Origin of the sequence: Streptomyces wuyuanensis, from assembly GCF_900103455.1 — a bacterium.
Taxonomy (GTDB): domain Bacteria; phylum Actinomycetota; class Actinomycetes; order Streptomycetales; family Streptomycetaceae; genus Streptomyces; species Streptomyces wuyuanensis.
The window spans coordinates 226,104-341,022 of the sequence record NZ_FNHI01000002.1 but is presented as its reverse complement, the minus strand read 5'-3'; the positions used below and the strand labels follow the sequence as shown (position 1 = coordinate 341,022).

The following is a 114,919-nucleotide window of genomic DNA, read 5'->3' as shown; positions in this document are numbered from 1 at the left end:
CCGGCGCCGCGGCGGGGCGATCGTACGGGTCCGGCGGGCCGCGCTCACCGTGGAGGCGGCCGGGGCGGCGCCGGTCCACGCGTCCCGGAACGGGGTGGCGGTGTTCGCCCACCGACCCCGGGCCCGCGCCCGTCCGGCCGATCGCATCCCCGCCCCGGACCCGTGGGCGGCACGGCCGGCCCGGCGGCCGCGAACCCGGTCCCGATCAGCCAACTCGACCATGAGATGCGTCACTTCACGCCTCGCGCACGGCGGCTGACATCACGTCAGGGGCACGGACTTCCGCAGCGGATCGCGGAGGTCCGTGCCGTGGTTCAGCCACCGCTCGTGGAGCTTCCCCGCGCCGTGCACCCGCTTCCACGCCGCCTCGTTCGGCGTCATCGGCAGCAGGGGAAGGAAGCGGACCGGGTCCATGGGGTCGTCGAGCCCGAGGTCCTCGACCAAGCCGCCGGACTCGGCGACCAGCACCGAGGAGAACGGGGCGCCGGGCCACAGGGGCTCCCCCACGTCCATGGAGTTCCCGGGGGCCACGATCACCCCTTCCACCTGCGGGGACGAGGCCAGGACTGCGAGCGGCCGCAGCACCTTGTCCGTGTCCGCCAGGCCGGCGCGCACCGACAGGACGAGCTCCGCGCGCGGCCCCTTCACCGGGTCGGCGAGGACGTCCTTGGGGTCGGTCATCGGCTGTGCGGACATCCCCAGCGTGGCGTAGCGGACGACGTCCCCGTCGATGAACCGCAGCACCTCGATCCGGTCCGTACCGAGAAAGGTCACCGCGGCGCGCGCGTCCGGTTCACCCAGCGCGCTGCGCAGCCGCGCCTCGACCAGAGCAAGAACTTCTCCCATGCCGCGAGCATAGATCGCATCAGGAACGGGCAAAGGAAGGGATTGACCCTCAGTCGGCTGATAGGCTTGGCCGCCTGTTCGGGACAACATGCAGAAGCATGGTTCTCGGATCCCGACGAGACGTCTTCCCCCACGGGGGACCGGCCGGAGGAGGTGGGGCTGCGATGGATCGAAGTCGACCGTGCAGTACCAACCGCTCTTCCGCGCGAATCCTCCCCTCGTACCGCTGAGGGCTTCCCGCACCGTCAGTTCCATGGCACCGCGCATGACGGAAGAGCACGACTCCCCTGCCTGACTGTCTGTAGCGAACGCCGTCACCGCGTCCCGCGGTGCCGCCCGCTTTGCGGACGTATCGAGACACGTCCTCATTCCGGGCTGTGCCACGCCTCGCACCGGCGGCCTCTCCGTGAAGGAGCCTGCCATGTCGATGATCCGTGACCTGCGTCAAGCGGTCCGCCCCGCCCTGCGCAAGACCAGCGGCCCGTACAGCGCGTACGACGCCACGCGTGACCCCTCCGCCTCCACCGCCGTCGTGGACTGCGCCGTCTACCGCGACGGCAAGCGCCTCGAGAACACCGGCTGCCTCACCCCGCGCGAGGCGATGCTCCGGGTGCGCGAGGGCGGCGGCTTCGCCTGGATCGGTCTGCACGAGCCGACGGAGGAGGAGTTCTCCGGCATCGCCGCCGAGTTCGGTCTCCACCCGCTGGCCGTCGAGGACGCCGTGCACGCCCACCAGCGGCCCAAGCTCGAGCGGTACGACGACACCCTGTTCACGGTCTTCAAGACCGTCCACTACGTCGACCACACCGAGCTGACGCCGACCAGCGAGGTCGTCGAGACCGGCGAGGTGATGTGCTTCACCGGGCCCGACTTCGTGATCACCGTCCGGCACGGCGGCCAGGGCTCCCTGCGCAACCTCCGCGTCCGGCTGCAGGACGACCCGGAGCTGCTCGACAAGGGCCCCTCCGCGGTGCTCCACGCCATCGCCGACCACGTCGTGGACGGCTACATCGCGGTCGCGGACGCCGTACAGGTCGACATCGACGAGATCGAGATCGACGTCTTCTCCGCGCCGTCGAAGGGCAGCACGCGGGGCACCGACACCGGGCGGATCTACCAGCTGAAGCGTGAGGTGCTGGAGTTCAAGCGAGCCGTGACGCCGTTGCTGCGGCCCATGCAGCTGCTGAGCGAGCGCCCGATGCGGCTCGTCGACCCGGACATCCAGAAGTACTTCCGCGACGTCGCCGACCACCTGGCCCGGGTGCAGGAGCAGGTCATCGGCTTCGACGAACTGCTGAACTCGATCCTGCAGGCCAATCTGGCGCAGGCCACCGTCGCCCAGAACGAGGACATGCGCAAGATCACGTCCTGGGCCGCGATCATCGCCGTGCCGACGGCGGTCTGCGGGATCTACGGCATGAACTTCGATCACATGCCCGAGCTCCACTGGCGGTACGGCTATCCGATGGTGCTCGTCGGCATCGGCGGGATCTGTCTCGCCATCCACCGCACGCTGAAGCGCAACGGCTGGCTCTGACGGTCAGGCACCGGACCTCGTAACTCCCGCCCGCCCCGGTGGCCGGGCCCGGTTCCCCACCGCGGCACACTAGGCTGCCGGCATGAACGACGCTTCCGCCCACCCCGCCGAGGACCCCCTGTTCGGGCAGGCCCTCGTGGAGGAGGCCACCAAGAAGTCCGGCCTCATCTGGGTCCGCGGCACGGGCCCGGACCGGGCGCTGTGGCATGCGTGGCACGACGGCGCGGCGCATGTCGTCGGCGATGGACCGGGCGAGCAGCCACTGCCCGGACTGGCCGACGGCTCCACCGCCGAGGTCACCGTGCGCAGCAAGGACAAGGGCGGCCGGCTGGTCGCCTGGACCGCCGCGGTGACCGAGCTGGCACCGGGTTCCGAGGCCTGGGAATCCGCCGTCGGCGAGCTGAAGGGCAAGCGGCTCAACGCCCCGGACGGCGAGCGGATGACCGAGCGCTGGGGCCGCGAGTGCCGGGTGCTGCGGCTGGAGCCCCGCGAGTCGACCACCCAGCACCCCGAGGGCTCCCTGGCCGCCGCACCACTGCCCACACCGGCCACGACCCGGCGGCCCGCTCCCGCGGCCCTGCCCCGGCTCCTCCGCCGCGGCCGCAGGCGCGGCTGAGGGTCCGCGGGCCGCTGCCGCGGCACCGCGACCGGACGTCGGCCCCGTGGCGGCCTGCGGCGCCGGACGCGGCGCTCACCGGTCAAAACCCTCGGACGCACGCCCGCTGAGGCGCGCTGCCGGCGACGGCGCCTCGCGGCTCGGCAGCGGTGTACCGCCACGGAACGGGCGCGGGCCGGTGTCGCAGGAACCGGACGCGGACCGGGGCGGCACGAAGCGCGGCCCCGGGATCAGTCGCTGGCGCGCGGCAACTGCCGGCCGTAGTCGACCGTCTCGCCCTTGGCGGGGGCCTCGAGTGCGAAGTCCTGGCCCCAGTCCCCCAGGGTGAGGACGCCCGCGTCGCCCGCCCGGTTCAGCTGGACCGGATACGGCTCGCCCACCAGTGAGACCGCGAGCGTCCCGCCGTTGCCCTCGCCACCCATGATCTTGATGGTGCGGACCCCCCCGATCGTGACGCGCTCGCCCTTGCTGAGCTTGCCGTGGAGTCCCAGCAGGCCGTCGAGCAGCACGTTCATGTCGGTGAAGCCGCGCAGCTGCTTGTAGGCCGGGTCGTCCTCGGGCACCTTCACGTACTTGTCGTCCAGCTTCTCGGCGGCGGCCTCGTCATCCTTGCCGGGCTCCTCGCCGTCGCCCTTGCCGTCGGAGTCGGCGTGCACCCAGAAGCCCGCGTCGGCCTTCAGATAGAGCGCGTCCCCGACCCGCAGGAGTTCGAAGGTGGAGTTCTTCGACGTCACCGAGCCGACCCCGCCGGACTTCTTCAGCCGCATGTTCAGCTTGTACGTGCCGCCCTTGGACACCAGCGTGCCCGCCACCCGCACCGCGTCCGCCGCGTCGGCCGCCGCCTTGGCCTTCTTCTCGATGGCGGGCGCCTCCAGTTTCCCGACGCCGTTCGTCCCCGCGTCCGGGTCCTCGCCGCACCCGGTGAGGGCAGCGGCCAGCACGGCGCACAGCGCGACGGGGAGCGCGGCCCGGCGCACAGGGGCTGCCGGACCCGGGGGGAGAGCGGTCACGAGCGCACTGCCTCTCATACGCGTGGGGGGTGGCAGACCGCAGCGTACCCGGGGTCGGAGTGCTGTCCGGAGGGCAGTCGTCCGGACCGGCGACGACAGCACCATGGATCGGTACGGGCTAGCCTGAAGCCGTTGAACGATGCCATTTCGGAGCAATCCGTTCCGCTCCTCGTACGATCCCGGCGGTTCACGCCCGATGCCCTCCGCGGGCAGTGGAGGAGGCGCTGAGCATGACGGAAGACGGCCCCCGGATCTTCGTCTCGCATCTCGCCGGTGTCCCGGTGTTCGGTCCCGACGGCGGCACGGTCGGACGCGTGCGTGACCTCGTGGCCACATTCCGGGCCGACCGCCCGCCACGGCTGGTGGGTCTGGTCGTCGAGGTGCTCGGGCACGGCCCCGTCTTCGTGCCCGTCTCCCGCGTGGCCGGCCTCGAGTCCGGCCAGGTCACCCTCTCCGGAACCGTGAGCATGCGCAGATTCGGCCTGAGGCCGGACGAGCGGCTCGTCCTCGGCCAGTTGCTGGACCGGCGGGTGCGGCTCGCGGACTCGGGCGAGGAGGTCAGCGTCCTGGACATCGAGGTGCACCGGCACCCGGCCCGCGGGCAGTGGGAGGCCGACCGGATCTGCGCCCACCGCGACCGGGGCGGGACCGCGCGGCACCGAGGCGAGGCGCTGGCCGTCGACTGGTCGGCGGTGGGCGGCCTGCCCCCGCAGGAGCCCGTGGAGGGTCTCGCGCGCGCTCGGGAGGAGGAGTCGGAGCCGGAACGCACGGCGCGCGCCCTGATGAGGACCGAACCGGTCGTGGTGCCGCCGGAGGCCACCGTCGCGAACGCGCTGGCCCGGATCGGCGAGCGGGACCTGATCCAGGCTCTGGCGGCGCAGGTGTACGTCTGCCGCCCGCCCGTCGAGCCGCCCACGGGCCCGTATCTGGGCACGGTGCACGTCCACCGGCTGCTGCGGAGCGCTCCGGACGCGCCGGTCGCGCCGCTCGTCGACACCGAGCTGCCTCCGCTGGACCCGGACACCCCGCTGCCGGCCGTCAGCTGCTGTCTGACCGCCTACGACCTGGTCGCGGCGCCTGTGGTGGACGGCGACGGGGCGCTGCTGGGTGCGGTCACCGTCGACGCCGTACTGGACCATCTGCTGCCCGACCACTGGCGGGAGGCCGAATACGGAATGTCGGACTCCGACGAGACGGAACCGGGGCCGCCCTGGGCCGGCGCGGAGGAGGAACCGCCGCAACGGCCCGCGGCGACCGCGCTATTCCCGTCCGGGCGCCACGGCGGACGTGACGAAGGCGACCGCTGACGGGGGCCCCCGGGGCGCGATTCCGCGCCGTACCATCGTGCGTATGGTTACGGAAGACGCGGTGCGCGACGCGCTGGCGACGGTGAACGATCCCGAGATCAACAAGCCGATCACGGATCTCGGCATGGTCAAGTCGGTGGAGATCGGGCCCGACGGCGCGGTCGCCGTCACGGTCTACCTCACCGTCTCCGGCTGCCCGATGCGCGAGACGATCACCCAGCGCGTCACGGACGCCGTCTCGGGTGTCGAGGGCGTCACCGGCGTCGAGGTGTCCCTGGACGTGATGAGCGACGAGCAGCGCCGCGAGCTCGCGGCCTCGCTGCGGGGCACGACCGCCGAGCGCGAGGTGCCGTTCGCCAAGCCGGGGTCGCTGACCCGCGTCTACGCGGTCGCCTCCGGCAAGGGCGGCGTGGGCAAGTCCTCCGTGACCGTGAACCTGGCGGCGGCCATGGCGGCCGACGGGCTGAAGGTCGGTGTCGTCGACGCCGACATCTACGGCCACAGCGTGCCGCGCATGCTCGGCGCGGACGGCCGCCCCACCCAGGTCGAGAACATGATCATGCCGCCGTCCGCGAACGGTGTGAAGGTCATCTCGATCGGCATGTTCACCCCGGGCAACGCGCCGGTCGTCTGGCGTGGTCCGATGCTGCACCGCGCGCTGCAGCAGTTCCTCGCGGACGTCTACTGGGGCGACCTCGACGTGCTGCTGCTCGACCTGCCGCCGGGCACGGGCGACATCGCGATCTCCGTGGCCCAGCTGGTGCCGAACGCCGAGATCCTGGTCGTCACCACTCCGCAGCAGGCCGCGGCGGAGGTCGCGGAGCGGGCCGGCTCCATCGCCGTCCAGACCCACCAGAAGATCGTCGGCGTCGTCGAGAACATGTCGGGCCTGCCGTGCCCGCACTGCGACGAGATGGTCGACGTCTTCGGCACGGGCGGCGGCCAGCTGGTGGCCGACGGACTGACGAAGACCACGGGCGCCCAGGTGCCGGTGCTCGGCCAGATCCCCATCGACGTGCGGCTCCGGGAGGGCGGCGACGAGGGCAAGCCCGTCGTCCTCACCGACCCCGACTCCCCCGCCGGCTCCGCCCTGCGGTCCATCGCCGGCAAGCTCGGCGGCCGTCAGCGCGGTCTCTCGGGCATGTCGCTCGGCATCACTCCGCGCAACAAGTTCTGACGCCGCCCGCACGACGACGCAAGCACTGCCCACAACCCCCGGGGGTTGTGGGCAGTCGTCGTCCTCGGCGGCGGGCCGGCCGGGCCCGGCGTCTCCCGCGCGGTCTACGCGTACGCGTCGAGGTCCTGCACCACGGAGAAACCGAGCCCGTACGCGCTCATCCCCCGCCCGTACGCGCCGATGTGCACCCCGTTCCCGGTGGAGCCGGCGAGCACCCAGCCGAACTCGGACTCGCGGTAGTGGAACGGCATCGGCACCCCGTCCACCGGCAGGGACAGCTCCGACCAGGCGGGGCCGGCGAGGTCGTCGGCGAGCTCGAAGGCGGTCTCCGTCTGCTGGTCCAGCCAGTCGTCGCGCAGGGAGTGGTCGAGCTGCGCCGGCCAGGTGTACGCCAGCAGGCCCGAGCCGGCCAGCCAGGCGGCCGAGGAGACGGTCGTGGCGTCCAGGACGCCCGTACCGTCCCCGGTGCGCCGCACCGGGCTCGAGGCGACCGTGACGACCACGGCGAAGCGTTCCTTCTCCGCGCCGGTGGCGTCGGACTTTATCGACGGCTCGTCGCCGTGCCCCATGGAGCCGTGCTGCACCGAACCGTCCGCGGCGGTGCCGACCTGCATCAGCCAGCGCTGTCCGGTGAAGGCCTCGTCCAGGCCGTACCAGGGGAAGGGGGCGCGCAGATAGCCGTCGACGGTACGCCGGGCTGCGGGCACCCCCTCAGCGGTGGAACTGCTGGGCGAATCCTGCGCCCCTACCCGACTCGTCGTCTCCATCTACCCGGCCGCCTCCTTGGTCAGCGAGGTCCGGAACGGCCCGCCCCCCGCGGGCGTCCTCGATCCCGGACAGATGGAGGATAGCCACCCGTCACCGACTCGTTGGGATTGACGGCGGTAGGGGGCCTCAGGTGGCGTCTGCGTCGAAGGGCGGCCGCTCGCCCTGATCGGGCCTTTCGCGCTTCTTGAGGAGATCCGGGGTGGTGCCGCCACCCGGCGTGCCGCCGACGCCGGCCCGCACCGAGCCCTCGGGCTCCTTGCCGTTCACGGCGTCCGCGACCTCGTTCATCTCCTTCTTGAGATCGAAGCTGCCGCGGATCTCCTTGAGGTCCTCGTTCTCGGAGAGCTGCTTCCGGATGAACGCCTTGGGATTCAGGTCCTCGAACTCGAAATCCTTGAATTCCGGGCCCAGTTCGCTGCGGATGTCGTGCTTCGCACTGTCGGAGAACTCGCGGATCTTGCGGATGAAGCGCGAGACGTCCTGGACGACCTTGGGCAGCTTGTCCGGGCCGAAGACCAGCACGGCGAGGACCACGAGCGTCACGAGCTCGAGTGCGCCTATGTCGTTGAACACCTTGCTGCTCCTCGTGTTCTCGTTCTCCGTGCCCGCAGCGCTGGGACGAGCGGGGCCGGCTCCACGGTACCCGGCGAATCTGTCCCGACGGTACCTTCGGGATGTCCGTCACGTGCCGGTCGACGAACCGAGCGTCACCGCCCTGGTCTGCTCCTTGCCGCCGCGGAGCACCGTGAGCTCCAGCCGGTCGCCGGGCCGGTGCGCGCGGATCTTGACGATGAGCTCCTCGCCGTTGTGCACCCGCTGGCCGTCGACCTTGGTGATGACGTCGCCGGGCCGGATGCCTGCCTTGGCCGCGGGGCCGCCCGCGGTGACCGAGGGGGCGCCGTCCTTGCCCTTCTCGCCGACGCGCGCGCCGTCTCCCGAGTACTGCATGTCGAGGCTGACGCCGATCACCGGGTGGGTGGCCTTTCCGGTGTTGATCAGTTCCTCGGCGACCCGCTTGCCCTGGTTGATGGGGATGGCGAAGCCGAGGCCGATGGAGCCGGCCTGCCCCGAGCCCGCGTCGGGACCGGAACCGCCGTCCGCGGCGCGAATGGCGCTGTTGATACCGATGACCCGGGCTTTGGAGTCGACGAGCGGTCCGCCGGAATTCCCGGGGTTTATCGGTGCGTCGGTCTGCAGGGCGTCGACATAGCTGACGTCGCTGCCGTCGCCCTTCTCCCCGCCGGCCGTGATCGGGCGCTCCTTGGCGCTGATGATCCCGGCGGTCACGGTGTTCTGGAGGTCGAAGGGCGCGCCGATGGCCACGACCGGGTCCCCGACCCGGACGTTGTCGGAGTTGCCCAGGGGCAGCGGCTTGAGGCCGGAGACACCACGGACCTTGACCACGGCGAGGTCGTAACCGCTGTCCTTGCCGACGAGGGTGGCGCGGGCCGTCTCTCCGCCGCTGAAGGTGACGGAGATGTCGCCGGAGCTGCCGGCCGGGGAGACGACGTGGTTGTTCGTGAGGATGTGCCCCTGCGCGTCCAGGACGAAGCCGGTGCCGGTGCCCTGTTCACCTCCCCCGCTGACGTGCAGCGTCACCACACCGGGGAGAGCGCTGGCGGCGATCCCGGCGATGCTCTCGGGCGCGCGGCCGGTACCCTCCGGCCCCGACTGCGGCAGCTCGACGGTGGTGATCCCCCCGTTGCGCTCCAGGTACGCGCCGACACCGCCGCCGAGGACTCCGGCGAGCAGGGCGAAGATCAGCGCGCCGGCGAAGGCCATGCCCCGGCGGGACTTCTTCTTCGGCGGCTCGCCGGTCCGGACCAGGGTCGCGCCGGGCGCACCCCAGGGGTCGTACTGCCGCCACTGCTCCGGTACGGCGCCCTGCGGCGCGGGTGCCCCGGCGGGCACGGGTGCCGGTGCGGAGCCCTGGTGGCCGCTGGCCGCCGGGTACTGCGGCGGTGTGCCACCGGTCGCGTTGGGATGCTGCACCGGCGGTGCGGGCGCCCAGGGCCCCGGGCCGCCGTATGGCGGTGTGCCGTACTCGTCCGGCTCGTGCAGGGGCCGCACGGCCTCGCCCGGCTGCCCGGCCGCGGCAGCAGCCGGATACGTCGGTTCGCCGGCCGGGGCCGGTGTCCCGTCCTGGACCGGCTGCGGGTGGAGGTCGCGCGCTGTGCCGTCCTGCCCGGTGCTGCCGTACGCGTTGTGCGCGGCATGCGCGGCGTGCGCGGCGGCGGCCGGCTCGCTCGCGCAGGCGGCCTCCGGGGCGGGGTCCTGGAGCCGCACGCCGTCGGCGGGGGTCCCGCCGGGCGGCTGCGGGGCGGCCGGAGCCGGGTCGCCGGCGGGCTCGGCCGGCGCGCGGCCGGGCAGGCCCGGAGCCGGAGCCTCCGGTGTCGTCCGTGCCGCAGGCGCGGGAAGCGGGTACTCCGACCGGTCGTCGACGGGAGCCCCCGGTGCGACGGCCGCCCTGTCGTCGCTCGCCGGGGCGGCAGGCGCGACCGCGCCCGCCGTGGGCTCCGCCGCCGTGGGGGCCGCGCCGGCGGGCGACGACGGCTCGGGGTGGGCCGGACGGCTCCACCACTTCGGCTTGGGACCCGTCGGCTTCCCGTTCTCCATGCTCTCCCCGCAACTGCCGCTCCGTGTGCCCCGCCGGGCACCGTTCCCTGGATTCAATCAGGTTTGCGGATCGCGTCCTACAGTGCGGCAGGCCTCCCGGAGGCGGCCGGGCGGCGTCAGCGCGGGGGCGGGGCGGCGAGCCGGCTGGGCAGCGGGGACACGGACGGGGCGGGCCCCGGAGCCGTGGCGAGCTGGAAAGCCGAGGCGGTCGGCCGGGCCGGCGTCGGTGCGGCACCACCCGTGAGCAGCGAAGACGCCGTGAACGGGTGGGTCAGCGGCCGCGTCTGGACCAGGGTCTGCGGGGCCACCGCCACCACGGGCGTGCTGTTGGTGCCGGCCACACCGCCCCGTCTGCGGTTGGCTTCCGTGCCCGCGCCGGTGGTGGCCGTGCGCAGCGGCGTCACCTTGTTGCCCCGGTTGTCACCGCGGGCGGAGACGTCGCCGGTGGCGGCGAGCGGCAGGGTGCCGCCCAGGGCGATCGCGGCGAACGACACCGCGCTGGCCGCGGCGAAGGCGAACCTCCGCCCGCGCCACGGGGAGCGCTCCGCCTCCTGCCGTGCCACGTCGTGGATGCGGAATCCGGACCCCGGGCCGCCGTCGGGCAGGCCGTCGCCGCCCGGGGCGTAGCCGAAGCCGTTCGGGGTCACGCCGAAGACGCCATCTCCGGGAAGTCCCCGGCCGAAAGGACCTCCCCGCCCGTCGTCATCACCTCCGGGCGGCCCCGCGGGCAGCCCCTGGAGCCGTGCCAGAAGGCCCTCGGACGGCGGCGGCGGGGCGGCCGTGGCGAAGACGCTCTTCAGCCTGCGCTGGGCATCGGCCTCGGCCTTGCACTTGGGACAGGTCGCGAGATGGGCCAGGACGCGCTCGCGGGCGTCGTGTTTGAGCTCGCCGTCGACCAGGGCAGCGAGCCGGTCCCCCAGATGCTGCTCCGCGGGGGTCGGACTTGTGCTGCTCACGCCGTCCCGCCCTCCCCGGCCACGCCCGCGAGGGAGCGCTGCTCGGCACGCGCCTCCGGAGAGCGGTGCTGCAGGGCCTTGCGCAGGTGGGAGCGGCCGCGATGGATCCGGCTGCGGACGGTGCCGAGCTTGACGCCGAGTGTGGCGGCGATCTCCTCGTACGACAGGCCCTCGATGTCGCAGAGCACCACGGCGGCGCGGAACTCGGGGGCGAGGGTGTCCAGCGCCTGCTGCACGTCGGCGTCGAAGTGGGTGTCGTTGAAGACCTGCTGCGGGGACGGCTCCCGGCTGGGCAGCCGCTCGGCCGCGTCGTCGCCCAGCGCGTCGAAGCGGATGCGCTGCTTGCGGCGGACCATGTCCAGGAACAGGTTCGTCGTGATGCGGTGCAGCCAGCCCTCGAAGGTGCCCGGCGTGTAGGTCGACAGGGAGCGGAAGACACGGACGAAGACCTCCTGGGTGAGGTCCTCGGCGTCGTGCTGGTTTCCGGTCAGACGGTAGGCGAGGCGGTAGACCCGGCCGCTGTGCGTGCTGACGATGTCCTCCCACGAAGGAGGCGTCCACGCCTGCGATTCCGCATCCGATGCGAACGTCGCGGTGGGTACGGAGTCGGCCTGGGCGGAACGGGCGTCAGCGGTGTCGGTCACGGATTTCGGCTCACCCGCCGACCCGAGAAGGCGCCTCAGCACCCCTCTCCGATCCACAGGCGCAGCCGCACCTCCCCTGTCGGCTCTGGTGGTGTCCAGTAGAGCCCCTACCATAGCCACCTCGCCCGTTAGCTCCGGATAAGAATCTTTACGCGAATTTGGGAACGGGTGCCGCTCGTCAAACACCTTTCCCACGCTCTTCCATAACGCCCGGTCCCATCTGCGGGTTCCCGAGCGCAGCGGATACAGTCACGGTTGCGCCAACTACGGGGACAGGAGAGGGTCATTACCGCCAACCGGCAGACGAGCTGGGCGTTCGCCGACGCCTTTGTCGCCGAGGACGAAGCACTGCGCTGGGCCCGCGACCGGGCCCGGGAAGCGGGGCTGCCCTCGGTGTCGCCCGGCACGGGCTCCGCCCTGCGTCTGCTTGCCGCTACGGCGGACGCCAAGGCGGTGGCGGAGATCGGCACGGGCACCGGCGTCTCCGGTATCTACCTGCTCCAGGGCATGCGGCCGGACGGCGTGCTGACCACGGTCGACCCCGAACCGGAGCGCCAGCAGTTCGCCCGCGAGGCGTTCCGCGCCGCCGGCTTCGCCGGGAACCGGGCCCGTTTCATCCCCGGCCGCGCCCTCGACGTACTGCCCCGGCTCGCGGACGGCGGGTACGACCTCGTCTTCTGCGACGGGGACCGGCTGGAGTCGCTGGACTATCTAGCTGAATCGTTGCGCCTGCTGCGGCCTGGGGGCCTTGTGTGCTTCGAGGGCGTCTTCGCGGACGGCCGCACGGTCGATTCGGCGGCCCAGCCGGGCGAGGTGCTGCGGGTGCGGGAACTGCTGCGCACGGTACGGGAGAGCCAGGAACTGCTGCCGTCGCTGCTCCCGGTGGGCGACGGGCTGCTCTGCGCGGTGCGCCGCGGCTGACGGCCGCCCTGCCGCGCCCGGCGGGCGGTACCCGGAAACGGCACTGCCCCGGCGCGGCGAGGTGCCGTGCCGGGGCAGTACAGAAAGGTGTGGGCGCTCCCGCGTCAGCCGACGACCTTCTTGAGGGCATCGCCAAGGGCGTCGGCCTCGTCCGGAGTCAGCTCGACGACAAGCCGACCGCCGCCTTCGAGCGGAACGCGCATGACGATGCCCCGCCCCTCCTTGGTCACCTCGAGCGGGCCGTCGCCCGTCCGCGGCTTCATGGCCGCCATGCTCGTTCCCCTTCCTGAAACCAGCTCATCGTCAGCCGACGGCCCCCTGGGTGGGCACACGTCACCGGCATCGAACACATTGCTTCCCAGCCATTATCCCGCATCGCAGGACCCGATGACCAACATCAGTAGGCATCGCTTGCGCAACGCGCTTTCGCAAAACCACCCAATTCGGGGATCCGCCTGCGATACTTCGCCCCCGCTCGACCTCCACGCGCCGTACCGGCGCCCGGGAATTCTTTGACGCAGGTCACATACCGGGGCGTATGTCGGCTCCGGCGATCTCCGCCATGCTGGGCACGACATCACTGCCCGAGGTGCGAAGGGGACCCGACATGGCCGACACCGTGCTGTACGAGGTGAGCGACGGACTCGCGACGATCACGATCAACCGGCCCGAGGCCATGAACGCGATGAACGCCGAGGCCAAGGTCGCCCTCCGGGACGCCCTGCAGGCGGCCGGAGCGGACACCGGCGTACGGGCGGTGCTGCTGACGGCGACGGGCCGCGCCTTCTGCGTGGGCCAGGACCTCAAGGAGCACATCTCCCTGCTGGTCTCCGACCGGGAGTCCGGCACCCGACACACGATGAGCACCGTGCGCGACCACTACAACCCCATCGTGCGCGCGATCACCGAGATGCCGAAGCCGGTGGTGGCGGGCGTGAACGGCGTCGCCGCGGGTGCCGGCATGGGCTTCGCGCTGGCCGCGGACTACCGCGTCGTCGCCGACACCGCCAAGTTCACGACGTCCTTCGCCGGGGTCGCCCTGACGGCGGACTCCGGGGTCTCCTGGACGCTCCCGCGGCTGATCGGCCCCAGCAGGGCCGCCGACCTGCTGCTCTTCCCGCGGTCGATCACGGCGCAGGAGGCGTTCGACCTGGGCATCGTGAACAGGCTCGTACCGGCGGACGACCTGGCCGCGGAGGCGGCGGCGGTCGCCCGTGCCCTGGCCGACGGCCCGACGCTCGCCTACGCCGCGATCAAGGAGTCCCTCGCCTACGGCGCAGGCCACACGCTGGGCGAGACCCTGGAGAAGGAGGACGAACTCCAGACCAGGGCCGGCGCCTCGGACGACCACGCCATCGCGGTCCAGGCCTTCATCGCCAAGGAGAAGCCGAAGTACGTGGGCCGCTGAGCGATCACGCCCCCGGCCGGGGCCGCCCCGGCACCGGCCGGCGGCCGCCCGCGGCCGGGGCGGGCCGAGTCAGCCCGTGCCCCGGCTCCCGCGGGCCACGCAGTCCGCGAGATGGTCGTCGACCAGACCGCAGGCCTGCATCAGTGCGTAGGCCGTGGTGGGGCCGATGAAGCGAAGACCGCGCTTCTTGAGGTCCTTGGACAGGGCGGTGGACTCGTCGGTGACCGCCGGGACGTCCGCCACCGTGCGCGGCGCCTGGCGGACGGCCGGATCCGGTGCGTACGACCAGATCAGGGCGTCGAGCTCACCCTCCGCCCAGCCGGCCAGCACCTGGGCGTTGGCGATGGTCGCCTCGATCTTGGAACGGTTGCGGATGATCCCCGCGTCGGCCAGCAGGCGCTCCCTGTCGGCGTCGCCGAAGGCCGCGACCGAGGCGATCCGGAAGCCGGCGAACGCCTCCCGGAAGCCCTCGCGGCGGCGCAGGATGGTGATCCAGGAGAGCCCCGACTGGAAGGCCTCCAGCGCGAGCCGCTCGAACAGCGCGTCGTCCCCGCGGACGGGACGGCCCCACTCCTCGTCGTGGTACCTGACGTAGTCCTCGGCGGACAGGCCCCAGGGGCAGCGCAGACGCCCGTCCGGGCCGGCCACGGCACCGCCGCTCATCGCGGCTGCTCCCCGTCTTCCCGCCCGGTCTCCTCGCCGAGAGCGCCGTGGCGCCCGGGCGGGACGTCCGGGGTGTCCGGCGCTCCCGCGCCGTTCTCCGAGGCCGGGCGCTCCTCGCCGGCCTTCTCGAAGAACGCCGACCGCTCCCGCGGCACGTCCTCGGGGCGCTTGTCGAAGAGTCCGGCCGGACTGACCGCCGTCGCCTGCCGGCCCGCCAGCGCGGACTCCAGCTCGGCGATCCGCGCGTCGCGCTCGGCCAGTTCCGCGCCCAGCCGCCCGAGGACCTCGTCGACGTCGAGCATCCGGTAGCCCCGCGCCGTGACGGGCAGGCGCAGCGCGTCGACGTCCGCGCGGCTCACGGGGCGCGTCAGCGGCAGCGGGTCCACCAGGCGCTCCGGCGCCACCTCCGGGAGCACCGCCTTGTCACCGCCGCCGATCACCGCCAGGGTGACCGCGGCGACGACCACGACCATCGCGATGAGCAAGAACCAGAACACGAGCGCGCCTCTCCCCGGAGCAGGAAACCGTCCGCTGCCGATCGTGCCATGCGCCACCGACGGTTAAGGTCGCAGGCGACCGATCGCGAGGAGGAAACAGCGGATGCAGGGGATGCACGACGGGACTCTGCGGCTGGGGCGGCGCGAGTTCGGCGCGCACGAGCCAGTGATCATGGCGATCGTGAACCGGACGCCGGACTCCTTCTACGACCAGGGCGCCACGTTCCGCGACGAGCCGGCTCTCGCCCGTGTCGAGCAGGCGGTGTCCGAGGGCGCCGCCATCATCGACATCGGCGGGGTGAAGGCCGGTCCCGGGGAGGAGGTGTCCGCCAAGGAGGAGGCGCGCCGCACGGTCGGCTTCGTCGCCGAGGTGCGCAGGCGCTTCCCGGACGTGGTGATCAGCGTGGACACCTGGCGGCACGACGTGGGCGCCGCCGTCTGCGAGGCGGGCGCCGACCTGCTCAACGACGCCTGGGGCGGGGTCGATCCCGGACTGGCCGAAGTGGCCGCCCGGTACGGGGCGGGCCTGGTCTGCACGCACGCGGGCGGGGCCGAGCCGCGGACGCGGCCGCACCGGATCGCGTACGACGACGTGATGGCGGACATCCTGCGGGTGACGACCGGGCTGGCGGAGCGTGCGCTGGAACTCGGTGTGCGCCGGGACGGGATCCTCATCGACCCGGGCCACGACTTCGGGAAGAACACCCGTCACTCGCTGGAGGCGACCCGCAGGCTCGGCGAGATGACGAAGACGGGCTGGCCGGTGCTGGTCTCCCTGTCGAACAAGGACTTCGTCGGGGAGACCCTCGACCGCCCGGTCAAGGAGCGGGTGATCGGCACGCTGGCCACGACCGCGGTGTCCGCCTGGCTCGGCGCCCGGGTGTACCGGGTGCACGAGGTGGCGGAGACCCGGCAGGTGCTGGACATGGTGGCCTCCATCGCCGGGCACCGGCCCCCGGCGGTCGCCCGCCGGGGACTCGCCTGAGACTCCCGCCCGCGGCCGGGGCCGGCCCTCGACGGCGGCTGTCCGGGTACCCGGCGGCCGGCGGCGTCCCCGGGCGGCCGGTGCTCGTGCCCCGGGCGCCGTGGCGGGCCGGGCCCCGCCCGCTCAGGCCTCGTAGCCCTCGTACGGAATCGGCGGCGGCGGTCCGGTCTCCTTGGTGACCAGGGCGACGGCCTCGTCCACGTCGTCCGTGACGTGGAAGAGCAGCAGGTCGCGCGCGGACGCCTTGCCCTCGGCGACGACCGTCCCGCGCAGCCAGTCGACCAGGCCGGACCAGTACGCAGACCCGAAGAGCACCACGGGGAAGCGGGTCACCTTCCCGGTCTGGACGAGGGTGAGCGCCTCGAACAGTTCGTCGAGCGTGCCGAAGCCGCCGGGCATGACCACGAAGCCCTGCGCGTACTTGACGAACATCGTCTTGCGGACGAAGAAGTAGCGGAAGTTCACGCCGATGTCGACGTGCGGGTTGAGGCCCTGCTCGAAGGGCAGTTCGATGCCCAGCCCGACCGAGATGCCGCCCGCCTCCCGCGCACCGCGGTTGGCGGCCTCCATCGCCCCCGGTCCGCCTCCGGTGATCACGGCGAAGCCGGCGTCGACCAGGGCCCTGCCGATCCGCACGGCGGCGTCGTACTCGGGGGTGCCGGGGGCGGTCCGGGCCGACCCGAAGACGCTGATGGCGCTGGGCAGTTCGGCCAGGGCGCCGAAGCCCTCCACGAACTCCGACTGGATGCGCATGACCCGCCACGGATCGGTGTGCACCCACTGCGAATCGCCCTCGGTGTCCAGCAGACGCTGGTCCGTGGTGCCGGGCTGGATCTGATCCCTGCGCCGCACCACCGGACCCAGCCGCTGCTCCTCCGGCCGTGCTTCCTCGGGACTGCCCATGACCTGCTCCCTCCGCTGTGGTGCACGTTCCAGGTCAGGGTAGGTCGCCGGAGATGGACAAGAGCGAAATTCCGGAGGTCGGATACGAGGAAGTCAGTGCCGAGGCGGTCCGCCCGGTGATCGCCACGGACGACCGTCACGCGCTGCGCACGGTCCCGTCACGGGGCGCCCCGCCCTCGGTCCGCCCGGTGACGTCACGCGCCGGGGGTCACACGGTGAGCCACTGCCGCAGCCGCTCCTCACAGTGTGTGATCTTGTCGACGGCCACGTGCTCGTCCCGCCGGTGGGCGAAGAGCGCGTCGCCCGGACCGTAGTTGACCGCGGGGACGCCCAGTGCGCTGAAGCGCGACACGTCGGTCCAGCCGAACTTGGGCTGTGCCGTGCCGCCGACGGCCTCCATGAACGCGGCCGCGGCCGGGTGCGAGAGGCCGGGCAGGGCCCCACCGGTGTGGTCGTCGACGATGAACTCGGCGATGTCGCAGTCCGCGAACACCTCGCGGACGTGGGCCTCGGCCTCCGCCATGGTCCGGTCCGGGGCGTAGCGGTAGTTGATCACGACGGTGCACGAGTCGGGGATGACGTTCGTCGCCACACCGCCCTCGATCCCGACGGCGTTCAGCCCCTCGTGGTACCTCAGGCCGTCGATCACGGGGCGGCGCGGCTCGTAGGCGGCGAGCCGGGCCAGGATCGGGCCGGCGGCGTGGACCGCGTTGAACCCCATCCAGCTGCGGGCGGAGTGTGCGCGTTCCCCGGTCGTACGGAGATGGACACGGAGAGTCCCCTGGCAGCCGCCCTCCACCTGGCCGTCGGAGGGCTCGAGCAGGACGGCGAAATCGCCCTCCAGCCAGTCGGGGTGGGTGTCCGCGACATGTCCGAGACCGTTGAGGTGTGCGGCGACCTCCTCGTTGTCGTAGAAGACGAACGTCAGGTCGCGGTTGGGCTCGGGCACGGTCGCGGCGATCCGCAACTGGACGGCGACCCCCGACTTCATGTCCGAGGTGCCACAGCCCCACAGGACACCGTTCTCGTCGAGCCGGGAGGGGACGTTGTCCGCGATCGGCACGGTGTCGATGTGCCCGGCCAGGACCACGCGTTCGGAGCGGCCCAGGTTCGTCCGGGCGACCACGTTGTTGCCGTAACGGTCGACGGTGAGGTGGGGCAGGGCACGCAGCGCGTGCTCGATCGCGTCGGCGAGGGGCTTCTCGTCGCCGCTGACCGACGGGAAGTCGACGAGCCGTGCGGTGAGCGCCGGGCCGTCCAGAGTGAGATCAAGCGCGCTTTCGGACATGGTTACGACCCTAGCGCCGCATCGGGCAACGTTCGCCCCGCGTCGCACCGCTGCCGGTCCGCGGGTACGCCGCCGGAGCCCCCGGCGGGCGGTCCGGCCGGCTCGGGCGGTCCGGCCGGCTCGGGCGGTCCGGCCGGCTCGGGCGGTCCGGGCCCGGCTCCGGCGCCGGGCGCCCGGGTACCGCGCGAGGTGGCCGCCGGGCCGTTCACGGGCCTCCAGTACGGTGGGCGCCGTGACCAAGACCGCCTCCCCCGCCCGGCGCGGCCGCTCCCTTCGCCTCGCGGCCGCGTTCGCCGTACTTCTGGCCCTGGTCGCGTACGTGGTCGTGCAGTACGTGAGCGGCGACGGCGCACCCCGCTGTGTGGTCCGCTCCGGCGACGGAGAGGGCACGGACCGCCCCGGCCCGGACGACGGCGAGGGCGGCGGCTCGTCGTACGAACTCAGCCCCGAGATGGCGGCCAACGCCGCCACGATCTCCGCCGTCGGCACGACCAGGGGGATGCCGGAGCGAGCGGTCACCATCGCGCTGGCGACGGCCCTCCAGGAGTCCGCGCTGCGGAACATCCGGCACGGCGACCGCGACTCCCTGGGGCTCTTCCAGCAGCGCCCGTCGCAGGGCTGGGGCACTCCGCAGCAGATCCTCGACCCGGTGTACTCCGCCGGGGCCTTCTACGAACACCTCGCCGAGGTGCCCGGCTACTCGCGGCTGCCGCTGACGGTCGCGGCCCAGCGGGTCCAGCGCAGCGGCTTCCCGCAGGCGTACGCCAAGCACGAGCCGGACGCCTCGCTTCTCTCCGCGGCGCTCACCGGCCGCGCCTCGGCGTCGCTGACCTGCACGGCCACGCCCTCCACCAAACCCGGCGATCCGGCGAAGGTCCGTGCCGAGCTGGCGCGTTCCTTCGGTTCGGGGGTTCTTCCCGCGGCCGGCGGAAAGGGGCGGACGGGCTCTCCGCAGGCGTCCGAACTGACGGTTCCGGTCGCCTCGACCGCCCGGACCGCCGGCGATGCCGACCGCCGCGGCTGGGAACTGGCCCACTGGGCCGTCGCGAAGGCCGCGGAACTGCGGATCTCCGAGATCTCGTTCGCCGGGAAGGTCTGGAGTGCGGAGGAGGCCGACGAGGGCTGGCGCACGGCCGAGTCGGACGGCGCGGGGGTCCGCATCCGGATCGCCCGCTGACCCTCTGGTCCGGCCGCCCTTCGGGGCGGCGCCGCACGGCGCCGGGCAACGGGGCGGGACGGATCCGGAGGGGCGCGCACGCCGTCGTGGGCCACGGCCGGGCGGGGACTGCGCCTCCCACCGCGGGACCGGCTCTCCGGAGACCGTGACTCCCGCCGCGGAGACGCCGCGAGCGGAAAGGCCGCGAAAGCTCCTCGCCATGAGGCCCGACCCGGTGGTGTCCTCTCCGTCGCGCGGTGACGCGTGCGGCATTTCCGGTCGGGCATCCGTCCGACCCGACACTCTCCCGAGTTATGCGGCGCCCCCCGTCGCGGAGTTTCCACGGCGTGTTCGAACCGTTCCGGGACGGACCCACAATTCCCTTGGGAAATAAGGGAAGTGACGGTTCGGCAGACTGTCCGCGCGCATATTGTTCGCCCGTTTTTGTCCACAGCCGATTATGCGATGCATTGCAAAGTCTTTACCTTGCGCCACCGCAACCTTCCCCGCCCTCCGAGGGGTTGTCAGTGCGTCCGATCACCGGACATCGACCGCAGTCACCACCCAACGTCTTCTCGTCGAAGGAGCATCATGTCCCTCCCCCTGACCCGTCGGATCGCCCGTGCCGCGCTGCTCGTCGCAGCCGGGGCAGCTCCCGTGGTCGGTGCGGCCGGCTCCGCGAACGCCGTGGACCTCCCCACCCGTGACCTGGGCAACGGCGGCCTGACCCAGCTCGACGGCGCCGAGGCCGGCGCCGAGGCCGGTTCCGCCGTCGACGGCGCCGCGCGCGAGGCCGCCGGCACGGCGAACGAGGCGGGCGGCAGGGTGGTCGGCACGACGCTCCCGGCCGCCGCGGGCACCCTGGGCGGCGCGGCCGAGACCGGCCTCCCGGCGGCGCAGGAGACCGCCGGACAGGCCGCGGGCAGCACCGCGGGCGTCCTCGGCGAGACCGCCGGTTCCGCGTCGGCGCAGGGTCTGCCCGCCGCCCAGGACCTGGCCGGCGGGGGCCTCCCGGACGCGGGCGCCGCGCTGCCGGCCGGCGAGCTGCCGGTGCAGGGCCTTCCGCTCTGATCCACCCCGGAGCGTGCCGAACACACGGAAGGGCCCTCGGGAGTTCCGAGGGCCCTTCCGTACGCCGTCGGCCAGGACACGGCGACCGCCCTTCGACGGTCGGCCGGTCACCCGAGGCGCTTGACCGCAGCCTCGACCCGCTCGTCGGTCGCCGTGAAGGCGACCCGTACGAACCGCTCCCCCGCCTCGCCGTAGAAGTCGCCGGGCGCGACCAGGACGCCCAGCTCCGCCAGGTGCGCCACCGTGTCCCAGCACGGTTCGTCCCGTGTCGCCCACAGGTAGAGGCTCGCCTCGCTGTGCTCGATCCGGAAGCCGTGCTTCAGCAGGGCCTCGCGCAGGGCGAGGCGCCGGGCCGCGTACCGGGCCCGCTGCTCGGCGACGTGCGTGTCGTCGCCGAGGGCCGCGACCGTGGCCGCCTGCACCGGCGCGGGCGTCATCATCCCGCCGTGCTTGCGGATCTGCAGCAGCTCGCCGAGCACGGCCGGGTCGCCCGCGACGAAGGCCGCGCGGTAGCCGGCGAGGTTGGAGCGCTTCGACAGCGAGTGGACCGAGACGATCCCCTCGTACGTGCCGCCGCAGACGTCCGGGTGCAGCACGGAGACGGGCTCCGCCTCCCAGCCCAGCTCCAGGTAGCACTCGTCGCTGAAGACCAGCACGCCGTGCGCGCGCGCCCAGGCGACGATCCGGGTCAGCTCGTCCTTGGCGAGGACCCGGCCGGTCGGGTTGGACGGCGAGTTCAGCCACAGGAGCTTCAGCCCGGCGGGGTCGAGATCGGCGACCGGGTCGTCGTAGACCACCGGCGTCGCCCCGCAGAGCCGCGCCCCGACCTCGTAGGTCGGGTAGGCCAGGCGCGGGTACGCCACCTCGTCGCCGGCACCCAGGCCGAGCTGGGTCGGCAGCCAGGCCACCAGCTCCTTGGACCCCACGACCGGCAGCACATGGGTGTGGGAGAAGGACACCGCACCGAGCCGCCGCCCGCACCACGACACCAGCGCGTCCCGCAGCGCGGGCGTGCCCCAGACCGTCGGATAGCCGGGCGAGTCCGCGGCGGCGACGAGGGCCTGCCGGACCAGGTCCGGGACCGGGTCGACGGGCGTGCCGACGGAGAGGTCGACGATGCCGTCCGGGTGGGCCGCGGCGGTCGCTTTGTACGGCTCCAGCTTGTCCCAGGGGAAGACGGGGAGTCGGGACGATACGGCGGACACGGTGCTCACTTTCTCGTTCGTACGGCGAGGCGCCGACCTGTCGACGGCCGGACCGGCCGGGGCCGCCGGCTCGCGGCCGGCGCTGTCCCGCGCCGGACCTCGGGACCGGCGCAAACGCCGCGGTCCCGCACGGCGGACGCACCGTACGGGACCGGGGACGCGGATCAGCCGTTCTGCGGCGGCAGTGCGGCGATGAAGGGGTGGTCGCGCTCGATCAGGCCCAGCTTGGAGGCGCCACCGGGCGAACCGAGCTCGTCGAAGAACTCGACGTTCGCCTTGTAGTAGTCCTTCCACTCCTCGGGGGTGTCGTCCTCGTAGAAGATCGCCTCGACCGGGCAGACCGGCTCACAGGCACCACAGTCGACGCATTCGTCCGGGTGGATGTACAAGGACCGCTGGCCCTCGTAGATGCAGTCGACGGGGCACTCCTCGATGCACGCCTTGTCCTTGACGTCGACACAAGGCTGCGCGATGACGTAGGTCACGCTGTCGTTCCTCCTCGGTAGGGCGCGGCGTCCGGTCTGCGGCTCGCCGCGGGGCTGCGCGGGAGCGCGGCGTCGTCGATGCCCGCACCTAGTATCTCCGTTCCGGGGGATGATCCGAACAGGAGGGGAGGACTGAGCTGTGGAATTCACCGCAGGCGGACGACTGGAGGTCCGCATCACCCCTTCTGACGTGGGAAAACGCGTGTCGGTCCGGCGGCGCGCCGAGTCGGCGGACGGGGCGGCGAAGTTCACCGACACGGTCGGGGTTCTCACATCATGGACCGGGGGTGTGCTGCTGATCACACGCAGGACCGGCGAGACCGTCCGCATTCCGGAATCCTCGCTGGTCGCGGGCAAGGTCGTCCCTGCGGCGCCGGCACGTCGGCGGGGCATGCCGGCAGCGTCCTTCGAGGAACTGGCGCGCGTCTCGGCCCGCGCCTGGCAACCGGTGGAGAGCGAACAGCTGGGCGAGTGGGTGCTGCGCGCCGCCTCGGGCTTCACCCGGCGGGCGAACTCGGTGCTGCCGCTCGGCGACCCGGGCATACCCGTGGACGACGCCCTGGCGCGCGCACGGGCCTGGTACGCCGAACGCGGCCTTCCGGCCTACGTCCAGACCGCGACCGGCGCGGAGGGGACCCAGGAGCGGCTCTGCGCCGCGCTGGCCGAGCGGGGCTGGGAACGGGAGGTCACCGCGGAGCTGCGCACGGGCGGGCTCGCACCGATCGGCGACCTGGACGCCGACGTGCGGCGAGTGCGACTGGGCCGATCCGTGGACGAGCCCTGGCTACGGCGCTACCAGCGGTTCGGTGTGCCGGGGCCACATGTGCTGAAGGTACTGGGCGGCGGGCCATCGGTGTGGTTCGCCACCATCTCCGGAGAATCCGACGTCCCGGCCGCGATCGGCCGGTGTGTGGTCGACGGCCGCTGGGCGGGCTTCATGGCGGTCGAGGTCGACCCCGCGTACCGCAGGCAGGGGCTGGCGACGGCCGTGATGGCGGCACTGGCCCGGCGGGCCCTGGACGAGGGCGCCTCGGCTGCCTGGCTGCAGGTCGAGTCGGACAACGACGGGGCGCTGGCCCTGTACGAGGGGATGGGACTCGCCGTACACCACCTCTATCACCACTTCCGATACTCCCGATCTTCCTGAGCGGGTACGAGACGCATATGCAACCGCCACCTCCCGAGGCCACGGGCCGGCGCCGCCGGTTCGCCGAGGAGGCCCGCTCCGAGCGGCCCGACCTCGCGAAACTGTGCCTGCTCGTGGGCGCGGAGGCCGATCCGCAGCTGGACGATGTGGGACTCGACGCCGCCGAGATCGAGCTGGACCGGCTCGCGGGCCTGCTGCCGTACGGGATCACCGGACCGCACAACTGGGTGGCCGCGCTGTCGTCGCTGCTCGGCGAGAGCTGCGGCTTCCACGGCACCCCCGACTGCTACCAGCGGCTGGAGTCGTCCCTCCTGCACGAGGTGCTGCGCCGCCGCCGCGGGCTGCCGATCCTGCTCTCGGTCGTCTGGATGGAGGTGGCCCGCCGGGCCGGGGCGCCCGTCTACGGGCTGGCGCTTCCGGGCCACTTCGTGGTCGGCTTCGGCGACCCGGAGCAGCCGGTGATGGCGGACCCGTTCGCCGGCGGGCGCCTGCTGACGGGTCCGGACGCGGAACTGCTCGTCGTGGGCACGACGGGCGCCCCGCTCGACCCCTCGATGATGACCCCGGCGGGCCCGCTGGAGATCGTCCTCCGCATCCTCAACAACATCCGTGCCTGGGCAGCCGCCCGCCCCGAGCACACGGACGTCGCACTCTGGGCCGTCGAGCTCTCCCTGCTCCTCCCGTCCCACCCCGCCCGCCTCCGCTTCGACCGCGCTCAACTACTCGTCCAGCGCGGCGACTTCCTCATGGGGGCGGCGGAGATGGAGGCATACGCGGAGGTCGTCTCGGCGGTCGAACCGGCGACCGCGGCGGCGATACGACGCAAGGCGCACGCGGCGCGGTCGATGCTGAACTGAGGCACAGCGCCGCGCCGGCCGCGCCGGTGCCGAACCGGGGCTCACTCGGTCACGGCGGTACCGAACCGAGGCACACAGCCACACCGGTCGATCGTGACCCGAGGCGCTCGGCTGCGGGGCGTCGTGGGACCGGCGGGGACCGCGGGGAGCGCGGGGAGCGCGGGGGCGGTTCTCCCGGCCACCGCCTCGCCCCGTGCGCGGCACGGCCGGGGCCACCGGCCCCGTGAACGCCGGTGTGCGGCCGTACGGCGGCCCCGGGCCGTCACTCCGTGCCCTCGTCGCCACACCGGGCGTCGCAGCATCCGCCGACGGCGACGGCGTTCCGGCCTCGGTACCCCCGGCCCGGCGGGCAGGCGCACGGCGGCGGGCGGGGAACCACGGGCGTCGGCCGGGACCGGGGCCTGGCGCTCCTCCTGGGCCGGATCTCGTGGAAGGACTCGTGGGAGGTCGCCCGGAACGCCTCCTCGTACGGGGCCAGGGCGGTGCGCACGGCGCCGCCCGCGAGGCCGCGGCGGCGGACCCTGCCGCGAGCCAGGCGAAGAAGCCCATGACCGCGCCGAGGGGGCCCGCGCCGACGAGCCCACGAGGGCCGCCGCCGGCCGGTACGCGTACACGACCGAGCCCCCGGCTCCCGGAGGCCGGGACGGGGGCTCGGACGGCGCGGCGGCTGGGCTCAGCCCTGGCCGTCGAGCTCGATCGTCTGGGTGCGTTCCTCGGGCGTCTTGCCGAGCAGCGCCTTCTGCATCGCGGAGGCGACGTCGTCCGCGGACAGCGGGTACTGCTTTCCGTCGCCCTTGGTGACCATGATCCCGTCGAAGACCCCGTCCAGCAGCTCCGTGATGGCCTGCTTGTTGTAGACCTCGACGAGCCGACCGTCGACCGCCTTCATCGAAAGGATCTTCGGCAGGGACCTCGCCGGTCCGAACTGGATCTCCTTGCCGCCGGCCTTGATCGTGACCAGGTCGGACATGGCCGGCTCGGCGAACTCCTTCATCGCCCGGTTCAGCTCGGTCTGGGTGATGGTCGGCTCGCGGGTGGCGACGGGAAGTTCGACGTTGTTCACGCGTCCCGTCTCGACCTGGGCGCGGTACGCGTCCCGCACCGAGATCATCGACTGCCGCACGTCCAGCGTCTTGCCGGCCTTGCCCGGTACCGGAACGACCTTGCCGGGTTCGAACCTGATCGTGCCCTCGGAGGCCGAGCCGGACGTGCCCGCCAGGTCGGTCAGGGCGACGCCGAGCTTCTCCTCGTCGACCGGGATGACCGGCTGCGCGACCCGCTCGCCGCCGAAGAGCGAACCGATGACCGAGACGGGGTTGTAGTCGCTGCCCGCGGCCTCGCGGACGGTGGCCTGGCTGTCCAGGCTGAGACCGGCCTTGTCCGGCGCCAGCTGGACCTTCTGGCCGCCGACGCTGAGCTGCAGCGGGGAGGTGGCGCGCTTGCCGAGCGCCGCCTCCAGCCTGGCCTGGGCGTCCTCCTTCGTCCCGCCGCCGATGTCGACGCCGAGGACCGTGGTGCCCTTGGGCACCTCGGAGTGGTTCAGCAGCAGCCCGGCACCGTAGGCGACGACGAGCAGGCCGAACACGCCCGCGCCGGCGAGCACCGCCTTGGACCGGCCCTTCTTCGCCGGGCCGGACGGCGCCGGGGCGGTCGACGAGGACGGCCGCGCGGGCGGGGCGCCCGGCGTGCCCGCTGCGGCCGCGGGGCCGGGGAAGTCGGGCGCCGAGATGTCGGGACCCGCGCCGCCCGGCCCGGAGGGCCACGGGGACGCGGCGCCGTCGGGGCCACCGGGCTGGAACGGCGAGCGGTGCTCCGGCGGCACCACGGGGATGCCGCTGGTGAGCGTGTCGCCCGAGACGTTCCCGCCCGGGCTGCCGGGTCCGCCCGCGCCGTGTTCGGGCGCGGGCTTCTGCGGGGTGAGTACGGCGGTGTCGTCGCTCATCCGCGGTGGTCCGGCCGGACCACCCCCGGGCGCACCGGCGCCCGGGACGCGGGCCGCGGGGGCTCCGGGAGCGAAGGGCGACGTGCCGGCGGCGGGGCCGGTCGTGGGGCCTGCGGGGCCGGCGCCCGCGGGCCGCTGCCCCGGAGCCGTGCGGCCGGGCGCGTCCAGGTCGGCCGACAGGGCGTCGAGACCGCTGCGGGGCCGGTTCCCGGCACCCTGGGCGCCGGGCGCCTGCCCGTTCCGGGGAGCGGGCGCACCGGGCATCCGGTGGGCTCCCGTGTCTTCGGGACGCGGTCCCGGCACCGCGTTCGGTCCCTGGCCGGGGCCGGTCGCCTGGGCCGGAACCGAGGCCGGCGGGGGCGTGGGGCTCGGTGCCTTGCGCGGGGCGAACCAGTCGCTGGTCTTCTCCTCGGCCGGCTTCTCGGGTGCCTCGGGCGCGCCCGCGTTCCGTGCGGCGTCGGCGGCCGCCGGGGCGGACTGGGCGGGCGCGGGCGGGCGCGGTGTGCTGCCCGTGCGCTCGGCGGCCCCCTGGCGGGGTGCCGGGGCGCCCTTCTTGTCCAGATCGCTCATGGGCGTGCGCATGACCACCGGCGGGATCGGACGCGACCCGGGGATGTTGATCCGGATGCGGGTCGTCAGGGTCGTCTCGGTCCTGGGCTCGTCCGATTGCCGCGCGGACGCGGGTTCGGCTCTCTCCTCCGGAGCGTCCTGCGTCGGGTGCAGCGACGGGTACTGGCGGGATCCGTACGGCGGCGTCCCCGAGGGGTACGCGGCTCCGCCACGCCCCTGGGGGCCGGAGGACGAACTGTCAGTTTCACGGCTCAAAGCAGGTTCTCCCGGTTGGCTCCGCCGCCCGTTCTTACTAGTTCTTCTTGCTGCGGGCGGCTCGGCGGCGCGCACCACCATACTGGCCGCCACCGGTCCGCATCCGGCGACTGCGGGAAGCGGCGTTCCCCGGCCGTCCCAGCGATCGTGGGCAATTCGGCCTCAGATGGGACACGTCACTTGCCAAGTCGGCCGGAAGACCCGCCCGGTTGCGGCAACCGCGTCATGGTGGCACACATCACAGCCAGCACGGTCCCCCCGAGCAGGAAGACGATCTCACCGAGACCGCCCGCGAAGACTCCGTCGCCTTCCGGCCTTCCCGCGCTCAGCAACAGCACCGCGGCGACCCAGCCCGCGGCGGGCGCGACGACGCCGAGCTGCGTGCCGGTGGCGCGCAGTCCGCCGTAGAAGAGGGCGGCCGCGCCGAGCAGCGCCAGGAGCAACCCGAGCGGGAACCAGGCGGCTTGGACCAGCGAACCGGCGGCGCCGACGGCCACGCCGAGGAGGGCGAGGCCGATGTACGCGGCGACACGCGCCGCCATGGGAGGCCTGGCCGGCCGCACTCCGGACCCGCTCATCGCTCTGTCTCCTGTGTCGTCGTGGCGTCCGTGCCGTCCGTCGCGGCGCCGGCGCCCGTGGTTCCCGGGCCGCCCGTCGCGACCCCGGTGACCGTACCCGCGAAGAGGTCGCGCTCACGTTCGCCCGCGGGTGCGCCGGAGGTCCCCCGCGCCAACTGGTAGTACTCCGTGGTGAACAGCGGCTGACCGAGGTCGTTGGAGAGGGCGAAGAAGGGCCCGTCCACGGCGATCTGCGTGGCGTGGGCGCGCATCGCGGCCGCCTTCTGTGCGGCGTATCCCGAACCGTCGATCTCCGCGGTCACCTCCGCGTCGCCGACCACGCCCGGGATGTCGTCGATGTCGGCGACGCCCGGGAACTCCACGTTCGCGGCGCGCAGCCGGGCGAAGCCCTCCTCGGCCACCGAGCGCGGCACCCGGTTCCAGTAGATCTTGGCGATGCCGTACGGCTCGCCGAGGTCGCTCCGGAAGGCCGGGTCGGCGGCGAGCTCCGCCGCGCGCATGGCGACGCGGTGGGCCTGGATGTGGTCGGGGTGCCCGTAACCGCCCTGCGGGTCGTAGGTGATGAGCACCTGCGGCCGTACGCTGCGGATCACCTCGACGAGATACGGCGCGGCCTCGTCCACCGGAGTGTTCCAGAACGCCCCGGGGCGGCGGTTCTGTGGAACTCCCATCATCCCGGAGTCGCGGAAGCGTCCGGCGCCGCCGAGGAAGCGGTGGTCGCTGACTCCCAGCTCCTTCATCGCGGCCGCCAGTTCACCGGTCCGGTGCGCGCCGAGAGTGTCGTCCTCGTCCGCGGCGAGATGCGCGAGCCCGGGCGGGATCACCTCGCCCTCCTCGCCGAGGGTGCAGGTGACCAGGGTGACCAGGGCGCCTTCGGCGGCGTACCGGGCCATCGTGGCGCCATTGTTGATCGACTCGTCGTCGGGGTGCGCGTGCACCAGGAGCAGACGACGGGCTGGGAGATCCGTCATGGCTCCCAGCCTACGAGGCACCGCACTAGAACTTGAGCCCGCCGATCATGCCCGCCACGTTCGTCGTCAGTTCGGTGATGGTGGGCGCGATCGAGGAGCTGGCGAGGTAGAACCCGAGGAGCATGCAAACCGCCGCATGTCCGGCCTTAAGTCCGGATTTCCGGACCAGCAGGAAGACGACGATCGCCAGCAGCACCACCGCCGAAATCGAGAGTGCCACGGCGGTTCACCTCCACAGATATTCGGTCGGGAACGGTCAGCATGCATGTGCCGGAAGGTTCCTACCCACCTAGCGCTACGGATCATAACTATCCGTTCGGCCGCATCGATCGGTGCACGGCAGCACACGGGGGCGCACGGTCCGGGCCGCCGTGTGCACGTCCACGGAAAACGGCGGACCGCTCGGCTAGGTTCGGTCGCATGACCTCGAAGCAGCAGCTCTCCTTCCCTCGCCAGTACGCCAGGACGCAGCGCTTCACCCTCGGCGCACCCCGCGCGTTCACCGTGGCGCCGGACGGGTCCAGGGTGGTCTTCCTCAGGTCCCCTTCGGGGACGGACCGCTCCCACCGGCTCTGGGTGCTGGACCTCGAGGGCGAGGTGCGCGAGCGGGTGGCCGCCGACCCCGGGGTGCTGCTGGGCGGCGAGGACGAGGAGTTGTCGCCGGAGGAGCGCTCTCGGCGGGAGCGCAGTCGCGAGGGGTCCGGGGGCATCGTCGCCTACGCGGTGGACCGGGAGGCGGAGTTGGCCTCCTTCGCCCTGTCCGGGCGGCTGTTCACGGCGGAGCTGCGGGCCGGCACGGCGCGTGAACTGCCCGTCGCCGGGCCGGTGATCGACCCGCGGCCGTCGCCGGACGGGCGTCTCGTGGCCTACGCGGCGGGCGGCGCGCTGCGCGTCGTCGGCGCGGAGGGCGAGGGGGACCGGGCGCTCGCCGAGCCGGACGACGAGCACACGTCGTACGGAGTGGCGGAGTTCGTCGCGGCCGAGGAGATGGGCCGTTCACGCGGCTTCTGGTGGTCGCCCGGGTCGGACCGGCTGCTGGTGGCGCGGGTGGACGACTCCCCCGTGCGGCGCTGGTGGACCGCGGACCCGGCGCATCCGGACCGGGAGCCGGCGCAGGCGGCGTACCCCTCGGCCGGGACGCCGAACGCCGAGGTGGGGCTGCTGCTCGTCGGGCTCGACGGTGCGCGCACCGAGGTGGTCTGGGACCGGGCGCGGTATCCGTACCTGGCGCGGGTGCACTGGTCGTCGGCCGGCGCGCCGCTGCTGCTCGTGCAGACCCGGGACCAGCGCACGGCGCTGCATCTCGCCGTGGACACGGAGAGCGGCGCCACGCGCACGGTGCACGTCGACGAGGACCCGGCGTGGGTCGAGTTGTCCGCCGGGGTGCCTGCATGGGCGCCGGACGGGCGGCTGGTGCGGATCGCGGACGAGGGCGGGGCCCGGGTGCTGGCGATGGGCGACCGGCTGCTGACGGGGCCGCAGTTGCACGTCAGGGCGGTACTGGACATCGGCGAATCGGACGTACTGGTCTCGGCGTCGGCCGGCGAGACGGCGGCGGATCCGGAAGTCGGCGAGATCCATGTGTACCGGGTCGACGAGCGGGGGGCCGTGCGGGTCTCGGAGGGCGCGGGGGTGCACGGGGCGGTGCGTTCGGGGGCGGTGACGGTGCTGGCATCGGCGCGGCCCGGGATGGCGGCCGGCTCGGTGGTCCAGGTGCTGAGGGAGGGCAAACCGGTCACCACGATCACTTCATACGCGGAGGAGCCGGTCATTTCCTCCCGCGCACAGCTCCTCGAAGGGGGCGCACGGCGAATTCCGTGCGCCGTGCTGCTTCCGCACAACTATCAGGAATCGGACGGTCCACTTCCGGTTCTGCTGGATCCCTATGCCGGGCCGCACGGCCAGCGGGTGGTCGCCGCTCACCATCCGCACCTCACCTCCCAGTGGTTCGCCGACCAGGGCTTCGGCGTGGTCGTCGCGGACGGACGCGGCTCCCCCGGCCGCTCCCCCGGCTGGGAGAAGGCGATCAAGGGCGATCTGCTGGTCACTCTGGAGGACCAGATCGAGGCGCTGCACGCGATGGCCGACCGGTTCCCGCTCGACCTCGGCCGTGTGGCCGTCCGGGGCTGGTCCTACGGCGGCTATCTCGCGGCGCTCGCGGTACTGCGCCGGCCGGACGTCTTCCACGCGGCGGTCGCCGGCGCCCCGGTCACCGACTGGCGGCTGTACGACACCCACTACACGGAGCGCTACCTCGGCCTCCCGGAGGAGCGGCCCGAGTCGTACGCGGCCAACTCCCTCGTCACGGACGACGGACTCACCGATCCTGCCGAGCCCGCCCGGCCGTTGATGATCATCCATGGGATGGTGGACGACAATGTGGTGGTGGCACACAGCCTGCGACTGTCCTCGGCATTGCTCGCCGCAGGACGCCCCCATGAACTGCTCCCGCTGACCGGCGTCACACACATGACGCCCCAGGAGCAGGTGGCGGAGAACCTCCTGCTGCTCCAGGTGGAGTTCCTGAAGCGCGCTCTCGGCATGGCCTGAGCCGCCGGTCCGGTGCCGCCGGCCGCCGCGGTCGGCAGAGGGACGGCCGAACGGCGGGTCCGGTGGGGCGGTGTTCGGGCGCCCCGGGGTTCACCGGCCCGGCGGCGATGAGGGCGGCGGCCCGAGGCCGGCGCCCCCTGCACCGAGGTCGTGAGGCCCCCCATCCCGGTGCCCAGTTACCTCGGCCCCGGGCCGGCCAGTCCCCCGCTCCCGGTCCCAGAACCCGGGGCGGAGCCGCTCCGCGACCGACGGCCCCGCCGCTGCGTCCCCGCGCGCCAGGACACCGAGCGTGATTACGCCCGCGGCGAGTTCGAAGACCCAGCTGCCGACGGTGAGCCGGTCCACGGCCGGCAGCGCGCCGAAGTGGTCGAGCAGGTCCAGGCGCACGGACAGCGCGATGCCCGAGATGCCGCTCGCCGTCAGCAGTCCGGCGGCGGCCAGCCCCAGCGGCCGGGCGACGGACGCCCGGAAGAGCACGCCCCCCGCGGCGGTGAGCGAGAGCGCCACGACGGCCGTGTTGAGCCAGCCCGGCGGTGCGCCCAGCAGCGGCAGCAGCAGATCGGCCCGGCCGGTGAAGCGCCCCGCGTAGGAACTTCCGGGGAGTTGGGCCGTCCAGTACAGCTCCCACGCCGCCCGGACCGCCGCGGCGGCGGTGAGCAGCACGAAGGCGGTGAGCAGGGCCCCTCGGCGCGGGCGCGCAGCCCCCGCCGCGGGCGGCCCGCCGCCGTGCGGGGCCGTGCCGTACGAGGACCTCTGGTGCGGGGCCGTACCGTACGGCGCCGTGCCGTGCTCAGCCGCGCGGTACGGGGCATCGGCGGGCCGCCGCCCGGCCGCCACCGTGATGATCAGCCCCACGGCGACGGCGAGTGCGGTGAAGACGGACACGAGCGCCCGGCCGCGCAGTTCACCGGTCGCCCTGAGGTCCATCCAGTGCGCGCTGAGCAGCCACAGCCCCGGCAGCCGCACGGCGAGCGTGACGACGGCGGCGGCGACCAGCGCCCCCGCTGCGACCCGCGAACGCCCCGCGGCGAAGCCCGCCACGGCGTAGCCGACGAGCAGCAGCGGATCGTGGAGTGTGGTGGTGAGCTGCCGTGCGGAGAGCAGCGTGCGGCCGTCGCCTGCCCAGAACCACCAGAGGGCGGCGGGACCGTCGGCCGCGCGGAGATCACGGACGATCCAGGAGGCGGTGATCGCCGCCAGTGCGGCGCACAGCGCAAAGCCCGTGGCCCTGGATCCCCGCGTCAGTGTCACGGGAGCGATGTTCCACGGCTCCCGCCGGGCGGACAAGGGCCCTCCCACGGCCCGCACGGCGCGCCCGCCGAACCGTGGCCCCGCGGGACGACCGGTCCGGTGGCCCCCAGTACGGCCGACCCGCGGCCCGGGAGGTCGACCGGCCGGGGCAGGGCGCACGACCGGCCGGGGCAGGATGCGCCCCGGCCGGTCTACGGCACCCGCACGGCCGTACGCAGTTCAGCGTGACGCGTCCGTATATCGGTGCGGCTTCGGTCAAGTTGCCTGGATGTTAAAGAAATTGATGGTCACTTATCGTGTTTTGGGGCTCTCCGGCCGCCAGTACCCGAGCGCGCTGACCCGGTCCTTGGGCAGGCCGAGCTCCTTGCGGAGGTACGCGGTGAGGGTCCGGGTCGTCGCCGTGTCGCAGGCGATCCAGACGAAGGCGTCCGACCGGTCGTCGCCGAGCAGTCCGGGCAGCGCGGCCTTGACCTCCGCCACGAGGGCGGCCCCGCCGTCCTGTCGCGGCACCCGCCGCAGCTCGTGGTGGTCGGCGCCGGCCCGGAGGGGCAGCTCGGCGTCGGACTCGTGCTGGGTCTCGAACCATATGGTGGCGGGCACCTCGGGCATGGCGTCGAGCAGGGAGTTGACGGCGGGCAGCGAGGCCGGGTCTCCGATCACGAACAGCCGCGGGGGCAGCGGGTCGGGCACGGTGAACCCGGTGCCCTGCAGAGTGGCGTCGATCCTGTCGCCGGGCTTGGCGTTGCGCGCCCACTCGCTGGCGCGGCCGTCGTGCAGCGCGAACTCCATGCTGAACGTGCCCGCGGCCGGATCGGGGTCGACGAGGGTGTAGGCCCGCTGGTGCGGCTTGCCCGCGTCGTCGAACCAGAGGCGCACCCACATCGTGGGGTGCACTCCGGTGGCCGCCAGCATGCCGCCGTCGGTCAGGTGCACCCGGCGGTAGTGGTCGGTGACCTGCTCCGCCCCCGTCACCGTGAACTCGAAGTCCTTGCCCCGGAACAGCTTGAGGACCACGCCCTCCCAGCCATGCCCCACCGCTGTCTCCTCCCCATGCGCCCAGTAAGGTTAGGTCAGCCTAACCTAAAGGCTTGTCCAGCAGGAGAGTGGGGACAGTGTGACGACCGAGGTCTACCGGGATGCCTGGGGCATCCCGCATCTGCGCGCCTCCAGCGCCCTGGAACTGGCCCGCGCCCAGGGGCGGAACGCCGCCACCGACCGGGCCTGGCAGATCGAGGTCGAACGGCACCGGGTGCGGGGCACGACGGCCGCCTTCCTGGGCGCGGACGCCGTCGCCTGGGACCGGTTCGCCCGGCAGTCCCGGCTCGAGGACACGGCCCGGCGCTGCCACGCGGCACTGGACGCCGACACGGCGGCCTGGGTGGGTGCCTATGCGGAGGGGGTCAACGACGGCCTCGCCGAAGGCGCCGGGAACGCGCCCGAGTTCGCCGCCACCGGCCTCGAACCCGGCCGCTGGGAGCCCTGGGTGCCCCTCGGCATCTGGATCGCCACCCACATCCTGTTCGCCGGCTTCCCGACCAAGCTGTGGCGGGAGGAGGTGGCGCGACGGCTCGGCGACGACCTGATCACGCTGTTCGCCACGGACGGTCCCGGCACCTCGGGCAGCAACGGCTGGCTCGTCGCCGGCGGGCGGACGGAGACCGGAGCGCCGCTGATCGCCGGCGACCCGCACCGCTTCATCGAGGACCCGGGTGTCTACCAGCAGATCCATCTGGTGTGCCCGGGCGTCGACGTCGTCGGACTCGCCGTGCCCGGCGTCCCCGGACTCGCCCACTTCGGCCACACCGGCTCCGTGGCCTGGGCCATCACCAACGCCATGTCCGACTACCAGGACCTGTACCGCGAGCGCCTCCGGCGCACCGGCGACCGGATCGAGGCGGAGGGCCCCGACGGCTGGGGCCCCGCCACCCACCACCGGGAGACGATCGAGGTGGCGGGCGGCGACCCGGTCACCGTCGACGTGATCGAGACCGGCCGCGGCCCGGTGATCGCCGGGGACGCCCCGGCGGCGGACGGAATCGGCACGGGGTCGGAGGCCATCAGCCTCCGCTACCCGCCCCGGGTCACCGCGGCCCTCGGCTTCGAGGCGATCCCCGCGCTCCTGCGTGCCCGTACCGTCGGCGACGTGGACCGGGCCTTCGACCAGTGGGCGGAACCGGTCAACGTCGTGCACGCCGCGGACACCGAGGGCGGGCTGCTGCACCGGGTCGCCGGAAGCGTACCGGTGCGGCACGAGGACAACCGGCTGCGGGTCGTGCCCGCCTGGGAGCACGGGCACGACTGGCAGGGGTGGCACGAGACGCCCCGAGCCGAGGTCGGGGACATCGCCGTGATGGCCAACGCCCGTGGCATCGCGACCCCCCTGGGAGTGGAGTTCGCACCTCCGCACCGGGCCGACCGGATCGCCGCGCTGCTGCGGGAGTCGAAGAGCTGGACGGCGCCCGGGATGGCGGCCGTCCACACCGACACCTGGCTGGCGTCCGCCGCCCCCCTGCTGGAGCTGGTGGCCGCCCTGGACGAGGACCGGCTCTCCCCCGGCGCCTCGGAGCTCCGGTCCCGGCTGCTTGCGTGGGACCGCCGGATGGAGGCCGGCAGCTCCGACGCCGCGCTGTTCGCCGCCGTCCGCTCGGCTGTCGTGCGCCGGCTCGCGGCCCACCCCGAACTGGAGCCGCTGAGCCGCCCGTTCGGCTACCCCGAGGTTTTCCTGCCCTGGCTCTACCTGCCGGCGAAGATCGGATACGCCCTGGAGACCCTGCTCACGACCGACCGGCTGCCCGGGATCGACCGCGCGGCGCTCGTCCGTGCCGCCGTCGACGAGGTCGCCGAGGCCGGCGGGCCGGAGACCACCTGGGGCGAGCGCCACCGGCTCGCGCCCTGGCAGGCCCTGCCCGCTCCCGACGGCGAGGAGTGGCCCGGACTGCCCGGCGACCACGACTGCGTGCTGGCCACCTCCAGCGTCCCGGGCGTCACGGACCTGAGTGCGCGCGGGCCCTCCGCCCGCTATGTCTGGGACCTCGCCCGGCGCGAGGACAGCCTCTGGGTGGTCCCGCTGGGCGCCCGGGGCATCCCGGGCGCCGCCCACCACCGCGACCAGCTGCCGCTGTGGCTGCGCGGCGAATTCGTCCCCGTCGTCACCGACTTCGACCTGCTCACCCCCGAGCACCGCACCGAGGAGAGACATGACCACTGAGGCCTCCGCCAGATCGGACGGCGCCGAGGCGCTGTACCGGGAGACCGTCGACGGAGTGGGTACCGTGCACGTGCGGCGCCTCGACCCGGCACGGGACGCGGACGTCGTCCACTCCTGGGTCAGCGAGGAGAGGGCCCGCTTCTGGGGCATGCGCGAGACGAGCCGCGAAGAGGTGCGGGAGATCTACGAGCACCTGGATTCGCTCACCACGCACCACGCCTTCCTGATCGTCCTCGGCGACGAGCCCGTGATGCTCTTCCAGACCTACGAGCCGGAAGCCGACCGGGTCAGCGAGTGCTACGAGGTCGAACCCGGCGACATCGGCGTCCACCTGATGATCGGCCCGGCGAAGGGAAAGCAGCGGCCCGGATTCACCGCCGCCATGCTCAGGGTGCTCGTCGGTCATGTGCTTGCCGACCCGCAGGTGCGGCGGATCGTCGCCGAGCCGGACGTCCGCAACGGCAGGGCCATCGACCGGCTGCGGCGCACCGGTTTCGAACTCGGCCCGGAGATCGTGCTTCCGGAGGTCGACCTGCCCGAGGTGTTCCTCCCGGAGAAGAAGGCCCGGCTGGCCATCATGCGCCGGGAGACGGCCGAGGCCCTGAGGTAGGTCCGCCGGCGCCCGCCCCGCGCCTTCCGGGGCGGGGCCGTCAGTCCTCCGCCGGCCGCCGGGGCGTGTCGTGAAGGTCCCTCCCGGCCCGCGACGCCTGGCACGCTCGCCGCGTTGTCGGAGTCATCCAAGTACGTCCAGTACGAGGATGATCCTCCGTCTTGCCATCGCACGCACCAGACGCCGCAGACCCCGCCCTGCGGGCGGACGGAGCCGTTTTCACAACGGGCTTCAGTCGGACGGCACCACGCACCTCTCCTCGGCGAAGTGACACGCCGAGTCGTGCCGGGCGGGACCCACCGCCTCCCGGAACCGCTCCGGCACCGCCAGCTCCGGCTCCTCCCGCGCGCACCGCTCCTGCGCCTTCCAGCAGCGCGTACGGAACCGGCAGCCGGACGGGACGTTCGTCGGCGAGGGCACATCGCCGGAGAGGATGATGCGCCCGCCGTTCCCGCCGGCGGCCGCGCGCCGCTCGCGGACCGAGGGGTCGGGCACCGGCACGGCCGACAGCAGGGCCTGGGTGTACGGGTGCGTGGGGTGGTCGTAGATCTCGGCGTCCCTGCCGGTCTCCACGATGCGCCCGAGGTACATCACCGCGACCCGGTCCGAGATGTGCCGGACGATCGACAAGTCGTGGGCGATGAACACGTAGCTGAGGCCGAACTCGCCCTGCAGCCGCTCCAGCAGATTGACGACCTGCGCCTGGACGGACACGTCGAGGGCGGACACGGGTTCGTCCGCGACGATGACCTCCGGCCGCAGTGCCAGGCCCCGCGCGATGCCGATGCGCTGGCGCTGGCCCCCGGAGAACTGGTGCGGGTAGCGGTTGACGTACTCGGGGTCGAGACCGACGACGTCCAGCAGTTCCCTGACCCGGCGCCGCCGGTCGCCCTTCGGCGCCGCCTCGGGATGGATCTCGTACGGCTCCCCGACGATGTCGCCGACGGTCATCCGGGGGTTCAGCGAGGTGTACGGGTCCTGGAACACCATCTGGATGTTGCGCCGCACGGCCTTGAGCGCCCGCGCCGACAGCCGGGTGATGTCCTCGCCCTTGTAGCGGATGGACCCGCGGGTCGGCCTCTCCAGGTTGACCAGCAGCTTCGCGAGGGTGGACTTCCCGCAGCCGGACTCGCCCACGACGCCGAGCGTCTCGCCGGCGAACAGGTCGAGGTCGACTCCGTCGACCGCCCTGACCGCCCCCACCTGCTTCCTGATCACGACGCCCCGGGTGAGCGGATAGTGCTTGTACAGGCCGCGCACCTCGATGATCGGCTCGGTCGGCCGGGTCGGCTCAGCCACGGAGGCACTCCCTCCAGAAGAAGCAGGCGCTCCCGCGGTCGCGGCTCACCTCGGACAGGTCCGGCTCGTCGGTCCGGCACACGTCCCGGGCCATCGGACAGCGCGGATGGAAGGCGCAGCCGGACGGGACGGCCGTCAGGTTCGGCGGCAGGCCCTTGATGGCGTACAGCTCCTGCCCCTTGCGGTCCAGGCGGGGGATCGAGTCGAGCAGTCCGCGGGTGTACGGATGGGCCGGGGCCTTGTAGAGGTCGTGGACCGGGGCGGTCTCGACGATCCGGCCCGCGTACATCACGGCGATCCGGTCCGCGACGTCCGCGACGACACCGAGGTCGTGGGTGATGAGCACGAGCCCCATGCCGAGTTCGCGGCGGAGTTCGGCGAGGAGGTCCATCACCTGCGCCTGCACGGTCACGTCCAGGGCGGTCGTGGGCTCGTCGGCGATGATCAGGTCCGGTTCCAGGGCCAACGCCATCGCGATCATGATGCGCTGGCGCATTCCGCCGCTGAACTGGTGCGGGTACTGGCCGACCCGCTCCGCGGCGGCCGGGATCCGGACCCGGTCCATCAGCTCGACGGCCTTCGCCCGGGCGTCCTTCCGCGACATGCCCCGGTGCACGGTGAACATCTCGCCGAGCTGGTCGCCGACGGTCAGCACCGGGTTCAGCGAGGACAGCGCGTCCTGGAAGACCATGGCCATGCCGGCACCGCGGATCCTGCGGCGTTCGCCCTCCTTCAGTTTCAGCAGGTCCCGACCCCGGAAGAGGATCTCCCCGCCGGTGATCCGGCCGGGCGGGGTGTCGAGGATGCCCATGACGGCCTGGGCGGTGACGGACTTACCGGACCCGGACTCGCCGAGCACGGCGAGGGTCTCGCCCGCGGCGACGGACCAGGAGACGCCGTCGACGGCCTTCGCGACCCCGTCCCGGGTACGGAACTCCACGCGCAGGTCCCGCACTTCGAGCAGCGTGCCGGGGCCGGCCGGCGGGATGCCGGGCGCCCGCTCCCGCGTACCGGGGCCGTCGGGCGGAGTGTCGGGGCTCATGGCGGTGCTCCTCAGCGCAGCTTGGGGTCGAGGGCGTCACGCACCGCGTCGCCGAGCATGATGAACGCGAGCACGGTGACGGCGAGCGCGCCGGCCGGCCAGAGCAGCATGTGCGGGGCGTTGCGGATGTAGGGCGACGCGGCGGAGATGTCGATGCCCCAGGAGACCGTGGGCGGTCGCAGCCCGACGCCGAGGTACGACAGGGTCGCCTCCAGCGAGATGTACGTCCCGAGCGCGATGGTGGCCACGACGATCACCGGCGCGACGGCGTTCGGCATGACGTGCCTCAGCAGCAGCCGCGCCGACGAGGCGCCGAGGGCCCGGGCGGCCTGCACGTAGTCGTTCTGCTTGACGGAGATGACCGAACCGCGCGCGATGCGGGAGATCTGCGGCCAGCCCAGCAGCACCATGAAGCCGATCACCGGCCAGACGGTGTTGCTGGTGACGACGGACAGCAGCACCAGTCCGCCGAGGACGACCGGGATGGCGAAGAAGACATCGGTGAGCCGGGACAGCAGCGCGTCCGGCGCCCGGCCGAAGAACCCGGCGAGGCCGCCGAGGACGGACCCGAGGAGGGCCACGCCGAGGGTGGCGCAGACGCCGACGGTCACCGATGTGCGCGCCCCGTAGACGGTCCGGGTGTAGACGTCGCAGCCCTGGCCGTCGAAGCCGAAGGGATGGCCGGGCTGGGAGCCCTGCTGGGCCTTGGCGAGATCGCAGTCGAGCGGGTTGCCGGAGGCGATCAGCTGCGGCCAGATCGAGATGGCCACCAGGAAGAGGATGACGAGCGACGCGATCACGAAGACGGGGTTGCGGCGCAGGTCGTGCCAGGCGTCGGACCAGAGGCTGCGCGGTCTGCCCGCGGGGCCCGGTCCGGGCGGAGCCGCGGGTGCCTTCTCCAGCGTCTCGCCCTCGGCCGTGGCGAGGTCCATGGCGCCGCCGCCACCGGTCGGTGCGATGGCCCGCCCGTCGTCGTACTGGGCCTCAGGCATAGCGGATCCTCGGGTCGAGTACGGCGTACAGCAGATCGACGAGCAGGTTCACCAGCAGGAACACCAGCACCAGCACCGTCACGAAGCCGACGACGGTCTGGGTGTTCTGGCGGAGGATGCCCTGGTAGAGCTGGTAGCCGACGCCGTGGATGTTGAAGATCCGCTCGGTGACGATGGCCCCTCCCATCAGGGCGCCGATGTCGGCACCGATGAACGTGACCACGGGGATGAGCGAGTTGCGCAGCAGATGGTGGGTCATGACCCGGCGGCGCGGCAGCCCCTTGGCGATGGCCGTGCGGACGTAGTCGGCGCGCCGGTTCTCGGCGATGGAGGTCCTGGTGAGCCGGGTGACGTAGGCGAGGGAGACGGCGGCGAGGACGAGTCCCGGCACGATCAGCTCGCCGAGCGGGGCCTCGGAGGACACGGACGGCCGGATCCAGCCCCACTCCACCCCGAGCAGCAGTTGCAGCAGCAGTCCGGTGACGAAGGTCGGGACGGCGATCACGACCAGGGTGACCAGCAGGACGCCGGTGTCGACGGGACGCCCGCGGCGCAGCCCGGTGACCACGCCGAGGCCGATGCCGATGACGACCTCGAAGAGGATCGCCACGAGGGTGAGCCGGATGGTCACCGGGAAGGCGTCCGCCATCAGCTCGGTGACCGGCTGCCCGTTGAAGGCGGTGCCGAAGTCCCCGGTGAAGACGTTGCCCATGTAGGTCAGGTATTGCTGCCAGACGGGCTTGTCGAGGCCGAACTCCTTGCGCAGCTGGGCCGCGGTGGCCGGGTCGCACTCCCGCTCGCCGCAGAGCCCGGCGATGGGGTCGCCCATCACGTTGACCATCAGGAAGATCAGCAGCGTGGCTCCGGCGAACACCGGGATCATCTGGAGCAGACGCCGGATCACATAACGTCCCATGGAGCGCTCCTCGGGTCCGGGGCGGGTGCGTCAGCCGACGTTGATCTCTTCGTAGACGGGGACGCTGAACTGGTTCAGGGACACGTTGGAGATCCGCTCGGAGTAGCCGGCGCTGCCGTTCTGGTACCAGAGCGGGATGGCGGCCATCTGGTCCCGCACGACGCCCTCCGCCTGTTTGAAGGTCTCGATCGCCTTGGCGGGGTCGGCCTCGGCGTTGGCCTGGTCGACCAGCCGGTCGAAGTCCTTGTTGCTCCACTTGCCGTCGTTGGAGGAGGCGTTGGTGTAGTAGAGCGGCTGGAGGAAGTTCTGGATGAGCGGGTAGTCCATCTGCCAGCCGGCCCGGAAGGGGCCGCTCATCTTCGACTGAGTGATCTGGTTGCGGTAGTCGGCGAAGGTGCCGACGGGGTTGCCGACGCAGGCGCGGTCGTTGCCGAGCGCGTTGTTGATGGAGTTGCACACGGCGTCGACCCACTCCTTGTGGGAGCCGCTGTCGGCGTTGTACGTGATCTTGACCTGGCCGCCCGGGATACCACCGCCCTCGGCGATCAGCTTCCTCGCCCCGGCGGGGTCGTACGCGCACGAGTCGCCGCACAGCGCCGCGTCGAAGCCACCGTCGGGACCGAGGACCGGGGACGTCCAGTCCTTGGCGGGGGTCCGGGTCCGCTGGAAGATCCTGTCGGTGATCTGCTGCCGGTTGATCGCCATCGACAGGCCCCGGCGGACCTTCTCCTGGCCGGGCTTGTTCCAGTCCGGGTCGTAGTAGGGGAATGCGAGGGTCTGGATGATGCCGGCCGGGGTGTTGATGTACCGGCCGCCGAGGTCGGCCTCGACGTTCCTGAGCTGGGACGCCGGCACGTCGTCGACCAGGTCGAGGTTGCCCGCCGTCAGATCGGTGTAGGCGGTGTTGCTGTCGGTGTAGACCTTCAGGTCGACACCGCCGTTGCGCGCCTTGTCGTCACCCGGATAGCCGTCCCAGCGGCGCAGGGACATCTGCGAGCCCCTGGTGTAGCTGTCGACGGCGTAGGGGCCGTTGCCGACGGGGCGGGCCAGCCAGGCGTCGTGGTCGGAGAAGAAGCTGCTCGGCAGCGGTGCGAACGCCGCGTACCCGAGGGTTTCTGGCCAGGTGGAGAACTTCTGGGTGAGCTTGACGGTGAACGTCCGCTCGCCCGTCACCTTCAGGCCGGACATGGTCTGCGCGGTGGGCTGCCCGGAGGCGGGATGGACCTGGTCGTAGCCCTCGATGTAGCCGAAGAAGTAGGCGTTGCGCTGGTTGTTCTTCAGATGCGCGCCGTAGTTCCAGGCGTCGACGAAGGACTTCGCGGTCACGGGCTCGCCGTTGGAGAAGGTCCAGCCGCTCTTGACCGCAACGGTGAAGTTGACGGAGTCGGTGGTGTCGATCCGCTCGGCGAGCATGTCCTCGGCCTCGCCGGTCTTCGGGTCGTAGCGCTTCAGGCCCCGGAAGATCATGTCGAGGACCTTGCCGCCCTGGACCTCGTTGGTGTTCGCCGGTTCGAGGGGGTTCTGGGGATCCCCCCAGGAGGACGACACGATCCCGTCGGGCCCGCCGGCCGGGGCTCCGCCGCCGCCGCAGGCACCGGCCGCGAGAACGACGGCGACCGCGCAGGCGGCCCGGGTGACGTGAGCGGCTCCGCGCATGGAGTGCCTCCTCGGCGACCGGGACCTTCGTGGGGCCACTATCGCCCGAGGCGGGGACCGGTGCACTTGCACGACACCCGGGAGAACCCCGGTTGGGCCGAATGGTCGAGCGGGGGCGCGGCGGGCCGGATCCGGAATTTCCCACTCGATCGATCCGGCACCCAACCACCTGCAATCACACAGGAGTTGACGCCACGCTTGCTCACATCACTTCACCTCGAGCCGACTATGCCGCGATGGGGGACCCCCTGCCGGCGGGGAATCCGGTGGCCACCAAAAAGAACCACCCCGGCCGCCCTTCGGGGCGGCGGGGGTGGTTCCTGGTCCGGCCTTGCGCGGCCCGACCGTCAGTCGTCGGAGCCGTGCTCCTCCTCCAGCGCCGCGAGCGCCGGGTCCATGACGACGTCCTCGGTGCGGGCCTCGGTCGAAGGCTCCTCCGGGAAGTGGCAGGCCGTCAGGTGACCCTCGCGGTTCCCGGAGATCTGCACCAGCGGCGGCTCCTCGGTCGCGCACTTGTCCTGCGCCTTCCAGCAGCGGGTGCGGAAGCGGCAGCCGGACGGCGGGTTCACCGGGGAGGGCACGTCACCGGCGAGGCGGATGCGCTCCTTCTTTCCGGTGTCCACGTCGGCCTCGGGCACCGCCGAGAGCAGGGCGTGCGTGTACGGGTGACGGGGCCGGTTGTACAGCGAGTCGCGGTCCGCGACCTCCATCACCTTGCCCAGGTACATCACGGCCACGCGCTGCGAGAAGTGCCGCACGACCGCGAGGTCGTGGGCGATGAACAGGAAGGCGATGCCCAGCTCGTCCTGGACCTTCTGCAGCAGGTTGACGACCTGCGCCTGGATGGACACGTCCAGCGCGGAGACCGGCTCGTCGGCGACGATCAGCTTCGGCTCCAGGGCCAGGGCCCGGGCCACACCGATGCGCTGCCGCTGACCGCCGGAGAACTCGTGCGGGAAGCGGTTGTAGTGCTCGGGGTTGAGACCCACGGTCTCCAGCAGTTCCCGCACCCGGTTCTCACGCCCGCCGGGCGGGTTGATGCCGTTGACCTCCATCGGGCTCTTGATGATGGTGCCGACGGTCTGCCGCGGGTTCAGCGACGAGTACGGGTCCTGGAAGATCATCTGAATCTCGGACCGGACCGGCGCGAGCTGCTTGCGGTTCGCGCGGGTGATGTCCCGGCCGGCGTAGGTGATCTTTCCGGCGGTCGGCTCCATCAGCCGGGTGATCAGCCGGCCGGTCGTGGACTTGCCACAGCCGGACTCGCCCACCAGGCCGAGGGACTCACCGGCGTGCACGGTCAGGTCGACCCCGTCCACCGCCTTGACGGCACCCACCTGGCGCTTGAAGGGAAAGCCGCCGTAGATGGGGAAGTGCTTCGTCAGGCCCTCGACGGTGAGCAGCGGCTCGCCCGCGGGCTTGTCGGTGGGTCCCTGCTGCTTCGGCAGAGTGACGTTCTCGCTCATGTCTCTGCGTCTCCCTAGCCCAGCCGGGGCTTGATCTGATCGATGAATATGGTCTGCTTCTGCTCCCCCGTGAGGTGGCACGCGGCCGCGCGCCCCGCGCCCAGCGACGGCCGCTCACCCGAACACGACGCGCCGGTGACCTGGTCGGTGAAGGCGCAGCGCGGGTGGAAGGGGCAGCCGGTGGGCGGGTTCAGCAGCGAGGGCGGCGAACCCGGGATCGGCACCAGCGACTCGCCGGTGTCCCCGCCCAGACGCGGCATGGAGCTCAGCAGACCCCAGGTGTACGGGTGCTGGGGCGCCCGGAGCACCTCGCGGACGCTGCCGCGCTCCACCGCCCGTCCCGCGTACATCACGAGCAGATCGTCGGCCATGTTGGCGATGACGCCCAGGTCGTGGGTGATGAAGATGATCGCCGACCCGAACTCCTGCTGGAGGTCCTTGAGCAGGTCGAGGATCTGGGCCTGCACGGTCACGTCGAGCGCCGTGGTGGGCTCGTCCGCGATCAGCAGGTCCGGGTCGCACATCAGCGCCATGGCGATCATCGCGCGCTGGCGCATACCGCCGGAGAACTGGTGCGGGTAGTCGTTGAAGCGCAGTGCGGGCTGGGGGATGCCGACCTTGTCGAGCATCTCGATGGCCCGGGCCTTCGCCTCCTTCTTGGAGGCCCCGCGGTGCTTCATGAACGGCTCGGAGAGCTGCCGGCCCACGGTGTAGTACGGCGACAGCGCGGTGAGCGGGTCCTGGAAGATCATCGCGACCTTGTTGCCGCGGAGCTTCTCCAGCTCCCTCTCGGACGCGCCGGTCAGTTCCTGGCCGTCCAGGACGATCTCGCCGTCGATCTCGGTGGTCTTGCGGTTGTGCAGTCCGAGGACGGTCAGGTTCGTCACGGACTTGCCGGAGCCCGACTCGCCCACGATGCCGAGGGTCTTGCCCCGCTCGACGTCGAACGAGAGCCCGTCCACCGCCTTGACGATGCCGTCCTCGGTGGAGAACCGCACCCGCAGGTCGCGGACCGAGAGGAAGGCCTCCGGCCCGGTCGGGGCCGGTGTGTCTTCGGTCTTGGTCATTGTGGTCACGGTCGTTCTCCTAGGCGAGGCGCACGCGCGGGTCGATGTAGGCGTAGGCGAGGTCCACGAGGATGTTCAGGAGCAGGATGAAGAAGGCTCCGAACAGCATCACGCCCATCGTCAGCGGCAGGTCCTTGGTCAGCGACGAGTCCACCGCGAGACGGCCGATGCCCGCCAGGTCGAAGGTGAACTCGGTGACCACGGCACCCGCGAGGAGACCGCTCAGGTCCATGCCGAGGATGGTGACGATGGGGGTCAGCGAACCGCGCCAGGCGTACCGGAAGAAGACGTACCGCTGGCGCATGCCCTTGGCCCGGGCGGTGCGGACGTGCTCCTCCTGGAGCTGCTCGATCATGGTGGAGCGCGCCATACGCGTGTACTGCGCGGTGAAGATCGTGGCCATGACGGCCCAGGGGATCAGCAGGCCCAGAGCCCAGGCCGCCGGATCGTCCGAGAACGGAACGTACTTGGGGCTCTCCAGCCAGCCGGTGCTGTACACGAAGATGCCAAGGACGATCGGCCCCAGGAAGTAGATCTGGAACGAGCTGAGCACCATGGAGGCGCCGCTGACGGCCTTGTCGAGCGAGGTGCCGCGCTTCCAGGCGGCGAGCAGACCCGAGCCGAGGCCCAGGACCAGGAAGATCACCAGACCACCGACGGTCAGCGAGAGCGTCAGCGGGAAGCGGTCGATGATGGAGTCCCACACGAAGTCACCGGTGTGGAAGGAGACCCCGAGACAGGGAGCGTCACAGTGACCGACGGGGAAGTCCCGGCCGGCAACGATTCCGACCATGAAGTCCCAGAACTGCGTCCAGATCGGCTTGTCGAGGCCGAGGTTCTCGCGGATGACCGCGAGGTTCTCCGGGCTGCAGTTCTTGCCGCAGGAGAGCGCGGCGAAGTCCTGGGGGATTGTGTAGAACAGGAAGAACGTGAACGCGCCGATCAGGAACATGATCACGACGGCGCCGGTCAGCCTGCGGATGAGGAACTGAAGCATGGCGGGAAGCTGCTCTCTTCGGAAGCGGCGGGGCGGTGAGGGGTTCATGTCCCGTGGGGGTGCGCTCCGCCTGGCGCGCACCCCCACGGGTCAGCCGTGAGCCGGTGTTACGGCTGCTTCAGGTACAGGTCGTTGATGTCGATGTAGCTCGACTCGGTGCTGTACTTGGCGCCGCCGATGTTCGAACCGAACAGCTGGACCATCTTGGAGTAGTAGACCGGGACGGCCGGGTTGATCTCCTCGACGATGCGGTGGTGGGCCTCTTCCCACTTCTTGGCCGCAGCCTGCGGCTCAAGCTTCAGCGCCTCCTGGATGAGGGCGTTGACCTTGGGGTCGTTGATGTGGGAGTAGTTCGAGGCACCGTCGGAGATCAGGCCACCGTCATAGACCGGGGTGACGACCGTGGACGGGGAGGACCAGTCCTGGCCCCAGCCGGTCATGTACAGGTCGTACGGGTTCTTGATCTTGCCGATGGTCTCGTAGTACGCGGCCCGGTCGATCTCCTTGGCCTGGACGTCGAAGCCGAGCTTGGCCAGCGCGGTCTTGATGATGACCTGCTGCTTCTGGCCACGCGGGGTGTTGGAGTAGGCGTAGGTGAGCTTCGTGCCCTCCTTGACACCCGCCTCCTTCAGCAGCTCCTTGGCCTTGTCGAGGTCACCGTTGGGCTTCTTCAGCTTGCCGAACGGGTCGTAGCTCTTGTCGAAGCCCGGCAGGGTCGGGGCGAACAGACCACCGGCGACCTCACCGCCATACTTGCCACCGTCGGCCTGGACCATGGCCGCGCTCGGCATCGCGTGCGCGATGGCGTCACGGACCTTCTTGTCCTTCATGCGGTCCAGGTTGAAGGTCAGCTGCCAGACGTAGGGCTGGTAGCCCTTGACCGTACGGGCGTTCACCTTCGGGTTGGTGATCACGGCCTGCATCTGGTCCGTGTCGACCTGGTCCGAGAACTGGATGGCGTTCTTGGCGTCGCCCTGGTCGGCGATCAGACGCTTGGTCTGGTTGACCGGGTCGATGGTGGTGGTGAAGTTGTAGCCGTCCACGTACTGGTGGCGCACGGCGTCCGTCTTCGGGTCCCAGTTGGTGTTCTTCACCAGCTTGAGGGACTTGCCGGCCTTGTACTCGGCGATCTTGTACGGGCCGAGGGCCTTGGGGGCCTTGTCGTACTTCTCCTTCGTGTCCGCCTTCTGCGGAACGATGGCGTAACCGGCCATGGCCAGGGCCTGCGGCAGGTCCGGGCGCGGCTGGCTGAAGTTGAAGACGACCGTCTTGGCGTCCGGGGTCGCGAGGACCGTGTCGGGCAGGTGCTTGCCCTTGTACGGGCCGTCCGGCAGCGCCTTGCGGTAGTCGTTGCCGGAGAGCCACGACTGGACGAACGACGGGCCGTCGAAGATGTGCTTCGCGTACAGGCGCTCGATCGAGTGGCGGACGTCGGCGGACGTGATGGCGTTGCCGTCCTCGTCCTTGATGCCGTCCTTCAGGGTGAAGGTCCAGGTCTTGCCGCCGTTGGAGGACTTGCCGGAGTCGGTGGCGATGTCACCGACGACGGTCAGGTTGCCCTTGTCGTCCTCCTGGTAGTTGGTCAGACCGCGGTGGATCAGGTTGGCGAACTGGCCGGCGTCGCTGACGTAGATCTGACCCGGGTCCATGTGGGTCATGTCCGACTGGGCGTAGACGTTGATGGTGCCGCCGGGCTTGGCACCCGGGACCTCGGCAGCCGGGCCGTTGGAGGCGGCAGCGTCACCGTAGGCAACCGGCTTCGACTGGGCCGAGGCGTCAGCCTGGGACTTCGACTCGTCCTTGGCGTTCTTGCCGCTGTTGCCGGAGCAAGCGGTCAGCGCCAGCGAGCCGGCCGCCATCGCGACGACTACAGCGCGTGCGGAGCGCGATCGAATGGCATTCATGATGCTCGTTGCACCTACCTGTCGGTTGTTATCCAGAAGAGCTGCCTGGCCGTCCGGTTGCCCGGCGCGAGGGCGGCAGCTGCCCTCGCACGTGGACGTCACCGTCCGGTCTTGGGGTCGAACGCGTCCCGGACCGAGTCACCGAGGAGGTTGAAGGCCAGGACGAAGATCACCATCGCGACACCGGGGAAGAACATGAAGGCCGGGTCCAGCTCGTAGAGCTTGGCGCCCGTGGCGAACATGCGGCCCCAGTCGGGGGTCGGCTCGACGAAGCCGACACCCACGTACGAGAGGAATGCGATGTTGAGGATGGCGCTGGGCAGCATGTACGTGCCCTGCACCAGGATGGGAGTGACGATGTTCGGCAGGATCTCCTTGAACACGATCCGCGACCGAGGGGCTCCGGAGACCTTCGCCGCCTCGACGAACTCCCGCTCGCGCAGGGAGAGTACCGAGCTGCGCACCAGACGGGCCATGCCCATCCAGCCCAGGAACCACGACACCAGGATGATCGCGACCGCCCGGAGGTAGGTCGGCGTCTCGTCCGTCGGGGAGACGAACAGCGCGGTCACGACGGGCATGAAGGCGATGAAGAACAGCTGGTTCGGGAAGGACAGGAAGAAGTCCGTGATCCGGCCCAGCCAGTAGTCGACCTTGCCGCCGAAGTAGCCGCCGATCAATCCGATGATGACACCGGTCACCACGCAGAGGAACGTCAGAACCAGCGCCATGAACAGCGACGTGCGCATGCCGTAGATCAGCATGGTGAACACGTCACGGCCCAGGTTGGGCTCGACACCGAACCAGAACTCGCCCGAGACGCCGCCGAACGGACCGTTGGGCATGGCGAAGTCGTCGAGCAGGAACGGGTAGTCGGGCTCCTGCGCGTAGAGCGTGTACGGGTTCTTGCCGTACACCGCCGAGATCACCGGGGCCAGCGCGGCGACGGCGAAGAAGAAGAGCACGACACAGGCGGAGATCATGCCCGTGCGGTCGCGCTTGAAGCGCGTCCACATCAGCTGGCCTGGCGACCGGCCGGTGAGCTCCTTCTTGTCCTGGTCCTTGTCCGCGCCGTCGTTGCCGGCAGCGGTCTCCTTGTCCAAGGCGACAGAGGCGGTCTCGCCCTCGATCTCAATTGGACTGGTCATGATGGTGTCCATTCACGGGTGTCGGGTGACCCGCGGTCCTGCGCGCGTAGATGACCGGGCGTATGGCCCGTTCCGGCGTGCTGCGTGACGGTCTCGCCGATTGCCTGCCCGTCACCTGAAGACGGGCACGGCAGTGACACCGCGCCACCGCACGGGTTCTCCCGTGGGCAGGGCGACTGCGAAGAGCGTCAGGTTGGGGTGGATCCCCCCAAGGAACGCGAGCCGAGCGGTTGACCGGGTCTCAGATTCGCCGGCCGCTGCCGGCGACCGGACCGGATGACGTGCGCTGCAAACCGGTCGTCCGAGCCATCTTCGACGACCCGAGCCCACTGGTGCTCGTGGCACCGCGCATGGGTTCCTCCTCATGAGTCCACGTATTCACTGCAAGGGTGGGCACATGACAACGCCGACACCCCTGACGGCGAGATCCGTGCCCCGTGTGCTCGTGAGTCGGCGCTCCCCACAGCGCGTGACCCGTTGACCCGAGCTCAGTGAAGCCAACTATTAGGTAAGTTCGGGCTGTAAACCACACTTAAAGCATCTCGTTTTGGCAACATCACTCCGCCCCAGACGCCCAAAATTCGGACAAAGGGATCGCAGACAGACACGCGCGAAACGGACTGTTAATACAGGTTTCCGGTGAGCTACGTCCGATAGTCGGACGAGTGGCGCAGGAAAATCTGTTGACGGACAGGGCGGACAGACCGGGCACCCGCAGTCTCCCAGACGGGGGCGCGCACGGAAACGGCCCGGGAAACCCCCTCGAGCGGGGTCTCCCGGGCCGTCACGGTCGGTCTGGTCCCGATGTCCGGAACCGGACGGTTCAGCCGTGCTTGGCGCGCGAGGCGGCGCGGGCGCGCTCACGGGCGTCCAGGTTCACCTTGCGGATGCGCACGGCCTCCGGGGTCACCTCGACGCACTCGTCGTCACGGCAGAACTCCAGCGACTGCTCCAGCGAGAGCTTGCGCGGCGGGACGATGGACTCCGCGACATCGGCCGTGGAGGAGCGCATGTTCGTGAGCTTCTTCTCCTTGGTGATGTTCACGTCCATGTCGTCCGAGCGGGAGTTCTCGCCGACGATCATGCCCTCGTAGACCTCGGTGCCCGGCTCGACGAAGAGCACGCCGCGCTCCTGGAGGTTCGTCATCGCGAACGCGGTGACGGCACCGGACCGGTCGGCGACCAGCGAGCCGTTGTTGCGGGTCTGCAGGTTGCCGAACCACGGCTCGTGGCCCTCGTGGATCGAGTGGGCGATGCCGGTGCCGCGGGTGTTCGTCAGGAACTCCGTGCGGAAGCCGATCAGGCCGCGGGACGGCACGACGAACTCCATGCGGACCCAGCCGGAGCCGTGGTTCGACATGTTGTCCATGCGGCCCTTGCGGACGCCCATGAGCTGGGTCACGGCACCCATGTGCTCCTCGGGCACGTCGATGGTCATGCGCTCGACCGGCTCGTGGAGCTTGCCGTCGACGTCCTTGGTGACCACCTGCGGCTTGCCGATCGTCAGCTCGAAGCCCTCACGGCGCATGGTCTCGACGAGGATCGCCAGGGCCAGCTCGCCACGGCCCTGCACCTCCCACGCGTCGGGGCGCTCGGTGTCGAGGACGCGGAGCGAGACGTTGCCGATCAGCTCGCGGTCGAGGCGGTCCTTGACCTGGCGGGCGGTGACCTTGCGGTCCTTGACGCCGCCCTTGTTGTCCGCGCCCTTGCCGGTCGCGCCGCGGCCGACGAGCGGGGAGGTGTTCGTGCCGATGGTCATGGAGATCGCCGGCTCGTCGACCGTGATGAGCGGCAGCGCGACCGGGTTCTCCGGGTCCGCCAGGGTCTCGCCGATCATGATGTCGGGGATGCCGGCGACGGCGCAGATGTCACCGGGGCCCGCGACCTCGGCGGGCTTGCGGGTGAGCGCCTCGGTCATCATCAGCTCGGAGATGCGGACGTTGGAGATCGAGCCGTCGCGCTTGATCCACGCGACGGTCTGGCCCTTGCGGAGCTCGCCCTGCTCGACGCGCAGCAGCGCGATGCGGCCGAGGAAGTTGTCGGCGTCGAGGTTGGTGACGTGGGCCTGGAGGGGGGCCTCCTCGTCGTACGTCGGCGCGGGGATGTGCTCCAGGATGGTGGAGAAGAACGGCTCCAGGTTCTCGCTGTCGGCCGGGACGGTGCCGTCCTCCGGCTTGGTCAGCGACGCGATGCCGTCACGACCGCAGGCGTAGACGATCGGGAACTCGATCTGGTCCTCGTCGGCGTCCAGGTCGAGGAAGAGGTCGTAGGTCTCGTTGACGACCTCGTCGATCCGGGAGTCCGGGCGGTCGGTCTTGTTGATGCACAGGATGACGGGCATCCGGCGCTGGAGCGCCTTGCGGAGCACGAAGCGGGTCTGCGGGAGCGGGCCCTCGGAGGCGTCCACCAGCAGCACCACGCCGTCGACCATCGACAGACCGCGCTCGACCTCGCCGCCGAAGTCGGCGTGGCCGGGGGTGTCGATGATGTTGATGGTGATCGGGGCCCCGCCGTCCTTGGGGTGGTACTTCACCGCCGTGTTCTTGGCGAGGATCGTGATGCCCTTCTCACGCTCCAGGTCGTTCGAGTCCATGACCCGGTCGTCGACGGAGTCGAGCTGGTGCGCGGCGAAGGCTCCGGCCTGCTTCAGCATGGCGTCGACGATGGTCGTCTTGCCGTGGTCGACGTGGGCGACGATGGCGACGTTACGGATGTCGTGGCGCGTGGGCATGGGTGGCTTGCGCTTCTCTCGGATCGTGGGATGCGGCGTCTGTTTCCTCTTACGCCCGCCGGGCGGACGCGCCACGGCTGTGTCCATGGTACGGGGCCGCCGCGCAGAGGGCTTCCCGGCCCGATCCGACCCGGAACGACCTTGCCCGCCGGGAGCACCGGCAGGCAAGGGAATTGAGCTGCTTCTGAGGTCCGGATCACTGGAGCGGAAGGTTCCGCTCCAGAACGCTCGACGACGCGGCTCCGAGGCGGCGGGAACGGGACGGGATCGACCGGACCGGACACGGCACCGCGCAGGGCTCCCGGAGCCGCCGGACACGGCACGGCACAGAGGCACCGAGCCGCCGGACACGGCACGGGCACTGCGGCCGGGCCCCGGCCGCGACCGGGGTCCGGGGCCCTCGGCACGAGCCGCGCCCGTGGTCCCGGGACGCCCCGTACAGGACGGACGGGCCGGTACGCCGCCCGGCGGCACGAAGATCTCCCGTTCCCGGGCAGGGGCCCCGAGGCCCCGAGATCCGACCGGCCCGCCGGGCCCCGGACGCCCGGGCCCTCACGATCGCTCCGTATGCCGTCCGCCGAGGCGGCCGCGGGCGGGCCCCGGCGGACGGCGCCGGGAGGCGCTACTCCGCCGTGGCCGGCCCGGCTCCGTGCGCCGGCTTCGCCTTGACGAAGCCGATGTCCTGGTAGCGCGGGGCCGAGAAGCCGAACGCCCCCGCGTTGGCCAGGTCGCGCTTCGCGGCCACGAGCTCGGGACGCTGGTAGAGGGGGATGGAGGCCGCCGCGGCCCAGATCCGGGCGTCGACCTGCTTCATCAGGTCCCGGGCCTTCCTCTCGTCCAGCTCGGACACCGCCTCGTCGAAGAGCTGGTCGATGCGGTCCGTACCGACCCGGGTGTAGTTCTGCTCCACCAGCAGCGAGCCGTCCGTCGCGGGCTCGGGCTTGGCGTAGATCGGACGGGCGTCGGTCGCCGGGTAGGCCGTGGCCGGCCAGGACCACAGGGCGAGGTCGTAGTGCCCCGACGCGATGTGGTCCTTGAAGAAGCTGTCCTCGGCGACCTTCTTCACCTCGGTGTGGATGCCGACCCCGTCCAGCATCCTGCGGATCCGGTCCCCGACCGTGCGCAGCGACTCGGAGCCCGGGCCCGAGGGGAGGACGAAGCGGAGGCTGAGCGGCTTGCCGTCCTTGCCGAGCGGTCCCGCGACCGGGTTCCGCCCCGGGGCTCTGGTGCCGACCGGCGCATAGGCGCCCGGGACCCCGCCCTCACGCCGGTACGCCTCGGGCATCGCCTTGTCCCCGTCGCTGCCGAGCGGGGCGGCCGCAGGGCGTGCGGCGCCGGGCTTGTCGTCCCCGCCGGTGCCGGTGGCCGCCGTGCCGGCGGCACCGGTACGGGCACCGCCCGCGGCCGGCGGGCTCTGCGACGCGCCGGGCGCACCCGAGCCGCCGGCGGAAGGCGAGCCTCCCGCGGAGGGGCTCTGCGCCGCCGGACTCTGCGCTGACGGGGTCCCGGCCGCCGGGCTCTGCGCCGTCGGGCTGCTCCCCGCCGCCGGGCTCTCCGCGGCCGGGCTTCCTGCCGCGGGGCTCTTCTCGGGCCCCGCCTTCGTACCGGACTCGGCCGACCGTGCACCCTCCCTGGTCCACCCCGCGTCGGCGAGCAGCGCCTGCGCCTCCGCCGTGTCCTGGCCGCCGAGCGCGCCGCTGCTGTCCGCGTACGCGGACTGTCCCGCGAGCGCCAGGTGGCTCCCGACGGGCTTCGCGGGCAGTCCGAGGGGCTTCAGTACGGTCTCGGCGAGCTCGCGGCGGTCCAGCGCCCGGGCCACCGCACGCCGCACCCGCTCGTCAGCGAGCGGACCCGACTCCCCGTTGAGCGCGAGCTGGGTGTACGCGGGCTCCAGGGACTTGCGGACGACGAATCCGCGCAGCGCAGTCTGGTCGCTGCTGAACCTCGTCAGCCCTGCGTCTCCGCGCTCCCGCGCGAGCAGCCCATCCCCGCCCGTCTCCTCCCCGGCACTCCCGGCGGAACGTTCCTGCTGGGTACCGCCGCCGGACTCCCCCGCTTCCGCCGACGCGGCCCCGGGGCCGCTGCCGCCGCCCGTGTCCTTTTGCGCCACGGCGATGCGGTCCGCCACGCCCCGGTCGATCTCGGCCAGATCGACGGCGCCCGTGGCGAGCGCCGCGGCACGCCGGTCGCGCGGCACGGCCCGCAGCACGAGCGAGTCGAGCTTGGCCGGGTCCCCCCACCAGCGCGGGTTGCGGACGAGCGTGACGGTGCCGTCATCGCTGTCGATCTTCTGCAGGGCGAAGGGCCCCGCGGTCGCCGGCAGCTCCGTGCGGGCCCCGTCGTTGAAGGAGGCCGGGCTGCCCGTCGTCTCCTTCGGGTAGAGCGGGGAGAACAGCGATCTCCAGTCGGCGTACGGCCTGGCGAAGGTGACCCGTACCTCCAGGTCGTTCTTGCCGCGCTCGATGTTCTCGATGCGCTCGTAGCCGGCGTTGCGCGCGGTCCAGTACGCCGAGTCCTTGCCGCTGAGAGCCCTCCACTGGGCGACGAAGTCCGGTGCGCCGATCTCCCGGCCGTCGGTCCAGACGGCCTCCTGGTTGAGCTTGTAGAGGACGACCTGCTTGGGCTCGCGGTCGACGAGCTCGGCCGATTCCAGGTAGTCGGGGTTGAGCTGCGGGCGGCCGCGCTGGTCCAGCGTGAAGAGGGAGGGGAGCACGGCGCCGGCGACCCGGGCCGTGGCAGCGTCCGCGTCGGCCTGGAAGGCGTTGAGCGTCGTGGGTACGGAGTCGACGGCCCACCTCAGCGTGCCGCCCTGCTCGACCTGGTTGCGCCCTGCGTGGCCGATGTCCGCGGGGACCGCCACGGCCTCGGAGCCGCCCTCCTCCGACGTGCAGCCGGCCAGTACCGGCAGGACGAGCACCCCGCTCGTGAGCAGTGCCACCGAGCGCAGGGTCCGGGAGCGGCCGGACCGGGACCGGGAGATGCGGAAGCAGGGCGTACGGGAGCACGTCCTCCCGCGTGGGGCGTCGACCTCGGACATGACGTGTACCCCTTCGTCCGATTAGTTGGGTCTTTGATGGGCTTTGGAGATGATCACACCTATTGCGACTTCACTGAAAAGGACGGAGGCCGGGGTGCGGCGCAGACACGGCGGAGCGGACCGAAAACCCCACCCATGCGGCCCAACGGGCAGCCCCTAACGGGTGGCGCGTGGCGCGAATCGGTGCACACGCCTTCACAAGCAGGGATGTGACGCGCGACACTCGCAGGCGCACACACAGCCCTCTGGGGGACATCCCCAGACACCCGCATGCCACCGCGACCGCGGAAGTGAGGGCAGTTCATGTCCCTGCAGGACGAGTTGACGGACGTCAAGCGCCGTCTCGACGACCTGACCCGAACGGTCGAACGGCTGGAGCGGAGCCTCGCGCACAAGCGGGAGGACGCACCCCGGACCCAGCCGGCCGGCCGCCCCGAAGACCTGGTCACCATTCCCGACACCCCGTACGACAGTTCGCTGTGGACGGACTCGGACGACGAAGGCCTGGGTGCGCGCGACCGGCACGCGCCCTAGGAGCTTCGTTGGCCACAGGCACCGAACCTCATACCGACACAGGCGTACGCGGCGCCACGCGCGCCGCCATCGCCACCCGTACCCTCAGGACCGACCGCTGGTGGCTCGCGCCCGCCGCGACCGCCGGCGGTCTGCTCGCCTTCATCGTCTACTCGACCTGGCGGGCCTTCTCGAACAGCGACTACTACGCGGCGCCGTACGTCTCGCCGTTCTACTCACCCTGTCTCGCCGAGAACTGCGTCCCGATGAAGGGCGGCCCGAACTGGGAGATCTTCGGCAGCTGGTGGGGCCTGTCCCCCGCGCTGCTGATCCTCATCTTCCCGCTGGGCTTCCGGCTGACCTGCTACTACTACCGCAAGGCCTACTACCGGGGCTTCTGGGCCTCGCCCCCGGCCTGCGCGGTCGCCGAGCCGCACGCGAAGTACACGGGTGAGACCCGCTTCCCGCTGATCCTGCAGAACATGCACCGCTACTTCTTCTACGCGGCGCTGCCGGTGGCGGGCATCCTCACCTACGACACGGTGCTCGCCTTCCGCGACGAGAACTACGCCTGGGGCCACATGGGCCTCGGCACCCTGGTCTTCCTCGTCAACATCGTGCTGATCTGGGCGTACACCCTGTCCTGCCACTCCTGCCGGCACATCATCGGCGGACGGCTGCGGCACTTCTCCAAGCACCCGGTCCGCTACCGGCTGTGGGGCTTCGTCGGCAAGCTGAACGAGCGTCACATGCTGCTCGCCTGGACGTCGTTGATCAGCGTCGCGCTCGCCGACTTCTACGTCTACCTGCTCGCCTCCGGCGCCTTCGCCGATCCGCGCTTCTTCTAGGGGAAAGGTGCTCACCGATGACTGAGCTCGAACGGCAGCAGTGGGATGTTGTCGTCGTGGGCGCGGGTGGTGCGGGGCTGCGGGCCGCCATCGAGGCGCGTGAGGCGGGCGCCCGTACGGCCGTGATCTGCAAGTCCCTGTTCGGCAAGGCCCACACCGTGATGGCGGAGGGCGGGATCGCCGCCTCCATGGGCAATGTGAACTCCCACGACAACTGGCAGGTCCACTTCCGCGACACCATGCGCGGCGGGAAGTTCCTCAACCAGTGGCGGATGGCGGAACTGCACGCCCAGGAGGCCCCCGACCGCGTCTGGGAGCTGGAGACCTGGGGCGCGCTCTTCGACCGCACCAAGGACGGGAAGATCTCCCAGCGCAACTTCGGCGGCCACGAGTACCCGCGGCTGGCGCACGTCGGCGACCGGACCGGACTGGAACTGATCCGGACCCTCCAGCAGAAGATCGTCTCGCTCCAGCAGGAGGACGAGCGGGAGGTCGGCGACCCCGAGGCCCGGCTGAAGGTCTTCCAGGAGTGCACGGTGACCCGGGTGCTCAAGGACGGCGACAGGGTTTCGGGCGCCTTCTGCTACGAGCGCGAGTCCGGCCGCTTCTTCGTGCTGGAGGCACCGGCGGTCGTGCTGGCCACCGGAGGGATCGGCAAGTCCTTCAAGGTCACCTCCAACTCCTGGGAGTACACCGGCGACGGGCACGCGCTGGCGCTGCTCGCCGGGGCGCCGCTGCTGAACATGGAGTTCGTGCAGTTCCATCCGACCGGAATGGTCTGGCCGCCCTCGGTGAAGGGCATCCTCGTCACCGAGTCGGTGCGCGGCGACGGAGGGGTGCTGCGCAACTCCGAGGGCAAGCGGTTCATGTTCGACTACGTCCCTGACGTCTTCAAGGAGAAGTACGCGGAGACGGAGGAGGAGGGCGACCGCTGGTACGAGGACCCGGACAACAACCGGCGTCCTCCCGAGCTGCTCCCCCGGGACGAGGTCGCCCGGGCCATCAACGCCGAGGTGAAGGCGGGCCGCGGCTCTCCGCACGGCGGGGTGTTCCTGGACGTCTCGACCCGGATGCCGGCCGAGGTGATCAAGCGCCGGCTGCCGTCCATGTACCACCAGTTCAAGGAGCTGGCGGACGTGGACATCACGGCGGAGGCGATGGAGGTCGGGCCGACCTGCCACTACGTGATGGGCGGCATCGCGGTCGAGTCGGACACGGCGGCCACGATCGGCGTGCCCGGCCTGTACGCGGCGGGCGAGGTCGCCGGCGGCATGCACGGCTCCAACCGCCTGGGCGGCAACTCCCTCTCGGATCTGCTGGTCTTCGGGCGGCGCGCCGGACTGCACGCCGCCGAGTACGCCGCGGGCCTCGCGGGTGCGCGGCCCGCGGTCGACGAGGAGCAGATCGACGCGGCCGCGGCGGAGGCGCTGCGGCCCTTCAGCGCCGAGGGTCCCGAGCCGGACGCACCGCCGGAGAACCCGTACACGCTCCACCAGGAGCTCCAGCAGACGATGAACGACCTGGTCGGCATCATCCGGCGGGAGTCCGAGATGGCGCAGGCGCTGAAGAAGCTCGCCGATCTGCGGGTCCGCGCCCGGAGGGCCGGCGTGGAGGGCCACCGCCAGTTCAATCCCGGCTGGCACCTCGCCCTGGACCTGCGCAACATGCTGCTGGTCAGCGAATGCATCGCCCGCTCCGCCCTGGAGCGCACCGAGAGCCGCGGCGGCCACACCCGCGAGGACTGCCCCGCGATGGAGCGCGAGTGGCGGCGGATCAATCTGCTGTGCCGTCTCACCGACCGCGCCATGTCCTTCGGACCGGTGGAACCCGGCGCTCCGGCCGCCGACCCCGTACGCGGCCAGATCGACCTCGCCCGGAAGACCACCGAGCCCATCCGCCACGACCTGCTCTCCCTCTTCGAGAAGGAAGAGCTGGTCAAGTACCTCGCCGAAGAGGAGCTGTACGAATGAGCACGTACGACGCTCGGTTCAGGGTATGGCGGGGCGACCAGGACGGCGGGGACCTCGAGGACTTCACGGTCGAGGTCCACGACGGCGAGGTCGTCCTCGACATCATCCACCGGCTGCAGGCCACCCAGGCGGGTGATCTCGCGGTCCGCTGGAACTGCAAGGCGGGCAAGTGCGGTTCGTGCAGCGCGGAGATCAACGGCCGTCCGCGGCTGATGTGCATGACCCGCATGTCGGTCTTCGACCGCGCCGAGACCATCACGGTCACCCCGCTGCGCGCCTTCCCGGTGGTGCGCGACCTGGTCACCGACGTGTCCTTCAACTACGCCAAGGCCAGGGAAGTGCCGTCCTTCGTGCCGCCGCCGGGTGTCGCGGCGGGCGAGTACCGGATGCAGCAGATCGACGTGGACCGCTCCCAGGAGTTCCGCAAGTGCATCGAGTGCTTCCTGTGCCAGGACACCTGCCATGTGGTGCGTGACCACGAGGAGAACAAGACGGCCTTCGCCGGACCGCGCTTCCTGATGCGCGTGGCCGAGCTCGACATGCACCCGCTGGACGCCGCGGCCGAGTCGGGCCTCGACCGCAGGCGTACGGCCCAGGAGGAGCACGGTCTGGGCTACTGCAACATCACCAAGTGCTGCACCGAGGTGTGCCCCGAGGGAATCCACATCACGGACAACGCGCTGATCCCGCTCAAGGAGCGCGCCGTCGACCGGAAGTACGACCCGCTGGTGTGGCTGGGCAGCAGGATCCGGCGCCGGGACGAGCGCACGACGTAGCACTGCCTCCCGTCCGTGCCCGGGCACGGACGTCTCGCCGAGGGGCGGGCGGGGCCGGCCGTGCGGACCGCCCGCCCCTCGGGTTTCAGAACATGCTCAGGAGCTGCTCCACGCTGGGCTCGGCCGTCGAGTCCCCGTCGGGCAGGGCGAGTTCGAACCACACGGTCTTGCCCCGGGGCGTCCGGCGGGAGCCCCAGGCGGCGCTCAGCAGACCGACCAGTTGCAGGCCCCGGCCGCCCTCGTCGGTGTCCCGTGCCCGCCGGCGCCGCGGCTGCACGAGACCCGCGTCCCACACCTCGCAGACGAGGGTGCGGTCGCGCAGCAGCCGCAGCCGGATCTCGCCCTCGCCGTAGCGCAGGGCGTTGGTGACCAACTCGCTGACGAGCAGTTCGACCGTGTCGACGAGCGGGTCGAGGTCCCAGGCGCTGAGCTGGGCCCGGGCCAGCTCGCGGGCGCGTCCCACGGACCGCGGTTCGCGCGGCAGCCGCCAGTCCCCCACGGCCTCGCTCGCCAGGCCCTGGATACGGGCCATCAGCAGCGCGATGTCGTCCTCGCCGTGCCGGGTGTCGAGGGTGGCGAGCACGTGGTCGCAGACGTCCTCGAGCGAACGCGAGCGGGATCCGCCTTCGAGGGCGTCGGGCGTCCCGCCGCCCGGTCCGCCCGCGGGGCCGTGGGGGGAACGGGGCTCCGGCACGGAGCGGGCCGGCTCGGTCAGGGCGCGGCGGAAGGCACTGAGCCCTTCGTCCAGAGGATGGTCGCGCGACTCGACGAGCCCGTCGGTGTACAGCGCGAGCAGCGCGCCCTCCGGAAGCTCCACCTGGACCTCCTCGAAGGGTTCGCCGCCCACCCCGAGCGGCATCCCTGGCGGCACGTCGAGCATCAACGCCTCCTCGCCCGGCTCGACGAGGACCGGCGGCAGATGGCCGGCGTTGGCGAAGGTGCAGCGCCGGGTCACCGGGTCGTACACGGCGTAGACGCAGGTCGCCAGGTAGACCTCGGAGAGCTCGGGCCCGCGGGACTTGTGGGCGACCCTGGAGGCCTGCTGGGCCCCGCTCGGCGTGCCGAGTCCGCGGGCGATCTCGTCGAGCGCGGAGAGCACCTCCGCGGGCTCCAGGTCCAGGAGGGCCAACGTCCGTACGGCGGTCCGCAGTTCGCCCATGGCCACGGCGGCGCGCAGTCCCCGCCCCATGACGTCGCCGACGACGAGGGCGGTGCGGTGGCCGGGGAGTTCGATGACGTCGAACCAGTCGCCGCCGACCTCGGTGGCCGTGTTGCCCGGGAGATAGCGGCAGGCGATGTCGAGACCGGCGGCCTCCGGGTCGCCGGGCGGCAGGAGGCTGCGCTGGAGGATCAGGGCGCGCTCGTGCTCACGGCGGTAGAGGCGGGCGTTGTCGATGCAGACCGCGGCACGTGCGGCGAGCTCGACGGCGAGTGCCCGGTCCCGCTCGCCGAAGGGCTCGCTGCCCTTGGCCCGGGAGAACTGGACGAGACCGACGACCGTGTCGTGGGCGACCATCGGCACGGCCAGCGTGGACTGGACGAGGCTGCCCTCCTCGCCGGGGATGGCGCGGACCCTGGCCGTGCGCAGGGCGTCGGAGCAGGCGGAGCTGAAGGGGTAGTGGTGGACCGCGCCGACCTGGGGGCTGGCCGGTGTACCCGCCCCGGAGGCGCCGCCGAGCAGGCTCTCGGACACGGTGCTGGCGAAGGCGACCCGGCGCAGCTCGGCGCTGCCGCCGTAGCTCTCGGGCCGGGCGGGGCCCCAGCGTCCGGGTGGGGCCTCTTCGCCCGTGAGCAGCCCCTGGTAGAGGTCCACGGCGGCAAGGTCGCAGAACCCGGGGACGGCGACGTCGAGGAGTTCGCGTGCGGTGGTCTCCAGGTCGAGGGAGTTGCCGATGCGGGCACTGGCCTCGTTGAGCAGGGCGAGGTTGCGGCGGGCGCTGGCCGCCTCGCGGGCCGCGATCTGGCGGCGGGTCACATCGATGCCGAGCCCCGCGACCCCGACGGGCCGGCCGGAACCGCTGTGCACGCGGTAGAGGTTGACCGCCCAGTGCCGCCGGTCGGAGCTGCCGGGGGCGCTGCCGACGATCTGGAGGTCGGTGACCGACTCCCCGGTTTCCAGCACCCGTTGGAGGGCGGCGGTCATCCGATCCGCCTCGGGGCGGGAGAGGTAGTCGTACACGGTCCGTCCGCGGTGGTCCTCGGCGACGCCGCCGAAGACCGTCGCGAAACGCTCGTTGGCGCGCAGCACGGTGAGGTCGGTACCGAACAGGAGGAAGCCAAAAGGAGATTGACCGAAAATCGCCTGCGAAGCGGCGAGATCCGTCTCGATCCGCCGTAGGGCGCGTACGTCGACGACGATACAGAGCGCGGCACGCTCGCCGTTCTCCGTCTCGCTCGGCATGACGTAGACCTCGGCCAGCCCGTGCGCGCCGCCCTCGCCCGGCAGGCGGAAGGGGACGAGGCCCGTCCACTCCTTGCCGTCCAGGATCTCGGCGACCTTGCGGTGACCTCGCGGGCGGAGTTCCGAGGGGATGAAGACGTCGACCGGGTCCTTGCCCCTGACGTCCTCGGCACAGATGCCGAACTGCTCGGCGGCACGCCGACTCCACTGGTCGACCAGCCCGTCAGGGCCGATCGAGAACGACGCGACCTTGATGTAGTCGTAAATGGAGCCGGGCGGACTGCTCTGCCACACCACGCCGCTCGCCGTCTCAGGTATCTCGCTCACGCGACCGTCCCCTCCAGCTCACCGCACCGGACCGGCCATGCCCGCAGTATTCAGCACTACGGCGCCTGGCGGCACGGCGTTCACGATCACAGCACGGTCTCGTTCGTTTTGAGCCGAGCACGCAGTGATCGTCGTCCCCCCACACTCCTAACCAGGCAGGGGCAGCTCGAACCACACGGTCTTGCCCGCTCTGCCGCGTCGCGTCCCCCAGCGGCGAGCCGCACACGCCACCAGCTGGAGACCGCGTCCGCCCTCGTCATCGGGCCCCGCGGGGCGTTCCAGGGGCGGATCCGGAAGCGGATCGGAGACCTCCACGAGCAGCGCGGGGGGTCGCGGCGGGACCGACCCGTCGACGACCGGCCGGACCAGCCGCACCCCGATGGGCCCGGAGGTGTACCGAAGGGAATTGGTCACCAGCTCACTGACCAGGAGGACCGTCACATCGACCACGGCGGGCTCGAGGCCCCACTTCCGCAGGGCGTCGCGGACGGCGTGGCGGGCGGAACGCGCGGCGTCCGGCTCGGCAGGGAAGGTCCACTCGGCGCATGCGCCTTCGGTGTCGATCACGCCGACCACTTCCCGGACCTGCCACGGAATCCCGTCCACTTTGGGGCGGCAATCAGGACATACCCGATATTTAGTGCGGCGTATCCCCGAGAGGGGCGTGCGGTGGCACGAACGGCGTAGGAATTCAGCCGCGTGCGCTCCCCGGCCGGTCCCGCGGCAGACGGCGCACGGCCTCCTCGACGGCGGGACGGTCCTGGGGCAGCCAGTCCACGGCGTCCAGTTCGTCGACGGCGAGCCAGCGCAGCTCGTCGTGGTCCTCCAGTGGGCGCGGCTGACCCGAGATCAGCCGCGCCGTCCAGACCTGGAGCACATAGCCGGGGCCCAGCGGCCACTCGCCGGGGACCCGCTCGACCGGCTCCGCCTCCACACCCAGCTCCTCGCGCAGCTCGCGGACGAGGGCCTCCTCGGGGGACTCGCCCGGTTCGAGCTTGCCGCCCGGCAGCTCCCAGCGTCCGGCGAACTCGGGCGGTGCGCTGCGGCGCGCGGCGAGCAGACGCCCCCGGTCGTAGAGGGCCCCGGCCACCACGACGCGGGCTTTCACACGATCTGTCATGCGCGGGAGCGTAACCCGCCCGGCGAGGGGCGCTCCGGCCCGCGGGCGCACGCCCGGCCCCGGTGCGGCGACCGCCGGCCCCGCTCAGGAGGGCGCGGTCTGCCCCATGCGCTCGACCCAGTAGAGCTGCTCGTGCCCCCGGTCACCGAGGCTGTCCGCGACCTTCTGCGCCTCGTCCTCTGTGGCGTACCTGCCCACGCGATAGCGATTGCCGTTGTCGTCCTGGCGAATCACCAGCCAGGGCAGCATCGTGCCACCGTCGGTCATCGCGCCTCTCCCGCCGCCGGCCTGCACTTCTCTAACGATCCCCAGGAAACCGCAGTCTGCATATGCCCGAGCTTACGCCTGACCTTTACTCAGCGGATATGTCTTTTTACGAAGAGAGACGGATCCGGCCAGCGTCCCCTCATATACGAGGGGCGCACTTGGCCGAGTGCGCCCCTCCATCATGCCGCCGCAGGACGCTTCGCCCGGCGGATTCCGCCACCTTCGGCGTCCGCCGGGCGGCACGGCGAGCGGGCGGCCGCGCCGGGTACGGCCTCGCGGACGGCGCCCGGCTGCTGCTCGTCAACGGAGCAGCTCGCCGGCGTCTCGGTCGGCTTTCTGCGGAAGTGGGCCCGGCCGGACGCCGACGAGACGGCCGAGCCGCCTCTCGCCCGTCGGCGCCGGGGGCGTCAACAGGCAGGGCAGCGAAGTGAGTCCGGCCGCGACGAACTGCCGTGAGACTTCTCCGCACTCCCGCAGCCCGGGCCCGGGCCCGGGCCGGCTGTGAACGGTGACCGGCGATCAGCGGTTGCCGACGGGCGGGAGACGCCACGGCGGGGTCGACGCCCTCGGCGGGCGCGAGACCGAGCGCACGAGGGGCGTACGGGAAGAGGACCGCCCAGGGGAGGGGCGAACGGAGCGAGCCGGGGCAGGCCGAGCAGGCAGGGGCCACACCGGCCGCCTCGGCCCGACCTGAGCTCGTCAACGCGCCCCGCGCTGCGCGCACTTCGCAGGCGAGCACCCGGGACCCGAGGCGGGGAGGCGGGACGCCCCCACGGGGGACGCCACCGGTCTCCGCGCCACGGAGACCGGCGCATCGGCGCCCCGCACTCCGCGGGCCGGCGCACCGCGGGCGGGGACACCCGGAGTCAGCGCACCGGAAGGTGGTACGCGATCCGGAAGCGGTCCGCCGGAACCACCACGTCCGCCGTCTCGACGGCACGACCCGACGCGTAGTAGGTGCGCTGGATGACCATCACCACATGGCCGGGCACCCCGCCGAGGGTCAGCAGTTCCTCCGCCAGCCCCGGCCGTGCGCCGACCTCCTCCACCACGTTGTCCACGACGACGTCGATGGCGCCCATCCGCTCGACGACGCCGCAGCCGCCGAGCGGCCCCTCTTCGGGCAGCATCACCGGCGTGCGGCCCGTGATCGAGAGCGGCTCCCACGAGGTGGAGAGCATCGTCGGCTCGCCGGCGTCCCGGAAGACGTATCTCGTGCGCATCACGCGGTCGCCGGGGGCGACTCCCAGCCTGCCCGCGACGGCCGCACTCGCCGGCTCCTGCTCGCTGCTCGACTCCCAGGTGCCTCGGACGCCCTCGGCGGCCTGCTCCTGCCGGAAGGGATTGGCACCGGACGGCGGCCGGTAGCCCGAGCGGGAGACGCGCCGCGGCACCGGCCGCTCCCGCACGTACGTCCCCGAGCCGGAACGCCCCTCCACCAGCCCCTCGGCCATCAGCACCTTCCGCGCCTCCAGCGCCACGGTGTCCGAGACCCCGTACTCCTCGCGGATCCGGGCCTGCGAGGGAAGGCGGGTGTGCGGCGGCAGCGAGCCACTGACGATCTTCTGGCGGAGGTCGCTCGCAACGCGCAGATAGGCGGGCTGCTCACCGAATGTCACTGGCCACTCCCAACAGGTTGACAGACAGCAACAGCGTGGCAACCGACGGTTGATCCTCGCAAGCATGGGCCAATGCATCACGAGCAGTAATTACCGCCGGAGGGGTGGTCGATTACCTCCGGTAGGGCATCGGGCTTCGCACGGACGTGCATCGAATCCTTGACCGCAATGGTCCAGACCAATACCTTTCTCCGCGTACGCGCACGGCAGCACGACCGCCCCTGGAAGCCCTCCGGCACACGCACAGGAATGAGCCTCATGCGCCGAAGAACCCTTGCCCGGCTGACCATCGCCGCCGCCTCGCTCGCGCTCCTCGCCCCGCTCGCCCCGGCGGCCGCGGCCGGCACCGGCCACGGCCGCCCACCCGCGCCCCACGCCCACAAACGCGTCGGCTATTTCACCCAATGGGGCGTGTACGGACGGAACTTCCAGGTGAAGGACCTGGACACCAGCGGCACCGCCGCGAAGCTCACGCACATCAACTACGCGTTCGGCAACGTGAGCGCGGACGGCAAGTGCTTCACCGGCAATGTGCCCGGAGAGGCCGACGCCTGGGCGGACTACGCCCGTCCCCTGGACGCGGCGGCCTCGGTCGACGGCGTCGCCGACACCGCCGAGCAGCCACTCGCGGGCAACTTCAACCAACTGCGCGAGCTCAAGGCCAAGCACCCCGGTCTCAAGGTGCTGATCTCGCTCGGCGGCTGGAGCTGGTCCACGCACTTCTCCGACGCGGCCCGGACCCCCGCCTCGCGCAAGGCGTTCGTGGCCTCCTGCCTCGACCTGTACATCAAGGGCGATCTGCCCGTGGACGGCGCGCGCGGCGGGGCCGGGGCGGCCGCCGGAGTCTTCGACGGCATCGACCTCGACTGGGAGTGGCCGGGGTCGGAGGGCGACACGGACACCGTGTACCGGCCCGAGGACAAACGGAACTTCACCGCACTGGTACGGGAGTTCCGCACTCAGCTCGACGCGTACGGCAGGTCCCTGAAGAAGCGCAAGCACTACGAACTGACGGCGTTCGTCCCGGCGGCCGCCGCCAAGATCGACGCCGGTTTCGAGGTTCCCCGGATCATGCGCGATCTGGACTTCGTGACCCTCCAGGGCTACGACTTCCACGTCTCCGGCGAGAAGACCACCGCGCAGCAGTCGGCCCTCCACGCACGGGACGACTACAGCGTGGACCGGACCGTGCGCGACTGGCTGCGCCGCGGGGCTCCCGCCCGGAAGCTGGTCATGGGCATCCCGTTCTACGGCCAGGGCTGGACGGGCGTCACCGGCGGCGGCGACGGCCTCGGACAGCCGGCGAGCGCACCCGCTCCGGCCACCTGGGCGGCGGGGTACGAGGACTACAAGGCCCTCAAGAAGCTCGCCGGTTCGGGCACCTACACGCTCCACCGCGACCGCCGGAACGGCCACGCCTGGCTCTTCGACGGCACCACGCTGTGGACGTACGACGACCCGCAGGTGCTGCGCACCAAGAGCGCGTACGTCCGTGATCGCGGGCTCGGCGGCGCGATGTTCTGGTCCCTGGACGGGGACACGCCGGACGGGGAGCTCATCACGGCCGTCGACCGGGGTCTGAGGGGCCGCTGACCCTCCCTCACCCGCTCGTGGGCGGCGGGAGCCCGGCACACGCACAGCAGCCGGCGCCCGCCGCCCGCGACGCACCGCGGGGCGATGCGCCTGGGACCGCCGCGTCGCCAGACCGCCGCGTCGCCAGACCGTCGTGTCGTCAGACCGTCGTGTCCTCGCTCGGCAGCGGGTCCTCGTCCTCGGGGTCGCCGGGCTCCTCCGGGGGCTCCGTGGCCAGCCCCAGGGCGGACCGGACGGCGATCTCGGTCTTCTGGCGGAAGGCGTCGCCCGCCTCCGACGTGGCGTCCCAGAAGCCGTCCTCGTCCTGCGCCGCCGCCGCCCGGCCGAAATGGCGGCGTGCCGTGTCGTACTCCTTCGCGCGGGCCAGGGCGTGCTTGCGGGCGGCCGCGGGCCAGGGCCCCGCGCGCAGTTCACGGGCCTCGGTGTCCAGCGTCCGCGCCATCCGCTCGGCCCAGGCGCGGTTGGCCTCCGGGTCGTCCTCGAAGAGCTCCTCCGGCTCCTCCCACCAGACCGTGTCGACGGCCAGCTCGCCCTCCAGATAGGCGAGTTGTGCCGGGTCGAGGGTCGTCCGGTCGCTGCGGACGGACGACTCGAGCTTGGGGCCGGCGCTCGCCAGGGCGCAGGCGACCTTGCGGTCGCCGAAGCGCCAACTGTCCCTCGTCGGCATGTAGTAGTACGGCTCCGCCGTCTCCGGTACGGCCCACCAGTCCAGCGTGTAGCCGCTGTTGATGTCCTCGCACCGCCGCTCCGCCTCGGTCTCGACGGCCTTCTGCCCGGGCCACTCGTCGAACCTGTCGAGCGGGAAGGTGCCCGTCACCTCGCCCTCGTGGGGTCTGTCGCAGTCCACGGTCCGGACGGACTCCGCCTCCTCCTCGTCCTCCAGGCCACGGCCCGGGGTGTCGAAGCACTGCCCGGTCCGCAGGTCGAACGTGGAGTCCGCCGCCGCGCTCTCGCGGGCGGCCTTCCGGAAGCCGTCCCACGCCTCGCCGACGGTGCCGGTGGCGAACGCGACGGTCATGAGGATCGTGCTGATGACGGAGAGCACGGTGCCGGCGATCGCCAGGCCCCTTCCCTCGTCCCCCCTCTTCTTGATCTGCGCCAGCGCGATCAGCCCGAGGACGAGGCCGAGCGGGGGCAGACAGCACACGATTCCCGTGACGAGGGAGCCGATGGCGAAGCCGTTGGTGGCGGGCCGCCGCGGCAGCGCGCCGTAGGGCGGATAGGGCATGCCCGGCGGCCCGCCCGCCGGCGTCGGGTACGGGTACGCCGCCGGCGCAGGCTGCGGCGACGGGGCGGGCGGCTGCGCCGGGCCGGGTCCGCCCGGAGGCGTCCATCCCTGCGACGACGGTTCCACGGGTGCGGCGCTCCTTGTGAAGATCATGCGAACATCTGCGCGGATCAGCGGATCATACGGTGGCGGCCGTGCGGCGGACATCCGGAATACGCGGAAGGGGCGGCCGCTCGGCGCGGCCGCCCCTCACTGCTGGTCGGGCTCCGGACCGGCACGGTCCGGCACTGCGGGAGTCAGAACTGGAGGCCCCAGGCGTCGATCCGGCCCGTGTCGTAGCGGGCGTTGTCGCTCACCCGCAGCTTCCAGGTGCCGTTCGCGACCTCCGAGGAGGCGTTCACGGTGTACGTGGTGTTGATGTTGTCGCTGCTGCCGCCGGTGCCGTACGACTTCAGCGTGTACGCGGTGCCGTCCGGGGCGATGAGCTGGACCTGGAGGTCACCGATGTAGGTGTGCACGATGCCGACCGGCACCTGGAGCGCGGCGGGCGCGTTGCCCGCGATGCCGCTGACGGTGACGGGCGACTCCACGGTGGCGTTGTCGCTGATCGGGTAGTCGGCGGTGTTCTCGAACTTCGGCCCGGGCGGCGTGGTCGTGCCGCCTCCGACGTACAGCAGCCGGTTCGGCGAGCCGGAACCCGGGTTGCCGACCACGTTCGGGGTCGCCGCGGTGGTCAGTGCCGAGGACACCTGTGCCGGGGTGGCCGTCCGGTTGTCCGCCAGGTAGAGGGCGGCGGCACCGGCGACGTGCGGGGTGGCCATCGAGGTGCCGGAGATGGTGTTGGTCGCGCTGTCGCTGGTGTTCCACGCCGACGTGATGGACGAGCCCGGCGCGAAGATGTCCAGCACGCTGCCGTAGTTGGAGAAGCTGGAGCGCGCGTCGGTGCTGGTCGTGGAGCCGACGGTGATGGCCTCGGTCACCCGGGCCGGGGAGTAGTTGGAGGCGTTGGCGCCGCTGTTGCCCGCCGCCACGGCGTAGGTGATGCCGGACGCGATGGAGTTGCGGACCGCGGTGTCCAGCGCCGTGTCGACGCCGCCGCCGAGGCTCATGTTGGCGACGGCCGGCTTGACCGCGTTCTGCGTCACCCAGTCGATGCCCGCGACGACCTGGGCGGTCGTGCCGGAACCGGAGTTGTTGAGCACCCGGACGCCGACGACCTTCGCCTTCTTCGCGACGCCGTAGGCACCGCCGGCGACCGTGGCGGCGACGTGCGTGCCGTGGCCGTTGCCGTCCTGCGCCGTGTTGTCGTTGTCGATGGCGTCGTAGCCGTACGAGGCGCGGCCACCGAAGTCGCTGTGGGTGATCCGTACACCGGTGTCGATGATGTACGCGGTGACGCCCTCGCCCGCGGAGTCGGGGTAGGTGTAGCTCTGGTCGAGCGGCAGCGCGCGCTGGTCGATGCGGTCCAGGCCCCAGGAGGGCGGGTTCGGCTGGGTGCCGGAGATGGTGAACACCCGGTTCTGCACGACGGATTCGACGGCGGGGTCCCCGGCGAACTTCCTGGCCTGCGCCTCGGAGAGCTCGACGGCGTATCCGTTGAGGGCGGAGCTGTACGTCTTCTTGATCTTGGCGCCGTACTCCGCGGCGAGGTCCTTGCCCGCCTTGGAACCGGCGTCGGCGGCCGACTCGTCGAGGGTGACGATGTAGCTGCCGGGGATGGCACCGGGGGCGCCCGCGTTCTCGATCACGCCCACCGGGGCGGGCTCTGCCGCGGTGGCCGGGAGGGCGGAGGCGGCACCGAGTGCCAGGGCGGCGACGGCTATCGCGCTGGCCGCGGACAGTCTTCGCCGCGAGTTACGCATCACGGACATGTGAGGGATCCTCCTCATTGGTGGTGCGTTGCTGTGGGGGAATGCGGCAGGAACATGACAATGACAACGCGGTGGGTGCCCGCGAATCGCCATGCCGCTACCGTCCGAAAGATTGGCTGATCCATAGGAATCCCACAAGAGTTCGGGACGGCCCGTAACACGTGTGCCACACAACTGCCATCCTGGATCACATGACGGACTATCAGTGCCCGATGTGCGACGTGCGGTCCCCGGTCGAGTCGTTCGCCTGGCGCTGCCCGCGGTGCCACGGCCCCTGGGACCTCGACTTCGCGGCGGCCCCGGTGCCGCTCGACTCCCTCGCGGGGAGGGCCAATTCGCTGTGGCGGTACGAGGAGGCGCTGCCGCTCGCCGCGACGGAGGCCACGGGTGGCGGCCCGGGAGCCGTCTCGCTCGGCGAGGGCCGGACCCCGCTGGTACCGCTCACCGGCACGGTGACCGCGAAGCTCGACTTCCTGATGCCGACCCTGTCGTTCAAGGACCGCGGAGCGGTGATGCTCGCCGAACTCGCCCGCCGTCTGAAGCCCCGGCGCGTGATCGCCGACAGCAGCGGCAACGCGGGCACGTCGATCGCCGCGTACTGCGCCCGCGCCGGCCTGGACTGCACCGTGTACGTCCCGGCCGCGACCTCCCCGAAGAAGATCGAGCAGATCACCGCGCACGGCGCCCGCCCGGAACTCGTGCCCGGCGACCGGGAGACGGCCGCACGCGCCGCACGCGCGGCAGCCGACGAGGACGGGGTCTTCTACGCCTCCCACGTCCACAACCCGTACTTCCTGCACGGCACGAAGACCTACGTGTACGAGGTGTGGGAGGACCTCGGCGGCAGCCTGCCCGAGGCGCTGGTCCTGCCCGCCGGCAACGGCACCCTGCTGCTCGGCGCGCATCTCGCCGTCGAGGAACTGCACACCCACGGGCTGATCGCGGAGCGCCCCGCGCTCGTCGCGGTCCAGGCGGCCGCGGTCGCGCCGCTGGCCTCCGCGTTCCACGCCGGCGCGGACGACATCACGCCGTCAACGGCGGTGCCCACCCTCGCCGAGGGAATCGCCGTCCCCGCCCCGCCCCGGGCCCGCCGGATCCTCTCCGCGGTCCGCGCCGGCGGCGGCACCTTCCACACGGTGACGGACGACCAGATCCGCGCCGCCCAGCTCGACCTCGCCGCCCGCGGCCTGTTCGTCGAGCCCACGGGCGCGGCCTGCTGGGCCGCGATCCGGGCACACGGCCTGGAGGGCCGCACGGCGGTGGTGCCGCTGTGCGGGGCGGGGGCCAAGACGGGGGTGGCACCGGGCGGTTGACCCGGCTCGGGCCCGGGCCCCAACGTGCCGGGTGACGGCGAAGGGCCGGCTCCATCGGGAGCCGGCCCTTTGCGGCCTGCAGGCCCGACGATCACCCGGCGTGCGGTGGAGGTTCGGTCACCTCGCCGGAGCGGAGGTCCCGACGCACGGCTTCGCTCCGCGCGGATGCGGCCCATCCGTTCGGCACACCCCGGCACGCTGTCCTCGGCCGTCGCGTCCCGGCTGGTCTCCCGGGTCCGTAACCCGGCACGCTTCCGGCACGGGGCAGGGCGGACGACCGGCGGCCGCGCGCCGGCGAGCGGGCGTGCACGCCCCGGGCCGTCGTGCCCGTCAGGCGCCGGGGTCGGTCTCCGTCCCGGGTGCCAGAACGACGAGGACCTGGTCGGCCGACACCGTGCCGTGCAGGGCGCACCTGATCTCCTCGACCACTCCGCCGAGCGGGGCGAGGATGCGGTTCTCCATCTTCATGGCCTCGACGATCATGAGCACCTCCCCCTCCTCGACCGTGTCGCCCACCGCGCAGGACAGCGCGACGACCGTGCCCGGCATGGGCGAGCGCACGACGTCGTCGACCGCCTCGGCGCCGCTCTCGGCGTGCGTCCTGGCGGTCAGCTCCGTCCGCCGACCGTCGACGACCAGTTCGAAGCGGTCGGCGACGCGGAGCCCGACCCACCTCTGGTCGCCCACCACGCCCCTGAACAGCCCGTCGCGGTGCGAGACGGTGACGCGGAACGTCCTGTCGTGCACCGTGACGTCCACCGCGCCGCCGTGAACTCCTGTGAGCCGGGCCTCCAGCTCCTCGCCGCCGGCGCGCAGGACGACCCGGCCCAGCGGTGCGCCGGAGTCCAGGGCCGGGCGATCCAGCGGCCCGACCGTGCCGGTCCACGGAGAGGCCGCGGGGTCCCCTTTGGGCGGCACCTCCATCGCCGCCGCGCACGCGGCGGCCACGGCCGAGCTTCCGCGGGGCGGCGTGTCCGCGACGAACGCGTCGACCAGGTGGGTGTCGACGCGCCCCGCGACGACCCGGGTGTCCCGGAGCAGGTCCGCCACGAAGCCGAGGTTCGTGGTCAGGCCGACGACCTTGGTGGTGCGGGCCGCATCGGCCAGCCGCCGAAGGGCCGACACGCGGTCGTGGCCCCGGGCGACCAGCTTGGCAATCATGGGGTCGTAGAAGGCGGGGACGTCGCCGTACGTGTCGAAGGCGGCCTCCACGCGCACGTGAACCGCGTCGGCGGGCCATTCGACGACGTCCGCCCGCCCGGGAGCGGGCTGGAACCCCGCTTCCGGGTCCTCGGCGTACACCCGGCACTCCACCGCGTGCCCGGTGGCGGTGATCTCGTGCTGGGCGAGCGGCAGATGCTCCCCGGCGGCCACGCGCAGCTGCCACTCGACGAGGTCGACGCCGGTGATCTCCTCGGTGACCGGATGCTCGACCTGGAGGCGCGTGTTGACCTCGAGGAAGTAGAACCGGCCGTCGGTGTCCAGGATGAACTCGAAGGTGCCGGCGTTGACGTACCCCAGGGCCCTGGCGCCGCGCACGGCGGCTTCGAGCAGCGCCGTACGGACCTCGGCTGCGAGGCCGGCCGCGGGAGCCTCCTCGACGATCTTCTGATGACGGCGCTGGAGCGAGCACTCCCGCTCGAACAGATGGACGAGGGCGCCATGGGTGTCCCCGAACACCTGGACCTCGATGTGGCGGGGGCGCGGCACATAGCGCTCGGCCAGGAGCCGTCCGTCCCCGAAGTTGCCGCGGCCCAGACGAACGGCCTCGGCCACGGCGTCGGCCATGTCCGCCTCGTCCTCGACCACCCGCATGCCCTTGCCGCCGCCGCCGGCCACGGGCTTGAGGATCACCGGGTAGCCGATGCGGCGGGCGTCGGCGACGAGCCGGTCGACCGACTCGGTGGCGTCCTCGGAGCCGGGCAGGACGGGGACGCCCGCCTCGGCCATCAGGGCCCTGGCCGTCGCCTTGTCCCCCATGGCCGCGATCATCGCGGCGTCCGGGCCGATGAAGACCAGACCGGCGTCGGCGACCGCGGATGCGAAGTGGTGGTTCTCCGACAGGAACCCGTAGCCGGGATGTACCGCGTCGCAGCCCGACCGGAGCGCCGCGTCGACGATCGACTCGATGTTCAGGTAGCTGTCGGCGGCGGCCGCCGGGCCGATGCGCACGCGCTCGACGGCGCCCGCCAGATGGGGCGCCGCCCGGTCGGCGTCGGAGTACACGGCCACGTACTCGATGTCGAGACGACGGCAGGTGCGGGCGATGCGGCGGGCTATCTCGCCGCGATTCGCGATCAAGACTCGTTTGAGCATTCTTCGTCACATCCTGAACACGCCGAAGCGTGTCTCCTGCTGGGGGGCGTCCGCGGCGGTCGCCAGACAGAGCGTCAGCCATTCACGGGTGTCGGTCGGGTCCACCACGGCGTCCACCCACAGCCTGGCGGCGTAGTACAGCGGATGGGACTGCCGCTCGTACGTCTCGATGATGGGGCGCTTGATCGACTCCTCCTCCTCGGCGGAGAGGGTCTTCCCTTCCTTGGCGAGCTGGTCGCCGCGGATCAGCGCCATCACCGTCGCCGTCTGCTCCGCGCCCACGGCGGTGGACTTGGCGTTCGGCCACATGGCCATCAGCCGCGGGCCCATGGACCTGCCGCACATGGCGAAGTTGCCCGCACCGAAGCTTCCGCCGACCACCAGGCTGAACTTGGGCACCTTGGCGCACGAGACGGCGTTGACGAGCTTCGCGCCGTGCTTGGCGATTCCGTCGGCCTCGTACTCGGCGCCGACCATGAAGCCGTTGATGTTGTGCAGGAAGAGCAGCGGGATGTCGCGCTGGGCGCACAACTCGATGAAGTTCGCGCCCTTCTGCGCGCTCTCCGGGAACAGCACCCCGTCGTTGATCACCACACCGACCGGATAGCCGCCGACATGTCCCGTGCCGCACACGAGGGTGGGGCCGTACCGGGCGCGGTACTCGGCGAACTCGCTGCCGTCGAGCAGCCGCGCCAGGATCTCGCGGGCCGCGATGGGCTCGCGGAGGTCGGCGCTCAGGATGCCGGGCAGCTCGGCCGGGTCGTACAGCGGCGGTCTGGGGCTCCGCGGCGGTGCCGAAACCGTGCCGGGGCCGGTGCGGCGGACGATGTCCCGTACCAGTTCCAGGGCGTGTTCGTCGTTCTCGGCCAGGTGGTCGGCGACACCCGTGACCCGGGTGTGCAGATCCGCCCCGCCGAGGGTCTCTGCGTCGACCACCTCGCCCGTGGCCGCACGGACCAGTTGGGGACCGCCGAGGAAGATCGTGCCGTTGCCCCGGACGATGACCGCCTCGTCGCACATCGCGGGGATGTAGGCGCCTCCCGCGGTGCACGAGCCCATGACGGCCGCGATCTGGGGCAGCCCGAGCGCCGAGAGTTCGGCGATGTTCCGGAAGATGCGCCCGAGGTGGTACTCGTCGGGGAACAGGTCCTCCTGCAAGGGGAGGTAGATGCCGCCCGAATCGACCAGGTAGACGCACGGCAGGCCGTTCTCGCGGGCGATCTTCTGGGCGCGCAGGTGCTTCTGCACGGTGAGCGGGAAGTACGTTCCCCCCTTCACGGTCGCGTCATTGGCGAAGACCATGACGGGCCGGCCGCCGACGACACCGATTCCGGTGATCAAGGCGGCCGAGGGAACGGGCTCGTCGTACACGTCGTGGCCGGCCAGCTGCCCGATCTCCATGAACGGGGTGCCGGGGTCGAGCAGCTCGACGACGCGTCGGCGCGCCGTGAGTTTGCCGCGTTCGGCGTGGCGGCGATGGGCTCGGGCGTCCCCGCCGGCGATGGCGGCGGCCCGGGCTTCGGCGATGATCTGCCGCTTGCCCTCGAAGGCTTCGGCATTGCGCTGGAACACCTCGGACGAGGTGTCGATACGGGAGCGAAGTGTCGTCATCGGTTTCCGGTCGGATTGGAGGCGTCACGGCGTACGAGGGCGTAGGCCAGCGCGCTGAGCGCGGCGGCGACGCCCGCCCAGACGAGGTTGGTGTGCAGGAGGACGGCGAAGGTCGCCACGACGCCTGCGATCGACTGGGCGAGGAACCCGCACAGCGCGACGGCGTAGGCACCGTGGTCCTTCACGGCGCTCACCGCGACGGCCATGCTGCTGGGGAAGAGCGCCGCCTGCCCGAAGGTGACGGCGCAGTACAGGGCGGTGAACACCACGAGCGCGGCCGTGAGCGGGACGCCCGGCAGCAGCCACAGGACGATCAGCAGCAGACCGGAGCCCGTCATGATCAGGGCGCCGATCCGCATCAGCCGGCTCGACCCGGCGGAGGCGACCAGCCGGTTCACCATGACCGCGCCCGCGAAGTAGGCCAGCCCGAAGAGCAGCCCCACATTGCCGTAGGCGTCCACGCTCAGGTCGAAGTGGTGCTGGAAGACGAAGGGTGCGACCTCCTGGAGGAGGACGATCGTGGCGAAGCCGAGCCCGCCGGCGACGGTGGGCTTCAGGAACGCCGGCACCGTCAGGATGCGCAGGTAGATCCGGACCATGCCGGTCTGTTCGGCGCGGCCCTGCCCGGGGTGCAGGGGCAGTGTCGCCGCACCGAGCGCGCCGACGGTCCCCACCATGGCCAGGACGACGAATCCGGCCTGCCAGTGGGCGTAGGTCCCGATGAGACCGCCCAGGAACTGCCCGCCGCCGAGGGCGGTGACGAAGGCGATCGACAGCACCGACAGGCGACGGGCGAGCGCGTCGCCACCGCCGAGGTCCCGTACGAAGATGCGCGCGATGATGGCCGCGCCTCCGGCGCCGATGCCCTGTACGGAGCGCAGCACGAGCAGCCCCCACGCGGACGTGTTGAGCGCCAGCAGTGCACTGGAGGCGACGAACAGCACGAGTGCGGCGAGCACCGAGGCACGCCGCCCGTACCGGTCCGCCGCACGCCCCCACAGCACGACGGGCGCGGCCGCGCCGATGACGAAGAGGGACACCGACAGCGCGGCGAAGCTGCGGGACACGCCGAGGTCGTGCTGGACCGCGGGGAGGGAGGGCAGGTAGACGGTCGTGGCCATCTGCGCGGTGAACACGAGCAGACAGCCGACGAGCATGGTGCGGCGCTCCGGCTTTCGGCGCTCCGGCTCGGATGCGGGCACGTCGGGCTGCGCCGCGGCCGTCCGGGACGTACCCCTGGACCGGGCCTCAGACATGCCGGTCCCTCAGTTCCTTGAGCTGCCTGCAGAAGTCCTCGATCTCGGCGGCGCTCATGTTCGCGCGGAGCATCAGCCTCAGGCCGGCCTTTCCGCGGGCGATGACGGGGAAGAAGATGGGCGAGGCGTAGTAGCCCCGCTCCAGGAGCGCCTGCGCCAGACGGACGGTCGCGTCCTCGGAGCCGATGTCCACGAAGCGGATGGGCAGTCCGTCGCCGCTCAGCCCGGTCGGGAGCAGGCTGTCGAACAGGTCGATGTTCCGCTGGAGCCGGCGCTGGAGCAACGGGAGTTCGTCCGAGCGGTGCAGTTCGGCCGAGGCCAGCACGGCACCGAGACCGGCGGTGTTGATCCTCTGCGACCACATCAGCGGGCCGCCGTTGCGCAGGGCGACGTCGCGCCGCGCAGGTGAGCCCTTGCGGCCGAGGAAGATCGCACCGCCCGATGCGCCGAAGCCCTTGTTGAGGGATGTGATGATCAGGGTCCGGTCGTTGATCCCGCCCATGGTCTCCAGGACCGCTCCGCGGCCGCGCTCGCCGACGGTGGAGATGCCGTGGGCCTCGTCGAAGAACAGGAACAGGCCGTGCTTCTCCTGCAGTCGGAGCAGCTCCTCGACGGGCGCCTTCCCACCGGTGCTGTACACGCCGTCGGCGATGTAGGCGACCTGGGGGTGCTGCCTGCAGAGGTCTTCGAGGGCGTCGACGTCGTTGTGCCGGATGGTGGTGAGGGGGGCCTCGTCGGCGACGTTCGGCTTCATCGCGTTGAGGCAGAAGTGCGCGTTCTTGTCGAAGACCATCAACGGCGGCGTGCCGTCGGTGAGGAGTCCGGAGGCGAGCAGGGGCAGGCTCGCCCAGGCCGCCGCGGCGCAGGAGGCCACGGTCACGGCCTCCACGTCGAACAACTCCGACAGGGCGTCCTCGGCATCCCTGAGCGCGGCGAAGCGTATCCGCATCCGGGAGGTCGAGGTGTTGAGCGCTCCTTCCGCCCTCACGGCGTCGATCGCGCCTTGGACGATCTTCGGATGGGTGTCCAGGCCGAGGTACGAGTACGAGGACATGTTGACGAACTCGTGGCCGTCGGCCAGCGACCTGTGCCGTCCCTCGCCCAGACCGGCCGCGACGATGTCGAACATGCCGGCCTCTGTGGTGGTCTCCCAGAAGTCGTGGCTTATCCGCGCCGACTTCTTGATGTTCATGTACGCGTGCATGCGTGTGTTCCTCAAAATCCGTGGGACGGTGGCGCCTCGTGAGCTATGCGTACGCGTAGAATCCGCGGCCGGTCTTTCTGCCGAGAAGGCCGGATTCCACCATGCGCGACAGCAGTGACGGCGGAGCGTAGAGCGGCTCCTTGAATTCCTCGTACAGGGCGTCGGCAGCCGCCGCGACGACGTCGAGACCGATGAGATCGCACAGCCGCAGGGGACCCATGGGATGGGCGCAGCCGCCTTCCATTCCGCGGTCGATGTGCTCGGTCGACGCGTAGCCCGATTCGAGCATGCGGACGGCGGACAGCAGGTACGGGACGAGCAGTGCGTTGACCACGAACCCGCTGCGGTCCCCCGCCGTGATCGGCTCCTTGCCGAGCGTCTCGGCGACGAACGTCTCCGCGCTCCGGAGGACGGCCGGGTCGGTGAGAAGCGTCGGGACCAGTTCCACCAGCGGCAACGAGACGACCGGGTTGAAGAAGTGCATCCCGATCACCCGGCCGGGGTGTGCCGTGGCACGTGCGAGCCGGGTGATGGTGATGGCCGAGGTCGTCGAGGCCAGGATCGCGTCCGGGTCCACGGCCTTGTCGAGCGTGGTGAACAGGTCGAGCTTGAGGTCCTCGTCCTCGGGAACGGCCTCGATCACGAGCCGGCGGTCGCCCAGGTCCGCCAGGTCGGTGGTGACGGAGACCCGGGAGAGCGCGGCGTCCCGGTCCGCCTCGGAGAGCTGGTTCCTGGACACCCGTCGGTCCAGGGACGCCGCGAGGCGCCGGGGCGCGGAGACCAGCGAGGACTCCCGGGACACCGCGAGCCGGACGTCCAGGCCGCGCAGAGCGCACAGTTCGGCGATGCCGCCGCCCATGGTGCCCGAGCCCACCACGCCGACGCGCCGGACGGGTCGGGCGGTGGAGTCCTGCCTTGCGGCGCCCTCCTGCCGGGTGGCATCCCAGTCGCCCCGTCCCAGGATTGCCTTCTCGATGTTCATAAGCGCCTGCAACGCCGGTCTCCGGATTCTCTCTCGAACTGGGCGGCTTGAACCGCCTCGCGAATCGAGAAAACCCGCAAGCCATTTCTTCTGTCAATGCCTGCCGATCGGCAAAGATTTGCCGGTGACACTCGAATCGACACCGGCAATTCTTTGCCGGTCACCGGGTATTGATTCCCGGGTTGCGGTGGCGTGTAATCAGTTGCCGTCGGCCGGGGACGACGGCTCGTCTCCGAGAACGACGAATCGCAGTCCCGGGTGTCCGGCGGGCAGGAGGACCTGCGTCACCACTTCGATGACCGCGGGGGCGACGTGCGGCAGGCGAAGCCGGAAGCGGTGGCCGTCGCGGTTGCCGACGATGCACGTCCGCTCTGTCCAGAGGCGCCGGCAGGCGGGGTCCTGGAGGATCTCGTGCAGCAGCGCCGAGAGGCCCGGATCGTCCGGGCGCTCGGCCATGGCGAAGCGGACCATGGCCAGGTAGATGTACGCGTGACGGGACCAGTCCACCAGTTGCTCACGGGCCTCCGGGCTGGTCAGGGCCCAGCGGATGAGGTTGGCGTCCTGGGCGAGGACCCAGGGGAACCACTCGGCCATGGCGCTGTTGTGCGTGACGATGTCCCAACGGGTGTCGGTCACGTAGGCGGGGCGCGGCATCTGCCGGTCGACCAGCTGCTGGAGGGCGGGCCGGTCGGCCGGGCGGCCGGAGCGGGACGGGGTTGCGTACGGGGTGCCGCCGAAGGCGTGGAAGTGCAGCGCCGCACGTTCGTCCGCGTCGAGGCGCAGGACGTCCGCCAGACGGGACAGTACGCGGGGATCCAGACGCGGGATCGAGCCGCGTTCCAGTTCGCGGTACCACCGCTCGCTCATGCCGAGTTCGGAGGCCACTTCCACTTGGGGCAGGGGGCTGCCCAGGCCGAGTCGCTGCCCGGCACGGGCGCGCCAGCTCCGCAGGAGGACCGCGAGTCCCGCCGTGTCCACCGCGATGGACCCACTGGACGCCTTGGGTTCGGTACCGCGCTCTTCGCCCCACATACAACTTCCCCGTGTCACTGCTCAAAGAAATGCGATGTTACCGCGCCGTACGGCGCTGTCTTCGCAAGTCGGGCCAGACCCGAGCACTCCTCGGGCGCCTCGGCCCGCAGCGCCTCTGGCACCCCAACTCGCCTTCCTTTGGGCGGAATTCGCCGAGCCTCGGAGTCGCCGGATGCGTGACGCCTGCCAGGAAGGCGGCGACGGCCTCGTCAGCACGGGCCCGGGCGGCGCGGCTGTCGCCGAGGTCGGCGTAAGTGAGTGCGTGGACGCGCTTGTACGTTTCGGGGATCCCAGCGGGTGAGGGCGTCTCGGTGCTGCTGCTCGGTGCCGATGTGGTCGGCGAGGTCGGTCAGGGTTCGGGCGGTGTGGCTGGCCACGGTGCCGCTGACGCGGGAGTAACTGGATTGGGGGCCGTCGTCTCGGAGGAGGGCGTCTTCGGCGGCGAGTAGGGCGCGCGGCCGAGGTGTTCTCGTTGACTGCGGCGTAGGCGCGGGCGTAGGTGATGTGGAGGAGGGCCTCGGTCTGGCCGTCGACGTGGCCGAGCCCAGCCCGGAGGGCGCCTTCGACGGATCGACGATCCGGTGACGGTGCCCCTCGGGTGCGTACGGTGCAGCGGATTCCGGACCGGCGCCGCACCTGGGGCAGGTACCTGGAGCCAGGCGGACTCCTCCACCCGTTCAGTCTCTGAACGAGAGGGCAGCGAAGCTGTTCGTGCAGCTGAGTGAGTTGACGGTGCCGAGTCGCTGCGCCGGCTGGGATGGATAGCAGGCGGTGCTGCCAAGCCCAAACGATCGCTACTCTCATCGCATGACCGCGAACGGAGATCGCCAGTTCCCCGCCGCGCTCGCCGCTGCCATGGCGGTCCGGCTCAAATGCATTGGCGAGGACGGTGTCGACTTCGAACCCTACGAGTCCTTCCTGACCGCCGATGAGACCACCGAGTGGTTTCGCGCGTGGACCGGCAACGGCGAGCTGAACGGCGACGACTTCCGCGTATTTGGCCAGGACGGCACCGGCGGGAACGCGGCGTTCTGGCTGGTTCGTCCAGGTCAGGAACTGGTAGAGCAGCCCGTTGTCTTTCTGGGCTCCGAAGGAGAAACAGGCGTCGTCGCTCGCGACCTGGGTGGCTTTCTGTGGCTGCTTGCTGACGGCTTCGGTCCGTGGGAAGCAGCCGCCTCGTACGAGCCCGAGCCCGATTGGGCTCCCCGGGTCAATCGCGACCTGGCGGCCATCGCGGAGCAATTTGCTCCGGACCGCCGCGCGTCGGCAGCGACGATCATCGCGCAGGCCGCACAGGAGTTTCCCGACTTCGACGACACCATCATGAATCTTTGCCGTTGAACCCGACTCGATGCCCCGCCACTACGCATGGCGGGGCATCTGACCGGGGTCAGCGGCGCCGACCGCGTTCTTCGGGCCTCATGAACTGGCGTGGCCGGAGAGTGTGGCGTGGCGGACCGCTGATGTGCCGCTGATGGTGCTTTGCCTGCGAGCCGCTTGCGTCCGCCGGTTCGGCTGAGCGGCGATGCGCCAGTTGAGGACCTCGGCGGGGCGCTCGGCGCTGTCGAGTTAGACGTTGAAGCGGAACTCCACCACGTCCCCGTCCTGCATCACGTAGTCCTTGCCCTCCATGCGCGCCTTGCCCGCCGCGCGGGCGTCGGCGACCGAGCCGGTGTCGACGAGGTCGGCGAAGGAGATGACCTCGGCCTTGATGAAGCCCTTCTGGAAGTCGGTGTGGATCACACCAGCCGCCTCGGGGGCCGTCGCGCCCTTCTTGATCGTCCAGGCGCGGGACTCCTTGGGGCCCGCCGTCAGGTAGGTCTGCAGGCCCAGCGTGTCGAAGCCGACGCGGGCCAGCGTGGCGAGGCCGGGCTCCTCGGCGCCGACGGACTGGAGGAGCTCCATGGCGTCCTCCTCGTCGAGCTCGGCGAGGTCCGCCTCCAGCTTGGCGTTGAGGAAGATCGCCTCGGCCGGGGCGACCAGCGCGCGCTGCTCGTCCTTGAAGGAGTCGTCCGTCAGCTCGTCCTCGTCGACGTTGAAGACGTAGAGGAACGGCTTGGTGGTCAGCAGGTGCAGGTCGTGGAGCAGCTCGGTGTTCTCCGAGCCCTGCACGATGCCCTGGGAGAAGAGGGTGTCGCCCCTCTCGAGGATCTCCTTGGCGGCCTCGACCGCCGCGACCTTCGGCGCCACGTCCTTCTTGATCCGGGACTCCTTCTGGAGTCGCGGCAGGACCTTCTCGATGGTCTGGAGGTCGGCGAGGATCAGCTCGGTGTTGATGGTCTCGATGTCGTCCTTCGGCGAGACCTTGCCGTCGACGTGGACGACGTTCTCGTCCTCGAAGGCACGGATGACCTGGCAGATCGCGTCGGACTCGCGGATGTTCGCCAGGAACTTGTTGCCCAGGCCCTCGCCCTCGCTGGCGCCGCGGACGATGCCGGCGATGTCGACGAAGTCGACCGTCGCGGGCAGGACCCGCTGCGAGCCGAAGATCTCGGCCAGCTTGCCGAGCCGGGCGTCGGGGACGCCGACCACGCCCACGTTGGGCTCGATGGTGGCGAACGGGTAGTTGGCCGCCAGCACGTCGTTCTTGGTCAGGGCGTTGAACAGGGTCGACTTGCCGACATTCGGCAGACCGACGATTCCGATCGTGAGCGACACGTTGGCGACTTCCTGGAGTGAGGACTGGCTGGTGGCCGGGCCCGGGAGTGGGCCGATCCCCCAGTTTACGGGCGGGCCGCCCGAGTACGTCACGCGTGCGACGTCTCGAACTCTTGACCAAGCTCACCCAAAGGGCGTGTCCCGTGACGTACTGATCGCACATCGCGACCTACGTTGGTCACGTGGAGCAGCAAAGGACTGGTACCCCGTCGAGGCGGCCGCGGCCGCAGGCCCCTCTTTCGCAGCAGGCCCCCCTGTCCAAGGGCGCCCTCATCGAGGGCGCCTCGGTGTACCGGGTCACGGCCCGGTCCGGCGGGCCGGGGCAGCCGGACACCCCGCAGCGGCCGGGGAAGCGGCCCGCCCCGCGGCCCGCGCGTCAGGGCCCCCCGGTGGTGGCCGCCCTGCGCAGACTGCCGAACCCACGGCTGACGGGACTGGGCGCCGGACTGTTCGTCTGCACTCTGATGCTGGTGATCGGCTCGCTCGACCAGCTCCTGTTCGACGGCTCCGCCATCGTGTACGGGGTGCTGTTCCTGCCGGTCAGCGCCCTGACCGCGTTCTGGGTGCGGAGCGCCGACCTGGTCACCGCGCCGATCAGCGTGCCGATCGCCTTCGCCGTGGGGCTGCTGCCGATCACGGGCGGTTCGGAGGGGACCGGCGGGTCCGGGGGCATCGGCGTCCAGATCATGGCCGTGGTCACCGCGCTGGCGGTGCAGGCGGGCTGGCTGTACGGGGGCACCCTCGTCGCGGGGCTGATCGCGACCGTGCGGAAGATCCGGCTGATGACGACCCGGCGCCGTACCCGCCGGCCTGCCGCGCCGCCCCGCCGCGCCTGAGCGACCGCCCTCCGCATCCGGGGGAAAGGCGCCCGTCGGTCCCGTGACGGGCGCCTTTCCGTGGTCCGCCGTCGACGCCCGCCGTCATTCCGGCGGGCGGGCAGGGATCAGCGGTGCTCGGCCGCCGCCGTCATCGCCGCTCCGACGATGCCCGCGTTGTTCTGGAGCTGGGCCGGGACGATCTCCGCCCGGATGTGGTGGAGGAGCGGAACGAACTTGTCCGCCTTGCGGCTCACCCCGCCGCCGATGATGAACAGCTCGGGCGAGAAGAGCATCTCGAGGTGGGCCAGGTACTTCTGGACCCGGCGGGCCCAGTGCTCCCAGCTCAGCCCCTCGTCCTCCTTGACCTTCGTCGACGCGCGCTTCTCGGCCTCGTGGTTGTTCAGCTCCAGATGGCCGAGCTCCGTGTTCGGCACGAGCCTGCCGTCCAGGAAGAGCGCGCTGCCGATGCCCGTACCGAAGGTCAGCAGCATCACCGTGCCCTTGCGGCCCTTGCCCGCGCCGAAGGTCATCTCGGCCACTCCGGCCGCGTCCGCGTCGTTGAGCACGGTCACCGGCATGCCGAGCCGTTCACGCAGAAGCTCGGCGGCGTCGACGTCGATCCAGTTCTTGTCGACGTTGGCGGCCGTACGGATGACCGAGCCGGTGACCACTCCGGGGAAGGTGACCCCGACAGGGCCGGACCATCCGAAGTGCCGCACCACCTCGGCGACGCAGTCCGCCACGGGCTCGGGCGCCGCCGGGTGCGGGGTGAGTACTTTGTGGCGGGGCTCGGCGAGGTCGCCGCGGTCCAGGTCCACGGGGGCGCCTTTGATCCCCGATCCGCCGATGTCCACTCCGAAGACGTTCATGGACACAACGTTACGAGGAAGGGCTGACCGTCACTCACCGACAGCAGGACCTTCGCCGGACTTCCCCAGATGCCACCCGGCCCCGCGGAGCGCTCCGGCCTTCGGTCCCCCGCCCGGACGGTCAGTCCTCGACGAGGGACGACGCCTCGGCGCGCAGGTCCCGGCGGAGCTCCTTGGGCAGCGAGAACGTGATCGACTCCTCGGCCGCCTTCACGATCTCGACGTCCTCGAAGCCGCGCTGCGACAGCCACTCCAGGACCTCCTCGACCAGGACCTCCGGCACCGAGGCGCCCGAGGTGACGCCCACGGTCGAGACGCCCTCCAGCCAGGCCTCGTCGATCTCCTTCGCGTAGTCCACGAGGTGCGCGTCGCGGGCGCCGGCGCCCAGGGCCACCTCGACGAGCCGCTTGGAGTTGGAGGAGTTCTGCGAGCCGACGACGATGACCAGGTCCGCCTCGGCCCCCATCTGCTTGACCGCGATCTGGCGGTTCTGCGTGGCGTAGCAGATGTCGTCGCTCGGCGGGGAGACCAGCAGCGGGAACTTGGTCTTCAGCCGGTCGACGGTCTCCATCGTCTCGTCCACGGAGAGCGTGGTCTGCGACAGCCAGACGACCCTGGACGGATCGCGGACCTCGACCTTGTCCACGTCCTGCGGGCCGTCGACCAGGGTGATGTGCTCCGGGGCCTCGCCGGTGGTGCCGATGACCTCCTCGTGGCCCTCGTGACCGATGAGGAGGATGTCGAAGTCGTCCTTCGCGTACCGCACGGCCTCCTTGTGGACCTTCGTCACCAGGGGGCAGGTCGCGTCGATGGTGGCCAGCTTCCGCTCCGCGGCCTCCTCGTGGACGACCGGGGCCACGCCGTGCGCCGAGAACATGACGATGGAGCCCTCGGGCACCTCGTCCGTCGTCTCGACGAAGATCGCGCCCTTCTTCTCGAGGGTCTGCACGACGTACTTGTTGTGGACGATCTCGTGGCGGACGTAGATCGGCGCGCCGTACTGCTCGAGGGCCTTCTCCACGGCGATCACGGCACGGTCCACGCCCGCGCAGTAGCCACGGGGTGCGGCGAGGAGGACGCGGCGGGCGTTCGTTGCAGTCATGTCCCCCATCGTAAGGGCGCGCCGGAGGGCCCAACGATCGCCCACGGGGCTGAGACTGGTGCGCGTTCGCGATCACGCGCCGGTGATCCACGACGCGAGGCGGGACGTACGAGGACGGAGGCTCCCATGACGGGCACCGGCGGCACCGGCTCCGGGAATGCCCCCGGGAACGGCACCGGTCCGCACGCGCGGCTGCGCCGGAGCCTCGGCTTCCGGGACCTGGTCGTCTACGGACTGCTCTTCATCGCCCCCATGGCGCCCGTGGGCGTCTTCGGGACCCTCGACGCCGAGTCGCACGGTGCGGTCGCGCTCGTCTACCTCGTGGCCACCGTCGCCATGGCGTTCACGGCGTACAGCTACGCACAGATGGTGCGGGTGGCGCCGATGGCCGGATCGGTCTTCGCGTACGCGCGCAAGGGGCTCGGCGAGGCGCCGGGCTTCGTCGCCGGCTGGATGGCGATGCTCGACTACCTGCTGATCCCCGCGGTGGCCTACCTCTTCTCGGGGATCGCGATGGAGGCCCTGGTTCCGGCCGTGGACCGGTGGGTGTGGACGGCGCTGGCGGTCGTCGTCACCACGCTGCTGAACCTCTGGGGCGTGCGGGCGGCCGCGCGCGTCGGCCTGGTGGTCCTGGCGATGGAGCTGGTGGTCCTGCTGGTGTTCGTGGTCGCGGCGGCACGGGTGCTGGTGACGGACGGCGCGCGGCGCGGCTGGGCGTCACCGCTGACCGGGGACGGCGACTTCGTGCCGGCGGCGGTGCTCGGGGCGGTGTCGGTCGCGGTGCTGTCCTACCTGGGGTTCGACGCGATCGCCTCGTTCGCCGAGGAGGTCACGGGGGGCTCGCGGCAGGTCGCCGGGGCGGTGCTGTTCTGCCTGGGGCTCGCGGGGACCCTGTTCATGGTCCAGACGTATCTGGTGGCGCTGCTGGAACCCGTCTCCTCGGCGCAGCTCGCGGCGGACCCGCGGGGCCAGGGATCCGCGTTCTACGACGCCGTCGACGCCTCCGTGGGGCAGTGGCTGCACGACCTGGTGGCGGCGAGCAAGGCGATCGGCGCGGCGTTCGCCGCGCTGGCGGGGCAGGCGGCTGCAGGACGGCTGCTGTTCGCCATGGGCCGGGACCGGCGGCTGCCGCGGGCCCTGTCCCGCGCGGACGGGGGCGTGCCGCGCGTGGCACTGCTGGTGTCGGCCGGCGTGACGACCGCAGCGGCGCTCTGGGCGGCGCGGCGTGCCGACGGGCTGGACCTCCTGGTCTCGGTCGTGGACATCGGTGCGCTGACGGCTTTCACCCTGCTGCACGCCAGCGTGGTGGGCTGGTTCGTGGTGCGGCGTGCGGCCGGACCACCGAGCTGGTGGCGGCACGGGCTGATCCCGGCACTCGGGGCGGTGGTGACGGTGGCGGTGATCGTGGCCGCCTCGCCGACCGCCCAGGCGGTCGGCGCGGTGTGGCTGGCGGTGGGGCTGCTGGTGCTGATGGCGCAGCGGGGTCGGCGGGAGGCTCCGCCCTTCGCGTAGGCGCCTGTGCGTGGTGCCCCTCGGCCGTGCGAAGCCCTTCGGCGTCGCAGGCGGCCCTTGGTCCTCGGGCCCTTGGGCCCTGCCGAGCGGACTCCGTCCGGCGGGCGTGAAGCGGTGGTCACCGCCCGGGCACGGAGGCCGCGGTGTCGCCGGACCGGGCGTGTCGGAGGCTGCCGTTACGCTCGCGGTCATGGGTCTCACTACGTCAGCCGAAGCCCCCCTGCCCGTCGGCGAGGTGTCGCGGCTCATCGGGGGGTGGATCGACCGGCTCGGCGCCGTCTGGGTCGAGGGGCAGATCACCCAGTTGTCGCGCCGACCGGGCGCCGGGGTGGTCTTCCTGACGCTGCGCGACCCTGCGTACGACATCTCGGTGAGCGTCACCTGCTACCGACAGGTGTTCGACGCGGTCGCGGACGCCGTCGCCGAGGGCGCGCGAGTGGTCGTGCACGCCAAGCCGGAATGGTACGCCCCGCGCGGGCAGCTCTCGCTCCGGGCCGTCGAGATAAGGCCGGTCGGCATCGGCGAGCTGCTGGCGCGGCTGGAGCGGCTGAAGCGGACGCTGGGCGCCGAGGGGCTCTTCGCGGCGGACCGCAAGAAGCCGCTGCCGTTTCTGCCGCAGCTGATCGGCCTGGTCTGCGGCCGGGCCTCGGCGGCCGAGCGGGACGTGCTGGAGAACGCGCGGCGGCGCTGGCCCGCGGTCCGGTTCGAGGTGCGCAACGTCGCCGTGCAGGGCGTGCGGGCGGTGCCGCAGGTGATCCAGGCGGTGAAGGAGCTGGACGAGCACGCCGGGGTGGACGTGATCATCGTCGCGCGCGGCGGGGGCAGCGTGGAGGACCTGCTGCCGTTCTCCGACGAGCAACTGGTGCGGGCGGTCGCCGACTGCCGTACCCCCCTGGTCTCCGCGATCGGGCACGAGCCGGATTCCCCGCTGCTCGATCTGGTGGCCGATCTGCGGGCCTCGACGCCGACGGACGCCGCGAAGAAGGTCGTCCCCGACGTCGGTGAGGAGCTGGACCGGGTTCAGGGGCTGCGGGACCGTGCGCTGAGGACGGTCCGCGGCCTGCTGGAGCGGGAGGAACGCGGTCTGCAGCACTGTCTGCACCGGCGGGTCATGGAGCATCCCCACCGGATGGTGGAGGATCGCGAGCACGAGACGGACGCCCTGGTCGCCCGCAGCCGCCGGGTTCTGGGGCACCTGCTGGACCGCGCGGACTCCGAGCTGTCGCACACGCTCGCGCGCGTCGTGGCGCTGTCGCCCGCGGCGACGCTTGAACGGGGGTACGCGGTACTTCAGCGCGAGGACGGCACAGTGGTGCGCTCGGCCGGCGAGGTGTCGGCGGACGACGAGTTGCGGGCGCGGGTCGCCGAGGGCGAGTTCCGGGTCCGGGTGGCCGGCGACTGATCGGCGCCGTGGGGCCGGGCAGGACCTCCGGCCCCGGGGGGAAGCGGTCTGCGCGGGCGCGGCCGGACGACAACAGGCGGATGCACAGGGTGGAGCAGATGACGGCGAGAACCGACGAGAGCGCGCTCGGCTACGAGCAGGCACGGGACGAGTTGATCGAGGTCGTACGCCGGCTGGAGGCGGGCGGCACGACGCTGGAGGAGTCCCTGGCGCTGTGGGAGCGCGGCGAGGAGCTGGCGAAGGTGTGCCGCCGCTGGCTCGACGGCGCCCGCGCCCGGCTGGACGCGGCGCTGGCGGAACGGGACGGGCCCGAGGGCCCGGAGGCACCGGGCGGGACCGCGGCGAGTGCGGACGGCCGCCGGGGCCAGGACGACACGGACGGCTGACGCGCGGCGGCGCCCCGGGCGGGACCGCGCTACCGGCCGGCGGACCTCGTCGGCAGGGCGGGCATAACCACGGACCAGATTTAGTTGAACGTTGGGTTATTGAAAGTTGAGTGACTTGCCTCACCCGGGATCCGATTTAGTTGAATTTTCATCTATCTCGATCGTACGGTGAGGACTCGGCTTGACCCACGCAGCTCATCTTGCTCATCCGGAAGGTACGCAGCATGTCCCTCGTTCTTGACCCCGCAGCCCAGGACCTCCTCTTCCGCCAGGCCCGCACCGCCAACACCTTCACCGACGAGCCGGTGACCGAGGAGCAGGTGCAGGCGATCTACGACCTGGTCAAGTACGGCCCCACCGCCTTCAACCAGTCGCCCCTGCGCGTCGTCCTGGTCCGCTCCGCCGAGGCCCGTGAGCGCCTGGTGAAGCACATGTCCGAGGGCAACCAGCCCAAGACCGCCACCGCTCCGCTGGTCGCGATCCTGGCCGCCGACAACGAGTTCCACGAGGAGCTGCCGGAGCTGTTCCCGCACTTCCCGCAGGCGAAGGACGCGTTCTTCGCGGAGCGCCCGGTCCGTGAGCGGTCCGCGGTGCTGAACGCCGCGCTGCAGGCCGCGTACTTCATCGTCGGCATCCGCGCCGCCGGTCTGGCCGCCGGCCCGATGACGGGCCTGGACTTCGCCGGCGTGCAGAAGGAGTTCCTGGACGACGACCACACCCCGCTGATGGTCGTCAACATCGGCAAGCCGGGCGAGAACGCCTGGTTCCCGCGTTCGCCGCGGCTGGCGTTCGACGAGGTCGTCACGACCGTCTGACCGGCGCTGCCGGGGCCGCACGAGGCCGCCGCACCGAACGGTGCGGCGGCCTCGTCGCGTGCAGGCGGCAGCCTCCTCGCGCGGGATGCGGGATGCGGGACGCCGCCGGGGCGGCCCGGCCGGGGCGACCGTCCCGGCCGCGCGGGTCCCGCGGACGGCCGGGGGCCGTGGACCCGCCCGCCGCGCCGGGGCGCACGCGGGCGCACCGGGGCACGCGGGCGCACGATCCCGCCGGCCGCTGACGCCTGGGTCAGGAGGCGGACGGAACCGGTGACGGCGAGGCGCCGGACTCCGACTCGAGCGCCGCGGCCATCTGCGCGAGCCGCTCGTACGAGGCCGTGCCCGTCACCACCGTCGTCGAGCCCTTGCCGGTGCGGACCAGCGCGTCGTACTTCGGGCCCTCCCAGCGCTGCCAGGTCTCCCCGCCCACCTGCTGGGTGCGCTCGGTCAGGGCCGCCTGCTGGGTGACCCTCGGGACGTACTTCCGCGGCGGCTCCGTCGACTGCTCGACCGCCACGTACTGCCCGTCGGGGTCCAGGAAGCCGATGTGCCAGGCGTGGCCCTCGTCGCGCCGGAAGGTCACCGAGGTGGGCTTCCAGCCCGCGGGCAGCCCTGCCGGGGCCGCCACCGGGTAGGGTGCCGCCCGGCGTGCGGTCGTGAGCTCCACGCTGTAGTCGACGGTCCGGGTCGGGTCCAGGGAGTCGTCGTGCGGAATGAAGAAGTAGATAACGCCTGCGAATGCGCAGATGACCGCCATCGACTGGATCATTCCGCGCACTGTCTGGTTGCCTCGCTTGCCTGCCACCGCACTATCGTCGCATCAAGGTTGTTTGCTCAAACGTGGGCCCCTCTGCTCATTTTGTCGACGTACCGATAGAGTCACAGCACCCTCTTCATCCGGCCGTCGTCGTACAGAAAGGTGCGCTCCGATGACCGAGCATCATCTTCCGTCCCAGCTCGAGGTCTCGCCCGAGGCCCCGGATCGCAACCTCGCCCTGGAGCTCGTCCGGGTCACCGAGGCCGCCGCCATGGCCGCCGGCCGCTGGGTCGGCCGCGGCGACAAGAACGGCGCGGACGGCGCTGCCGTCAAAGCCATGCGCACCCTCGTCAGCACCGTGTCGATGAACGGTGTCGTCGTCATCGGCGAAGGCGAGAAGGACGAAGCCCCGATGCTGTTCAACGGGGAGCGGATCGGCGACGGGACCGGCGCGGAGTGCGACATCGCCGTGGACCCGATCGACGGCACCACGCTCACCGCCAAGGGCATGCCGAACGCGATCGCGGTGCTCGCCGCCGCCGACCGCGGCACCATGTTCGACCCGTCCGCGGTCTTCTACATGGACAAGCTGGTCACCGGCCCCGAGGCCGCCGACTTCGTCGACATCAACGCCCCGGTCTCGGTGAACATCCGCCGCGTCGCGAAGGCGAAGAGCTCCTCCCCCGAGGACGTCACCGTCGTCATCCTGGACCGCCCGCGCCACGAGGGCATCGTCAAGGAGATCCGCGAGACGGGCGCGCGCATCAAGTTCATCTCGGACGGCGACGTCGCCGGCGCGATCATGGCCGTGCGCGAGGGCACCGGCGTCGACATGCTGATGGGCATCGGCGGCACGCCCGAGGGCATCATCACCGCGTGCGCGATCAAGTGCCTCGGCGGGACGATCCAGGGCAAGCTCTGGCCGAAGGACGAGGAGGAGCGGCAGCGCGCCCTCGACGCCGGCCACGACCTGGACCGGGTGCTCCTCATGGACGACCTGGTCAGGGGGGACAACGTGTTCTTCGTCGCGACCGGCATCACGGACGGCGAACTGCTGCGCGGCGTGCGCTACCGCTCCGCGACCGCCACCACGCAGTCGCTGGTCATGCGCTCCAAGTCGGGCACGATCCGGCAGATCGACTCGACCCATCGCCTGTCGAAGCTGCGCGCCTACAGCGCCATCGACTTCGACCGCGCCAAGTAGCACCGAACGCGGACGCGACACACGAGAGAGGGGCGCCCCCCAATGTGCGGTGGGGGCGCCCCTCTCTCGCGTGCCCGGGTGCCGTGGTGTCCGTCAGGCCGCCGACGCCGCCTTCTTGATCTCCGTCTCGCGCCGCCGGCGACGGGCCAGTACGACCCGGCGCTCGGCCGCGGTGAGCCCGCCCCAAACGCCGTACGGCTCCGGCTGGAGCAGCGCGTGCTCCCGGCACTCGACCATCACGGGACAGCGGGCGCAGACCCGCTTGGCGGCGTCCTCCCGCGAGAGCCTCGCCGCCGTCGGTTCCTTGGAGGGCGCGAAGAACAGGCCGGCTTCGTCCCGGCGGCACACCGCCTCCGTGTGCCAGGGCGCGTCCTGATCTTCCCGAGCGGCAGAACGCTGGGGCGGAACGGCTACCTGCAGGGGCTGATGCGGCAGTTGCAGCACGGTCTACTCCTGACGACGGCTTCGCGAGCGAGAGACGATGCAGCAAGGCCTACCCGCTGTACGCGCGCCTATGCACTGAGTGGCACTGAGTTCCGAAGGCCGGAACTGCGGGCGGCCGCTCCCCCCGCACCCGCCGGTCAGTGCCCCAGGTGCTTGCGCAGCCGGTCGTGGAGGTCCGCGATGCGCTTGCCGCGCTTCGGCTTGGCCTCCACGTTGCCGAAAACGGAATAGCCGTTGACGACCACGATCGGCGCCTCCGGGTCGGCCGACTCGAGGGTGACCACCTCGAAGTTGCCGAAGATGCCGGTACCGCTGCCGCGCAGCGAGATGTTCTCCGGGACGCGGACCTCCACGTTGCCGAAGATCGAAGTCGCGTTGATGACGGTGAGCCGCTGCCCGAACATGGCCTCGGTCAGATCGATCTCGATGTTGCCGAAGAGCGAGAACGCCTGGGTACGGGCCCCCACCCGCCAGCGGCCCTTGCGGGTGGAGCTGGAGAAGACGGCGATGAGGTTGTCGGCGGGCCCGGCGGGGGCCTCGGGGCCGTACGCGTACGGCGCGGACTCCTGGCGGGGCGGCCGGCTCGCGGGCAGGTCGCGGACGACCGGCTCCAGCTCGCCGACTGTCTTGGCACGGTAGACCGCGTCGATCCGCTCCGCGTGCTCCTCGGCGTCGAGCCGGCCCTCGGCCAGGGCCTCCCTGAGGATGTCCGCGGTCCTGTCGCGATCGGCGTCGGACGCCCGGATCGCCCCGGCGGGGTCCGCGGGCCGGGCGGGTGCGGCCGGATTCTGGGGCTGTCGGCGGCCGGGGGCGGCGGAATCATGCTTGTCGAGGTCCACACCAACACCCTAGCGAAACGCGATAGATCGCGACTAGTGGCCGCGCGCGACACCCTCGCGATCCGCCGGCCCTGCACCGACGCGCCCCTCACCACCGCCACGCGCCGGCGCACCATCCCCGCCGGGCGCGGGCCCCACGCCACCCCCGCACCCCGCGCCCCGGCGGGCCCCACGCCACCCCGCACCCCGCACCCCGGCGGGCCCCACGCCACCCCGCACCCCGCGCCCCGCGGGGCCCGCGCCACCCCCCCACCCGGCCCCGGCGCCAACTGAGCCCTACCTCACAAGCCCGGACGACGGGGGGCGTCTTACGCTTGTGGGCGCGCTGCCAATGGATGCCAGCCGCCGTCTGCCGAGTGAGGAATGGCCGTAATGCCCCCTGTCTCCCGTCCGACCAGCCCCGCGTTCGAGTACACCGATCTGCTCCCGCTGGGAGAGGACACCACGCCCTACCGCCTGGTGACCGCCGAAGGTGTCTCCACCTTCGAGGCCGACGGGCGTACGTTCCTCAAGGTCGAGCCGGAGGCGCTGCGCAAGCTCGCGGAAGAGGCCGTCCACGACATCCAGCACTACCTCCGCCCGGCGCACCTGGCCCAGCTGCGCAAGATCATCGACGACCCCGAGGCCTCGTCGAACGACAAGTTCGTCGCGCTGGACCTGCTGAAGAACGCGAACATCGCGGCCGCGGGCGTGCTCCCCATGTGCCAGGACACCGGCACGGCCATCGTCATGGGCAAGCGCGGGCAGAACGTCCTCACCGGGGGCGGCGACGAGGAGGCGCTGAGCCGCGGCATCTTCGACGCCTACACCAAGCTCAACCTGCGCTACTCGCAGATGGCCCCGCTCACCATGTGGGAGGAGAAGAACACCGGCTCGAACCTGCCCGCGCAGATCGAGCTCTACGCGACGGACGGCGCCGCGTACAAGTTCCTCTTCATGGCCAAGGGCGGCGGCTCCGCCAACAAGTCCTTCCTCTACCAGGAGACCAAGGCGGTCCTGAACGAGGCCTCCATGATGAAGTTCCTGGAGGAGAAGATCCGCTCGCTGGGCACGGCCGCGTGCCCGCCGTACCACCTGGCCATCGTCGTCGGCGGCACGTCCGCCGAGTACGCGCTGAAGACGGCCAAGTACGCCTCCGCGCACTACCTGGACGAGCTGCCGGAGGAGGGCTCGGCACTCGGCCACGGCTTCCGGGACAAGGACCTGGAGGAGAAGGTCTTCGAGCTGACGCAGAAGATCGGCATCGGCGCCCAGTTCGGCGGCAAGTACTTCTGCCACGACGTGCGCGTGGTGCGGCTCCCGCGGCACGGCGCGTCCTGCCCCGTGGCGATCGCCGTGTCCTGCTCCGCCGACCGCCAGGCCGTCGCGAAGATCACCGCCGAGGGCGTCTTCCTGGAGCAGCTGGAGACGGACCCGGCGCGCTTCCTGCCGGAGACGACGGAGGAGCACCTCGACGAGAGCGGCGACGTCGTCAGGATCGACCTCAACCAGCCGATGGACGAGATCCTGGCCGAGCTGACCAAGTACCCGGTCAAGACCCGGCTGTCGCTGACCGGCCCGCTCGTCGTGGCCCGCGACATCGCACACGCCAAGATCAAGGAGCGGCTGGACGCGGGCGAGGAGATGCCGCAGTACCTCAAGGACCACCCGGTCTACTACGCCGGCCCCGCGAAGACCCCGGAGGGCTACGCCTCCGGCTCCTTCGGCCCGACGACGGCCGGCCGCATGGACTCCTACGTCGAGCAGTTCCAGGCGGCGGGCGGCTCCAAGGTGATGCTGGCCAAGGGCAACCGCAGCAAGCAGGTCACGGAGGCCTGCAAGGAGCACGGCGGCTTCTACCTCGGCTCGATCGGCGGCCCCGCCGCGCGCCTCGCGCAGGACTGCATCAAGAAGGTCGAGGTCGTCGAGTACGAGGAGCTCGGCATGGAGGCCGTCTGGAAGATCGAGGTCGAGGACTTCCCGGCGTTCGTCGTCGTCGACGACAAGGGCAGCGACTTCTTCCAGGACCCCGCGCCCGCGCCGACCTTCACCACCATCCCGGTCCGCGGGCCCGGCCTGGGCTGATCCCGGGACCGCGGGACCCCCCGAGCAACCGCGGGTCCCGGGTATCCGCAGTACCCCGGAGGGCCCTGCCGCCCCGGCGGCGGGGCCCTCCCCCGTGCGCCCGCCCGCACCGCACCCGCCGAGTGCCTCGCGGGCCACCTCGGCCCGTGCCGGTTCGTGCCCCCCACCTCGGCCGGGGCGGCGCCGGACCCTTGCCGGGAGCCCCTCCCGCGCGCGACGGCGCGACCACCTGCGCAGGCACCGAGCCCCAAGTCCGCGAAGCGAGGGGCGAATCCGATGGTCATTCCGGAGGAGCTCGGGGCGATCGCCCTCAGCAGGACGTGGCTGGTGGCCCGCTGAGGCCACCGCACGAGCCGTGGCGGCCCGCACCGTCGTCGGGACGGTCGGGAACCGCTCGGCGGCGGGCCCGCCGCCGAGCGGTTCCCGACCGTGCCGCCTCCCCGGTCCGGTGCCGCCGAGGGCTTCTACTGGGCGGCGGCGCACTTGGGAATACCCGGAACCAGGGGCGTGCTGACCTTGTTCAGGAGGTTTGGAGATGTCCGACACGAGCGAGAACGCAGGCCGCCACCGGATCGAGCACGACTCCATGGGAGAGGTGCGGGTGCCGGAGCACGCCAAATGGCGCGCCCAGACCCAACGGGCGGTGGAGAACTTCCCGGTGTCGGGACAACGGCTGGAACGCGCTCACGTGGAGGCCCTGGCCCGGATCAAGGGCGGCGCCGCCAAGGTCAACGCGGAGCTCGGCGTGCTCGACGAGGACATCGCCCGGGCCGTCCAGGAGGCGGCCGAGGAGGTCGCCGAGGGCCGCTGGGACGAGCACTTCCCCGTCGACGTCTTCCAGACCGGCTCGGGGACCTCGTCCAACATGAACATGAACGAGGTCCTGGCCACGCTGGCGAGCGAGCGGCTCGGCCGCGACGTCCACCCCAACGACCATGTCAACGCCTCGCAGTCGTCCAACGACGTCTTCCCCTCCTCGATCCACATCGCCGCGACGGCGGCCGTGACGAGGGACCTGGTCCCCGCGCTGGAGCATCTCGCGGAGGCGCTGGAGCGCAAGGCCGGGGAGTTCGCCGGCGTGGTGAAGTCCGGCCGTACCCATCTGATGGACGCGACGCCGGTCACTCTCGGCCAGGAGTTCGGCGGCTACGCGGCACAGATCCGGTACGGCATCGAACGGCTGAACGCCTCGCTGCCCCGGCTCGCCGAACTCCCGCTCGGCGGCACGGCGGTGGGCACCGGCATCAACACGCCTCCCGGGTTCTCGGCGGCCGTCATCGCCGAGGTTGCGCGGACGACCGGGCTGCCGCTGACCGAGGCGCGCGACCACTTCGAGGCGCAGGGCGCCCGCGACGGGCTCGTGGAGACCAGCGGCCAGCTGCGGACGATCGCCGTCTCGCTGACCAAGATCTCGAACGATCTGCGCTGGATGGCGAGCGGTCCGCGCACCGGGCTCGCCGAGATCCGCCTGCCCGACCTCCAGCCGGGTTCCTCGATCATGCCGGGCAAGGTCAACCCCGTCGTCCCCGAGGCCGTCCTGATGGTCGCCGCGCAGGTCATGGGAAACGACACGACGGTCGCCGTGGCGGGCGCCGCGGGGAACTTCGAGCTGAACGTGATGCTGCCCGTGATGGCCAAGAACCTGCTGGAGTCGGTGCGGCTCCTCGCGAACGCGTCCCGGCTGCTCGCCGACCGCACGGTGGACGGGATCACGGCCGACGAGGAGCGGGCCCGCGAGTACGCCGAGTCGTCGCCGTCTGTCGTCACCCCGCTCAACAAGTACATCGGGTACGAGGAGGCCGCGAAGGTCGCCAAGAAGTCGCTGGCCGAGCGGAAGACGATTCGTGAAGTGGTGCTGGAGGGCGGGTACGTGGAGCGCGGCGCGCTGACGCTCGAGCAGTTGGACGAGGCGCTGGACGTGCTCCGGATGACGCGACCCTGAGCTCCTCCGGGTTCCGGCGCCGGCGTCCGCCCGGTACCGGGGCCCGGCGCACCGCAGTGAGCTGTACCGCAGCGTGACCGCTCGCCCACGCCTAAGATCTCCGCATGACGGGATCGGCGGGCTTCGAGCACTGGGCGCCGGGGGAGCAGATCCTCTGGCGGTATCGCGGCAACGGCTCCTCCGACGTGCACATCTGCAGACCCGTGACCGTGGTCCGGGACACCGACGAGCTGCTGGCGGTGTGGATGGCCCCGGGCACCGAGTGCGTGAAGCCGGTGCTCGCCGACGGGACGCCGGTGCACCGCGAACCGCTCGCCACGCGCTACACGGTGCCCCGGACGACCGTGCGCGCCCACTGGTCCGGCACGGGCGTCCTGAAGCTCGCCCGGCCCGGCGACGCGTGGTCGGTGTGGCTCTTCTGGGAGCAGGGCTGGCAGTTCAGGAACTGGTACGTGAACCTGGAGGAGCCGCATCTGCGTTGGTCGGGCGGCATCGACTCCGAGGATCACTTTCTGGACATCGCCGTGCAGCCGGACCGGAGCTGGTACTGGCTGGACGAGGACGAGTTCGACCAGGCGCGGACGGCCGGGCTGATGGGCGAGGACCAGGCCCGGCTGGTGCGCGCGGCCGGTCTGGAGGCGGTCGAGGTGATCAGGGCCTGGGGCCCGCCGTACTCCGACGGCTGGGAGGACTGGCGGCCCGACCCCCGCTGGCCTGTACCGGAGCTGCCGGCCGACTGGAATCGGACCCCTGCACCCACGTCCGCATGACGACGCCGTGAGACCCTTGATGCGCCCCCGGGGTTCAAACGTAGGATCGTCCTCCGCAAGGCCACGTCGCATCAACGATTGAGCGCAGCACAAGAACTGACCGTAAGTCATCAAAAGGGGGACTGAACCGTGCCGGATGTGCGCCCGGATCTCCCCCGTTCTGTCGAGGCCCCGCTCGGATTGGGTATGGGCTATATCGACCTTCCAGGGGCGTTGGCGTCCCGGGCCCCGGGTGCGTCCACCCGGTGCTCCCGGGAACCGCGGCACGGTCACGATCGTCACCGCCCCCGGAGGCGCACAGCGGCACCCGGGGCGCCGGGACCCGCCGTGCCGGTCGTGCCGTGCTCGGCAGGACCGGCAGGACGGTTCCCAGCCTCGCACCACCGGCCCGGACGGACGGAATCCCAGGCGTGACGGAGCATCCCACCTCCCACGAAGGCCGGCAGCCTGTCGCTGCCCGGCCGCAGGAGCGCACCCGGCCGCGGCAGGAGGCCGCCGCCCATGCCCCGCTGCCGGCCGCGGTCCCGCCGCAGCCGCCCGCGCCCCCGGAGGCGCCGCAGGACCCGGCGGGCCTGGCGCGCCGCGAGGGCGACCGGCTGCGCTTCGTCGGGGCGGCGACCCGGCGGATCGCCCGCGGCATAGACCTGGACGAGATCGTGCTCGGGCTGTGCCGGGCCACGGTGCCCACGTTCTCCGACGCGATCCTCGTGTATCTGCGCGATCCGCTGCCCGTGGGCGACGAGCGGCCCGTGGCGCCGTTCGTGCTGCGGCTCCGCCGGACCGACCGGCTGCGTTTAACCGACGAGGACACGGAGGGCGCCCTGATGGGCGGCGTCCAGGTGCCGGTGCTCGGCGCCCCGGCCGAGGTCGCGCCGGCCGCCGAACTGTGCGAGGTGATCGCGGGCGGCGCCCTCGCGGAGGTGCTGCGGGGAGTGCGTCCCGTCTTCGGCGACTCGGCCGCAGCCCGGGCCGCCCTGCCCGAGCTGCTGGGCGACGGCAAGACCCTGCCCGCCGGGCACCGGTCGATCCTGGCCCCGCTGCGCGGCCGGCGCCGGGTCACCGGCGCCGCGATCTTCCTGCGCCGTCCGGACAGGCCGGCCTTCGAGCCGGACGATCTGCTCGTGGCCGCCCAGCTGGCGACGCACACCGCGCTCGGCATCGACAAGGCGGTCCTGTACGGCCGTGAGGCGTACATCGCGGACGAATTGCAGCGCACGATGCTGCCCGAAGGACTGCCGCAGCCGACCGGTGTGCGGCTTGCCTCCCGCTATCTCCCGGCCGCCGAGACGGCCCGGGTGGGCGGCGACTGGTACGACGCCATCCCGCTGCCCGGGAGCCGGGTCGCCCTGGTCGTCGGCGACGTCATGGGCCATTCCATGACCTCGGCCGCGATCATGGGCCAGCTGCGGACGACGGCCCAGACCCTGGCCGGTCTGGACCTGCCGCCCCAGGAGGTGCTGCACCACCTCGACGAGCAGGCGCAGCGGCTCGGCACCGACCGCATGGCGACCTGCCTGTACGCGGTCTACGACCCGGTCTCGCACCGGATCACGATCGCCAACGCCGGCCATCCGCCACCGATACTGCTGCACCTCGGCGGCCGTGCGGAGGTCCTGCGGGTTCCGCCCGGCGCCCCCATCGGCGTGGGCGGGGTGGACTTCGAGGCCGTGGAGCTGGACGCGCCCGCCGGCGCGACGCTGCTGCTCTACACCGACGGGCTGGTGGAGTCGCGGCTGCGGGACGTGTGGACCGGTATCGAGCAGCTGAGGGAGCGGCTGGCCGCGACGGCGCAGCTCACCGGGCCCGATCACTCGCCGCCACTGGAGGCGCTCTGCGACGACGTGCTGGACATGCTCGGCCCGGGCGACCGGGACGACGACATCGCGCTGCTCGCGGCCCGTTTCGACGGGATCGCGCCGAGTGACGTCGCGTACTGGTTCCTGGAGCCGGAGGACTCGGCGCCCGGCCGGGCCCGCCGGCTGGCCCGCAGGGCGCTGACCCGATGGGGCCTGGAGGAGCTGTCCGACTCGGTGGAGCTGCTGGTCAGCGAGGTGGTCACCAATGCGGTGCGGTACGCGGAGCGGCCCGTGACCCTGCGGCTGCTGCGCACCGACGTGCTGCGCTGCGAGGTCGGCGACGACTCCCCGCAGCTCCCGCGCCAGCGGCGGGCCCGGGACACGGACGAGGGCGGCCGCGGGCTGTTCCTGGTGAACCGGCTGGCCAGACGGTGGGGAGCGACCCGGCTCTCCACGGGCAAGGTCGTCTGGTTCGAGCTGTCCACCCAGGCATGACCCGTAACGGGACCAAACCTGGACCCGGTCCAAATGTTGCCGACTTCGCATGTGAGGAGTTGACTGGGGCACACGGCCGAAGCGACCACATTCCCCTCGATGGATGGGAGGACGCTCGTGACCGAGTCACCCCCCAAGGCTCCGTACACGACGAACAACCACGGCATCCCCGTGGAGAGCGACGAGCACTCGCTGACCGTGGGGCCCGACGGCCCGATCCTTCTCCAGGACCACTACCTGATCGAGAAGATGGCCCAGTTCAACCGCGAACGGGTCCCCGAACGGGTGGTGCACGCCAAGGGCTCCGGCGCGTACGGCTTCTTCGAAGTCACCAACGACGTCAGCCAGTTCACCAGGGCGGACCTGTTCCAGCCGGGCAAGCGCACCGAGATGCTGGCCCGGTTCTCGACGGTCGCCGGTGAGCAGGGCTCCCCGGACACCTGGCGCGACCCGCGCGGCTTCGCGCTGAAGTTCTACACCGAGCAGGGCAACTACGATCTGGTCGGCAACAACACGCCGATCTTCTTCGTACGCGACACGATCAAGTTCCAGGACTTCATCAGGTCGCAGAAGCGCCACCCGGCCACCGGCCTGCGCAACAACGACATGCAGTGGGACTTCTGGACCCTCTCCCCCGAGTCGGCGCACCAGGTCACCTGGCTGATGGGCGACCGGGGCATTCCCAAGACCTACCGCCACATGAACGGCTACGGATCGCACACCTACATGTGGGTCAACGGCGCCGGTGAGCGGTTCTGGGTGAAGTACCACTTCAAGACCGATCAGGGCATCGACTTCCTCACCCAGGAGGAGGCCGACGAACTCGCCGGTTTCGACGCGGACAAGCACAGGCGCGACCTGTACGAGGCGATCGAGGCCGGGGACGCGCCCTCGTGGACCCTGAAGGTCCAGATCATGCCGTTCGAGGACGCCGCGGACTACCGGTTCAACCCCTTCGACCTGACGAAGGTGTGGCCGCACGGGGACTACCCGCTGATCGACGTGGGCCGGATGACGCTGAACCGGAATCCGGAGGACTACTTCGTCCACATCGAGCAGGCCGCCTTCGAGCCGTCGAACATGGTGCCGGGCATCGGGCCGTCGCCGGACAAGATGCTGCTCGGCCGGCTCTTCTCGTACCCGGACACCCACCGGTACCGGATCGGCCCCAACTACGCGCAGCTGCCGCCCAACCGGCCGCACGCACCGGTGAACTCGTACGCCAAGGACGGTCCCATGCGGTACGCGCCGTCCCGTGCGGCACGGCCGTACGCCCCGAACTCCTACGGCGGCCCGGACGCCGACTTCGCGCGTTTCGGCGACCCCGCGGGATGGGCCACGGCCGGCGAGATGGTGCGCGAGGCGTACAAGCTGCACCGTGAGGACGACGACTGGGGCCAGGCGGGGACGATGGTCCGCAACGTGCTCGACGACGCCGCGCGTTCGCGGCTGGTGTCGAACGTCAGCGGCCATCTGAAGCAGGGCGTGTCACGGCCGGTGCTGGACCGGGCGGTGCAGTACTGGCGCAACGTCGACAAGGAGATCGGCGACCGGATCTCCAAGGAGGTCAACGGAGGCTGACCGCAGCGTCCGTGGGACCACGCGGAAGGGCCCGGCGCCTCGGCGCCGGGCCCTTTCGCGTGTCGCGCGACCCTCAGGTGTTCTGCGGTCGGGGCCGTACGCCGGACGTGGTCCCCGACGTCGTCCCGTCCGTGGTGCCCGCGTTACCGGTGCCGCCGTCGCCCTCGCCGCCCTCCGTGGTGCCGGAGTCGGTCCCGCCGCCCTCGGTGGTACCGCTGTCGGTGCCCTCCGAGGTGCCCGTCGAGTCGCCCGGTCCGGTGGACTCGTCGTCCGACGGCGTGGGGTCGGGCGAGTTGCTCGGCCGGTCGTCCGGCTCCTCCGACTGCGACGGCTTGTCCGAGGGCTCGTCCGGCTCCTCGCTCTCGGAGGGCGACCCGCTCGGGCTCGCCGGGGGCTCCTCCTGCACCGGCTCCATCAGTTCCAGGTCGAAGCGCTCGTCCGAGCCCCCGCCGAGCGCGCCGGTCGTGTACTGCTGCCAGATCATGGCCGGCACGCCACCGCCGTTGGCGCGGCCCTCGTTGACGGTGTCGGTCAGGGTGACCTGGCTGCCCTTGGCGTCCTCGCCGAACAGGCCGACGGCGGTGACGAGTTCCGGCGTGTAGCCCACGAACCAGGCCGAGCGGTTGTTCTCCGAGGTACCTGTCTTGCCCGCCGCGTAGTAGTCGCCCTGCGCGTTGCGGCCGGAGCCGCTGCGCACCACGCCGGTCATCGCCTGGGTCACGGTGTCGGCCGCCTCCCGGCTGATGACCCGGTCGCCGCCCTCGGCCGCGGCCCCCGCCTCGCGGGTCCGGTGCTTGGCGTCCTTGACGATCGAGGGCGTGACCTGCTCGCCGTGGTTGTCGAGGGTCGCGTAGACCGCTGCCATGTCCCAGGTCGAGGCGCCCATCGTGCCGAGCGACATCGCCGGCCGCACCGGCCAGCCCTCGCCGTCGTGCATCCCGAGGCCGAGCGCGGTCTCCTTCACCTTGGCGGGCCCGACGTCCACGATCATCTGGGCGTACACCGAGTTGATCGAGCTGTTGGTGGCCCGCTGGACGGTGACCGGCCCGTAGCTGCGGTCGTCCTCGTTCTCCGGTGCGAAGGGGGTGTCGCTGCCCTCCACCGGGCGCTTGCTGTCGCCGTCGTAGATCGTGTTGAGGCCGATGCGCCGGCCGTCCTGGGTCTCGGCCCTGCTCTCCAGCGCGGAGGCCAGCACGATGGGCTTGAAGGTGGAGGCCGGCTGGTAGTCCCGCCGCGTGGCGTTGGAGATCCAGTGCTCGGTCGCCCCGACTCCGCCGTACAGGGCGACGACCTTGCCGGTCTTCGGGTCGACTGAGGTCGCGCCCGCCTGGACGGTCGCGTCGCGCTTGTCGCCCTTGCGGTCGAGCTTCTTCTCCAGCTGCTCGTCGACGGCCTTGACGAGGGCGTCCTGACGCTTCTTGTCGATGCTGAGCGTGATCGTCCAGCCGCCGGCCTCGATCTGGTCCTCGCCGACGCCGCGCTTGGCCAGTTCGGCGTTGGCGGCCTTGACCAGGTAGCCGGTCTGCCCCTCCATGCCGGGGGCGACCTTCGGCTCCTTCGGGACGGGGAACTTGAGGCCCGAACGCGTGGACGAGTCCAGCCAGTTCTCGCCGACCATGTTGTCCAGGACGTAGTTCCAGCGCTCGCTCACCAGCTTCCTGCCGGTCGGCGAGGCCACCGCCCAGTCGTACTGGCTGGGGGCCTGGAGCAGGGCGGCGAGATACGCGCCCTCGGCGACGGTCAGCTTCTGGGCGTCCTTGCGGTAGTACGCCTGGGCCGCGGCCTGGATGCCGTAGGCGCCGCGCCCGTAGTAGCTGGTGTTCAGGTAGCCGGCGAGGATCTCTTCCTTGTCCTTCTCCTGGTCCACCTTCAGCGAGATCACCAGCTCCTTGAGCTTGCGCGTGACCGTCTGATCCTGGTTCAGGTAGTAGTTCTTGACGTACTGCTGGGTGATGGTCGAACCACCCTGCTTGCCCTTGCCGGTCAGGGTGTTGAGGACACCGCGGGCGGTGCCCTTCAGGTCGACGCCGGAGTCCTTGTAGAAGGTCTTGTTCTCGGCGGCGACGAAGGCCTTCTCGACCTCGTCCGGGATCTTGTCCAGACCGACGATCTCCCGGTTGACGGTGCCGGTGCGGGTCAGGACGGAGCCGTCGCTGTACTTGTAGACGTTGCTCTCCTTCTCCGCCTGCGCGTTGGCCGTGGGTACCGGCACCAGCAGGTAGACGATGAAGAGCGCGCCCATGCCCAGCAGGCAGAGGGTGAAGAAGGTGCCCAGCAGCTTCCTCCAGGTGAAGAAGCGCCGTATCCCCCCGGCCTTGCCCGCCCGGCGCGCGTCGCGCTGCCGGGCTCTCCGCGCATCCGCTCGGCCCATCGCTCCGTTTGCTCCGCTCTCTGTTCCGCGCTCGTGGTTCGTCGTGCCGTACGCCGGCGGTCGTCGCCAGATCAGCTCAGAAAGCTAACACCGGTCGTACAGACAAAGGACAACCGATCCGGCCTTTTCCGGACGTGACAATCAGCACCCGTCTCCAATGGAACCGACTCACGAGAGGTGCGCAGGGTTGCGAGTTCAGATAATGTGTAATCACATTGCTAGCTAGTCGGGCCGCGGTACCGGCCCGCGGAACGGGGGACCACCATGTCTGCGACCAGCACATCCCTGCACAACGACGCCGCACCCGAGATGCCCGAGCCGAGGGTCGGCGAATTCGCCGCGCGCAGCATCGGCGGCGGCCTGGCGCTGCTGCTCGGCCTCGCCGGACTGGCGGCCGGCGTCGCGCTGATGGTGACGGGCGCCACAGCGGCGGCGACGGCCGCGAAGGCAGCACTGATCGTCCTCGGAATCGTCGTGGTGGTCGCCTCGGCCCTCGCGATGTGCGGACTCAACATGATCGCGCCGGGCGAGGCGCGGGTGGTGCAGCTCTTCGGCCGCTACCGGGGCACGATCCGCACGGACGGGCTGCGCTGGGTCAACCCGTTCACCACGCGGGCGAAGATCTCGACCCGGATCCGCAACCACGAGACCGCGGTGCTGAAGGTCAACGACGCCTACGGCAACCCGATCGAGCTCGCCGCGGTGGTCGTGTGGAAGGTCGAGGACACCGCGCAGGCGATGTTCGAGGTGGACGACTTCCGGGAGTTCGTCTCCACCCAGACCGAGGCGGCGGTGCGGCACATCGCCATCGAGTACCCGTACGACGCGCACGACGAGAACGGACTCTCGCTGCGCGGCAACGCCGAGGAGATCACCGAGAAGCTGGCCCTGGAGCTGCGCGCACGAGTGGAGGCCGCGGGCGTCCACATCGTCGAGTCCCGCTTCACGCACCTCGCGTACGCACCCGAGATCGCCTCGGCGATGCTCCAGCGCCAGCAGGCGGGGGCCGTGGTGGCCGCCCGCCGGCAGATCGTGGACGGCGCGGTCGGCATGGTGGAGGCCGCACTGGCGAGGATCACCGAGGACGGCCTGGTGGAGCTGGACGACGAGCGCAAGGCGGCGATGGTGTCGAACCTGATGGTGGTGCTCTGCGGCGACCGTGCCGCACAGCCCGTCCTGAACACGGGCACGCTCTACCAGTGACCCCTCCCGAACGGAAGCAGGTGCTGCTGCGCCTCGACCCGGCGGTGTACGAGGCGCTGGCGCGCTGGGCCTCGGACGAACTGCGCAGCGCCAACGCGCAGATCGAGTTCCTGCTGCGCAGGGCGCTGTCGGAGTCGGGCCGCCTGCCCGGCGGCGTCAAGCCCATCCCCCGCCGCGGACGGCCGCCGAAGGCGCCGCCCGAGGAATGACCGGGCCGCCCCGGAGGGGGTCGCGCCCCGGCCGGCCGGATGGGCGCACGGGACCGGAGCGCCGGAGGGACCGGCGCCCGGACGAAGGCCGCGAGCGTCCGTTCGGAATCGTGACAATCCGTTCCGACCTGCGGGAACAGCCCCGCCGAAACGACTCTGCACCGTGCATATACACACGATGTATACGCACTGTGTAGAGTCCTCGGCATGTCCATCGGTCACACCCTCCTCGGGCTCCTGGAGTCCGGCCCGCGCCACGGCTACGACCTCAAGCGCGCGTTCGACGAGAAGTTCGGTCACGACCGGCCGCTGCACTACGGCCAGGTCTACTCGACGATGTCCCGGCTGCTGAAGAACGGCCTGGTCGAGGTCGACGGCATCGAGGCCGGCGGCGGCCCCGAGCGCAAGCGGTACGCGATCACCGAGGCGGGCGTCACCGATGTCGCCCGGTGGCTCGCCACTCCCGAGAAGCCGGAGCCGTACCTCCAGTCGACCCTCTTCACCAAGGTCGTCCTCGCGCTGCTCACCGGCCGCAGCGCCGCCGAACTGCTCGACACCCAGCGTTCGGAGCATCTGCGGATGATGCGCGTCCTCACCGAGCGCAAGCGCCACGGCGACCTCGCCGACCAGCTCATCTGCGACCACGCGCTGTTCCACCTGGAGGCTGACCTGCGCTGGCTCGAGCTCGCCGCCGCCCGGCTCGACACGCTCGCCCGGGAGGTCACCGCATGAACCCCGCCGGCCCCCTGCTCGCCGCGCGCGGCCTCCACAAGACGTACGGCCACACCAAAGCCCTCGACGGCGCCGAGTTCTCCATCCGCCCCGGCGAGGTCGTCGCCGTGATGGGCCCCTCCGGATCCGGCAAGTCGACCCTGCTGCACTGCCTCGCCGGAATCGTCACCCCGGACGCCGGCAGCATCGACTACCAGGGCCGCGAACTGTCGGCGATGAACGACGCCGAGCGCAGCGCGCTGCGCCGTGGGGAGTTCGGCTTCATCTTCCAGTTCGGCCAGCTCGTACCCGAGTTGACCTGCGTGGAGAACGTCGCCCTGCCCTTGCGGCTGAACGGCGCCCGGCGCAGGGACGCCGAGCGCACCGCCCTGGAGTGGATGGAGCGCGTCGAGGTCGACGACCTCGCGTCCAAGCGCCCGGGTGAGGTCTCCGGCGGTCAGGGGCAGCGGGTCGCCGTGGCCCGCTCCCTCGTGACCGGCCCTCGGGTGCTCTTCGCTGACGAGCCGACCGGTGCGCTGGACTCCCTCAACGGCGAGCGGGTGATGCAGCTGCTCACCGACGCCGCCCGGTCCACCGACGCCGCCGTCGTCCTCGTCACCCACGAGGCCCGCGTCGCCGCCTACTCCGACCGGGAGATCGTCGTACGCGACGGAAGGTGCCGGGACATGGAGCACGCGCTGTGAGCCCCGGGCCCCGGACCCGCGATCTGCTCATGGGCGTCAGGTTCGCGCTGAGCGGCGGCCGCGAGGGCTGGACCCGCACGCTGCTCACGGGCGTCGGCGTCGGGCTCGGCGTGGCGCTCCTGCTGGTGACGACCGCGATCCCGAGCGCGCTGGCCGCACGGGACGCGCGTGCCTCCGCCCGCAGTGAGCACACGGCGCCGACCGCCGAGCAGCCCGGCCGCGACACCCTGCTCATCGGCGAGGCGGACACCCGCTTCCGCGCCGACGAGGTCCACGGCCGCCTCCTCAAGCCGGAGGGGCCCGACGCCCCGCTACCGCCCGGCCTGGAGAGCTTCCCCGCCGACGGCGAGATGGCCGTCTCGCCGTCGCTCGACGCCCTGCTGAAGTCGGAGGACGGCGCGCTCCTGCGCGAGCGCCTGGATCAGCGGATCACGGCGGTCATCGGCGACGAGGGGCTGATCGGGCCCGGCGAACTCGCCTACTACGCGGGCGACGACCGGCTGAGGCAGCTGGGCGGGAAGGTCCCGCGCGTCACGGGGTTCGACAACTCCGCCGAACCGGAACCGCTGGACCCCGTCCTCACCCTGCTCATCCTGCTGGTGTTCGTCGCCCTGCTGATGCCGGTGGCCGTCTTCATCGCGACCGCGGTGCGCTTCGGCGGCGAGCGGCGCGACCGGCGGCTCGCCGCCCTGCGGCTCGTCGGGGCCGACGCCCGGTCGGTCCGCCGGATCGCGGCCGGGGAGGCGATGGCCGGGTCCGTGTTCGGCCTGGTGCTCGGCGCCGGGTTCTTCCTGGCGGTCCGCCAGTCGGCGGCCGGGGTGAACCTGTTCCGGCTGAGCGTCTTCCCCGGCGACCTCGACCCCGCTCCCTGGCTCGCGGTGCTCGTGGCGCTGGCGGTGCCGGCCGCGGCGGTCGCGGTGACGCTGTTCGCGCTGCGCGGTGTCGTCATCGAGCCGTTGGGCGTGGTGCGTACGGCGCGGCCCGCGCGCCGGCGCGTGGTCTGGCGGCTGCTGCCGCCGCTGGCGGGTGTCGCCCTGCTCTACCCGATGATCGGTCAGGGCGACGAAGGCGGCGAATTCAGCCAGTGGCAGGTCATCGGCGGCGTGGTGCTGCTGCTGATCGGCATCACGGCCCTGCTGCCGTGGCTGGTGGAGGCGGTCGTCTCCCGCCTTGGCACCGGCGGGTCCGTCGCCTGGCAACTGGCCGTCCGGCGGCTGCAGATGAGCAGCGGCGCGGCGGCCCGGCTGGTGAACGGCATCGCCGTGGCCGTCGCCGGAGCCATCGCGCTGCAGATGCTCTTCGCCGGCGTGGAGGGCTCGTACACCAGGAACACCGGAGCCGACCCGACCCGGGCGGCGATCATGGCCATGATCCCGAGCGGCAGCGACGCCGCCGGCCGCACCGAGGCCGTGGCCCGGCAGATCGACCAGGCCGAAGGCGTCACCAGGGCGACCGCACTGACCGGCACCGAGCTCGCCACCACGACGGGCGACCCGCAGCGGACGGCCATGCTCACCATCGGCAGCTGTGCGGCACTGCGCGAGGTGGCGGTGCTCCCCTCCTGCAAGGACGGCGACACCTTCGTCCTGGACGGCGGTGACGACCCGGCCGGGGCCGAGGAGATCGCGAAGCCCGGCCGGAAGCTGTACGCGGGCGCCGTCTACGGCGACGACACCGCCGAAGCGGTCCGGTGGATGCTTCCCGCCGACACCCGGCGCGTGGCCGCCCGCCCCGACCCGAACGGCGAAAAGCGCTCGGGCGTGCTCGCGACGAACGGCGCCGCCCCGCGGAATCTCGGCTCCTCCGGGCACGCCTCGGTCTACATCCAGCTGGACCCGTCGGTGCCGGACGCCGTGGAGCACGCGCGTACGGCCGTCCTCAAGGCGGATCCGGCGATCACCCCGTTCCATCTCCAGGACACGGAGCAGTCCGGTCGTTTCGTCTCGATCCGGACCGGACTCCTCCTCGGCGCCTCGTGCGTCCTGCTGCTGATCGGCGCCAGCCTGCTGGTCTCCCAGCTGGAGCAGCTGCGCGAGCGCAAGAAGCTGCTCTCGGCCCTCGTCGCCTTCGGCACGCGCCGCTCGACGCTGAGCGTCTCGGTCCTGTGGCAGACGGCGGTCCCGATCGCCCTCGGCCTCGGTCTGGCGATGGCCGTCGGCGTGGGCCTGGGCGTCGTCCTGCTGAAGATGGTGGCGGCCCCCGTCGCCGTCGACTGGACCGCGGTCGCGTCCATGACGGGCGTCGGCGCCGGCGTCGTGCTCCTGGTGGCGGTCCTCAGCCTGCCGCCGCTGCTTCGGCTGATGCGGCCGGAAGGACTGCGGACGGAGTGAGCCCCCCGTCGTGGAGCACGCGTACCGGGAGGTCTCCCAGGGCCTCCCGGAGCGCGCCCGCGAACTGCTGGAACTCGCCCTGGCGGGCCGCGCCCGTGCGCATCGCCAGGGCGACCCGGCGGGCGGGGGCCGGGTCCGCGAAGTAGCCGGTGGCCAGGGCCGGGTTACGGCCGGTCTCGACCTGGACGGCGGTACGCGGGAGGAGGGTGACGCCCAGTCCGCCCGCGACCAGCTGGACCAGGGTGGACAGCCCGGCCGCGGTGGTGGTGACCGGCGCTCCCTCGGTGCGGCCCGCCTCCCGGCAGATGTCGAGGGCCTGGTCGCGCAGGCAGTGGCCCTCGTCGAGCAGCAGCAGCGGGAGTTCCCTGAGGGCTTCGCGCGGAATGTCCTGGCGGCCGCCGAGCCAGTGGTCGTCGTACGTCACCAGCACGAAGTCCTCGTCGAACAGCGGCAGTTCCGTCACCCCGGGCACCCCGAGGGGGACCGCCAGGAGCAGCAGGTCGAGGCGGCCCGCGGCCAGCCCCTCCAGCAGCGACGACGTCTGCTCCTCGTGGACCTGGAGGTCCAGATCCGGATAGCGCTCGTGGACCAGCCGCAGCACGCTCGGCAGCAGGTACGGGGCGACGGTCGGGATCACGCCGAGCCGCAGCACCCCGGTGAACGGCGCCCGTACCGCCTCGGCCTCCTCCAGCAGTTCGCCGACGGCGTCGAGGACCGCCCTGGCCCGGACGGCGAGCCGCTCACCGGCGGGCGACAGGAGGACCTTGCGCGTCGTACGCTCCAGCAGCTGGACACCCAGTGCCTCCTCCAGCGCGGACACGGCCCCGGACAGCGCCGGCTGACTCATCCCGATTGCGGCGGCCGCGTCCCGGAAGTGCAGATGTTCGGAGACGGCCGCGAAGGCTCGAAGCTGAGCCAGACTGGGCTGTTTGCCCCGATTCGCCACATTCATCGCCACCACTGATAAGCACCTCCGATCACGGCGAGCCAGTCTAGCTATTTCTTTGATCAATGCACTCTGTGCCAGGGTGGAGATCCGTCCAACCCCCCGGAGGCCCTCACGAGGGGCGTCCTGTTGCAAGGAGAGCGTGTGCTCACTGTCGGTGACCAGTTCCCCACCTTCGAGCTGACCGCCTGCGTCTCGCTGGAGAGCGGCAAGGAGTTCGAGCAGATCACCCACAAGTCCTACGAGGGCAAGTGGAAGGTCGTCTTCGCGTGGCCCAAGGACTTCACCTTCGTCTGCCCGACCGAGATCGCCGCGTTCGGCAAGCTGAACGACGAGTTCGCCGACCGTGACGCCCAGATCCTCGGCTTCTCCGGCGACTCCGAGTTCGTCCACCACGCCTGGCGCAAGGACCACGCCGACCTGCGTGACCTGCCCTTCCCGATGATGGCCGACAGCCGGCACGAGCTGATGCGCGACCTCGGCATCGAGGGCGAGGACGGCTTCGCCCAGCGCGCCGTCTTCATCGTCGACCCGAACAACGAGATCCAGTTCACGATGGTGACCGCCGGCTCCGTCGGCCGTAACCCCAAGGAGGTCCTGCGGGTCCTCGACGCCCTGCAGACCGACGAGCTCTGCCCCTGCAACTGGACCAAGGGCGAGAACACCCTCGACCCGGTCAAGCTGCTGGCCGGTGAGTGAGCATGGCGCTCGATGAGCTGAAGTCCGCCCTGCCGGACTACGCCAAGGACCTGAAGCTGAACCTCGGTTCGGTGATCGGCAACAGCGACCTCCCGCAGCAGCAGCTGTGGGGCACGGTCCTGGCCTGCGCGATCGCCTCCCGCTCGCCGATCGTGCTGCGCGAGCTGGAGCCCGAGGCCAAGGCCAACCTGTCGGACGAGGCGTACACCGCCGCCAAGTCGGCCGCCGCGATCATGGCGATGAACAACGTCTTCTACCGGACCCGGCACCTGCTGTCGGACCCCGAGTACGGGACGCTGCGCGCCGGTCTGCGGATGAACGTCATCGGCAACCCCGGTGTCGAGAAGACCGACTTCGAGCTGTGGTCGCTGGCGGTCTCCGCGATCAACGGCTGCGGACAGTGCCTCGACTCGCACGAGCAGGTGCTCCGCAAGGCCGGCGTCGAGCGCGACGTCGTCCAGGAGGCCTTCAAGATCGCCTCGGTGATCCAGGCCGTCGGCACGACGCTGGACGCCGAGGCCGTTCTGGCCGAGCAGTGAGACGTCCCGGCCGTCCGGCCGGGTCGTGACGAGGGCGCCCCGCCCGGCATGCAGCCGGGCGGGGCGCCCTCGCCGTACGCGGGGAAACACGCCGGTCGACGCCGGCCGCCCGCACAGCGGCTCGTGTCACGCGGGCTGTTTGAGCCTGGCCATCAGCCGCCTCGTGTCCTCGATCACGTGGTCCTCGAGCGCCATCAGCGCCTCGGGGTCCGGGAGGAGCACCTCGTCGCCGTCGTCGCCGGCCGGTACGAAGGGGGCGGAGACGGCCACCTCCAGCTCGGCCGGGCCGTCGAGCACGGACAACTCCATCCTCGGAAACGCCTCCGTGGGCACCACGAGATGCGCACGCTCGCCGATGCCGTCGGTCCGCTCGATGGTGCGGCCGTCGCCGTCGGGCGCGTACGGGCGCCTCAGCGCGTCGAACTCCACCCCCGGGTCGGTCTCCTTGTGCAGCAGGTACGACACCGTGACGTGGTAGGCGTCGTCCTTCCCCCGTCCGTCGAGCTCGAAGCTGCAGTGCGCGCGGTCGAGCGCGGGCTGCTCGTCGACCGACGCAGTGGCGCCCTTCCGTACGCCGAGTGCTCCGCCGAGGACCGTGAACCGGGCGTCCAGGCACAGATTCCGGCTCACGCGGTAGCCCTGCAGGTCGGTGGCGCGGTTCGCGTACGCATGCAGACCGCCGGCCCACACCGCGGAGGCGGCCACCGCGCCGCCGAGCGCCCACAGCCACGGGCGCCGGGACGGCGCGGTTCGCCGCCCGTCCCCGGACGGGTCCGCCCCGCCGGCCACCGTGTCACCCGCGCGGGGGGCCGGAACGCCGGCCCCGCCGAGCAGTTCGGGCTCGGATATCACGAGCGCTCCTCGCCCTCCGGGGGCGAGGACTCGGACTTCGGTGCGGGCGGGGCCGGGGTCGGCGCCAGGTCCACCACCGTCGCCCCGTGCGGAGCGGGGCCGATCCGGCTGACCTGCCCCCGGCCGTACGCACGGAGGTAGGTGACCACCGTGTTCGTCACCGCCACCAACGGCACCGCGACCACCGCGCCGCCGATACCCGCCGTCAGACCGCCCGTGGCGACCGCGAGCACGACGGCCAGCGGATGGACGCGGACGGCGCGGCCGAGGATGAACGGCTGCAGCACGTGCCCCTCGATCTGCTGCACGGCGAGCACCACCAGCAGCACCATGAGGGCGGTGAACACGCCCTGGGTGACCAGCGCGACGACGACGGCGAGGGCGCCCGAGACAACCGCACCCACGAGAGGGATGAAGGAGAACAGGAAGATGAAGACGGCGAGCGGAACGGCCAGCGGCACGTCGAGGAAGTAGATGCCCAGGCCGATGAAGATCGCGTCGATGAGGGCGACCACGACCGTGCCCCGCACGTACGCCGTCAGCGTCCGCCAGGCACGGGGGCCGGCGCCGGCGACACCGGGGCGGGCCGCCGAGGGCACCAGCTTCAGGGACCACTGCCAGATCCGCTTGCCGTCGTAGAGCAGGAAGAGGGTCGAGAACAGCGCCAGCAGCATCCCGGTGAGGATCTCCACCATCACGCTCACGCCCTCGAGACCGGCGGAGGTGATCTCCTGCGTGTTGGTGCCGATGGTGTCCTGGAGGTTCTTGGCGATGTCGTTGATCTGGCGCTCGGTCACGTGGAACGGGCTGTTGAGCAGCCAGCGCTTGAGCTCCTCGATACCGTCCTTGACCCGGTCGGCGACGTTGTCGAGGTTGTCCAGCACCTGCCAGACGACGAACCAGCCGACGAGTCCGATCACGACGAAGCCCAGGATCGCCGTGAGGGCAGTGGCGAGCCCGCGCGGCAGCCCGACCCTCCTCAGCCGGGCCACCGTCGGCTGGAGCAGGGCGGTGACCAACAGGGCGGCGACGAAGGCGAGCACGACGAGCTGGACCGCGCTGATGACCCGCATCAGCACCCAGAGCGTCCCGGCCAGGATCAGCAGCCGCCAGCCGGCCTCGGCAGCGACCCTCATCCCCCAGGGGATGGCCTCGGCCGGGTGCGGCCGCGCGGGAACCTCGGGGGCGTACGCGGGAGGAGGCGGGACGTGGTCGGGCGGCACGGTGCCCGGATCCCCGTCACCCGCGCCGTTTCCGTTGTCCCCGGCCGCCGCGGCGGCCCGGCGCTCCTCCAACCGTGCCCCGAGCCGGGACAGTCCGGCCCCCAGCCGGTCCAGCCACGCTGGCGTCTTCGACATCTCGTGCTTCCCTCTCCCCCAAGGTCCGTCCCGACCGTACACGCACCGAGCCCCCCACCGTCGGACGGTGAGGGGCTCAGCGGAGTCGAGCAGCCGGAACACCCGGGTATCCGGGGCCCGGTCGGTACCGGTTGCCTAGTACCAGTTGTTGGCCTGCCAGAACGACCAGGCGCCGCAGGGGCTGCCGTAGCGGTCGTTCATGTAGTTGAGGCCCCACTTGATCTGGGTGGCGGGGTTCGTCTGCCAGTCCGCGCCGGCGGACGCCATCTTGGAGCCCGGCAGCGCCTGCACGAGACCGTAGGCGCCCGAGGACGGGTTCTGGGCCCGGTAGTTCCAGCTGGACTCGTGGTCCACGATGTTGCTGAAGCACTGGAACTGGTCGCCGGGGACCATCTGGCGGGCGATCGCCTGGACCTCGGAGATGCTGTACGAGGACTGCGCCGCGAAGCTCGAGGCGTCGCGGACGGCGGACCGGCTGGCGCGCTCCTCGGCCTCCTTGGCCTCGGCCTCGCGCTGGGCCTTCTCCTCGGCCGCTTCCTTCTTCGCCTCGGCGTCCTTGGCGGCCTGGAGGCGGGCCGCCTCCTCGGCGGACTTCCTCGCGGCCGCGTCGGCCGCCGCCGCCTGGGCGTCGGCCTGCTGGGTCAGGGATGCGACCTGAACCTGGGCCTGCTCACCGACGGGGATGTCTGCGAGGAGCGTCGCGTCTGCCGCGGTCGTCTCCAGGTTGTCGCCGTTCGCGGGCACGGTGTTGCCCGAGGCAACACCCACGACAGCGCCGACAGTGGTGACTGCGGTGGCGGACGCCACTGCGAATCCCCGGACCGAGATCCGGCTCACACGGTTTCCTTCCAGCAACGCCCGCACAGGTGACCTCGCGGGCGCAATCGTGCCCCTGGCACTGGCACTCCCTCTTGCTAGGTCACGGGAGGCACGGGCCCGGTGGGCGCTCCCCTGCGGGAGTGCCGCGTGGTGCTCGGGCGGCATACGGCGGCGTCTGTGGAGTTGTGTGGTGCCGCACCCCTGAGGGTGCAGGTGTGCCGTATGCGGGGCCTGACGGAAACCAGACTCTGCCGGAAGCCGATGCCGCAAGGCAATTCATGGCTGCGTGTGAAAGCTCACACCTCGTTTGTCCCAGGAGTTTTATGGAAAGGGCGGCGCAGCGCGACGCCGCCCGGCTAAGCTCCTTCGCTTCGCCGGGCGGCGTCAACTCCCAAGCCGGGCAGGTCCCGTCAGATCGGCCCGTCCTCCAGCATTTCGGTCACCAGCGCGGCGATCTGCGAGCGCTCGGACCGGGTGAGCGTGACATGCGCGAAGAGCGGATGGCCCTTCAGCTTCTCCACGACGGCGACGACCCCGTCGTACCGGCCGACACGCAGATTGTCCCTTTGCGCCACGTCATGGGTCAGAACGACCCGCGAGTTGGCCCCGATACGGGACAGAACGGTCAGGAGGACGTTCCGTTCCAGGGACTGGGCCTCGTCGACGATGACGAACGCGTCGTGCAGGGAGCGCCCGCGGATGTGGGTCAGCGGCAGCACCTCGAGCATGCCCCGGCCGAGGACCTCCTCGATGACCTCACGGCCGGCGACCGCGGAGAGCGTGTCGAAGACCGCCTGCGCCCAGGGGCTCATCTTCTCGGCCTCGGTGCCCGGCAGATAGCCCAGCTCCTGCCCGCCCACCGCGTAGAGCGGCCGGAAGACCATCACCTTCTGGTGCTGCCGGCGCTCCAGTACGGCCTCCAGCCCGGCGCAGAGCGCGAGCGCGGACTTGCCGGTGCCCGCCCGGCCGCCCATGGAGACGATGCCGACGTCCGGGTCGAGCAGCAGATCGAGAGCGATGCGCTGTTCGGCACTGCGGCCGTGGATGCCGAAGGCCTCGCGGTCGCCGCGAACCAGCCGGACGTTCCCGTCGGAGGTGACCCGGCCGAGGGCCTTGCCCCGCTCCGACTGGAGGACGAGCCCGGTGTGGACGGGCAGGTCGGACGCCTCCGGAACGTGGAGATGCTCCTCCTCGAAGAGAATGTCCACCTGCTCCGCGGACAGGGCCAGTTCGGACATTCCGGTCCAACCGGAATCCGTGACCGCGAGCTCCGCACGGTACTCCTCGGCGAGCAGGCCGACGGAGGACGCCTTGATGCGCAGCGGCAGGTCCTTGGACACGACGGTGACGTCGTACCCCTCTGCCTGGAGGTTCCGTGCCACCGCGAGGATCCGTGAGTCGTTGTCACCCAGCCGGTAGCCGGCTGGAAGCACCCCGGGGTCCGAGTGGTTGAGCTCGACGCGCACCGTGCCGCCGAGCTCGCCCATCGGGATGGGTGCGTCCAGGCGGCCGTACCGGACCCGGTAGTCGTCGAGCAGACGCAGCGCCTGCCGGGCGAAGTAACCGAGCTCCGGATGGTGCCTTTTGGCCTCCAGCTCCGTCACGACGACGATCGGCAGCACGACCTCGTGCTCGTCGAAGCGGGTGACGGCGTTGGGATCGGCCAGCAGGACGCTGGTGTCGAGAACGTAGGTGCGCCTGTCGGACATGCGGCGCTTTGTACTGTTCACCACGGAAGGACGTACCCCCTCGGCTGAGATCGGGGTGCGACGGCGTCGCGGGCTTGGGGTCTCCCCGCCGAACGGCAGGGGACCGGACCGGTCTCCGGCCACGATGCACGGGCCGGGCACCGGCCCTCCGTTCCTTCCGTGCTGGCTGCACGGTCGTCCTGGCGCAAAGGGCCTCCCGGGCGCGCGGCTCGGTGCCGCGCGCTGTAGAACGGCATCCGGAACGGGTGTCCGGATGTCGACCTGTCAGGGATATTCCCTCGAACAAGCGAGGCCATGCCATGGCATATGACGACGCGTCGATGAACACGCGGTGACCACGCCCGGGACCGCGCCCGCGTGCGCCCCCGCTTCCACCCGACCGGCCCCTTGTGCTTACGCCGAACGTGCGACCGGTCGTCAAGATCCCGCCACCCGGATCCCGGTACGCCCACCGTGCGGGCGCCCTCCCCCTCGAACGGGGACGGCCCCGACCGGGAACCGGTGGGGCCGCCCGC

At 71.6% G+C, this 114,919-nt stretch carries 96 protein-coding genes and 2 pseudogenes; 39 read left to right on the top strand and 59 right to left on the bottom strand.

From position 1 onward, the window contains the following. Positions 1–261: 261 nt before the first annotated feature. Entirely contained in the window at positions 262–846 is a 585-nt protein-coding gene (locus tag BLT82_RS04630; RefSeq protein ID WP_093652503.1) for a suppressor of fused domain protein, read from the bottom strand. A 421-nt stretch (positions 847–1,267) separates the two neighbouring features. Here BLT82_RS04630 and BLT82_RS04625 point away from each other — a divergent pair, with 421 nt between their 5' ends. Next, positions 1,268–2,383 (top strand): magnesium and cobalt transport protein CorA, encoded by a 1,116-nt coding sequence (locus BLT82_RS04625; RefSeq protein WP_093652502.1) that lies wholly within the window; start codon positions 1,268–1,270, stop codon positions 2,381–2,383. An 82-nt stretch (positions 2,384–2,465) separates the two neighbouring features. Continuing rightward, entirely contained in the window at positions 2,466–2,999 is a 534-nt protein-coding gene (locus BLT82_RS04620) for a hypothetical protein (RefSeq protein ID WP_093652501.1), read from the top strand. A 230-nt stretch (positions 3,000–3,229) separates the two neighbouring features. Here the strand turns inward: BLT82_RS04620 and BLT82_RS04615 are convergent, their stop codons facing one another. Next, positions 3,230–4,009: a hypothetical protein gene (locus BLT82_RS04615; RefSeq protein ID WP_093652500.1), complete on the bottom strand. Its 780-nt coding sequence runs from the start codon at positions 4,007–4,009 to the stop codon at positions 3,230–3,232. 230 nt (positions 4,010–4,239) lie between these two features. On the opposite strand from BLT82_RS04615, the gene BLT82_RS04610 reads away from it, so the two are divergent. Continuing rightward, positions 4,240–5,316, top strand: a complete 1,077-nt coding sequence (locus tag BLT82_RS04610) for a CBS domain-containing protein (protein WP_093652499.1) — start codon at positions 4,240–4,242, stop codon at positions 5,314–5,316. A gap of 43 nt (positions 5,317–5,359) precedes the next feature. Continuing rightward, entirely contained in the window at positions 5,360–6,493 is a 1,134-nt protein-coding gene (locus BLT82_RS04605) for an Mrp/NBP35 family ATP-binding protein (RefSeq protein WP_093652498.1), read from the top strand. 104 nt (positions 6,494–6,597) lie between these two features. Here BLT82_RS04605 and BLT82_RS04600 read toward each other — a convergent pair whose 3' ends face one another. The 5 genes from BLT82_RS04600 to sigE all read right to left on the bottom strand — a co-directional run bounded on the left by BLT82_RS04600 (position 6,598) and on the right by sigE (position 11,591). Next, positions 6,598–7,260, bottom strand: a complete 663-nt coding sequence (locus BLT82_RS04600) for a hypothetical protein (protein ID WP_167745955.1) — start codon at positions 7,258–7,260, stop codon at positions 6,598–6,600. A gap of 127 nt (positions 7,261–7,387) precedes the next feature. Continuing rightward, on the bottom strand, positions 7,388–7,834 hold the full coding sequence (locus tag BLT82_RS04595) for a sec-independent translocase (RefSeq protein ID WP_093652496.1): 447 nt from the start codon (positions 7,832–7,834) through the stop codon (positions 7,388–7,390). A 108-nt stretch (positions 7,835–7,942) separates the two neighbouring features. Beyond that, positions 7,943–9,877, bottom strand: a complete 1,935-nt coding sequence (locus BLT82_RS04590; protein ID WP_167745954.1) for a S1C family serine protease — start codon at positions 9,875–9,877, stop codon at positions 7,943–7,945. Between the two features lie 116 nt (positions 9,878–9,993). Further along, positions 9,994–10,833: an anti-sigma factor family protein gene (locus BLT82_RS04585; RefSeq protein ID WP_093652495.1), complete on the bottom strand. Its 840-nt coding sequence runs from the start codon at positions 10,831–10,833 to the stop codon at positions 9,994–9,996. Beyond that, positions 10,830–11,591 carry an RNA polymerase sigma factor SigE gene (sigE, locus tag BLT82_RS04580; protein WP_208867698.1) on the bottom strand — a complete coding sequence of 254 codons (762 nt, stop codon included), beginning with the start codon at positions 11,589–11,591 and terminating at the stop codon, positions 10,830–10,832. Before sigE ends, BLT82_RS04585 begins: the two co-directional genes overlap by 4 nt. A gap of 141 nt (positions 11,592–11,732) precedes the next feature. Between sigE and BLT82_RS04575 the strand changes: the two genes are divergently transcribed. Continuing rightward, a complete protein-coding gene (locus BLT82_RS04575; protein ID WP_093652493.1) occupies positions 11,733–12,398 on the top strand; it encodes an O-methyltransferase in 666 nt (221 codons plus the stop codon). Positions 12,399–12,502: 104 nt separating this feature from the next. Here BLT82_RS04575 and BLT82_RS04570 read toward each other — a convergent pair whose 3' ends face one another. Continuing rightward, entirely contained in the window at positions 12,503–12,670 is a 168-nt protein-coding gene (locus BLT82_RS04570) for a DUF3117 domain-containing protein (protein WP_003966491.1), read from the bottom strand. Between the two features lie 335 nt (positions 12,671–13,005). Here BLT82_RS04570 and chcB point away from each other — a divergent pair, with 335 nt between their 5' ends. Continuing rightward, entirely contained in the window at positions 13,006–13,806 is an 801-nt protein-coding gene (chcB, locus tag BLT82_RS04565) for a 2-cyclohexenylcarbonyl CoA isomerase (protein WP_093652688.1), read from the top strand. A 69-nt stretch (positions 13,807–13,875) separates the two neighbouring features. Here the strand turns inward: chcB and BLT82_RS04560 are convergent, their stop codons facing one another. Together BLT82_RS04560 and BLT82_RS04555 are read right to left on the bottom strand one after the other, a co-directional pair. Continuing rightward, positions 13,876–14,469, bottom strand: coding sequence for a DNA-3-methyladenine glycosylase I (locus tag BLT82_RS04560; protein WP_093652492.1), 594 nt, complete (start codon positions 14,467–14,469; stop codon positions 13,876–13,878). Further along, positions 14,466–14,966 (bottom strand): hypothetical protein, encoded by a 501-nt coding sequence (locus BLT82_RS04555; protein WP_093652491.1) that lies wholly within the window; start codon positions 14,964–14,966, stop codon positions 14,466–14,468. Before BLT82_RS04555 ends, BLT82_RS04560 begins: the two co-directional genes overlap by 4 nt. Before the next feature lie 112 nt (positions 14,967–15,078). Here BLT82_RS04555 and folP point away from each other — a divergent pair, with 112 nt between their 5' ends. Continuing rightward, on the top strand, positions 15,079–15,951 hold the full coding sequence (gene folP, locus BLT82_RS04550) for a dihydropteroate synthase (RefSeq protein ID WP_093652687.1): 873 nt from the start codon (positions 15,079–15,081) through the stop codon (positions 15,949–15,951). A gap of 123 nt (positions 15,952–16,074) precedes the next feature. Here folP and BLT82_RS04545 read toward each other — a convergent pair whose 3' ends face one another. Together BLT82_RS04545 and dapE are read right to left on the bottom strand one after the other, a co-directional pair. Beyond that, the gene (locus BLT82_RS04545) at positions 16,075–16,854 is read right to left on the bottom strand and encodes an LOG family protein (protein WP_093652490.1); all 780 of its coding nucleotides are present in this window, start codon (positions 16,852–16,854) and stop codon (positions 16,075–16,077) included. 208 nt (positions 16,855–17,062) lie between these two features. Next, positions 17,063–18,142, bottom strand: coding sequence for a succinyl-diaminopimelate desuccinylase (gene dapE, locus BLT82_RS04540; protein WP_093652489.1), 1,080 nt, complete (start codon positions 18,140–18,142; stop codon positions 17,063–17,065). 232 nt (positions 18,143–18,374) lie between these two features. Here dapE and BLT82_RS04535 point away from each other — a divergent pair, with 232 nt between their 5' ends. Both BLT82_RS04535 and BLT82_RS04530 read left to right on the top strand, forming a co-directional pair. Next, positions 18,375–19,319, top strand: coding sequence for a VldE C-terminal domain-containing protein (locus BLT82_RS04535; RefSeq protein WP_244291831.1), 945 nt, complete (start codon positions 18,375–18,377; stop codon positions 19,317–19,319). Positions 19,320–19,889: 570 nt separating this feature from the next. After that, the gene (locus BLT82_RS04530; protein ID WP_093652487.1) at positions 19,890–20,369 is read left to right on the top strand and encodes an ATP-binding protein; all 480 of its coding nucleotides are present in this window, start codon (positions 19,890–19,892) and stop codon (positions 20,367–20,369) included. A 107-nt stretch (positions 20,370–20,476) separates the two neighbouring features. On the opposite strand, the gene dapC is transcribed toward BLT82_RS04530, so the two are convergent. After that, positions 20,477–21,574, bottom strand: a complete 1,098-nt coding sequence (gene dapC / locus BLT82_RS04525) for a succinyldiaminopimelate transaminase (RefSeq protein WP_093652686.1) — start codon at positions 21,572–21,574, stop codon at positions 20,477–20,479. Between the two features lie 164 nt (positions 21,575–21,738). Beyond that, positions 21,739–22,059: a ferredoxin gene (gene fdxA / locus BLT82_RS04520; protein ID WP_010474859.1), complete on the bottom strand. Its 321-nt coding sequence runs from the start codon at positions 22,057–22,059 to the stop codon at positions 21,739–21,741. Between the two features lie 139 nt (positions 22,060–22,198). On the opposite strand from fdxA, the gene BLT82_RS04515 reads away from it, so the two are divergent. Next, positions 22,199–23,206, top strand: coding sequence for a GNAT family N-acetyltransferase (locus tag BLT82_RS04515; RefSeq protein WP_093652486.1), 1,008 nt, complete (start codon positions 22,199–22,201; stop codon positions 23,204–23,206). A gap of 17 nt (positions 23,207–23,223) precedes the next feature. Next, a complete protein-coding gene (locus BLT82_RS04510) occupies positions 23,224–24,063 on the top strand; it encodes a transglutaminase family protein (protein ID WP_093652485.1) in 840 nt (279 codons plus the stop codon). 673 nt (positions 24,064–24,736) lie between these two features. On the opposite strand, the gene BLT82_RS04505 is transcribed toward BLT82_RS04510, so the two are convergent. The 4 genes from BLT82_RS04505 to BLT82_RS04485 form a co-directional block, all read right to left on the bottom strand. Further along, a complete protein-coding gene (locus tag BLT82_RS04505) occupies positions 24,737–26,830 on the bottom strand; it encodes a peptidoglycan binding domain-containing protein (protein ID WP_208867695.1) in 2,094 nt (697 codons plus the stop codon). Between the two features lie 176 nt (positions 26,831–27,006). Then, a complete protein-coding gene (locus BLT82_RS04495) occupies positions 27,007–27,408 on the bottom strand; it encodes a DUF6113 family protein (RefSeq protein ID WP_093652484.1) in 402 nt (133 codons plus the stop codon). Beyond that, the gene (gene mshB, locus BLT82_RS04490) at positions 27,405–28,379 is read right to left on the bottom strand and encodes an N-acetyl-1-D-myo-inositol-2-amino-2-deoxy-alpha-D-glucopyranoside deacetylase (protein ID WP_093652483.1); all 975 of its coding nucleotides are present in this window, start codon (positions 28,377–28,379) and stop codon (positions 27,405–27,407) included. Before mshB ends, BLT82_RS04495 begins: the two co-directional genes overlap by 4 nt. A 25-nt stretch (positions 28,380–28,404) precedes the next feature. After that, positions 28,405–28,599: a DUF2304 family protein gene (locus BLT82_RS04485; protein WP_093652482.1), complete on the bottom strand. Its 195-nt coding sequence runs from the start codon at positions 28,597–28,599 to the stop codon at positions 28,405–28,407. A gap of 200 nt (positions 28,600–28,799) precedes the next feature. Here BLT82_RS04485 and BLT82_RS04480 point away from each other — a divergent pair, with 200 nt between their 5' ends. Then, on the top strand, positions 28,800–30,929 hold the full coding sequence (locus tag BLT82_RS04480) for a S9 family peptidase (RefSeq protein WP_093652481.1): 2,130 nt from the start codon (positions 28,800–28,802) through the stop codon (positions 30,927–30,929). Positions 30,930–31,019: 90 nt separating this feature from the next. Here BLT82_RS04480 and BLT82_RS04475 read toward each other — a convergent pair whose 3' ends face one another. Both BLT82_RS04475 and BLT82_RS04470 read right to left on the bottom strand, forming a co-directional pair. Continuing rightward, positions 31,020–32,180, bottom strand: coding sequence for a hypothetical protein (locus tag BLT82_RS04475; protein WP_093652480.1), 1,161 nt, complete (start codon positions 32,178–32,180; stop codon positions 31,020–31,022). A gap of 291 nt (positions 32,181–32,471) precedes the next feature. Continuing rightward, the gene (locus BLT82_RS04470) at positions 32,472–33,215 is read right to left on the bottom strand and encodes a siderophore-interacting protein (protein WP_093652479.1); all 744 of its coding nucleotides are present in this window, start codon (positions 33,213–33,215) and stop codon (positions 32,472–32,474) included. Positions 33,216–33,294: 79 nt separating this feature from the next. Here BLT82_RS04470 and BLT82_RS04465 point away from each other — a divergent pair, with 79 nt between their 5' ends. Together BLT82_RS04465 and BLT82_RS04460 are read left to right on the top strand one after the other, a co-directional pair. Beyond that, complete coding sequence (locus tag BLT82_RS04465) at positions 33,295–35,388, top strand: penicillin acylase family protein (protein WP_093652478.1); 2,094 nt, start codon at positions 33,295–33,297, stop codon at positions 35,386–35,388. Continuing rightward, positions 35,378–35,998 (top strand): GNAT family N-acetyltransferase, encoded by a 621-nt coding sequence (locus BLT82_RS04460; RefSeq protein WP_093652477.1) that lies wholly within the window; start codon positions 35,378–35,380, stop codon positions 35,996–35,998. The genes BLT82_RS04465 and BLT82_RS04460 overlap by 11 nt, the downstream gene beginning before the upstream one ends. Positions 35,999–36,229: 231 nt before the next feature. Here the strand turns inward: BLT82_RS04460 and BLT82_RS04455 are convergent, their stop codons facing one another. The 12 genes from BLT82_RS04455 to BLT82_RS04400 all read right to left on the bottom strand — a co-directional run bounded on the left by BLT82_RS04455 (position 36,230) and on the right by BLT82_RS04400 (position 54,253). Next, a complete protein-coding gene (locus BLT82_RS04455) occupies positions 36,230–37,297 on the bottom strand; it encodes an ABC transporter ATP-binding protein (protein ID WP_093652476.1) in 1,068 nt (355 codons plus the stop codon). After that, positions 37,290–38,339: an ABC transporter ATP-binding protein gene (locus BLT82_RS04450; RefSeq protein WP_244291830.1), complete on the bottom strand. Its 1,050-nt coding sequence runs from the start codon at positions 38,337–38,339 to the stop codon at positions 37,290–37,292. Before BLT82_RS04450 ends, BLT82_RS04455 begins: the two co-directional genes overlap by 8 nt. A gap of 11 nt (positions 38,340–38,350) precedes the next feature. Continuing rightward, on the bottom strand, positions 38,351–39,331 hold the full coding sequence (locus tag BLT82_RS04445) for an ABC transporter permease (protein ID WP_093652475.1): 981 nt from the start codon (positions 39,329–39,331) through the stop codon (positions 38,351–38,353). Further along, complete coding sequence (locus BLT82_RS04440; protein WP_093652474.1) at positions 39,324–40,247, bottom strand: ABC transporter permease; 924 nt, start codon at positions 40,245–40,247, stop codon at positions 39,324–39,326. Before BLT82_RS04440 ends, BLT82_RS04445 begins: the two co-directional genes overlap by 8 nt. Positions 40,248–40,277: 30 nt before the next feature. Further along, positions 40,278–41,903 (bottom strand): peptide ABC transporter substrate-binding protein, encoded by a 1,626-nt coding sequence (locus BLT82_RS04435; RefSeq protein ID WP_093652473.1) that lies wholly within the window; start codon positions 41,901–41,903, stop codon positions 40,278–40,280. Positions 41,904–42,250: 347 nt separating this feature from the next. Next, a complete protein-coding gene (locus BLT82_RS04430) occupies positions 42,251–43,369 on the bottom strand; it encodes an ABC transporter ATP-binding protein (RefSeq protein WP_093652472.1) in 1,119 nt (372 codons plus the stop codon). A 14-nt stretch (positions 43,370–43,383) separates the two neighbouring features. Further along, positions 43,384–44,445: an ABC transporter ATP-binding protein gene (locus BLT82_RS04425; RefSeq protein WP_093652471.1), complete on the bottom strand. Its 1,062-nt coding sequence runs from the start codon at positions 44,443–44,445 to the stop codon at positions 43,384–43,386. A gap of 10 nt (positions 44,446–44,455) precedes the next feature. Then, entirely contained in the window at positions 44,456–45,433 is a 978-nt protein-coding gene (locus tag BLT82_RS04420) for an ABC transporter permease (RefSeq protein ID WP_093652470.1), read from the bottom strand. A gap of 107 nt (positions 45,434–45,540) precedes the next feature. After that, complete coding sequence (locus BLT82_RS04415) at positions 45,541–47,337, bottom strand: ABC transporter substrate-binding protein (RefSeq protein WP_093652469.1); 1,797 nt, start codon at positions 47,335–47,337, stop codon at positions 45,541–45,543. A 98-nt stretch (positions 47,338–47,435) separates the two neighbouring features. Beyond that, positions 47,436–48,485: an ABC transporter permease gene (locus BLT82_RS04410; protein WP_093652683.1), complete on the bottom strand. Its 1,050-nt coding sequence runs from the start codon at positions 48,483–48,485 to the stop codon at positions 47,436–47,438. 823 nt (positions 48,486–49,308) lie between these two features. After that, positions 49,309–51,216 (bottom strand): translational GTPase TypA, encoded by a 1,908-nt coding sequence (gene typA, locus BLT82_RS04405; protein WP_093652468.1) that lies wholly within the window; start codon positions 51,214–51,216, stop codon positions 49,309–49,311. A gap of 622 nt (positions 51,217–51,838) precedes the next feature. Next, positions 51,839–54,253, bottom strand: coding sequence for an ABC transporter family substrate-binding protein (locus BLT82_RS04400; protein WP_093652467.1), 2,415 nt, complete (start codon positions 54,251–54,253; stop codon positions 51,839–51,841). 303 nt (positions 54,254–54,556) lie between these two features. Here BLT82_RS04400 and BLT82_RS04395 point away from each other — a divergent pair, with 303 nt between their 5' ends. Genes BLT82_RS04395 through BLT82_RS04380 form a run of 4 tightly spaced genes read left to right on the top strand, consistent with a single transcriptional unit; the run spans position 54,557 to position 58,360 of the window. After that, on the top strand, positions 54,557–54,787 hold the full coding sequence (locus tag BLT82_RS04395) for a hypothetical protein (RefSeq protein ID WP_093652466.1): 231 nt from the start codon (positions 54,557–54,559) through the stop codon (positions 54,785–54,787). 8 nt (positions 54,788–54,795) lie between these two features. Further along, complete coding sequence (locus BLT82_RS04390) at positions 54,796–55,614, top strand: hypothetical protein (protein WP_093652465.1); 819 nt, start codon at positions 54,796–54,798, stop codon at positions 55,612–55,614. Positions 55,615–55,631: 17 nt separating this feature from the next. Continuing rightward, complete coding sequence (locus BLT82_RS04385) at positions 55,632–57,584, top strand: fumarate reductase/succinate dehydrogenase flavoprotein subunit (RefSeq protein WP_093652464.1); 1,953 nt, start codon at positions 55,632–55,634, stop codon at positions 57,582–57,584. After that, on the top strand, positions 57,581–58,360 hold the full coding sequence (locus tag BLT82_RS04380; protein WP_093652463.1) for a succinate dehydrogenase/fumarate reductase iron-sulfur subunit: 780 nt from the start codon (positions 57,581–57,583) through the stop codon (positions 58,358–58,360). Before BLT82_RS04385 ends, BLT82_RS04380 begins: the two co-directional genes overlap by 4 nt. An 85-nt stretch (positions 58,361–58,445) precedes the next feature. Here BLT82_RS04380 and BLT82_RS04375 read toward each other — a convergent pair whose 3' ends face one another. The 5 genes from BLT82_RS04375 to BLT82_RS04355 form a co-directional block, all read right to left on the bottom strand. Beyond that, positions 58,446–61,088, bottom strand: a complete 2,643-nt coding sequence (locus BLT82_RS04375) for a SpoIIE family protein phosphatase (RefSeq protein ID WP_093652462.1) — start codon at positions 61,086–61,088, stop codon at positions 58,446–58,448. A gap of 147 nt (positions 61,089–61,235) precedes the next feature. Continuing rightward, a complete protein-coding gene (locus tag BLT82_RS04370; protein ID WP_093652461.1) occupies positions 61,236–61,664 on the bottom strand; it encodes an ATP-binding protein in 429 nt (142 codons plus the stop codon). 115 nt (positions 61,665–61,779) lie between these two features. After that, a complete protein-coding gene (locus BLT82_RS04365) occupies positions 61,780–62,208 on the bottom strand; it encodes a (deoxy)nucleoside triphosphate pyrophosphohydrolase (protein ID WP_208867693.1) in 429 nt (142 codons plus the stop codon). Positions 62,209–62,292: 84 nt separating this feature from the next. Continuing rightward, entirely contained in the window at positions 62,293–62,475 is a 183-nt protein-coding gene (locus BLT82_RS04360) for an SPOR domain-containing protein (protein WP_093652459.1), read from the bottom strand. An 866-nt stretch (positions 62,476–63,341) separates the two neighbouring features. Further along, complete coding sequence (locus BLT82_RS04355; protein ID WP_093652458.1) at positions 63,342–64,094, bottom strand: GntR family transcriptional regulator; 753 nt, start codon at positions 64,092–64,094, stop codon at positions 63,342–63,344. Positions 64,095–64,352: 258 nt separating this feature from the next. Between BLT82_RS04355 and BLT82_RS04350 the strand changes: the two genes are divergently transcribed. After that, on the top strand, positions 64,353–65,687 hold the full coding sequence (locus tag BLT82_RS04350; RefSeq protein ID WP_093652457.1) for a glycoside hydrolase family 18 protein: 1,335 nt from the start codon (positions 64,353–64,355) through the stop codon (positions 65,685–65,687). A 139-nt stretch (positions 65,688–65,826) separates the two neighbouring features. Here BLT82_RS04350 and BLT82_RS04345 read toward each other — a convergent pair whose 3' ends face one another. Further along, positions 65,827–66,915 (bottom strand): DUF4190 domain-containing protein, encoded by a 1,089-nt coding sequence (locus BLT82_RS04345; protein WP_244291829.1) that lies wholly within the window; start codon positions 66,913–66,915, stop codon positions 65,827–65,829. Between the two features lie 296 nt (positions 66,916–67,211). Further along, entirely contained in the window at positions 67,212–68,786 is a 1,575-nt protein-coding gene (locus BLT82_RS04340; protein ID WP_093652455.1) for a S8 family peptidase, read from the bottom strand. Positions 68,787–68,977: 191 nt separating this feature from the next. On the opposite strand from BLT82_RS04340, the gene BLT82_RS04335 reads away from it, so the two are divergent. After that, positions 68,978–70,099, top strand: coding sequence for a pyridoxal-phosphate dependent enzyme (locus BLT82_RS04335; protein WP_093652454.1), 1,122 nt, complete (start codon positions 68,978–68,980; stop codon positions 70,097–70,099). A gap of 330 nt (positions 70,100–70,429) precedes the next feature. Here BLT82_RS04335 and BLT82_RS04330 read toward each other — a convergent pair whose 3' ends face one another. From BLT82_RS04330 to BLT82_RS37745, 7 genes and pseudogenes are all read right to left on the bottom strand, one after another. Continuing rightward, entirely contained in the window at positions 70,430–72,415 is a 1,986-nt protein-coding gene (locus BLT82_RS04330; RefSeq protein WP_093652453.1) for an ATP-binding protein, read from the bottom strand. 6 nt (positions 72,416–72,421) lie between these two features. After that, positions 72,422–74,026: a carboxyl transferase domain-containing protein gene (locus BLT82_RS04325; protein ID WP_093652452.1), complete on the bottom strand. Its 1,605-nt coding sequence runs from the start codon at positions 74,024–74,026 to the stop codon at positions 72,422–72,424. Next, positions 74,023–75,282, bottom strand: coding sequence for an MFS transporter (locus BLT82_RS04320; RefSeq protein WP_208867691.1), 1,260 nt, complete (start codon positions 75,280–75,282; stop codon positions 74,023–74,025). Before BLT82_RS04320 ends, BLT82_RS04325 begins: the two co-directional genes overlap by 4 nt. Continuing rightward, the gene (locus BLT82_RS04315) at positions 75,275–76,486 is read right to left on the bottom strand and encodes an 8-amino-7-oxononanoate synthase family protein (RefSeq protein ID WP_093652451.1); all 1,212 of its coding nucleotides are present in this window, start codon (positions 76,484–76,486) and stop codon (positions 75,275–75,277) included. The genes BLT82_RS04320 and BLT82_RS04315 overlap by 8 nt, the downstream gene beginning before the upstream one ends. A gap of 43 nt (positions 76,487–76,529) precedes the next feature. Continuing rightward, positions 76,530–77,468 carry a 3-hydroxybutyryl-CoA dehydrogenase gene (locus BLT82_RS04310; protein ID WP_093652450.1) on the bottom strand — a complete coding sequence of 313 codons (939 nt, stop codon included), beginning with the start codon at positions 77,466–77,468 and terminating at the stop codon, positions 76,530–76,532. 198 nt (positions 77,469–77,666) lie between these two features. Next, positions 77,667–78,500 carry a helix-turn-helix transcriptional regulator gene (locus BLT82_RS04305; protein WP_093652449.1) on the bottom strand — a complete coding sequence of 278 codons (834 nt, stop codon included), beginning with the start codon at positions 78,498–78,500 and terminating at the stop codon, positions 77,667–77,669. A gap of 37 nt (positions 78,501–78,537) precedes the next feature. Beyond that, positions 78,538–79,064, bottom strand: a pseudogene (locus tag BLT82_RS37745) (hypothetical protein); the annotation flags it as partial. A gap of 243 nt (positions 79,065–79,307) precedes the next feature. Here BLT82_RS37745 and BLT82_RS04300 point away from each other — a divergent pair. Further along, positions 79,308–79,841 (top strand): SMI1/KNR4 family protein, encoded by a 534-nt coding sequence (locus BLT82_RS04300; RefSeq protein ID WP_093652448.1) that lies wholly within the window; start codon positions 79,308–79,310, stop codon positions 79,839–79,841. A 49-nt stretch (positions 79,842–79,890) separates the two neighbouring features. Here BLT82_RS04300 and BLT82_RS37740 read toward each other — a convergent pair. Then, positions 79,891–80,069: pseudogene (locus BLT82_RS37740) on the bottom strand (relaxase/mobilization nuclease domain-containing protein); the annotation flags it as partial. Further along, entirely contained in the window at positions 80,070–81,158 is a 1,089-nt protein-coding gene (gene ychF / locus BLT82_RS04295; RefSeq protein WP_093652447.1) for a redox-regulated ATPase YchF, read from the bottom strand. 182 nt (positions 81,159–81,340) lie between these two features. Here ychF and BLT82_RS04290 point away from each other — a divergent pair, with 182 nt between their 5' ends. Further along, positions 81,341–81,994 carry a DUF6542 domain-containing protein gene (locus BLT82_RS04290; protein WP_244291828.1) on the top strand — a complete coding sequence of 218 codons (654 nt, stop codon included), beginning with the start codon at positions 81,341–81,343 and terminating at the stop codon, positions 81,992–81,994. 107 nt (positions 81,995–82,101) lie between these two features. On the opposite strand, the gene ppgK is transcribed toward BLT82_RS04290, so the two are convergent. Beyond that, complete coding sequence (gene ppgK / locus BLT82_RS04285; RefSeq protein ID WP_093652446.1) at positions 82,102–82,845, bottom strand: polyphosphate--glucose phosphotransferase; 744 nt, start codon at positions 82,843–82,845, stop codon at positions 82,102–82,104. A 121-nt stretch (positions 82,846–82,966) separates the two neighbouring features. Then, positions 82,967–83,947: a 4-hydroxy-3-methylbut-2-enyl diphosphate reductase gene (locus tag BLT82_RS04280; protein ID WP_093652445.1), complete on the bottom strand. Its 981-nt coding sequence runs from the start codon at positions 83,945–83,947 to the stop codon at positions 82,967–82,969. Between the two features lie 126 nt (positions 83,948–84,073). Here BLT82_RS04280 and BLT82_RS04275 point away from each other — a divergent pair, with 126 nt between their 5' ends. The 4 genes from BLT82_RS04275 (at position 84,074) to BLT82_RS04260 (ending at position 88,062) form a co-directional block, all read left to right on the top strand. After that, positions 84,074–85,459 carry an APC family permease gene (locus tag BLT82_RS04275; RefSeq protein ID WP_093652444.1) on the top strand — a complete coding sequence of 462 codons (1,386 nt, stop codon included), beginning with the start codon at positions 84,074–84,076 and terminating at the stop codon, positions 85,457–85,459. Between the two features lie 190 nt (positions 85,460–85,649). Further along, positions 85,650–86,861, top strand: coding sequence for an exodeoxyribonuclease VII large subunit (gene xseA / locus BLT82_RS04270; RefSeq protein WP_208867690.1), 1,212 nt, complete (start codon positions 85,650–85,652; stop codon positions 86,859–86,861). Between the two features lie 98 nt (positions 86,862–86,959). Then, complete coding sequence (locus BLT82_RS04265) at positions 86,960–87,247, top strand: exodeoxyribonuclease VII small subunit (RefSeq protein WP_244291827.1); 288 nt, start codon at positions 86,960–86,962, stop codon at positions 87,245–87,247. Between the two features lie 224 nt (positions 87,248–87,471). Next, a complete protein-coding gene (locus BLT82_RS04260) occupies positions 87,472–88,062 on the top strand; it encodes a malonic semialdehyde reductase (RefSeq protein WP_093652442.1) in 591 nt (196 codons plus the stop codon). Positions 88,063–88,312: 250 nt separating this feature from the next. Here the strand turns inward: BLT82_RS04260 and BLT82_RS04255 are convergent, their stop codons facing one another. Beyond that, positions 88,313–88,867 carry a DUF4245 domain-containing protein gene (locus BLT82_RS04255; protein WP_093652441.1) on the bottom strand — a complete coding sequence of 185 codons (555 nt, stop codon included), beginning with the start codon at positions 88,865–88,867 and terminating at the stop codon, positions 88,313–88,315. Positions 88,868–88,991: 124 nt separating this feature from the next. Here BLT82_RS04255 and glpX point away from each other — a divergent pair, with 124 nt between their 5' ends. Next, the gene (gene glpX, locus BLT82_RS04250; RefSeq protein ID WP_093652440.1) at positions 88,992–90,023 is read left to right on the top strand and encodes a class II fructose-bisphosphatase; all 1,032 of its coding nucleotides are present in this window, start codon (positions 88,992–88,994) and stop codon (positions 90,021–90,023) included. 93 nt (positions 90,024–90,116) lie between these two features. Here the strand turns inward: glpX and BLT82_RS04245 are convergent, their stop codons facing one another. Together BLT82_RS04245 and BLT82_RS04240 are read right to left on the bottom strand one after the other, a co-directional pair. Then, the gene (locus BLT82_RS04245; protein WP_093652439.1) at positions 90,117–90,467 is read right to left on the bottom strand and encodes a WhiB family transcriptional regulator; all 351 of its coding nucleotides are present in this window, start codon (positions 90,465–90,467) and stop codon (positions 90,117–90,119) included. A gap of 137 nt (positions 90,468–90,604) precedes the next feature. Beyond that, entirely contained in the window at positions 90,605–91,306 is a 702-nt protein-coding gene (locus BLT82_RS04240; RefSeq protein ID WP_093652438.1) for a DUF1707 SHOCT-like domain-containing protein, read from the bottom strand. 372 nt (positions 91,307–91,678) lie between these two features. On the opposite strand from BLT82_RS04240, the gene BLT82_RS04235 reads away from it, so the two are divergent. The 5 genes from BLT82_RS04235 (at position 91,679) to BLT82_RS04215 (ending at position 99,954) form a co-directional block, all read left to right on the top strand. Beyond that, the gene (locus BLT82_RS04235; protein WP_093652437.1) at positions 91,679–93,370 is read left to right on the top strand and encodes a fumarate hydratase; all 1,692 of its coding nucleotides are present in this window, start codon (positions 91,679–91,681) and stop codon (positions 93,368–93,370) included. Positions 93,371–93,905: 535 nt separating this feature from the next. Beyond that, positions 93,906–95,312, top strand: a complete 1,407-nt coding sequence (locus tag BLT82_RS04230) for a class II fumarate hydratase (protein WP_093652436.1) — start codon at positions 93,906–93,908, stop codon at positions 95,310–95,312. Positions 95,313–95,416: 104 nt separating this feature from the next. After that, positions 95,417–96,082 (top strand): cytidylyl-2-hydroxypropylphosphonate hydrolase, encoded by a 666-nt coding sequence (gene fomD / locus BLT82_RS04225; RefSeq protein ID WP_093652435.1) that lies wholly within the window; start codon positions 95,417–95,419, stop codon positions 96,080–96,082. A 410-nt stretch (positions 96,083–96,492) separates the two neighbouring features. Further along, positions 96,493–98,373: an ATP-binding SpoIIE family protein phosphatase gene (locus tag BLT82_RS04220; protein WP_093652434.1), complete on the top strand. Its 1,881-nt coding sequence runs from the start codon at positions 96,493–96,495 to the stop codon at positions 98,371–98,373. 99 nt (positions 98,374–98,472) lie between these two features. Then, positions 98,473–99,954, top strand: a complete 1,482-nt coding sequence (locus BLT82_RS04215) for a catalase (RefSeq protein ID WP_455431870.1) — start codon at positions 98,473–98,475, stop codon at positions 99,952–99,954. 73 nt (positions 99,955–100,027) lie between these two features. On the opposite strand, the gene BLT82_RS04210 is transcribed toward BLT82_RS04215, so the two are convergent. Continuing rightward, positions 100,028–102,325 (bottom strand): transglycosylase domain-containing protein, encoded by a 2,298-nt coding sequence (locus BLT82_RS04210; RefSeq protein WP_093652432.1) that lies wholly within the window; start codon positions 102,323–102,325, stop codon positions 100,028–100,030. A gap of 264 nt (positions 102,326–102,589) precedes the next feature. Between BLT82_RS04210 and BLT82_RS04205 the strand changes: the two genes are divergently transcribed. From BLT82_RS04205 to BLT82_RS04185, 5 genes are all read left to right on the top strand, one after another. Further along, positions 102,590–103,528 (top strand): SPFH domain-containing protein, encoded by a 939-nt coding sequence (locus BLT82_RS04205; protein ID WP_244291826.1) that lies wholly within the window; start codon positions 102,590–102,592, stop codon positions 103,526–103,528. Then, positions 103,474–103,737: a type II toxin-antitoxin system antitoxin gene (locus tag BLT82_RS04200; protein WP_404203011.1), complete on the top strand. Its 264-nt coding sequence runs from the start codon at positions 103,474–103,476 to the stop codon at positions 103,735–103,737. The genes BLT82_RS04205 and BLT82_RS04200 overlap by 55 nt, the downstream gene beginning before the upstream one ends. A gap of 207 nt (positions 103,738–103,944) precedes the next feature. Continuing rightward, a complete protein-coding gene (locus BLT82_RS04195; RefSeq protein ID WP_093652430.1) occupies positions 103,945–104,469 on the top strand; it encodes a PadR family transcriptional regulator in 525 nt (174 codons plus the stop codon). Beyond that, positions 104,466–105,152: an ABC transporter ATP-binding protein gene (locus BLT82_RS04190; RefSeq protein ID WP_093652429.1), complete on the top strand. Its 687-nt coding sequence runs from the start codon at positions 104,466–104,468 to the stop codon at positions 105,150–105,152. The genes BLT82_RS04195 and BLT82_RS04190 overlap by 4 nt, the downstream gene beginning before the upstream one ends. A gap of 29 nt (positions 105,153–105,181) precedes the next feature. Continuing rightward, positions 105,182–107,482: an FtsX-like permease family protein gene (locus BLT82_RS04185; protein WP_093652679.1), complete on the top strand. Its 2,301-nt coding sequence runs from the start codon at positions 105,182–105,184 to the stop codon at positions 107,480–107,482. On the opposite strand, the gene BLT82_RS04180 is transcribed toward BLT82_RS04185, so the two are convergent. Then, on the bottom strand, positions 107,427–108,434 hold the full coding sequence (locus tag BLT82_RS04180) for a hydrogen peroxide-inducible genes activator (RefSeq protein ID WP_093652678.1): 1,008 nt from the start codon (positions 108,432–108,434) through the stop codon (positions 107,427–107,429). The two genes, BLT82_RS04185 and BLT82_RS04180, sit on opposite strands and share 56 nt — an antisense overlap. Before the next feature lie 138 nt (positions 108,435–108,572). On the opposite strand from BLT82_RS04180, the gene BLT82_RS04175 reads away from it, so the two are divergent. Both BLT82_RS04175 and BLT82_RS04170 read left to right on the top strand, forming a co-directional pair. After that, the gene (locus tag BLT82_RS04175) at positions 108,573–109,127 is read left to right on the top strand and encodes a peroxiredoxin (protein WP_093652428.1); all 555 of its coding nucleotides are present in this window, start codon (positions 108,573–108,575) and stop codon (positions 109,125–109,127) included. A gap of 2 nt (positions 109,128–109,129) precedes the next feature. After that, positions 109,130–109,666 (top strand): alkyl hydroperoxide reductase, encoded by a 537-nt coding sequence (locus BLT82_RS04170; protein ID WP_093652427.1) that lies wholly within the window; start codon positions 109,130–109,132, stop codon positions 109,664–109,666. A 126-nt stretch (positions 109,667–109,792) separates the two neighbouring features. Here BLT82_RS04170 and BLT82_RS04165 read toward each other — a convergent pair whose 3' ends face one another. The 4 genes from BLT82_RS04165 to BLT82_RS04150 all read right to left on the bottom strand — a co-directional run bounded on the left by BLT82_RS04165 (position 109,793) and on the right by BLT82_RS04150 (position 114,428). Next, the gene (locus tag BLT82_RS04165) at positions 109,793–110,518 is read right to left on the bottom strand and encodes a hypothetical protein (protein WP_093652426.1); all 726 of its coding nucleotides are present in this window, start codon (positions 110,516–110,518) and stop codon (positions 109,793–109,795) included. Continuing rightward, positions 110,515–111,876 carry an AI-2E family transporter gene (locus tag BLT82_RS04160; protein ID WP_093652425.1) on the bottom strand — a complete coding sequence of 454 codons (1,362 nt, stop codon included), beginning with the start codon at positions 111,874–111,876 and terminating at the stop codon, positions 110,515–110,517. Before BLT82_RS04160 ends, BLT82_RS04165 begins: the two co-directional genes overlap by 4 nt. A 135-nt stretch (positions 111,877–112,011) precedes the next feature. After that, positions 112,012–112,713 carry an aggregation-promoting factor C-terminal-like domain-containing protein gene (locus BLT82_RS04155; protein WP_093652424.1) on the bottom strand — a complete coding sequence of 234 codons (702 nt, stop codon included), beginning with the start codon at positions 112,711–112,713 and terminating at the stop codon, positions 112,012–112,014. 392 nt (positions 112,714–113,105) lie between these two features. Beyond that, positions 113,106–114,428: a PhoH family protein gene (locus tag BLT82_RS04150; RefSeq protein ID WP_208867689.1), complete on the bottom strand. Its 1,323-nt coding sequence runs from the start codon at positions 114,426–114,428 to the stop codon at positions 113,106–113,108. Between the last annotated feature and the right edge of the window lie 491 nt (positions 114,429–114,919).

Bases quoted from the DNA above. Each gene is read 5' to 3' on its own strand.
- BLT82_RS04630 (WP_093652503.1), bottom strand. From the start codon at position 846: ATGGGAGAAGTTCTTGCTCTGGTCGAGGCGCGGCTGCGCAGCGCGCTG.
- BLT82_RS04625 (WP_093652502.1), top strand. From the start codon at position 1,268: ATGTCGATGATCCGTGACCTGCGTCAAGCGGTCCGCCCCGCCCTGCGC.
- BLT82_RS04620 (WP_093652501.1), top strand. From the start codon at position 2,466: ATGAACGACGCTTCCGCCCACCCCGCCGAGGACCCCCTGTTCGGGCAG.
- BLT82_RS04610 (WP_093652499.1), top strand. From the start codon at position 4,240: ATGACGGAAGACGGCCCCCGGATCTTCGTCTCGCATCTCGCCGGTGTC.
- BLT82_RS04605 (WP_093652498.1), top strand. From the start codon at position 5,360: ATGGTTACGGAAGACGCGGTGCGCGACGCGCTGGCGACGGTGAACGAT.
- BLT82_RS04600 (WP_167745955.1), bottom strand. From the start codon at position 7,260: ATGGAGACGACGAGTCGGGTAGGGGCGCAGGATTCGCCCAGCAGTTCC.
- BLT82_RS04590 (WP_167745954.1), bottom strand. From the start codon at position 9,877: ATGGAGAACGGGAAGCCGACGGGTCCCAAGCCGAAGTGGTGGAGCCGT.
- sigE (WP_208867698.1), bottom strand. From the start codon at position 11,591: ATGGTAGGGGCTCTACTGGACACCACCAGAGCCGACAGGGGAGGTGCG.
- BLT82_RS04570 (WP_003966491.1), bottom strand. From the start codon at position 12,670: ATGGCGGCCATGAAGCCGCGGACGGGCGACGGCCCGCTCGAGGTGACC.
- chcB (WP_093652688.1), top strand. From the start codon at position 13,006: ATGGCCGACACCGTGCTGTACGAGGTGAGCGACGGACTCGCGACGATC.
- BLT82_RS04560 (WP_093652492.1), bottom strand. From the start codon at position 14,469: ATGAGCGGCGGTGCCGTGGCCGGCCCGGACGGGCGTCTGCGCTGCCCC.
- folP (WP_093652687.1), top strand. From the start codon at position 15,079: ATGCACGACGGGACTCTGCGGCTGGGGCGGCGCGAGTTCGGCGCGCAC.
- BLT82_RS04545 (WP_093652490.1), bottom strand. From the start codon at position 16,854: ATGGGCAGTCCCGAGGAAGCACGGCCGGAGGAGCAGCGGCTGGGTCCG.
- dapE (WP_093652489.1), bottom strand. From the start codon at position 18,142: ATGTCCGAAAGCGCGCTTGATCTCACTCTGGACGGCCCGGCGCTCACC.
- BLT82_RS04530 (WP_093652487.1), top strand. From the start codon at position 19,890: ATGTCCCTCCCCCTGACCCGTCGGATCGCCCGTGCCGCGCTGCTCGTC.
- BLT82_RS04510 (WP_093652485.1), top strand. From the start codon at position 23,224: ATGCAACCGCCACCTCCCGAGGCCACGGGCCGGCGCCGCCGGTTCGCC.
- BLT82_RS04495 (WP_093652484.1), bottom strand. From the start codon at position 27,408: ATGAGCGGGTCCGGAGTGCGGCCGGCCAGGCCTCCCATGGCGGCGCGT.
- mshB (WP_093652483.1), bottom strand. From the start codon at position 28,379: ATGACGGATCTCCCAGCCCGTCGTCTGCTCCTGGTGCACGCGCACCCC.
- BLT82_RS04480 (WP_093652481.1), top strand. From the start codon at position 28,800: ATGACCTCGAAGCAGCAGCTCTCCTTCCCTCGCCAGTACGCCAGGACG.
- BLT82_RS04460 (WP_093652477.1), top strand. From the start codon at position 35,378: ATGACCACTGAGGCCTCCGCCAGATCGGACGGCGCCGAGGCGCTGTAC.
- BLT82_RS04450 (WP_244291830.1), bottom strand. From the start codon at position 38,339: ATGAGCCCCGACACTCCGCCCGACGGCCCCGGTACGCGGGAGCGGGCG.
- BLT82_RS04445 (WP_093652475.1), bottom strand. From the start codon at position 39,331: ATGCCTGAGGCCCAGTACGACGACGGGCGGGCCATCGCACCGACCGGT.
- BLT82_RS04440 (WP_093652474.1), bottom strand. From the start codon at position 40,247: ATGGGACGTTATGTGATCCGGCGTCTGCTCCAGATGATCCCGGTGTTC.
- BLT82_RS04435 (WP_093652473.1), bottom strand. From the start codon at position 41,903: ATGCGCGGAGCCGCTCACGTCACCCGGGCCGCCTGCGCGGTCGCCGTC.
- BLT82_RS04430 (WP_093652472.1), bottom strand. From the start codon at position 43,369: ATGAGCGAGAACGTCACTCTGCCGAAGCAGCAGGGACCCACCGACAAG.
- BLT82_RS04420 (WP_093652470.1), bottom strand. From the start codon at position 45,433: ATGCTTCAGTTCCTCATCCGCAGGCTGACCGGCGCCGTCGTGATCATG.
- BLT82_RS04415 (WP_093652469.1), bottom strand. From the start codon at position 47,337: ATGAATGCCATTCGATCGCGCTCCGCACGCGCTGTAGTCGTCGCGATG.
- BLT82_RS04410 (WP_093652683.1), bottom strand. From the start codon at position 48,485: ATGACCAGTCCAATTGAGATCGAGGGCGAGACCGCCTCTGTCGCCTTG.
- typA (WP_093652468.1), bottom strand. From the start codon at position 51,216: ATGCCCACGCGCCACGACATCCGTAACGTCGCCATCGTCGCCCACGTC.
- BLT82_RS04400 (WP_093652467.1), bottom strand. From the start codon at position 54,253: ATGTCCGAGGTCGACGCCCCACGCGGGAGGACGTGCTCCCGTACGCCC.
- BLT82_RS04395 (WP_093652466.1), top strand. From the start codon at position 54,557: ATGTCCCTGCAGGACGAGTTGACGGACGTCAAGCGCCGTCTCGACGAC.
- BLT82_RS04385 (WP_093652464.1), top strand. From the start codon at position 55,632: ATGACTGAGCTCGAACGGCAGCAGTGGGATGTTGTCGTCGTGGGCGCG.
- BLT82_RS04380 (WP_093652463.1), top strand. From the start codon at position 57,581: ATGAGCACGTACGACGCTCGGTTCAGGGTATGGCGGGGCGACCAGGAC.
- BLT82_RS04365 (WP_208867693.1), bottom strand. From the start codon at position 62,208: ATGACAGATCGTGTGAAAGCCCGCGTCGTGGTGGCCGGGGCCCTCTAC.
- BLT82_RS04360 (WP_093652459.1), bottom strand. From the start codon at position 62,475: ATGACCGACGGTGGCACGATGCTGCCCTGGCTGGTGATTCGCCAGGAC.
- BLT82_RS04350 (WP_093652457.1), top strand. From the start codon at position 64,353: ATGCGCCGAAGAACCCTTGCCCGGCTGACCATCGCCGCCGCCTCGCTC.
- BLT82_RS04345 (WP_244291829.1), bottom strand. From the start codon at position 66,915: ATGCCCTATCCGCCCTACGGCGCGCTGCCGCGGCGGCCCGCCACCAAC.
- BLT82_RS04340 (WP_093652455.1), bottom strand. From the start codon at position 68,786: ATGTCCGTGATGCGTAACTCGCGGCGAAGACTGTCCGCGGCCAGCGCG.
- BLT82_RS04335 (WP_093652454.1), top strand. From the start codon at position 68,978: ATGACGGACTATCAGTGCCCGATGTGCGACGTGCGGTCCCCGGTCGAG.
- BLT82_RS04330 (WP_093652453.1), bottom strand. From the start codon at position 72,415: ATGCTCAAACGAGTCTTGATCGCGAATCGCGGCGAGATAGCCCGCCGC.
- BLT82_RS04325 (WP_093652452.1), bottom strand. From the start codon at position 74,026: ATGACGACACTTCGCTCCCGTATCGACACCTCGTCCGAGGTGTTCCAG.
- BLT82_RS04320 (WP_208867691.1), bottom strand. From the start codon at position 75,282: ATGTCTGAGGCCCGGTCCAGGGGTACGTCCCGGACGGCCGCGGCGCAG.
- BLT82_RS04315 (WP_093652451.1), bottom strand. From the start codon at position 76,486: ATGCACGCGTACATGAACATCAAGAAGTCGGCGCGGATAAGCCACGAC.
- BLT82_RS04310 (WP_093652450.1), bottom strand. From the start codon at position 77,468: ATGAACATCGAGAAGGCAATCCTGGGACGGGGCGACTGGGATGCCACC.
- BLT82_RS04305 (WP_093652449.1), bottom strand. From the start codon at position 78,500: ATGTGGGGCGAAGAGCGCGGTACCGAACCCAAGGCGTCCAGTGGGTCC.
- BLT82_RS04300 (WP_093652448.1), top strand. From the start codon at position 79,308: ATGACCGCGAACGGAGATCGCCAGTTCCCCGCCGCGCTCGCCGCTGCC.
- ppgK (WP_093652446.1), bottom strand. From the start codon at position 82,845: ATGAACGTCTTCGGAGTGGACATCGGCGGATCGGGGATCAAAGGCGCC.
- BLT82_RS04280 (WP_093652445.1), bottom strand. From the start codon at position 83,947: ATGACTGCAACGAACGCCCGCCGCGTCCTCCTCGCCGCACCCCGTGGC.
- BLT82_RS04275 (WP_093652444.1), top strand. From the start codon at position 84,074: ATGACGGGCACCGGCGGCACCGGCTCCGGGAATGCCCCCGGGAACGGC.
- xseA (WP_208867690.1), top strand. From the start codon at position 85,650: ATGGGTCTCACTACGTCAGCCGAAGCCCCCCTGCCCGTCGGCGAGGTG.
- BLT82_RS04265 (WP_244291827.1), top strand. From the start codon at position 86,960: ATGACGGCGAGAACCGACGAGAGCGCGCTCGGCTACGAGCAGGCACGG.
- BLT82_RS04260 (WP_093652442.1), top strand. From the start codon at position 87,472: ATGTCCCTCGTTCTTGACCCCGCAGCCCAGGACCTCCTCTTCCGCCAG.
- glpX (WP_093652440.1), top strand. From the start codon at position 88,992: ATGACCGAGCATCATCTTCCGTCCCAGCTCGAGGTCTCGCCCGAGGCC.
- BLT82_RS04235 (WP_093652437.1), top strand. From the start codon at position 91,679: ATGCCCCCTGTCTCCCGTCCGACCAGCCCCGCGTTCGAGTACACCGAT.
- BLT82_RS04230 (WP_093652436.1), top strand. From the start codon at position 93,906: ATGTCCGACACGAGCGAGAACGCAGGCCGCCACCGGATCGAGCACGAC.
- fomD (WP_093652435.1), top strand. From the start codon at position 95,417: ATGACGGGATCGGCGGGCTTCGAGCACTGGGCGCCGGGGGAGCAGATC.
- BLT82_RS04215 (WP_455431870.1), top strand. From the start codon at position 98,473: ATGGATGGGAGGACGCTCGTGACCGAGTCACCCCCCAAGGCTCCGTAC.
- BLT82_RS04210 (WP_093652432.1), bottom strand. From the start codon at position 102,325: ATGGGCCGAGCGGATGCGCGGAGAGCCCGGCAGCGCGACGCGCGCCGG.
- BLT82_RS04205 (WP_244291826.1), top strand. From the start codon at position 102,590: ATGTCTGCGACCAGCACATCCCTGCACAACGACGCCGCACCCGAGATG.
- BLT82_RS04195 (WP_093652430.1), top strand. From the start codon at position 103,945: ATGTCCATCGGTCACACCCTCCTCGGGCTCCTGGAGTCCGGCCCGCGC.
- BLT82_RS04190 (WP_093652429.1), top strand. From the start codon at position 104,466: ATGAACCCCGCCGGCCCCCTGCTCGCCGCGCGCGGCCTCCACAAGACG.
- BLT82_RS04185 (WP_093652679.1), top strand. From the start codon at position 105,182: ATGGGCGTCAGGTTCGCGCTGAGCGGCGGCCGCGAGGGCTGGACCCGC.
- BLT82_RS04180 (WP_093652678.1), bottom strand. From the start codon at position 108,434: ATGAATGTGGCGAATCGGGGCAAACAGCCCAGTCTGGCTCAGCTTCGA.
- BLT82_RS04170 (WP_093652427.1), top strand. From the start codon at position 109,130: ATGGCGCTCGATGAGCTGAAGTCCGCCCTGCCGGACTACGCCAAGGAC.
- BLT82_RS04160 (WP_093652425.1), bottom strand. From the start codon at position 111,876: ATGTCGAAGACGCCAGCGTGGCTGGACCGGCTGGGGGCCGGACTGTCC.